The following is a 111,092-nucleotide window of genomic DNA, read 5'->3' on the forward strand; positions in this document are numbered from 1 at the left end:
TTGGCCGATTGACCGGCGCGAGGGGCCTCAATGCAGCGGATGATCGAGAACTTGAGGATCGGCCCCTTTGCAATGCGCTGCAGCGTGTTTGTTCCCGTCTCTATAATCTCTGCCGTTCCCTTGGTTTCGAACGCCATCGCATGCTGCCGTCGCGGGCGTTCTGCTCCGACGAAAGCCAGGCTATCCGGTCATCCTGATTGCGCAGCATTTCGGCACCTTCCCGTTCGGCCGCAAATTCCTGCTCGAACAGGCCGAGCTGGACGAGACGTTGCGGCGTCAGCCGGCGGAAAATCCCGATCGCCTCTCGTTCGATCACTCGATCCGCCGCATGGCGGACGCGGAGGAAATTCGGCTCGATGTTTGAGAGGAACGAGTCATGGATCTTCGTCGTCAGCTTCGCCGTACCTCTTTTCCTCATCCTGAGGAGCCGCGACAGCGGCGTCTCGAAGGATGAGGCCAATGTCCGGGCCTCATGGTTCGAGACGGCGCGAGAATGCGCCTCCTCACCATGAGGGTTTCGGCGAGGCAGGACTGAAGTAAATTTTAAACGAGGCTATTTTGAACCGGCGTCTGTTTCTGGTGCGTTGCCGCGGTCTCATCGCGGTACAGGCTGCACGGGCGGCGCGCGCCGCCTGGCGCTTTCAGCTATTTCATCTGCTGCCGTACTAGTGAGGCGCCGGATGCGCCGGGGCGGATGCTCAGCTGTTTGGGTGAAACCACCCGAAGATCGCCATGACGATACCTGCAATCAGATAGAAGATCTGCAGGCCGACCGACATCCAGTACCGGACCGGCGCGGCGTCTCTCTCAAAAGTCCACCTCACCGGTGATGTGAGCAGCCAGTCAACAATATCACCGCTGCCGATGAAGCACGTGATTTTTCTCTCGACAAGGCCGGACCAGAGCGTGCGGCTGCAATCATAGCACACATAGATCCCGACGATGCGCGCGAGAATTTCATAAAGGAAAAACTGCATTCGAGGATCCGTTCATCAGAGGGCGGATGCGATGACTGGGCCCTCTTGTTCGCGAGCAGACAGCGGTATGTCCCTGCGGACATGCATGGGCGCTACCTGATTTGGTGTGGCCGGATCTGGTGCTGGTTCAACAATGGGGTGCTGACACTGTGGGCGCCGGCGACTCCGGAATACCGGATCGCCCGGTCCCGTCTCCGCCAAGGCATGGCCAAGGCTTCGCCGGGGCCACCCGAACCGCCCTCTAGGACTTCGGCATCTTGGGCATGACCTGCAGCAGCGGTTCGGGACCGATCGCAAGCTGGCCCAGGAAAGGACGGTCGTGCGCCAGGATGAGAAGGACGGATGCCGCAACGCCGGTCGCAAACATACCCATGCTGATGGCTGACGCGAGGCGGTTCTCGCTATGCACGATGGCGATCGCAAAGAACGCGCAGATGGCTTGCAGGACAAGACACATCCATTTGGTGAGATTGACCTGGGATTGGCTGACATGGATGCGCTGGCGGCGCGCTTCCAGGGCATTTTCAAGCGAGGTCACGATCTCGCGCTGGGCGATTTGCTGACCTGGACCACCTGGAGACAATGCGAGGGCTTGCTGGAGCGCCTCGGCGAGCGGTGCCGGGCTGATGCTCAGCGTCGCGGCCTGGCGGGCCATCATCGGCCATTCCTGCGTCGCGGTTTCCTCAACGTAACGCCGGATGAGGCCTGCGAAATGCGCGTCCGGCTCGCCCGGAAAGCCGCCGGAGAGAACCAGCACCGATTTCAGGGCGCTGGCCTCGCGGTTGACCGCGGCGTTCGCATGGTCGGTGTCGTTCCACACCTGCGCCGCAGTGAACACAACGAACAGGCCAAAGATGATGCCGAGCGGAGAAAGCATGCCCGGCGAGATCGCCTTGAACGCGCGCAAGCGGTCGCCGGTCGCGAGCAGCCGCACAACGATCTGGATCACGGCTGCCAAGACGTAGATGACGCCAAAGATGACGAGCGCCATCCATATCAATGGAAGATCGTGAAGCCAGTCGCTCATGGTCTTGCCCCGGCCCGGTATCTGCTCTCACTGGAGCCATCAAATCACGGGACCGTCGCCACCGCCAGTGCGCGCGAGGAGAGAGTATTCAGGCGGTGAGGACGTCCAGGACAGGCTATTCTCGACCGGATCTGCTCTGACGCCCGGCGATCGATCAGCTCTTTCTCGCTTTCCGTCGTGCCGCGATAGCGGCTGCCGCCGGCGAGAGATATCCCATGATTTCTATCGTGTAGGACGGACCGGACGGGTCGTAGGTGGCAACGACTCCGCGCTTGCCTCCGCCCCATTTGATGGTCAGCGGAATCGGGTCTGCCCGGCCGCGCTCGTTGCGATGAGTCAGCGCGTGGATGATATGCCGTTTGATTTCGTCCTGCGCATCCTTGGGGTACTCGTCGGCGATGTCGCCCTCCCAAGCTTCGGTGGCCTCGCTATTGAAGCGATAAAACTTCGCGGTCAACCCGCCGAATGTGTAGTCGCCGTTTCGTTTTTTGATCTTCTTATAATCAGCCAGTGTTTTTCTAATATTCTGACGCGTGAATTGCGCATTAATATCTGGTCTGCCGGCGTGTTTATTACGTCTTGCGATTGCCATGGCCGTGCTCTCCAATTACTGCGTGAAAAGGAATGAGCCTACCCCCTCGCGATCCTACAATGGATTGATGTCCGGTCAACTCGATGCCCGCGCTACAGGCAGTGCGCGGCACAATGACCCTTGCTGCCGAAATCTCTAGCGTTGTATGTTTCACATCATCCATGCGCGCTTTTTCGGGGTCTCATGGACTGCTCTGCGTGCGGCGCCTCAAATCCTAGCGAAAGCCGCCGCTGTCGAGGCTGCGGCGCGCCTCTGGCTGAGCGCTGCGCGTCCTGCGGTGAGCTTGTCCCGTTTTCGAACAGATTCTGCGGCGGTTGCGGTGCGCGGCGCGAGGGCGACCCGGCGGCGGCGATCGCCGATGACGCCGGCAGTATGGGAGCACCAATCCAGCTGCCGCAGCATCTGGCGCGGCGTATCGTGGATTCCCGCAGCGTGCTCGAAGGCGAGCGCAAGCAGATCACGGTTCTGTTCGCGGATATCAAGGGATCGACGGCCTTGATCGACCAACTCGATCCGGAAGACGCCGAGCTGCGGCTGCGCCCGGCGATTGACGCGATGATCGAGGCCGTCCACCGCTATGAAGGCACCATCAACCGGATTCAGGGTGACGGCATCATGGCCCTGTTCGGTGCGCCGATCGCGCATGAAGACAGCGCCGTGCGCGCCGCCTATGCCGCGCTCGAGATGCAGAAGGGCGTGCGCGCGGCCTGCGATGCAGACATCGCGATACGCGTTGGCCTGCATGCGGGTGAGGTGGTGGTTCGGGCCATTCACAACGATTTTTCGTTCGACTACGACGCCGTCGGCCCGACCGTGCACCTCGCAGCGCGCATGGAGCAGCTGGCCTCGCCGGAGGAAATCTACTGCACCGGCAATGTCGCGCGGCTGGCGCAAGGATTCATCGACGTCCTCCCGCTGGGCCAGGTTGCGGTCCGAGGCGTGCGCGAGCCAGTCGATCTGTTTCGCATTACCGGCCATACCTCGGCGCGCACACGCTGGGAGGTCACGGCGGCACGCGGGCTGACGCCGTTTGTCGGGCGAAAGGGCGAGCTTGCAGGGCTGCAAACGGCGCTGGCGCAGGCCGCCGCCGGTCATGGGCAGCTTGTCGTGGTCAAAGGTCCGCCCGGGACCGGAAAGACCCGGCTGGTCCACGAATTCCTGCAGTCCGCCCAGCTTTCCGACTGGATGGTGCTCAAGACGGCGGCCGCGGCCTACCGGCGCGGCACACCCTATTTGGCCATTTCCAACCTGCTGCGGTCGTGGTGCGAAATTCCCGAACACGCTTCTCCCGCCGAGTCGAGGGAGCATCTGCATCGCGCGCTTGCCGCGATGCCTTCGGGCTCACCGCTTTACGCTCCGGCGCTGGAATCACTGCTCGAAGTCCCGGTCGAGGATGCCGAATGGCCAATCCTCGATCCGGCGGTGCGCCGGCAACGCATCGTATCGACCGTGAAGGACCTGCTGCTTCGTTGCGCGCAGGATCGGCCGCTTTTGATCTGGCTCGAGGACATGCAATGGACCGATGTCGAGACGCGAAACGCGATCGACAACCTGATCGAAAGCATTGCGGACAGCCGCGTGCTGGTCATCCTGACGTTCCGGCCGGAATATGAGCACAAGGCGACAAGCGCCTTCACATCGTTGCAGGTCGATCCGCTCGCAACCGAGGCCGCCGACGAACTGGTGCGGGCGCTGCTCGGCAGCAGCGAGGACACCGCGGAGCTACGAACGCTGATCGTCGCCCGCGCGGAAGGAACGCCGCTTTTCATCGAGGAGACGGTGCGCGCTCTGGCGGAAAGCGGCGCGCTGCGCATGCGCGGCGGGCGCTACGAGCTGACCCGCAGGATTCCGGAGATCCGGATTCCCGAAACGGTGCAATCCGTCATCGCCGCGCGCATCGACGGCCTTAGCCCGAAACTCAAGACGCTGCTGCAGATTGCGTCCGTGATCGGCTCTGACATCTCGATGCCGCTGCTGCGCGAGGTTGTCGATTTCGCCGGGCCTGAACTGCGAAAGCTGCTGGGAGAACTCAAGGCCGCGCAATTCCTCTACGAAATCCCGGACGTGTCGTCGCAATTGAAATTCAGGCATGCGCTGGTCCACGAGGTGACTTATGGAGGCCTGATATCGGCGAAGCGGCAGATGCTGCATGCGCGCGTACTGCGCGCGATGGAATTGCAGAACCTGGAGAACCCGCAGGACTTGATCGAGAGTCTTGCGCATCATGCCTTCAATGCGGCGCTCTGGGATGAAGCGGTGATGTATTTGCGCCAGGCCGGCGACAAGGCGGTCGAACTATCGGCCTATCGCGAGGCAAGCGCCTTCTTCGAATCCGCGCTGCAGGCGCTCACGCATCTGCCGCAGGATCGCGAGCGCATCCGGCAGGGCATCGATGTGCGCTTGAGGCTGCGGCCGGTGTTTGGGGCGATCGCCGATCACAGCCGGCTCGAACAAATTCTCACCGAGGCCGAGCTGCTTGCCAATTCGATCGAAGATCGGCCGCGGCTCGCCGCCATCAATGTCGCGCTGGCGTTCGTGCACAACTGGCTGGGCGAGCTCGATGCCTGCATCGAGCGCGGCTTGCGGGCCCGCGACATCGCGCGCGAGGTTGGCGACGGCGCGCTGGAAGTCAGCGCGAGCTTCTACCTGGGCCAGGCCTATATGTGGCGCGGCGACTTCCGGCAATCGGTGGCGCTGCTCGAACAGAATCTCACTTGGATCGACGGTCCGCTGCGGCATGTGCGGGTCGGCACCGCCGGAACGGGCTCGGTGTTGTGGCTCGGCATGCTTGGCGCGTCGCATGGCCGGCTCGGCAATTTTGCGGCCGCGACCGAATTTGCACAAAAAGCCTGTTTGATCGCCGACGAAGTCGAGCGGCCGCACGATATCGCGCTGGCCTATTGGTGGGCGGGCTTCATCCAGTCGCACAAGGGCGATTTGCCGCTGGCTCTACAATATCTCGAGCATGGCTTCGACGTTTGCCGCTCGAGCCAGATCCGCTATCTCGTCCCGATCCTGTCGACCTCGCTCGGCTACACCTACGCGCTCGCCGGCCGCATGGCCGAGGGCATCTCCCTTCTGACCAAGGCCGTGGGATTTTCCCGCGGCGCCAGATTCACCTATGGCGAGGCGTGGTCGAGCGTCTATCTCGGCTTTGCCAACCTGCTCGACAACAAGTACGAGGGAATGCTCGATCATGCGACAAGCGCTCTCGAGCTTGCGCGCAAACACGGCTATCGCGCGATCGAGGCCGACGCCTTGCGGCTTCTCGGCGACGTGCACCGCAATCCGGCTGCGCTCGACCCCGAGGCCGCCGAGCGCAACTACCTCAAGGCCGTCGAAATCTGTCTCGAGCTGGGCTTGCGGCCGGAGCTCGCGCGCTGCCAGATCGCGCTCGGACACTTGCTGAAGGCGTCAGGCCGGCGTGCCGAAGCCGACCGGCTGCTCGATTCGGCCGAACAGCTCATTGCCAGCATGGGTGCGGTCGGGCCGTTCGCCAAGGTCGCTTGTTCCTAATTCATCGCGAACTGGATCGGCAGATTCTTGGGGCCACCGATGAAGATCGACGCCGCGCGCCGCGGCCTTGCTGCCAATTCCACCTCTGCGAGCCTCTTTAGCAGCTCCTCGAAAAAGATCCGCATCTCGATCCGCGCCAGGTGCTGACCGAGGCAATTGTGCGCGCCCTGGCCAAAGATCACGCTGCGCGACGTTTCGCGATCGAGACGAAAATGATCTGCTTGCGCGAACGCGTCCTCGTCGCGATTGCCTGACAGAAGATGCAGCATCAGCCAGTCGCCTTTCCTGATCTTGCTTCCGCCTAATTCGATGTCCACCGTTGCGGTGCGCATCACATGATGCACCGGCGACGTCCAGCGTACGGCCTCGTCGACGAAGGCCGGAATGAGCGCGGCGTCGTCCTTGAGCGCCTCGAACACCGGCATGTTCTCGCACAGCGCCCAGAGGCCGCCGGAAATCGACGACGATGTGGTGTCATGACCGGCCGCGGCAAGGATGATGTAATAGCTCACCGCCTCGAATTGATCGATCGGTTTGCCGTCGATCCCGGCATTGGCGATCACGCTCGTCAGGTCGTCCGTCGGTTGCTGCCGGCGGCGCTCCATCAACGGCACGAAGTAGTCCTGAAATTTCCCGAGCAGGCGAAACAGTTCCCTGGTGTGCCGCGATGGATCGCCCGCGATGCCTCCGCCATAGCCGAGCTGGGCGTCCTCGCTGGCAAAGAGCTCCTGCGTCAGTTTGAGGATCTGCGGTTCGTCCTCTTGCGGAACGCCGAGGATCTGCATGAGAACCCGCAAGGGAAAGTGAACCGCTACATCTCGCGCGAAATCGCAGGCGCCGCCGTGTTCGGCCATGCGATCGACGCTGGCGCGGGCGATGGCGCGGATGCGATCTTCAAGCGGCCTGACCCCTTGCTGCGTGAACCAGCTTTGCGCAATCCGCCGGTATTTCGAATGATCGGGCTCATCCATGTGAACGAGGGTGCGGATCGGATGCGCGCTGCCACCCGTTTGGGCGCGTGCCAGTTCATCCGACGCCCGCGGGACAAGCGTGTGTGCGCGGTCGCCATTATGGAACAGCTCATGCCGGCGAATGACCTCTGCGATGTCCGCGTGCCTTGTCACCAGCCAGAACGGATCGAAGTCCTCGCATTCGACGCGGCCGAGCGGCGCGTTCGCGCGAAGCCAGCGCAGTGCTGCGAGCAGCGCGTTCTGCCTCGCATAGGCTTTCGGCGAAGTGATCAGGCGGCCGAGGCGATGGGGTATTTTGTCCACCTCGCGCCCCCGCCTTTATCTCTCAAATCCCGTCGATTTGATCTGCAACATGCCCATCGGTTCGTTATCCGTTAGATCCGCATGCGAGCTGAAAGGATCGGGCAGCTCCTCGCAAAAACTAGGTTGAATTCGTGAGGTGGTCAACGCGCTGGTGCGCCGCAGCGCGGTGCCTTAAAATGGGCGACAGAAGCAGGAGAACAAGAAAATGCGATATGGGATGTTGCTCGCGGGCGCCTTTGCTGCCGCCCTTTGCACCAGCGCTGCTCAGGCCGTCGAGCTGAAGCTGCTCACCGCGGGCGCGTTCAAGTCGACCGTGCTGGCGCTGCTGCCGGACTACGAGAAGGCAAGCGGCAACAAGGTTTCGGTCGAAAACGATACCGCCGGGGCGCTGATGAAGCGGATCGCGGCCGGCGAAAGTTTCGATGTCGTCGTGATCACGCCGGAGGCTGTCGACAAACTGACCAGTGAGGGCAAGGTGATATCAGGCAGCCGGACCAATCTCGCGCGCGTCGGCGTCGGGGTCATGGTCAAGGAAGGCGCGAGCAAGCCCGATATTTCGACCGTCGACGCTTTCAAGAAAGCGGTGCTCGATGCGAAATCGATCAGCTTCATCGATCCCGCCAGCGGCGGCTCCAGCGGCATCTATGTCGAGAAGCTGCTCGAACGCCTCGGCATCGCCGACCAGGTCAAGCCGAAAGAGAAGCTCAAGCAGGGCGGCTATGTCGCCGACTACATCGAGTCCGGTCAGGCCGAACTTGGCATTCACCAGATCAGCGAAATCCTGCCGCATGCCGGCGTCACGCTGGTCGGCCCGCTGCCGAAGGAAATCCAGAACTATACGGTTTACGCCGCTGGCATCGGCGCTGCGACCCAGCATGCCGATGCCGCAAAGGCCTTGATCGCCTCGTTTTCCGGCCCGTCGGCCGAGGCGTTGTTCAAGTCGAAGGGCATGGAGCCGGGGACCAATTGAGGCGCGCTATCCCTCCGTCTGCACGTCGGGCGGCTTCACGCTGATCGCTGGCGGAAGCTCGCCCGCCTGATCCTTGAGATCAGCGGCTGCCTCGACCAATCCGGCTGCGACTTTGGGATCGGACGTCGTCTTCGCCATCTTGAGCAGCGCCGCTGCTGCCCGGCGAGCATGGAAGCGATTCTCTGCCACTGGATACCTACTCGGATGCCTACTCGGTGTTCACCCGATAAATACAAAAAGCGTCAAATTGCGTTCCTGCGCGAAAGTACAAAATTGGACATAGTGGGATTTAAGTCACTCGGGGGCGCCAAATTTCCACATCCTGAAAATGGGAACCGGTTCTTTCCAGTTCCGGCCTTCGAAGAACCGGCTTCCACGAGAACTCAGCGGGGAGAACACGAGGCGCGCCAGCTTGTTGTGAAACTCCGAGATCACTCCAATTTTCTGGAGTCTACAATCAGCAGAAAGATCGGCCGGCCGTCGCGGAGCACTTCGAGACGCCATTGCTCGCCCGGCTGAAAATCGCCCTCAATGTCGCGCACGAAGCGTTTCGCTTGCTGCCACGCCGAGCCATCGTCGGCCAATTCGATGCCGTCTTCGTCGAGATAAGGGCGCGTGCCGTCCAGATAGAAATAATAGCGTGCCATGTGCGCCGAACGCGGGAAGCGGCGATGACGTTCCTTAGCGATGGGGTCGATCGCGAAGCCCCAAATGCAGGTAATCCGGATGGAAGTCGGCAACCTTTTTCAACCCGTCGAAGTCGAGCAGCCTGATCGTTCTGTTTTCCCAGCTCATCAGATTGCGGTTCCGCAAGTCCCGCAAGGTCCTGTTGACGTGCACCGCCGATATTCCCGAAGCATTGGCGATGTCCTGCTGAGTCAGAGGAATTTGAAAGCTGTCGTCCTGAACCATTCCGACGGCTTCGAGGCGAGCGGCCAATTCGCATATCAGGTGAGCAATGTTGCCTGACGCATCGCGCGCCGCAACGTTGCACACCCATTCGCGAAAGATCGCCGCTTCGATCAAGGTCTCGCGCCAGAACACATGAGCAAGGCTTGGCCGCGCATCGAGCAAGCCCTGCAATTCGGAAATCGAGATCTGGCCGATGCGAGACCGACCGATGCTGATGATGTTATGATCAAGCGTTCGAAGCTGAAGGGTCTGCAGATCGGGAAAATCGCCGGAAACGTGGAGCGCCAGAATTTGCTCTCGATCGCCGATGATCTTGTACTTCGCCAGAAAGCCGCTGATCACCACGGTGCAATGTCTGGCCACGTCTCCTTCGCGGCAGAGTAGCTCACGGTTCCCGATCGTTCGTTCGGTGACGCGGAGCGACTTCAGAGCGCCGTGATCTTCGGGCGACAGGCCGATGGCTTCGCGAAGCCGGCGTGCAAATAAGGTGGTCGGCATAGGCTCCCACGTTGAAAGCAGAGGGCACCGACCTAAGGCAATAGCAGATAACTTTTTGCCGGGAAAATCCTGAAAACTAGACGCATGTTGCGTTGCGAGGTTGATTGCGACGTCCATTGGACTCAGGAGCGAAGACGCGACCGCCTGACTCCTGTCCCGGGGCAAAGTACGATTTTGCACATAGCGCACCCGAACCAGGCGACGATAAAGGGATCTGTTTTCGCGACATGAAAACGCCGCCGCGTGAGCCGTGGATCGCGGGTGCTGCGGGAACTTTTCGTGTGTGTGCACTTTGTAGCATTGCAGCGTCCAAAGACGTGCCGAACGGCATCATCCTGCAAAGGCCGCTCGCGCCAGCCCCCTCGTCACGGCGCTGCCGCAGCTCCAGAATGATAGGCACATCACCGCAGGCGCAAACATGTAAGGCCGAAACAGATGGGCCAGGCATCCATACTCCTCGTTGAAGACGAAGCGCTCATTCGCATGATGCTCGTCGACATGGTGGAAGAACTCGGCCACACGGTGATTGCGGAGGCGGGCAGTGTCGAGATCGGCCGGCCTCTCGCAGAAATCGAGCAATACGATCTCGCGATCGTCGATATCAATCTCGAGGGTTTCAACGCGCAGCCAGTCGTCGAAGCGATCAGAGACCGAGGGCTGCCGTTCTTCCTGTTGAGCGGTTACGGCGCGGCAAGCGTACCCGATGCGCTGAAGGGAATGCCGGTGCTCAACAAGCCCTGCTCACTCGAGACGCTCAAGCACACCATCGACCAGCTGCTGTCGCGTGCGCCCCGATGATCGTTCTTGATCCAAAAGCGTCGGCTGCCGAGCCGATCTGTAACCCGGCCTAAAACAACTGCGTCACGGCAAAGATGATCAGCCCGACAAGGCCACCGACCAGTGTGCCGTTGATGCGGATATATTGCAGGGCTCGGCGTACCGATTTATCGGACCACGCGTGGCGCGGCCTGAGGTTTCTGATTCAACAGGTCAAACAGCTGCATTCCCGCGCACGATTTGGGCCGGGTTCCGCCAACGTGATGCCCGAGAGGGCGCAGGGAATGCCGGGTGCGCGGCCCGCACCCATGGCCTTGTGTGCAAAAGTGAAAAGCACACAAGCTCAGTCACCACAGGTAAAGCCGTTCATCGCGGCATTCCCTGCGCGATGGTGTTACGGTTTATTCCGCGCTCTCCCTGGTGATCGGGCTTTTTGTCACCATCCCGGCGCGATGCGGAGCATCCTCGCCAGTTGACGTCAGCGTCGAGACGTCAGGACCACACGGCTTCGCCGTCCGCGGAAAAACGTCGCTCGTCGGGCGACGCGTTCGCGTCCATCGCATCCCGCGCTCAACGTTGATGACGATGCGCAACGCCCCTCGGATCGAGCACAGGACGCGCGAAGAATTAGCGGTGATTTGCCCGACGGCACAACGCGCGCCGCTGCGACAGATTGGCACGACGGGCAAATCAGTTCGCCGCACGGTCACGCGTGTGGGAGTCTGTCAAGAAGCGAATGTCCGATTTGCGCCAAAAGCGATGCAGTTGCCGCAAAGGCGACATTGGCGGAATGGGACAGGGCCTACAATCGTGATGATTTACTGTTCCAGCTCTCGCCGAATGACATCGCAGTGCGCCACATGGTTATCTCGCACCATGCGATAAGTGCGCAGCAGATCGCGGGCCAACAGCGATGGATGGCCGCCGCGCTCTAACTCATCAATGATTTCGATTTGGCGTGCGATATGCTTGTCGCTTAGCGCAATGTGGCGCTCTGCCTCTGCCAAGTGATCCCAAATGAGCCGCAGGTCCATATTGGGTCAGTCTAGCAGGGATGCGTTCCGCCCAAACTAAAAAGCTTCGGCTTTATCGTCGCGGTAGGCCTTACTTTCCGAGCGGAGCATCGCGGATTCAAACACGGCGACGCGGAGTGTTTCGCGCTCATGATCAAACTGAGACTTGAGGACGCGACTACTGCGCCTGAGATGGAGGCTTTCCTCAATTGCCAAGTCGGCGCGGGCGAACAAAGGGTCGGTCATAATCCCACAATATCCGCCCGGATCAATTGTTCCGATTACGAAAGTTAATCCGCGTCCTTTTGTTTTGGAAAAGGCTCGTGCGTCTTGCGGCCCAAAAAGGTGTCAGGTTGTGGATTGGCTCTCAACAGTTCGAGACTGTGCGCTAATACGTCACGGACTGACTGAATCAGCTCGGTGTCTGCTTGCTGGTTAGGTCGGAAAAAAATATGGACCGATGGCCACATTTGGCGCTCCCCTGTTTGAGTGGGCGGGAGCGCAACTGGCGGTCTCATCACCGATAAATGCCACGGACCGGGCGGTGATCGTTGGAGCTTGCGCCCCAATAAACCGAAACGCGAGTCATTTATCGATGAGCACGGCGGGAACGTTTCGGCAGAGCGCCCGCTTACTCAAAATTACAAAAGGACGGTGGTAACTCCGAATGGCGCGCCGGCACCGACTAGAATGTCATCAAGACAAAGAGGCCGCCCATTGAGGCGGCCCTTACCTATTGCTTGAGCAACAGACCCATCTCGCGCGCCATTTTCCGGACCGAGCCTGCATGTCTTCCAAGCCGAGCCGAAATTACCGATACAGCCGCCCCTCTACGAGCCATGCGCATCAGCTCGTTTTGATCGGCTTCGTCCCAAGTCTTTGGTTTTGGTTTTTTAAGAGAGCTGCTCTCTTCAGCCTACTTCTCCGGAACAAACTGCTTCGGCGGCATCACGATTTCAGAAAGTGATGCGCAACGATGTCGGCAATTCGGTTCGGGTCGGTGAGGCCAGAGGTGCCGACCTTGATGATCTTCTCGGCGACGATGCTTGTGACCGGGTCATTCCGGTCAACGAGGTCAAGCATCCGCAGCGTCTTGGCATAGGCAATATTCTGACGGTCGATCTCGCTTGATGCCAGTTCGCCGTAGGTGAATTGCTTGATCGGCATCCCCCACGCCCTCGCAAGGACGCAACGGTAGCGGATGGGGTCAACGAGTCAAATAACTTATGACATTGAGGAGACAGACGGCAGCTCCAGCTGCAGTGAGCACAGTCAATCAGCCGCACCAACTTCAGGGCGACTGGATAACGTCTTGTCCTGTTAAGCGTGCGCCCAATCACGCGAGCAGGCAAAGCCGGGCCACCGCATCCACCACGTTCTCATTGTCGTATGGCTTCTCAAGCCGGGCGACGCCTTGGAAACGATCCGGGATGATTTCTGGGCCGTAGCCTGTCGCGAAAACGAACGGCACATGCTTTCGAGAAAGCTCGTCCGCGATTGCAAACACCTGTCCATCCGCCAGCTTGATATCCAGAACCGCAGCGTCGATTTGTCTGTCGACCAACTGGTGAGCATCGCAAGCAGTGGCCACTGGACCGATCACTTCGGCCCCTCCCGACACCAACGTGCGGGCTAGATCGTTCGCAAGGAAATACTCATCCTCGACGAGGAGGACGCGAAGGTGCTTGAGCCTTTGAAGCATCGGACCGTCCCAGACGCTAGGGCGAGAGTGCCAAATAGGAAAGGAAGGGCGCAGGGCAAGCTTTAATTGGTGATCCCCGCATCTAGCCTAACGAGCGGACGGTCCTTGCACCACAGCTAGTTTTGGCACTCATAGGGCGGTTCTGCTGCTCCAGCCCTGGGGCCGTGGCGCGCCCAAGAGCGATAACAGCGAGCGATAACCGTAATAGCGCGCCACCGCTCGGCAACGGTGTTGGCCGTGCATCAACAGACGGCCAGACTTGGCTTTGACTTGCCATTCCCAGCCGCCGCCGGCTCGCTTGCGCAGCGACAGATCGTAATAGGAAAACGCGGTGTCACGCATCGCCCCAGCCCTATCAAACACTCGAACGGTAGACAGTGCGGTTGGGGCCAACAATTCCGGGCTTATACGGGAAACGATCAGTGCGCTGAATATCCGCAAGCAGACCCGCGCCAAGCGTCATGCGGGGCTGCGCCAGGCGGGACGGGCTAACGCGGGGGACCAGAACCTGTTCACTCTCGCCAATGCGTCGGGTGGATGTCGACTGATGTACCCGTCTTTGACTTCATCCAACCGTGCTGAGCGCGGCGGCATGGAAAGACGAGCGCTTAGATGCCGTCGTTCTCGATCACGGCCAGTTCGAGATCACGGTCAAACGGAGCAGTTGCTATTGGTTGCCAGTCCATGGCCGGACAAGACCGGTCCGGCCTGTTGATCGGACCTTGAGGCAAATCAATTTCAGCCTCTGTTCTTCGGCGTCGGATGTTTGGCGCGCCATTCCGCGTATTTGGCCTCTTCCTCTGCCAACAGCTTGCGGAGCATTGCGATCGTCTGCTCGTCGGTTTCGGCCGCCAGTTGTTCTTTGTAGTGGGCGATGTTCGCTTTGAAAATGAAATCGGCCATGACATTCGGCTAGTTGCTCGGACGTGGTCGAGATTAACACAGGTTAGTCGAGAGGGACCAGCGCCAATCCTCTTGCCGGTTGCGACCTCGCGCATCAGCCCTGAATGTGAACCCGCTCACACCTGTTCGCCCTCTACCGAGCTAATCATGATTGAGCCGGTGGAGTGGAATATGGAAAGCAAGTTGGATGTCGTGACAGCGGTCAGCGCAGTCTGGGTCGCTGGTTATGCGGCACTCGCGATCGGGTACCTAGCGCGCTTCGCATTCTCGCTCTCGGAAATTCGCGGCGCTGCGTTGCTAATTGCGGTCGTTATCGCGACGGTCGTCGGAATTGATTTTTTCGGCAAGAAGCTGCGTAAGTCCAAATGACCCGACTGAAGCAAACCTTGTGAGGATCGCCAGCTGCGGCGGCCTTACTCCCAGAAAAGCGCAATGCTCATTAGCGCTGTTGACAATAGGGCTAGGCTCAATGCGCTAGCCAAGAGTACCCGGTCGTTGCCCATGACCGTTACCTCCTACGCGCGCTGGTAGTAGTAACTTACCGCGGATTCGTAACATTTGGAAGAAGGAGGGCCGTTAACCATCCGGCTCCCGCAAAACAGTATTGCGGCGACTGCGCAGCCGATGTCTGCGGCGGGTTACTTGCAGAAATCAGAAACATGATCAGCGGCGTCCGCTACGCTCCCAAAAGCCGACTTCCCCAGCCGACGCCTGAGCTGCGTTCGCAAACTACCGGTTATGGAAGAAATCGGCCCGCGGCCGAGGCTCGATGCGCCAAATCCGAACGTTCGGCTATACCTCGAAAAGCGGACATCGCGTGAGACGTCCGCTAAGCCAATAGCCGACATCAGTCGGCCTATTCGATCACCTTGTCGGCACGAAGCAAAATCGCCTCGGGAATGGTGAAACCAGCGGCCTTCGCCGACTTCAGATTGACAACTAGTTCGAATTTGGTTGCCTGCTGCACCGGAAGTTCAGCGGGCTTGGCACCTTTCAGAATACGACCAACATATTTTGCAAGTTGAACCCAGGTATCGAAGATGCTCGTGTAGTAGGCCATTAGTCCTCCATCGGGCAGGTAATCGAGATTTCCGTAAACAGCAGGAAGTCGCTGCTCGGCAGCAAATGCAATGATCTTCGATCGATTGGAGACAAGAAGCGCATCGGATTCGACAACCAGACCGTCAGGCTTCATCTTCGCGATGGCTTGCAGGGCGCTGTCAACGCCATCAGCATCCCCAATTGTAAAATACTGCGGCTTTACACCAATCGAACTTGCCGCTTTCCTGACGCGATCGACATAAGCGTCGCTGGCTGAAGTGCTGCTCGCCAATACCGCGACGCTGACTGCGTGCGGAAACGTCTCCTTCAAAATTTCAAGCCATTTCTCGCTCAACGTGGTCCCTGCCGTGAGCGACATGCCGGTCACATTGCCGCCTGGCCGCGCTAGACTTGCGACAAAGTGAGACTCGAGCAGATCGGGAGTGGTGGCGACGATCGGAATCGTCGACGTGCCCTCCATAGCAGCGCGTGTCACCTGGTTGCCCGGGCAAAGGATAAGACTGACTCGTAGCTCAACCAATTCGGCAATGATCTTAGGCAGACGATCAAGTTGCGAGTTGGCATATCGTTCTTCGAGAACAAAATCGCGGCCCTCGACGAATCCCAAATCGCGCAAGCCTCGCCGCATTCCGTCGCGAGTGGAGTGCTCCGAGTCCTTCGACCCAATCCAGATATATCCCAGATGAGCGGGCCGTGCTTCCTGGCCGCGTCCTGAGTTTGAGCTTGCAAGCAACACGCCGCCGACTAGCGTAATGAACTCGCGCCGTTTCATTGCAATCAGGCCCCTGTACTCTCTCAACGAGAAGCCTAGGTAATTTTCGGTTGGGGGTCCACCGGCCGGTGTCCGGTTTGGGTCCAACGGCGACTTCGCCGACCCGTTAGGCCGAAGTCCGCTCCAACCGAAAGCGGTCATTGCCGCGCTCGTCGTCGGAGTCAGCAGCGGGCCATAACCGGAAATCGTCACGCTACTCGATAAGAAGCAACTTCAATGCGCCCCCAGGAGCGGCCCTCCCGGAAAGCGAACTCCAAATCGTTGGATGAGGCTGGGAAGGCTGCTCATGTCCATATCAAGCTCGTAGCTGGCGCAAAACGTTTGCCGGCGTCTGCTCCTTCGATCATAAAGCGGGCGCTGGTACCTCCCAAAATTGCGAGATGACTACTACTAGGGCCTAGTACTCTTGGTGATGTCATGGGTCCCCTGCTTCAAGAATAGGCCGCGCGGCGCAGTTATAATGCTCAAGAGCGAAAGCGTATTCTCTGCCGCTCGTTCGATCAACTGAGACAGATGTCGGTTTCGGTCGTGAGCGTCGTTTTGAACGGCGGGAAGCGTCGTCCGCTCGCCCCCAATCAGCGGACTATTTCAGAACCTGAGCCGGCCGTCGCTTCGGGGCCATTTCCGAACTCATGCATTGCGGCAAGAGCCAGTCATTCGATCACGTCGTCGACGGTTGAAAGTGGGCCCGGCGGCAGGGTCAAACCGAGAGATTTGGCAGTTTTCAAGTTGATGACGAACTCAAACTTAGTTGCCTGCACGACTGGTAGCTCGGCCGGCTTCTCTCCCTTGAGAATGCGTCCGACGTAAACCCCAACCAAACGGTAATTATCAGTAAGATTCGTTCCGTAACTCGCGAGACCGCCTGCTTGCGCGAATTCGCGCCATTCGGAAATAGCAGGCATCTTATAGCGTGCCGCAAGGGACACGATGTGTTCTCGTTGGCTGGCGAAATACGGATCGGAGCCTACGAGCAGCGCACTGATTCCTTGCTGGGCAAACGCCTGAAACGCCGCTTCAATCTCCTGCTCATTGCTTGCTTTCAGAATGGTAATCGGGCGGCTGAGCGCGAGTGCCCCTTGCGCGATATCTTTCAGCTGATTGTCTGCATTGTCATTTCTGGGATTGACCAGAATTCCGAAAATACCGGCCGACGGGAGAAGTTCGGAAAGCAAACCAAGCCGCTTTGCCTCAAGAGTTGCCGTTATGTAGCTCACTCCCGTCATGTTTCCGGCGGGCCGGTTGAGGCTCTTGACCAATCCAAACTGCACGGGATCACTGCCATTTCCGAAAACCAGTGGGATGGTAGCACTGGCGGATTTCGCGGAAAGGGCCGTCTGTATGCCACCACATGCGGCGATCACGGCAACACGGCGTGATATAAGTTCGCCGGCCAACGTTGGCAGCCGATCATATTGTCCTTCCGCAAAACGATATTGAATCTCAAGGTTGCGGCCTTCGACAAAACCGGTTTCGGCGAGACCTCTCTTAAATCCATCGACCGCCTGCGCAGACTGCATTTTGAGACCGCTGTGGAGAAAGCCGATTACCGGCATCGCAGATTGTTGCGCACCTAACGTCCGCGGCCATGCAGCTGTCGCTGCGCCACCGGCAAGCGCCATGAAATCGCGTCGTCTCATCTTATTCCCACGGCTCTATCGAACCCATTTAGACTAGCATGCCGCAAAAGAGCAACAATACGCGAGGTCGGCAGCTGGGAGTCAGCTTCGGGTCATTTTCGACCGAGCCTCACCGGCGGCCCGCAACAACGATGTCCGCTACGCTCCAGGAGCGACGAACCGTGTGGGTTCGCCGCATCCAGGAGCCTCGCGAAAAGAAGATGTCGTGGTCTGAAGCCGCGCTCGCGGCCGCCTGCGACCCTTTCGGGTGGTTTTGCGTTTATCTGATCTTCGCAAAATCTTGGAAGGTCGGTTTCATCCTCTTGGCCGTTCTTGCAGCCGTGGGACTGATCTCTGGACTTGTGATTTTGTGGGTAAGGCGACATGCGCGGCAATGAAGAGGCCGCCAACTGAGGCGGCCTACTCGTCGGGGGGAAGCTCTGCCTTTTCCGCTTCGAGATCGGCGATCAGCGCCTTGATCCCGTCTAGCGTTTTCTGGTCGGTCAACTGACTTTCCAGCACGTGAAGGTGTCGGATTTCCTCTTCGATGTCTAAGCTTCGTTTCTTCATCAAGCGAACAATACGGGCGCACCGGCAAACGTTCCGCAAGCAGCGTCTATTCGTCCCAAATTCGCTCGCCGCACTTTTCACATTTGAAAAGCCGAATCGTCCTGCCGCTCTCTGGGTCGAGAAACTAATGGCTGAGTTGAAGGACGGTGGCGCACGCCGGGCAACGGAGAAAACGATCTCGCGTCTGCGTCGCTTCTTGATCGTCGACCATGCCAGCCTCGCCGCACGAGCTCCAAGCGCAAAAGTAAGCGTTTGTGCCCTCTATTGGACGCCGAGTTCTTTGACGGCGAGGGCTGACAGTTCCTTCGCTTCGCGGACGCCGCGCTGGCCCAGCTCTATGATCTTTTTTGCGACCATCTCGGTGATGGGGTCATTGCGATCAACAAGGCCTAGAGCGCGCAAGGTACGCTCATAGGCATCGGTCAAAGTTGAAATCTCCTCCGGCCCGAACGGAGAGTTCTGTAACAGGCGATATATAGCCATTTTGTGCGCCCCTCCCGAGCGCACAATAGCAACCGGTGGCGCTGCCTACTCTAAACTAGGTGAATCCGAACTTGTTCGGTCTGGAACGATGCTGCGGTGCAGGACTCGGCTTAATGGCCCCGACAATGCCCTTGTCTGGGGCCGCGTCCCATGCGCAACAGGCCCCAGTGTTGTGACCCCCGCTCACTGGGGCCATTCGCTTTCCGAAGCCTTCCCGCTCATCCAAACCGCTTCGCTCAGCGGCGAGCAATTCAAGCGCGCGCTTCATCTCAGGGGTAAAGCAACCTCCGAGGCCTATGGTTGCAATGGCAATCTCGCGCGGTGTCCTTAGACGCAACGACCTTAAAAGCTCGGCTACTCGTTTGCTACTTGGCGGCAGTTCGGTCACTTTACGGAGCCTTCGCGACACTGTTCCGGCCTAACACGCAACTTGATCCTTAAAGTTCACTTGTGAACGTATGGGTCGAGAACCTGGGCCGCCGGCTGCCCTGTCATTGCGCTTTATTTCGGCGCTTGCAAGCCGCGGTAGTTTGCCCATGCGTCGATATGCGAAGCAGTATCGGCCTGGCGCGCTCTTCTGAGCAGGTTGTCTTTTTCGATGCCGGGATGGAGCTCGTTGGCCTTCGCACGCAATTCGTCTGCGAAGGTTTTGAGTCGGTCATTGAATGAGAAGTCTTGTTCGACACGTCGCTGCTCTGTCATGGCGCGCTCCTTTCCGTTGGAGGAAGGCGGGAGCGCTGTGATGGGCGATCTCATCACCGATGAATGCCACGGGCCGAGCGGTGATGGCCGCAGTATGTGACCGTAAATCTGCGGATGCGAGTCGTTTATTGACAGGTGTAGCGGGAACGGTCCTGACGAACGTCCGCTTACTCAAAGTTACAAATTAGGACATTTGTCGGCTAAGGATCATTTTCGACCGAGCCTCACCGGCGGCCTGCAACAACCATGTCCGCTACGCTCCAGGAGCGACTGACCGTGCGGGTTCGCCGCATCCAGAACCGACCCTAAAACAGCTGCGTCACCGCAAAGATGATCAGCCCGACGAGGCCTCCGACCAGCGTGCCGTTGATGCGGATATATTGCAGGTCGCGCCCGACCGTGAGCTCGATCCGCTCGGTCAGTGTCTCGGTGTCCCAGTTCTCGACCACGTTGCGGATGAATTGCGCGATCTCGGTGCGCCGCGGCGCGACGGTGCGCAGCACCGCGACGCGGAGCCAGCGGTTGATGCTATCGCGCAACTGATCGTCATTCTGAATGCGCGCGCCGATATTGGTCAGCAGGCGCTCGATCACCCGCGTCATCTGATCCTGCGTCTCCTGCGCCTCCAGCCGGTTTTCGATCGACACCCAGAGCGCGTCGATTTGCGTGATCACGGCCGGCGTCGCCAGCATGCGCGCTTTCAGCGCTTCGCCCTTTTCGATCAATTCGGGCTTGGTGGCGAGGTCGGCGATCAGCTGCTCGACCGTCGTGGTCATCTCGATCCGCCAGGGATGCTCCGGCGCGCGCATTTCGTCGAGAATGCGGGTGACGCCGTCGATGATCCTGTCGGCGACGATGCCGTCGATCCATTTCGGGATCAGCCGCGAGGTGCGTTTCGAGACCTTGGCGCGGATCGCCTCGCGGTTCTTTGCGAGCGTCGCGCTCGCCCAGTCGAGCAGTCGCTCGGCGAGCGCCTGCATTTCGCCATGCGCCCACAGCAGCGACAGCAACTTTGACGCAAAGGCGGAGGCCGGCACGCGCTCGATGCCGCCGCGCACCGCGCCGCTGAGGAAGGCGTTGAGGTCTTCGCGCGGCAGCGCCGTGAGCGCCTGGTTCAGCGACGAGGTCACGCGCTGCGCCACTTTCCCGGCATTGTCGCCGCGCAGGATCCAGCGCGCCGCCCAGCCGGAAATATCGACGTCGCGGATGCGCTCGGCCAGCACGCGCGGCGAGAGAAAGTTGTTGGCCATGAAGCGGCCGATCGCAACGCCAATGCGCTCCTTGCTCTTGGCGACGATCGCTGTATGCGGAATCGGGATGCCGAGCGGATGACGAAACAGCGCGACCACCGCGAACCAGTCGGCGCAGGCGCCGATCATGCCGGCCTCGGCAAAGGCCCTGACGTAAGCGAGCCACGGCCACTGCTTCATGAAGATCGAGGTCGCGACAAAGATGACGAGCATCAGCACCAGAAGCGAGGTGGCGAGCGTCCGCGCCCGGCGCAGCGCGCCGCGGCGTTCCTCCATGCTGCCGCTCGCGATCAGCGTGCGGCTGAAAGCCTTTGGGGCTTCCTTGGGTTTGACTTCGGGAGGGGCGAGATCAGGAGACCGCATGGGTTTTTGGCATAGCTCTAATTCGGCATATCGCTCTTTGATATGAGGCCTGCCATAGGTACCCTCAAGAGTGCGGAGAGTGAAGGGCGAGCACTCCGCTCAAATGGTTCATATCAGCTGCGCCGTCCAGGCGCCCGCCCGCGAGCGCTCCCGCTCGCGCAAATGCAGGAATCTTCCAATTCATGAACGACGGCACACCAACAGGGGAGAAATCCCCGGCGCCAAAAATGCGGTCCTTTGCGGCGATGCGCCATACAGGCTTCCGCGCGCAGTTTTCGACCTATGTGCTCGCGATGATGGCCGACAACATCGAGCACGTGATCAGCTACTGGGTCGTGTTCCAGAAATTTCACTCGCCGGCGCTCGGCGGCTTTGCGGTGGTCTCGCACTGGCTGCCGTTCCTCCTGTTCTCGGTGACATCGGGCGCGCTCGCCGAGCGCTTCGATCCGCGAAGGGTGATCCAGTGCGGCATGGCGCTCTTCATCATCGCCTCGCTGAGCTGGGGCTATTCCTTTTTCACCGACAGTTTGCAGATGTGGCAGGCGATGGCGATCCTCGTCATCCACGGCTGCGCCGGCGTGTTGTGGCAGACGCCGAACCAGATGCTGATCTACGACATTGTCGGTCCGACCGAGCTTGAAAGCGCGGTGCGTCTCAACGCGATGGCGCGTTATCTTGCCGTGCTCGCCGGTCCCGCCGTGGGCGCGGCCATCCTGCTCGCCTTTGGACCGGCCTACGGCATCATGCTCAACACGGTGTTCTATCTCCCGCTGGTGCTGTGGCTGATCGGCGCGCCCTATGGGCCGAAGTTTCGCAAGGCGGCCACGGCCGCGCCACGCCGCGCCGTGCGCGGGCTTGGCGACATCATCTCCACCATCCGCGACATCAAGGGACACCCGACAATCGTGTCGATGGTGCTGCTCGCCGGCGCCGCGTCGTTCTTCGTCGGCAATGCCTATAGTTCGCAGATGCCGAACTTCGCCGCCGATCTCAGGCACGGCGATCCCGGCCTTGCCTACAGCATGTTGCTCGCGGCCGACGCGGCCGGCGGGCTCCTGGCTGGTTTGATCCTGGAGGGAGGGGGCTTGCTGCCGCCAAAGCCGCGCACCGCAATGATCCTGGCGCTATTATGGGGCGGGGCGCTGACGGTGTTCTCGCTCGCGGGGACCTACTGGCTCGCGCTTCTCTTCCTGCTCGCCGCCGGTTTCCTCGAACTGTCCTTCAACGCGATGGCGCAGAGCCTCGTGCAGCTCGATGCGCCGCCCGACAAGCGCGGCCGCGTCATCGGCCTGTTCAACATGGCAAGCCTTGGCCTGAAGACGTTCAGCGGCTTCTCGGTCGGCCTGCTCGGAAGCCTGATCGGGATTCACTGGTCGCTCGGCGTGTCCGCGCTTGCGGCGATGCTGGTCGCGGGCGTGCTGCTGGTTTTGCCTTGAGGGTGAGGCAAGGGCCGTGGCCAATCACAAGGACGTCCTCGACGGTACGGCGATGCCAGCTTTTTAGTCCCGTTTGGTGAGCAGCAGATTGCCACGATTGCTGATCGCCGCCTGGGCTGCTTTGGCAAAACGCTGCAACAGCCACGGCAGAGTGACCTCGAGCCGGGCATGATCGTCCGCAACGTCCAGGTGACCGGACGCGACCTGCCCGAGCGCGCTCACGCAAAACACCAGGCGATCGCCTTCCCACCTTTGCTCGTCGATCTGAAGCATTGGTATGCCGGCGAGGGCGCGCGCCAGGCCGGCCTTGATGCGGCGCGTAGCCTCTTCACGGCCGAGGCGATGGGGAATGGAAACGACGAGAGGCGCCGACATCTGGAAGCTCCGGCCGAGTTAACGCCCAAACGTCCGCATTGTTCGAAAAACGGCGGAGTTTGAACGCCTGCTCCCTACCTGCGCATGTCTAGAGACTGGCTCCTTCCGGGGGGCCAAGAGCAAGGACAGTCTTTCCGCCGGCATACTCGCGAAGCCAAATGTCCCTGATATCTTCACCGCGGCCACGCACGGCAAACGAAACTTCGGGAAACCTGGCGGCAAGCTTCGAGAAGATCTCGATGACGGCGTATGAGATAAGCTTGAAGCTCGCCTTCTTTGTCGTGACGAGCTCGCAGATGTCCTTGGCGACATCACGATGATATTGATTGCTGGTGACCAGCAATTCAATCTCGGCCAGCCGGCGCTCAATGTCGAATTCCGGAGTCTCGCCCAGCTCGTCAGAGTCGATATATTCAAAGTCGACAAAGGTGTACCAGCTCATGCTCTTTCTCCAGAAGTGGAGTCGACGAGGCTTCTCAGGGAACCGGGCCGCGCTTTATCCCCTCATCACCGTGAGGTTCGAGACGACGGAGCCTTGGGCGCGCGCGGCCACATCGACATCACCTGTTCCACCACCTTGCGCAGGGACGCGCGCGAGGCGCCGTCGCGGGCCTTGATCGAAAGGCCGTAAAGCGTCGTGATGATCAGCGCGGCAAGCGCCTCGACATCGGTATTGGCTGGAAGCTCGCCGGCGTCGCGCCCCATCGCGATGCGGTCGCGAACCAGCCGCTCGGCAAGGCGCCTGCGGCCGGCGAGTTCCTCGGCGATGTCGCTCGATTCGGTCGTGCAGTTGGTCGCGGCAAGCACCACCATGCAGCCCTTGGTGCCCTTCGGTTCGAAAAAGGAATCGATCGTGCCCATCATGAGATGGCGCATCGCGCGCTCGGCCGTCGGCTCGTCGCACAGCGCCGCTTTCGCAAAGCTGCCGGGACCGGCCTGATAACGATCGACCGCTTCGAGGAAGAGGCGCTTCTTGTCGCCGAACGCCGCGTAGAGTGACGGCGGCGTGATGCCCATCGCGTCCGTCAGGTCGCTCACTGAGGTGGCCTCATAGCCCCGCCGCCAGAACAAATGCATCGCGCAGTCCAGCGCTTCGTCGCGATCGAACGCCCGCGGCCGCCCGCGCGGCCGGGAGGGTGGCTCCGCTCTATTCATAGCGATCGATATATATCTCTTGACGCGGCGGCGCAACCATGCGCATTAATGTATCGATCACTATGAAATTTATGAAAGCGGCGAGATGTCCAAGATCGATGGCAAGAGGTTTGGCCCCTGGGCCGTGATCACCGGCGCCTCTTCAGGAATCGGCCGCGAATTCGCCCGGCAGATCGCCGCCTCGGGTATCCATGTGGCGCTGGTCGCAAGGCGCGAGCCCCAGCTTCACGAAGTCGGTCTTGAGTGTTCCAGGGAATTCGGCGTTGAGCATCGCGTGATTGTCGCGGACCTCGCGGTCGAAGGGTTCATCGCTCGAATAGCCGAAGCAACGCGCGAGCTGGACGTCGGACTTGTGATTTCCAACGCGGGCAGCGCAAATCCCGGCCGGTTTCTCGACAAGAACAGCGACGAACTGGCGATGACGCTGCGATTGAGCGCGCTGGCGCACGCCGAAATGGCACGCCACTTCGGCCGGCGGTTGGTCGACCGCGGACGCGGAGGCCTCGCCTTTGTCGGTGCCGTGGGTGCGGAGAACGGGGCGCCGTTCATGGCGCATGACGGGGCTGCCAAGGCTTATGTGCGAAGCCTCGCGCTCGCGCTTCATGAGGAGTTCAAGCCCTTCGGCGTCTACGTCACGGCGGTCGCGCCTGGTCCGACAGACACGCCTGTGCTCGCCAGATTCGGCCTCGATCCGAAAACCATGCCGCTCAAACCGATGCTGGCCGGCGATGTGGTCAGGGAAGGTCTGCAGGCACTTTCCGCAAACCGGGCGACGCTGATTCCCGGCCGCATGAACCGGATGATGCGGGCGGTCGTTCCGGCCAGCGTGACGCGATCCATGATGATGCGAATGTTCGCGAACATGCCGGAGCTGGCGAACCCGCCATCCTGACGCACGCACCGCATCAACGATCCAAGAAAGGTACTTTGCAGACATGAAATCGCTGACAGGGAAAGTCGCGATCGTCACCGGCGCGAGTTCGGGCATCGGCCGCGCGGTCGCGCGATTGTTCGCGGAAGAGGGCGCGCAGGTCGTGGTCGGCGCGCGGCGCGCCGCCGAGCTTGATCGCCTGGTGGCGGAGATCGAGGTTTCCGGCGGCAAAGCTGCCGCGCTGGCCGGCGATGTCCGCGACGAAGCCTATGCGCGGGCGCTGGTGGGCCTGGCGGAGACGACGTTCGGCGGGCTCGACATCGCCTTCAACAATGCGGGCACGCTCGGCGAAATGGGGCCGACGACCGAGGTCTCCGTGGCAGCTTTCACCGAGGCGATCGCGACCAACCTGACCGCGGCGTTTCTGGGCGCCAAATACCAGCTGCCGGCGATGCTCCGGCGCGGCGCGGGCTCGCTGATTTTCACCTCGAGCATCGCGGGCCACACGGTTGGATTTCCGGGCGTTGCGAGCTACAGCGCCAGCAAGTCCGGCCTGATCGGCTTGACGCAGTCGCTGGCGGCGGAGTTCGGTCCGAAACATATTCGCGTCAACGCCATCCTGCCCGGCGCGGTCGACACGCCGCTCTACCGGCAGATGAATGCGACCGCCGAGGCGCAGAGCTTCATCGCCGGCTTGCATGCGCTCAAGCGCGTCGCCTCGCCGGAAGAAATCGCCCGCGCCGTTTTGTATCTCGCCTCCGACGACGCCTCGTTCATGACCGGCGCTGCGCTCATCGTCGATGGCGGCACCTCGATCAACCGTACCTGAGCTCATCGATGCGAAAACCAATCTGTCTGATTACAGGCGCGACCGAAGGCATCGGCCGCGCCACCGCGATCGAACTCGCGCGGAGAGGATACACCGTCGTGCTCGCCGCGCGCGATGCGGCCAAGGCGCAGGCGGTCGCCGGCGACATCGAGGCAACCACGGGCGAGCGCGATACCGGCGTCATCACCGCCGACTTGCGCTCGCTCGCAGATGTGCGCGCGCTCGCCGAGGCGTTCCACCTGCGTTATCCGCGTCTTGATGTCCTCATCAACAACGCCGGAATCTTTCCGGGCGCGCGCCGGCTCACCAGCGACGGCTTTGAGGCGGCCTATCAGGTGAATTATCTGTCGCAATTCTACCTCACGCATCTCATGCTCGGTGCATTGAAGGCGGCGCGGCAAGGCCGCGTCATCAATCTTTCCTCCAGCGTCCACGCCAATGGCAGGTTCGATCCCGGCAACCTGCAAAGCGAGAAGCGGTTTTCCAGCTTTGGCACTTACGCGAATTCCAAGCTGTTGATGCTGCTGTTCACGATCGAGCTTGCCGAGCGGTTGAAGACGACGCCGGTCACCGCCAACGCGGTCCATCCCGGCGTCGTCAAGACGCCGATGATGCTGCGCGCGCCCGGCATCTTCAGGGTCGTCGCCTGGCTGACGCTGCCGTTTGCACTTTCGCCGGAACAGGGCGCCGCCACCTCGGTGTACCTGGCGACATCGCCCGAGGTGGGCGGAGTGAGCGGGAAATATTTCGCGCGTTCGAGGCAAGTCGACGTCAAGAGCGCGTTCAACACGCCGAAAAATCGCGAGCTGCTATGGAATCTCAGCTTGAAATCTCTGGGGCTCGCAGAGGCTCCGCGCGCGTGAGCGAGACGCTCGGCGCCGGAAAACACGCTGCGCGGCCGCGCCGCCGCTGGCGTCCGGTCGCGCTTGGGATCGCGGTGATGGCAACCGCAGCGGCTGCGGCCGGCTGGGCGATGTCGCAGCATCGCCAGGCCGGAGAGACCTCTCCGGTCAAGCCGACGCCGGCGTTGACCGTTACCGCGGTGCAGCCGCAGCGCGCGATATGGCCGGTGGAGCTGGAGGCCTCGGGCAGCATCGCCGCGTGGCAGGAAGCGAGCATCGGCGCGCGGGTCTCTGGCTACGGCCTCGTCGAGGTCCTCGTCAACGTCGGAGACGAGGTTACGAAGGGCCAGGTGCTGGCGCGTCTCGATGCCGAGTTGCTGCAGGCTGACGCCGTGCGGCTGCAAGCCAATGCGGAGCAGGCGAGGGCCAACGAGCAGCGCACGCTGAGCCTTCAGAAGACCGGCACGGTCAGTGACCGCGACGCGTTGCAGTTTGTGACCCAGGCCAGGACCGCCGAAGCGCTGTTGGAGACCAACCGCCTGCAAATCCGTTACACCGACGTCGTGGCGCCGGACGATGGCGTGATCAGCTCGCGCACGGCGACGCTTGGTGCGGTCGTCGCGACCGGGCAGGAGCTGTTTCGCCTGATCCGGCAAAATCGCCTGGAATGGCGCGGCGAGTTGACGGCCGAACAGCTCCTGCATGTCGCAGTCGGCCAGCACGTCGAGCTGCGGCTACCCGGCGGCGGAGCGGCGATGGCGAGGGTTCGCCGGCTGGCGCCGTCGCTTGATCCACGAACCCGGCTTGGCATCGTCTATGCCGATGTCGTCCCCGGCAGCGCGGCGCGGGCGGGAATGTACGCGGGCGGGCGCATCGTCACTGGCGAAAGCGACGCAATCGTGGTGCCGGCGGAATGCGTGACGATACGCGATGGCCGCAGCTACGTGCTGAAGCTGTCGGATGAAGAGCCATTACCGCGCGTCGCCCTGAAGGCTGTCGTGGTCGGCCGGCGTCAGGCCAGCGAATTGCAGATTGTCGAGGGGGTCCGAAGCGGCGATCGCCTGGTTGCCATCGGCGCCAGTTTTCTCAATGACGGCGACCTCGTGCGTGTGACCGAGGCGACGGGCGGCGGCCGGGCGGAGGCCTCGCCATGAATCTCGCAACCTGGTCGATCCGCAATCCGATCCCCACCACGCTTTTATTTGTCCTGCTCGCCTTCGCGGGGCTGTGGGCGTTTCGCAATCTGCCGATCCAGAACATCCCCGACATCGACCTTCCCACGGTCAACATTGCCTTGCTCGAACCCGGCGCCGCGCCGGGGCAGCTTGAAACGGAGGTGGCGCGTCGCGTCGAGGATTCGGTGGCGACGCTGGGCGGCTTGAAACACATCCGCACCTCGATCACCGACGGGCGGGTGTCGATCACCGCGCAATTTGTGCTCGAAAAGCCGATCTCCGAAGCGTTGATTCAAACCAAGGACGCGGTCGATCGGGTGCGCTCCGATCTTCCGGCGGACCTGTTGCAGCCAACGGTCGGCGCTGTGACGATCGGCGGCGATGCGGTTGCCGTCTATGCGATCGCTTCGGATCGCATGGACGAGGAGGCGCTGTCGTGGTTCGTCGATGACACCGTCGCCAAGGCCGTGCTGGGCGTGCCGGGCGTGGGTCGGATCGAACGGGTCGGCGGCGTCCAGCGCGAAGTACGCATCGAGGTCAATCCGACGGAACTGGCTGCGCTCGGTGTTGTGCCGGGAGACGTCTCGCGCGCGCTGCGGCAGGTCGAACAGGAATCCTCCGGCGGCAAGGGGCAGTTGGGCCAGTCGGAGCAGGCGGTCCGCACCATCGCCACCGTCCGGCAGGCATCCGATCTGGCCGCTTTGCCGATTGCGCTTGCCGATGGCCGGCAAATCCGCCTCGACCAGGTCGCGGTGGTGCGCGACGGCATCGCCGACCGCAGCAAGGCCGCGCTGTTGAACGGCGCGCCGGCCGTAGGATTCAAGGTCTTTCGCGCCAGGAATTTCGACGAAACGCGCATCGTCGACGGTGTCAAGGCTGCGCTCGATCGCCTGAAGGCCGCCGAGCCGTCATTGAGCTATCGCCGCGTGTCGGGTTCGGTTGCCTACACGGTCGAGCAATATGACGGCTCGATGCATATGCTCTACGAAGGCGGCGTGCTCGCCATCGTCGTGGTCTTCTTCTTTCTGCGCGAATGGCGGGCAACGCTGATCGCCGCAACCGCCCTGCCGCTGTCGATCCTGCCGGCCTTCGCGGCCATGTTCTGGCTCGGCTACTCCCTGAACATTCTCACATTGCTGGCGCTGGCGGTGGTGGTCGGGATTCTGGTCGACGACGCCATCGTCGAGATCGAAAACATCGAGCGCCACAGCAGGTCCGGACGGCCGATCGCACAGGCCGTCGCCGACGCCGTCGAGGAGATCGCGCTCGCGGTCACCGCGACCACGATGAGCCTCGTCGTGGTGTTCCTGCCGACGACCTTCATGAGCGGCGTACCCGGCCTGTTCTTCAAGCAGTTCGGATTGACCGCGGTCGTTGCGGTTCTGGCCTCGCTCCTGGTTGCGCGCCTGCTGACGCCGCTGATGGCGGCGCGCTGGCTTCATGCGAGGAAGGTGGAAGAACGCGGCGACGGGAGGCTGATGCGCGCCTACCTGTCGGCGGTGCGTTGGTGCCTGGATCATCGCAAGACCACGGCGGTCGGCACCGTCGCGTTCTTCCTCGGCTCCATCGCGCTGGCGCCGCTGCTCCCGTCCGGGCTGATACCGCCGTCCGATGCCGGCTTCACCACGGTCAACATCGAGCTGCCGCCCGGAAGTTCGCTGGACAGCACGTTGCGCGCGGCCGAAGAGGCGCGAGAAGCGATCAAGGACGTGCCGGGCATCGCCGGCATTTTGACCACGGTCGGGGACATCCAGCGCGGCAGCGGCGGCTCCGAGGGCGACACCCAACAGGCGGGCGACGTGCGCAGGGGCGCGTTGATCGTGACGCTTGCGCCGCGCGACGAACGTGCGCGGCAGGTCGTGCTGGAAAATACGCTGCGCGAGCGGCTCGCCGGGGTTCCCGGCGCGCATTTCCACATCGGCGCCGGCCGGCCCGGCGAGAAGATGGAATTGATTCTTGCAAGCGACAATGCGCAGGCGCTCAAGGCGAGCGCCGAGGCGCTGCAACATCAAATGCTGAGTCTGCCCGGCCTCTCGAACGTCAGCACGACCGCAAGCCTCGAGCGGCCCGAGATCATCGTGCGGCCCGACTTTCGCCGTGCCGCCGAGCGCGGCATCACCTCGGCGTCGATCGGCGAAGTCGTGCGCATCGCGACCAGCGGCGATTTCGACGCGCAGGTGGCGCGGCTCAATCTCGACGGGCGCCAGATCTATCTGCGTGTCCGGATCGCCGACGCCGCACGTCGGGATATCGAGACGCTCGCAAACCTGCGCGTAGCGGGTCGCGACGGTGCGGTGCCGCTTTCAAGCATCGCCAGCCTCTCGGTCGAGAGCGGACCCTCGCAGATCGACCGCTATGACCGCCATCGCTATGTCACCGTCGATGCCGATCTCGGCGGCACGCCGCTTGGCGCGGCGCTGAACGCCGCGCTCGACCTGCCGGCGGCGCGCGGCCTGCCGGGGAGCGTCAGGCTGATTCAATCCGGCGACGCCGAGACGGCGGCGGAACTCGCCGCCGGATTCGGCATCGCGGTGGTCGTCGCCGTGCTGTCTCTCTTTTGCGTCCTGGCGCTGTTGTTTCAGGATTTTCTGCAGCCGGTCACCATCCTCTCCGTGCTGCCGCTGTCGTTCGGCGGCGCCTTCGTGGCGCTTCTTTTGGCGCGCAGCGAACTCGACCTACCGGCCATGATCGGCGTCGTCATGCTGATCGGGATCGTCTCGAAGAATTCGATCCTGCTGGTCGAATATGCGGTGGTGAGCATGCGTGATCACGGCCTCTCGCCGAGAGACGCCGTTCTTGCGGCATGCCGCAACCGCGCCAGAGCCATCGTCATGACGACGTTCGCGATGACCGCCGGGATGTTGCCGCTCGCGCTCGGATATGGCGCCGATTCCAGCTTCCGCCAGCCGATGGCGGTCGCGGCCATCGGCGGTCTGCTGAGTTCGACGGCGCTCAGTCTTCTCGTCGTGCCCGTCGTGTTCACCTATGTCGATGGTTTCGAGCGGCGTCTGTCGCGGCTTTGGCACCGCGAGCCGGCGCCAGCCTACGGCACTGCCGAACCGCTTTGACATCAATCGGATGGTGTGGAGGGAGATCTTGCGATGATCCGGCAGCTCGGATTTTTCTACGGCGCGGCTTTCATCTCGGGTGGCGTGCTCGGCTTCGTGCCCGGCGTCACCGTTGACGACGTGTTTCTCGGCATCTTCGCGGTGAACCCGCTGCACAGCGCCATGCATATCGCCTCGGGTGTGACGTTTCTGGCGGCTTCATCGTTCGGTGCCGGCGCCGCACGCGCGTGGTTCCAGATTTTCGGCGGCATCTATGCCGCGCTCGCCGCGATGGGCTTTTGGGTCGGCAACGGCATGATCCTCAACTGCATCACCAACAACCGGAACGACAGCTGGGGACACGCCGGACTTGCGCTGTCAATGTTGCTGTTTGGCTTTGCAACGACAAGGCCTACGCTGGCGCGCGCGTGAGCCGCTGGCCCGCCCAAATCGCGCACGGGCGCCCTAAGGCCTCATGACCTCAGGGGCACGCGGTCATGTTCGAGCATAACGTCGTCAGCTTGCGGGAGGCTTGCGCGACGTCGCACGGCCGGGCCGGCTGCTCATGCCGGTCGTGGTGCCGGCCCCGAAGTGCGTACGGTGGGCCATGTGGTGACGCATGGCGTGGTGGTGCATGGGCATGGCTCTTGGCGCGGTCGTGGCCTCGCCCGACGGTCCTGTCGAATCCGGCGGTGGCGATGTTTGCGCGAAGGCGATGGCCGGCGCTGCGAGCAGCGAGGTCGCGAGAAGCGCTGAGGCGAGAAGTTTGCTGGACATGAAAATCTCCGTGTCAACGTGACGCGGGAAGCAAACCTGCAACCGCAGTTTGTGTTCCCGTCTGTCATCGAGGGAACAACGCATCACGCGCGGGGCAGGTTGGAGTGCTCCGCATGACTCACGTCCGTGTCCGGTGCGCCCGCGCGCCCGCGCATTGAGCGGAAAATATTTCACGCGAGGCGAGCAAACGAACTTCAAACCGTTCGACGCAACCGCGAGCATGCTGCAGCCCGCGTGAGCCGCACCAGGCAAAATGAGCGCGAGCGCCCAAAGGCCATGACGACCTCAGGGCGCACGCTCTCTCACGTTCTGACTTTCGCAATCAGTAGCTGGAAGGCTTCTCTGCGGTCGACTTGTTGCCCTTATGGCTCTTCGACGAGCTCATGCCTGTGGTCGTGCCATGTTTCATGTGGGTCGATCTCATGGCGTGGTGGTGCATGGACTTTGGCGCAGGCTGATATCCGCCAGACGGTCCTCCCGACGGCCCTGTCGAATCCGGCGGTGCTGATGTTTGCGCGAAAGCGACGGCTGGCGCGACGAGCAGCGAAGCCGCCAATAGTGTCGAAGCGAGTAGTCGGCTCTTCATGTGGATCTCCCGGTCGTCAATTGATGCGGGAAGCAAACCGGCGACCGGAGCTTGTGTTCCAAATCCTCGCAATTGTAATCGGGGTGCAACGCGTCGAACGCGGGGCTGCTTCAACCGTGCCGCGGGCACCTGTTCCAGCGAGCGGGTTCCCGTAGGCGTTGGCATTCAAGAAAGCCGCACTTATAGTCGCGCGAGGGCCAAGTTTAGTCGCGCGAGGGGCGAAGTTTTGCGGGTTACGATCATTACGGGTGGGGGGTCCGGAATTGGCGCTGCGGTGGCGCGCCGTCTGGCGAGGCCCGAGGCCTGCCTGATGCTGCACGGCCAGGGCAGCGACGCGGCCGGCGTTTCGCGTCTGCAAAACGTGGCCGGCGAATGCCAGGCGCGCGGCGCCAGGGTCGAGGTTTTGACCGGCGACCTCGCTTTGGCGGGAACGGGGTCCGCCCTGGTCGGCGCGGCGCGCGAAAAATTCGGCCCCGTCGATGCGATCGTGCATGCGGCGGGCTTTGCCGACCGGCGCGGTTTTGCGGAGCTGCCGCGCGAGGGCCTGATGCGCCCCTTTGCGGTGATGGCGGCAAGTTTCCATGAAATGACCAGCGCGGCGCTCGCGGATCTGAAACGGCCGCAGGCCAGAGTCGTCGCGGTCTCGAGCTTTGCGGCGCATCGCTTTACACCGGATTCGACCTATCCGGGATCGGGCTCGGCCAAGGCCGCGCTCGAAGTGCTGGTGAAGTGCCTTGCCATCGAACTCGCATCCTCAGGCGCAACCGCCAACGTCGTCGTGCCCGGCTTCACGCGCAAGGATCCTGGCCTGAAAGGCGCGCTCGATGCAGCCAGCTGGCAGAAGGTCGCGAGAGCAAATCCGTTGTCGCGGCTTGCCGAGGCCGATGAAGTCGCTGCCGTCGTCGCCTTCCTGCTTTCGGCGGAGGCTTCGCATCTGACCGGCGTCTCGCTGCCGGTCGATGGCGGACTCACATTGATCTAGTTCGGTGGATACGTGAATGTCGGATGGTTTGACGCCAACACAAGTCGATGTCGCCGTGCTCGGCGCCGGCATCGTCGGCACCTCGGCCGGCATCGCCGCAAGAGAGCGCGGATTTTCGGTGGTCGTGATCGACCGCAAGGAGCCTGGCAGCGAAACATCCTATGGCAATGCCGGCATTCTCTCCTCCGGTTCGATCCTGCCGCTCAACAAGCCTTCGTTGTGGCGCGCGCTGCCGTCCTATCTGGCGAACACCAGCGCCGCGCTGCGCTGGGATCCGCTCTGGGTGATGAAGAACCTCGACTGGGTTGCGCGCTTTCTGGCCAACGCTGTGCCATCGCGCACGCGGCCGCGCGCGGTCGCGCTGCACGGCCTGATCGATGCGTCGCTGAAACTTCATCGCGAATGGATCGTGAAAGCCGGTGCGCCACAGCGCATCCGCGAGACCGGCTGGCTCAAGGCCTGGCGCAGCGACGGGATTGCCTCGGCAAAGGCCGAGCAGGCGTTTCTCGCCGAGTTCGGCATCAAGAGCGAGCTGCTCGACCGTCAGACGATCTCCGCGCTCGAGCCGCACATCCTGCCGGTCTATAAAGTCGGCTTGCTGCATAGCCAGACGGCATCGGTGGATTCGCCGGGCGCGGTGGCCAAGGCCTATGCGCAGATGTTCAGGGGCCTGGGCGGCGAAGTGCGCCAGTCCGACATCAAGGCCATCGAGTCCACCGGCCAAGGCTCTGGAGACCACGGCTGGCGCGTGACGCTCAGTGACGGCGCGATTGCGGCGCGCCATGTCGTGGTCGCACTCGGCCCATGGTCGGCGGATATTTTGCGCCCGCTCGGCTATCGCGTGCCGCTCGCGGTCGAGCGCGGCTATCACCAGGAATTCACGCCGAATCCGGCACGCAGCTTGCAGCGTCCGATCCATGATGCCGAGGGCAATTTCCTGATGACACCGATGGAGAATGGCATTCGCGTCACCTCCGGCGTCGAATTGACCGATCGCGACGCACCGTCGTCCTACGCGCAGCTTAACATGGTGGTGCCGCTCGCGCGCGGCGTCGTCGAATTCGGCTCCGCTGTCGCCGAACCCTGGCGCGGCGCGCGGCCGACCTTGCCGGACAGTCTTCCGATGATTGGCAAGGCGCCGCGGCACCAGGGCTTGTGGCTCGCGTTCGGCAACCAGCATATCGGCTTCACCACCGGTCCCGCGACGGGGTCGGCGATCGCGGCGATGATCGCGGGCGAGACGCCGTCGTTCGACGCGTCGGCTTTTTCACCGGGCCGTTACATCTGATGCGCGGCTCTCGTCATCTCTTGATCCCTCCCCCGCGAAGCGTGGGGAGGGTGCATAGGCGACCTTCGGTCGCCGTCCTTGAACAAGAGAACGCCGATGCTTTGCATCGGCTATGCGCGAAGCGACGGTCGGGTGGGGGCTATTCTTTTTCTTGTACCTCCACCCCGACGCTCGCTTTACTCGCCATAGCCGAAGCTCTGCTTCGGCGTTTCTTAAGAAAGGCCGCGCAGGGCGCCCTATGCCTCCCCGCAAGGGGAAGGGATAAGAGACCTCCCGTGCGGCCGGCTTGTCGCGAACAGGTGCCAGCATGAACTACGTCTGGGATTTTGGAATCCTCGCCAAGTACAGCCATCTGTTCTGGCTCGGGCTCGGCTGGACCATGGTCTATACGATCGGCACCATTTTTTTGGGAAGCGTCATCGGCCTTGTCGTCGGCATCCTGCGCCTGCGGCGCTATGCCGTGATCGACTGGCTCTTGGTCGCCTATATCGAAACGTTTCGCTGCACGCCGCTGCTCGTGCAGATCATCTGGTTCTACTACGCGTTCCCGGTCGTGATCGGGGTCAATATTCCGGCGCATGTCGCCGCGATGACCGTGCTGTCGCTCTATGGCGGGGCGTTCTATGCCGAGATCGTGCGCGGCAGCATTGAGAGCGTGCCGAGAGGGCAGTGGGATGCGGCGCGCGCCCTGGGCTTGCGGCCATGGCGATTGCTGCGGCTCGTGATCCTGCCGCAGGCGTTGAAGCCGATGCTTGCGCCCTACGTCAACCAATCCGTCACGCAGCTCAAAAACACCTCGCTGGTGTCGGTGATCGCGGTGCCCGATCTCGTCTATAACGCCACGCTGATCAACGCGGATACCTACCGGCCGCTCGAGGTCTACACCGTCGTCGCGCTGATTTACTTTGCGATCCTGTTTCCCTCGACGCTGGCGGCGCGCCGGCTCGAACGCGGCATGACGTATGACAAGGCGTGAGGCCGGTCGCCGTCATCGCCTGCGACAAACGCGAAGCGTTTGCGCAAGGGAGCAGAGCGACGAAGCGATCCATTTTTTCTAAGACTGGATTGCTTCGCTTGCGCTCGCAATGACGGGGGAGAAAGACGCTTACTGCGCCACCATCTTTTTCTTCTTCACCCGCCGCGGCGGCGGAGCGACCGGCTCAAGCTGTGCGACCACCGGGTCGGGGTTGAGGCTGGTAAACGGCGGCGCAAAGCGGCCGCCGACGCTGCGGGTGATCCGCACCGGGACAGTCATCGGTTGAAAGCCCGTCAGCGCAAAGCTGACGGAAAAATCCTCGGTGGGAGACGGCACGGCGACGGTGCAGGGCGTTCTGCAGGAAGGACCAAGTGACGTGATTGCGTCGGCGCCTGGCGGCGTCGATTGAAGGGCGATGTCCATCGTCCCTGCGCCAGGGAACAACGTGCCTCCGCAGCCCGCGAGGATGAGACCCGTGACCGCGAAGGCGATGAGACGCATGATCGATCAGGCATGCATCAGATATTCAATTCCACCGGCACGTCCTCAGGCTTGACGCCGGACAGCGTCATTCCCTTGACGAACCATTCGCGCATCTGGCCGACGCCGCGGTTGTAGTCGATCCACACCGACATGAAATCGCGCCAGCGCTTGTCGGCCTCGCGGCGGACCGCGCAGCTGCTCGGGATCGTCACCGAAGGCGACTGCAGGATCTTGTAGGTGCCAAGGCTCGGGTTCTTGGCGACCGCGGTGAGGCCAAGCACCAGCGCGTTGACCACGCAATCGACGCGGCCGGACGCCATCTCCAGCATCACCTCGTCACGCGACTTCAGCGACTTGATGGTGGCGTTCGGCGCAAACCGCCGCGCCGTGGTCTCGTTGACCGAGCCGACGTCGACCGCGATCCTCACCTCGGGCTTGTTGATGTCGGCCCAGGTCTTGGCCTCCAGGCCCTTCTTCAGCATCGCGCCGAACGGATGCGGAAAAACGAAACTGGTGAAATCGACGACGAGGGCGCGCTGCGGCGTCGGATTGAGCGCAAAGCCGAGATCGATCTTGTTGGCCTGCAAATCCAGGATCGAATTGCCGTAGGTCGATTCGATGTATTCCAGCTTGACGTCGAAGATTTTCGCGATGTCGCTCGCCATGTCGATCGCAAAGCCCGACCAGGTGCCGGTGGCGAGATCCTTGTTGAAATACGGCAGCTCGCCCGGCAGCGCGGCAATGCGCAGCACCTTGTTGGCGCGAATGCGATCCAGCGTGTTGTCGGCGCTCGTGTCCGCCGAGGCCGGACTTGCGAGCGAAGCGGCCAGCGCCGCGCCGGAGCCGATCGCCAGCGCATAGCGCAGGGCCTCGCGGCGGTCCTCTGAAATCTTGCTCTCGTCCGACTGGGTCATACGTGCCTCCTGCCAAAAATATGCGCTGAGCCTAGCGCGCGTGCCACATGGCAGCAAGTGCGAGGCCGAGAGCTTGCGGCCGACTTTGGGATGACGAATAGTGCCAAAGGGAATGGCGGCCGTTGGCCAAAAAACATCAGCTAGGAACGTCAGGTAGAAACGTCATGTCAGCAGAACTCAAGATCTATAATCCGGACGAACTCGGGCCGCCGATGGGGCAATACACCCATGTGACGCGGGTGAAGGCGAGCGAATTTTTGTTCATCGCCGGCATGCTGTCGGGCGATGCAAAGGGCAACGTGATCGGCGATGCGGATTTCGACGCGCAGACTGCCCAGGTGTTCCGCAATGTCGAGGCGGCGCTGAAATCCGCCGGCGCGTCCTGGGCCAATGTGGTGCAGTTCACCACCTATCTCGTGCACTCGCAGGACATTCCGAAGTTCATGGCGTTTCGCCTGCGCGAATTCCCGAAGATGCTCCCGGACGGCAAATATCCGCCCAACACGCTGCTCATCGTCGACCGCCTGGTGAAGGAGCAGTTCCTGGTTGAGGTGCAGACGATCGCGGCGGTGTGAGGCTTGCTGGCTCGTCATGGCCGGGCTCGTCCCGGCCATCCACGTCTTCCTTGCCAAGTCCAACCAAAGACGTGGATGCCCGGCACGAGGCCGGGCATGACGAAGTCAAACAGTCGGGCTACTACCCAAAACTCAGATCGCAATATTTGTCCGGGTTATCGAGCTGCATGCGCGGCGCGCCGTAGCGGCTGCGCAATTCCAGCACGCAGTCGAGCCCGGCGCGGACGATCTCGCAGGTCCGGAAAAAACCGCTGCGGGGATCGAGCAGTTCGTTATAGCTCGCTTCGGCAATCTCCTGCGGCATCTGCGGCAGGTGATGGCGCAAAATCGCAATCGCCTCGGTGCGGTTCTTCGGTTCGTAAAGCCAGCCGATCGCGCGGCGATAGGCGCGAATATAGGCCTCGATCTTGCCGCGATTGTCCCGCGCCCAGGGACGGCGCACGGCGGCGACGTTGCCTTGATAGGGACCGATGACGTCGGTCGCCTTGACGAATTCGGTAAAGCCTGCGTTCTTCGCGATGATGTTGTAGGGCGCCGACAGCAGCGTGGCTGCGTGCTTGCCCTCGGCCAGCGCGGTCCAGCGCTGCACCATGCCGCCGGCGCGCACGAGCTCGTAGTCGCCTCGGTCCTTGTCGAAGCCATCCTTGTTCAAGCCATGGCGGCGCATGATCTCGTAGAGCACGAACGCATAACCTGTCGTCATCGCGTCGACCGACAAGGTCTTGCCTGCGAGATCCTCGATGTTGGCAATCGCGGGCGAGGCGACCAGGCTGAGAAAGCCGCTGTCGCTGCCCATGACCGCCATGAAGTCGCGCTGCGGCCCGATCGGCGCCTCGCCCTGGCCTTCGACATAAGCGACGATGTTGTCGACCGCGGTCATCGCGATGTCGAATTTGCCGAGCGAGAAATCCGTCATCTGGGTGACGGAGTTCGGCGTGCCCTGCACCTCGACCGCAATGCCGGCCTCAGCAAAGAAGTCCTTGTCCTGGGCCACATAGACGCCCCAGTTGAAACCGCCGGGAAAGACGTTGACGGTGACGACTGGAAGATCGCTGCTCATGCCGTCGTCCGCTTCGACATGTCTTGCGGCCGCAGGAACAGCGAGATCGCCGCGCCGATCAGGCACAACGCCACGAGCTGGACATTGCCGGCGACCGTCCAGCCCGAGAGGCTCGCGATCCTGCCGATGACATAGCCCGCGACCGTCGCCGATCCATAGACGCAGCTCACGAACAGGCCGGACGCGCGCCCGGCAAGATTCGCCGTGACCGATTTGACGTGGCAGGCAGCGAGGTTGACGAAGATCGTGCCGCTGAAGGTCGCGCCAAGGGCGAAGGACAACGCTGCCTGGGTCGCAAAATCGGTCGGGCCGTTGAACAGCACTGCCGCAATCGCGCTCGCAACCAGAAAACTCAGGCCCAGCACGAGCCGCGGCGAGAAGCGGTCGCCAAGCCAGCCTGAAGCCAATGACACCAGCACGCCGAGCCCGTAAATGCTCATCACGCGGCCGGCGTCCGCGGGCGCATAATGCAGCGCCTCGCGCAGGAAGGTCGGATACATGCCGAGATAGCCGTAGAGCGAGAGGCCGAACAGCACGCTCAAGACCGCAAGCACTGTCGTGTTGAGATTGGTCAGCGACGCCGCGCCGCCGGAAGCCGCCTTGGCCGTCTCCTCGCCCTTGCTTTCGCTTAAGTGTGGCTGAACCACGGCCGCGATCAAGACCATCATCGCAAGGCCGATCACGCCGAAGATGATCATCGGCGCGCGCCAGGTGCCGTAGGCGACAAGCAGTTTGGCTCCGAGCCACGGCCCGATCGCCGCCCCGCCGGCATAGGCGTAGTTGAGCAGCCCAACGCCCGTGGCGCGGTGGCGCGAGAAGTAAGAGGAGAACACGGCCAGCAGCGCGGTGAGCTGCATCGCCTCGCCGACGCCGGTGATCGTGCGATAGACCAGCATGTCGGCAAAGCCGGTTGCGATCACGGTGATCACGGTCGCCGCCGAATAGATCAGGATGCCGATCTGGATCACCGTCTTGCGCGAATAGCGCGACATCAGATAGCCGGTCGGAACGCCGGCGAGCGTCATGCCCAGCGTGAACACCGTCGACAACAGGCCGCCTTGCGGCAGGCTGAAGCCGAACTCGCGGCGCACGTCGGTGAGCATCAGCGGAAACAGCGTGCGGTCCATCGCGTTGACGCAATAGGAAATGATCAGCACGGCGATCGCGGCAATGGCGATTGCACTATCTGTCGCGCGCGACGTGCCGTCTGCGCTCGCAGGCGTTGTAGTCTCGCCCATCGTTTTTGCCCCCGAACCTGCTTCTGGCTTGCACCCAAGCCTTCCGCCCAAGTGCAGGTAAACGAAGGGCAAAGCGGCTGTCAAATGGCCTCAATGGGCGATTTTGGTCGCAATTTCAGCCGCTGCCGAATGCCAGGCGGCGACGCGCTCCAGCCTTAATGAAGCGTAACTGCCTCAGCAGAGTCCCTAAAACTTGAGGGAAAGCGAGGCCGCGCCATTAAAAAATGAGGCCTATCGCTATTTCGGCATTCCCACGATTTTCAAATTGGCGCGCGATGACTGAAACCGGCCACGTGATGCAAGCCCTGAACGACGCGATCGAGCGCGGCTCGATCGAGAGCCGCGAGAAGGCGCTGTGGCACGCGACCGACATTCTGGTCCAGGGCGAGTTCTCTGAAGATCAGATCCATATCTTCGGTGACGTGATCGCGCGGCTTGCCGATGAAATCGAGCAAGCGGCGCGTGTCGAGTTGTCGCGGCGGCTGGCGCATTCGAGCAATGCGCCGTTCAAGGTCGTGCAGATGCTCGCCTTCGACGATGCAATCGCGGTCGCAGGTCCCGTCCTACAATTTTCGCCGCGGCTCGACGTCAAGTCGCTGATCGCCAATGTCCGGTGCAAGGGTCAGACGCATCTGCTCGCGATTGCCAGACGCGCATCGGTTCCGGTCGAGGTGACGGACGAACTCGTCACGCGCGGCGACCAGGAAGTCGTGCAGTCGGTGGCCGCCAACGATGGCGCGCGCTTTTCCGATTTCGGCTTCCGCCAGATGATCAAGCGCGCGGAAACAGATAGCCTGCTCGCCGAACGGGTCGGCCTGCGCAAGGAAATTCCGCCGCAGAAGTTCCGTCAGCTGATTGCGAAGGCATCCGAAGAGGTGCGGCGCAAGCTCGAGCGGGAGCGTCCGGAGTTCGCAGCGGAGATTCAGGCGTCGGTCAGCCAGGCGGCAGGACAAGTCTATTCCAAGTTCGGACCGGGCCAGACAAGTTTCCTCGCGGTGAAGCGGGCCATGACCGAGGCGCATAAATGCGGCCGCCTCAACGAGAGGAGCGTTCTGACCCACGCGCTCGCGCACCGGTTCGAGGAAGCGGTCATTGCGCTGTCGCTGCTGTCGTCGCTGCCGGCCGATGTCGTCGAGCAGATGGTTGCCGCCAACAACCGTTACATGATCCTGGTGCTGTCGAAGGCCATCGGCTTCTCCTGGGAAACCGCGATGGCGCTGTTGTTTCTGGGCGCGGTGAATCACCGCATTTCCGCAATCGAGCTCGAGGATCTTAAAGTCGAATTTAAGCGCGCCGATATCCGGATGTCGCGCGGCATTCTCGAAGTCTATCAATCGCACTGGCGCGCCGGCGGCGGCCAAGCGAGCCCCACGCGCTTGCACTGACCAGGCGCATTGGCAAAGCAGTCTTTCTGTAGCCATCCTTCGAGACGCCCGCCTTTTAGGCGGGCTCCTCAGGATGAGGTCGTTTTTCGCGGCGAAATCCTAGACCCTCATGGTGAGGAGCCCGCTGAAAGCGGGCGTCTCGAACCATTGAGGCCGAGTGCTCCCAAGCGAGGGTCCTGCACTGCGTTGGTAGGGGTGGTGGCTGCGATCTCTCGCAGCTAAGCTTTGTGTTTTCCGAAGAGAGAATCACATGCTGGACTCGCAGCGCGGCCTCTTCGGAGTGCCGCGTGATATCTGCTATCTGAATTCGGCTTCCTACAGCCCGCTGCCGCTACGCACGCAGGACGCCGCGCGCGAGGCCGTGGGGCGCAAGGGCGCGCCGTGGACGCTGGATGCCGATTTTGCCGGTCGCCAGCATGAGCGTGCACGAAGTGCTGCCGCGCGGTTGATCAATGCCGACGCCGCCGACATCGCGCTGATTTCCTCGGTGAGCTACGGCGTTGCGACCGTCGGCCGGATTCTCGATATCCCGGCCAATACGCGCGTTCTGGTGCTGGAAAACGATCATTCCTCGCCGGTGCTGGAATGGCAGACGCGCGCGGCCTCCGCCGGCTTTTCGATCGAGACGGTACGCCATCCGCTCGACGGCGACTGGACTTCGGCGGTGCTCGCGGCGATCGAGCGGGCCGGCGCGCCGCGGCTCGCGCTTGCCTCGATCTCCTCGGTGCACTGGTCGGATGGCGGCATGATCGATGTCGAGAAGGTCGCCGCGGCGCTCAAACGACAAGGCGCGCTGTTCCTGATCGATGCGACGCACGCGGTTGGCGTGATCGCGATGGATGTGCGAAAGCTCGATCCGGACTTCGTGATCTTCCCGACCTATAAATGGCTGCTCGGCCCCTATGGCCGCGCCTTCATCTACGTCGCCAAGCGGCATCAGCACGGCATTCCGCTGGAACAGACCGGCTTCGGCCGCCGCGAAGTCCGCTCGGACGCCGAGATCTATCTGGCCGATCTGTCCTACGTCACCGGCGCCCGTCGTTTCGACATGGGCGAGCGCGATCATTTCATCTCGATGGAAATGGCCGCGATCGGCATGGAGATGATGGCCGAATGGGGTACGGAGGCGGTCAGCGGACGCCTCAAGATGCTGACCGATCGCATCGCGGAGGGCCTCGCCGCCAGCAAAGTCCGCATCATGGATGCCAAGTTTCGCGCGCCGCATATCCTCAGCCTCAATTTCGCCGGCGGGCTGCCGGGCGGGCTGGTCGAGGGCCTGGCGGAGGAGGGGATTTATGTTGCACCGCGGCTCGCGCGGATGCGGGTCTCGCCCCACGTTTTCAACGACGAGGACGACGTCGACCGGTTTGTGACGGCGCTGAAGAAGCGGCTTTGAAAGAACGCATTAGCCGGAGTTCTTCATCCCTCCCCAGCGCAGCGCGGGGAGGGTGCATAGGCGACCTCCCGGTCGCCGTCCTTAGAACGCCGATGCTTTGTATCGGCTATGCGCGAAGCGACGGTCGGGTGGGGGCTCTTTGTTGTCGGGAGATGTCCCCACCCGGCCCATCGTTCGCTGCGCTCACGATGATCCACCTCGAGAGCGAGCTTCGCTCGCGTCGGACCCCGCAAGGGGGAGGGATAAGAGACCGCCGCCGCGGAATAAGACCCCGGAACCCAAACGCACCCTCCTGAATTGACTCCGCAAATTGAACCTTAGGCCTCTGGCTGCGACCTATTCGGCAAGAGGCATCAAAAGAGACGGCCCAAATTGAGATAGCCGGCAGGAGGCTCTCATGACCGAATGGCGCGATCAGATGGTCGACCGACCCGAGGATGACGGGGCTTACGCGGTCGGATGGACCGTTTCGGGCCTTGCCGTGCTCGGCACCATTGTCGCGGTCTGGGTGTTCGCCATCTAGGCCATCCCAAGGACGACAGGCACATTGTTGGCGTATCCGGCCGGCTGCCCGAGAGGGCGGCCGTTGTGCTTTTTGGGCGCTGTCCCTCCCCCCTTGCGGGGAGGGGTGCGTAGGCGACCTTTGGTCGCCGTTCTTAGAACCAGAACGCCGATGCTTTGCATCGGCTATGTGCGAAGCAACGGTCGGGTGGGGGCCTTTTCTCTATTACCCCCACCCCGGCTCGCTTAGGCTCGCATCGACCTCGAGAGCGAGCTTCGCTCGCCTCGGACCCCGCAAGGGGGAGGGAAAAGAGAAGCAAGGCCGCCTCTGGACGGCGCTGTCGTGTCTGGCTATATGGGTAGCTGAGGAGATACTTAGGACCCTAAGGATTTTTCGGGAGATTCGCACCGATGCTGACGCAAGCGGAAAACGAACTGCTCTGCCGGGTTGAGGGCAATGCGCCGATGGGACAGCTGATGCGCCGCCACTGGGTGCCGGCCGTGCTGTCCGAACAGCTCACCTCCGACGGCGCGCCGGTCAGGGTGCAGCTGTTCGGCGAAAAGCTGGTCGCGTTCCGTGACTCGAACGGCAAGACCGGCGTGCTCGGCGAAGCCTGTCCGCACCGCAAGGCCTCGCTCGCCTTCGGCCGCAACGAGGAATGCGGCTTGCGCTGCCTCTATCACGGTTGGAAGTTCGACACCGACGGCAATGTCGTCGACATGCCGTCCGAGCCGAAAGCGAGTGCGCTGCCGGAAAAGGCAAAGCATCTTGCCTATCCGACGCGCGAGGCCGGCGGCTTTGTCTGGACCTATATGGGGCCGCTTGAGCTGATGCCGGAATTCGAGGCGCCGCCATGGGCACCACACGCGGACGCGCGCGTCGTCATCGCCAAGGTCGAACTGCCCTGCAACTGGGCGCAGATCATGGAGGGCCAGATCGACTCGGCGCATTCCTCCACGCTGCATTCCTCCGACATGCGCCCCGCCAAAGGCGACGCGCAAGCCAAGGGCGATCACTGGGTGCGGCCGTCGACCGACAAGAATCCGCGCATTCAGGTGCAGCTGACGAATTACGGCATGCGTTATGCCGCGATCCGCCGTCCGATCACCAACGCCAATTCGCATGACTATGTGCGCATCACCACCTATGTCGCGCCGTTCACCGCGCTGATCCCGCCGAACAGCACCTACAACGTGACGAGCGTGATCGTGCCGCGCAGCGACACGTCGAGCACCTTCCACTTCATCGCCTGGGCCGAAGGCGAGCAGGCCGGCATCTCGACCGAGGCGTGGCGGAAGTTCTGCGTGCTCGAGGTCGGCGTCGATGTCGACGCGCAGTTTCGTCCGATCAAGCGCCACGCGCATAATGATTATTTGCAGGATCGTGCGGCGATGGCGACCGGCGACAGCTTTACCGGCATTCCCGGCATTCCCAATCAGGACATCGCGATGTGGGAGTCGATGGGCGCGATTGCCGATCGCACGCAGGAGCGGCTTGGCGCCAGCGACATCGCAATCGTCCAGTTCCGCCGCCTGATGATCGACGCCGCGCGCGCATTCACGGAGGAGGGGCGGGTGATCGGCCACGTCGATCCGAAGCTGCCGCAGGCAAAACTCCGCTCTTACCAGGGTGTCGTGGAAAAGACCGTCCCATGGCGGACGCTTGGCGCATCCGATGAGGAGGTGAAGGTTTTGGCGGGCCTCGAAGAGGACGAGACCGACAAGGAAATGGCGGGTGCGGCGGCGTGACATGCTACGAATGTCAAATCCCTGACGATAGCGCTGCCGCCAATAAGCCGTTACAAAGCTCGAAACGCCAAAGCACCTAAACGCCAAAAAATTCGGAGGATCGATTGCGCGTTCGCACTCTTCTTGTTGCCGCCGCGCTTCTCGGCAGTGTTTCGATGGCGCAAGCCGCGGATCGCGAGATCAACGTCATCCTGCCGCTCACCGGCGGCGGCGCGTTCCTCGGCAAGGCCGAGCAGCAGGCGCTCCAGCAATTCGAGAAGCAGGCCAATGCCGATGGCGGCATTCACGGCCAGCCGCTGAAGTTCGTGTTCCACGACGATCAGTCGAGCCCGCAGGTCGCGGTGCAACTTGCCAATCAGGTGAAGGCGTCTAATCCGCCGGTCATTCTCGGCTCGGCGCTGGTTGCGCTCTGCAACGCGATGGCCCCTTTGATGAAGGATGGCCCGCTGCTCTATTGCTTCTCGCCCGGCATTCATCCCCCGGCCGGCAGCTTCGTCTACTCCTCGAGCATCTCGACCAAGGAACTCGCCGCGGCGCTGTTGCGATACTTCGGCAAGAAAGGCCTGAAGAAGATCGCGCTGATCACCTCGACGGATGCGAGCGGGCAGGACGCCTACAAGAATTTCAAGGCGCTGTTTGCCCAGGACGACCACAAGGATGTCGAGCTGGTCGCCGAAGCGCAGCTCAATCCAGCCGACGTCAGCGCTTCTGCACAGATCCAGCGGCTGAAGGGCGCCATCCCCGACGTGCTGGTGGCGTGGTCGACCGGCGGGCCGATCGGCACCGTGTTCAAGGCGATCCATGATGCCGGCCTCGAACTGCCGGTCGCGACCACCAACGGCAACCAGACTTACGCGCAGATGGCGCAATATGCCGCCTTCCTGCCGAAGGAGCTTTACATTCCCGCCGCGGATTTTCTGAAAAGCGAAAAGCCGGCGAAGCAGGACGAAGCAGCGGCCGCGAAGGACGCCTTTTACAAGGCCTTCGACGGCACCGACATCAAGCCGGACGGTCCCTCGACCTATGCCTGGGACCCCGCGCTGCTCGTGGTCGGCGCGTTGCGTAAATTGAAGCCGGACGCGACAGCGGAAGACCTGCGCAACTACTTCAAGGACCTCAAGGGCGTTGCGGGCATCAACGGCTTCTACGATTTCAAGGCCGTGCCCAATCGCGGGCTCGATGAGTCCAACGTCGTGGTCACGCGCTGGGATGCTGCCGCGCAGACCTGGGCGGTGGTCTCCGATCCCCTCGGCATTCCGCGCGCCGAGGCGAAATAGGGGTGCTTGAGTTCATCCAGATCGCGATCGGCGGACTCGTCGTCGGCAGCATCTATGCCGCGATCGCGCTCGGCTTCTCGCTGATCTTTCGCGTCACCGGCGCGATCAATCTGTCGCAAGGCGGCTTTGCGCTCATCGCCGCGATGATCGGCTACACGTTCACCGTGACCTTTGGCTGGCCGCTGATCGCAGCCATTCCGGCCGCCGTCGTCACGACCGTGATCGCGGGCGTCGTGCTCGCCCGCTTCACCTTCGTTCCCGCGCTGTCACGCCTTTCCAACGCCAATGTGCTGATGCTCACCGCCGGCATCCTCACCATGATCGAGGGATTTTCGCTCGTGGTCTGGGGCAGCCAGCCTTATGCGACGCCGCCGTTCTCCGGCGAACAACCATTGGGCTTCGGCGGCATCACGATTCCAACCCAGGCGTTCTGGGTGTTCGGCGCGACCGCGCTCATCATTGTCGCGCTCTGGCTCCTGATCGCGAAGACAAAACTCGGCAAGGGCCTGCGCGCCTGCGCGGAAAATCCCGCCGCCGCGAGCCTGATGGGCATCGACGTCCCGAGGATGACGCTGCTGAGCTTTGGTCTCGCCACGCTGATCGCGGCGATGTCCGGCGTGATCGTCGCGCCATCGACTTCGCTGCAATTCGACACCGGGCGTCTGTTCACGATCTCCGGATTTGTCGCGGCCGCGATCGGCGGCATCGCCTCGTTTCCCGGCGCGGTCATCGGCGGACTGTTTCTCGGCCTCGTCACGCAGCTCTCGACCGCCTACATCTCCTCGCTGTTTTCCAGCGCGATCTCGCTGCTCATTCTCTTGGTGGTGCTGATCTGGCGGCCGCAGGGCCTGATCCAGGGCGGCGTCGCGCGCCGGCAGGACACCCGCGACGAGGTGAAGGCCGCAGGCCACGCCGCCAAATTGCCTGACCATCTCGGCTGGCCGCTCGCGGCATTGGCCGTAGTGGTCGCTGCGCTCATTCCCTTTGTCGTCACCGACAATGGCATCATGAGCGGGCTGGTGATTGCCGCCATTTTGTTCATGACCTTGATGGGCCTCGACGTGCTGATGGGCTATGCCGGGCAGGTCAGCCTGGGGCAGGCCGGCTTCATGGCGATCGGTGGCTACACGTCAGGTTATCTCGCGATCAACTATGACACCTCGCCGGTGCTCTCGATCCTCGCCGGGATTGCTGTCTCGATCGCCTGCGCGCTGGTATTGTCGGTGGTGACGTTACGCTTGCGCGGACTTTATCTGGCGCTCGCCACGCTCGCCTTCGGCCTTTTGATCGATTCCTGCGCCGTCGGCTTCATCGATATCACCGGCGGACCGTCGGGCCTCGTCGGCATTCCCTCGTTCTCGGCTCTCGGCTTCACCTTCGCGTCTCCGCGCGCGATGTATTACCTCGTGCTTGCGCTGGACGTGATCATCTTGCTCGGGCTTGTGGGGGCTGTTCGTTCCGGCTTCGGCCGCGCGCTGAAGGCGATCCGCTCCGACCAGATGGCGGCGGCCGCGCTCGGCATCAACACGGTGCGCTACAAGCTCGCGGCGTTTCTGATCAGCGTGACGCTGGCCTCGCTTGCCGGCAGCCTTTACGCGTTCTTCTTCAACTTCCTCGCGCCGGAAATGGTCGGCACCTCGCGCTCGCTCGAACTGGTGGCGATGTTGATCATCGGCGGCGAGAGCACGCTGGTCGGCGGCCTGTTTGGCGCGCTGCTGCTGACGCTGCTCCCGGTGATCTTTGCGCCGCTTGCGGTCTACAAGACCTTTGCGTCGGGCGCGCTCCTCGTCGCAAGCTTCCTGCATCTGCCGCAGGGGATTTATGGCGGCGTGATCCAGATGATCTCGCGGCTTGGCGGCGTGGCGCCGCGCGAGGTCGTCAAGACGGAGGCCGTGAAGTCATGAGCGCGACCAGTCCGCAAATCGAGGCGAGTGAAAGCGCCATCCTGAGCGTGCGCAACCTCGCCAAGAGCTTTGGCGGCCTGAAGGCCATCAACGACGTTTCGTTCGATGCAAGGGGCGGCGAAGTGACCGCGCTGATCGGCCCGAACGGCGCGGGCAAGACCACGGTGTTCAATCTCGTCTCCAACATCATGTCGCGCGACGCCGGGACTGTGGTGTTCGCGGGGCGTGATCTTGCCGGTCTGTCGCCGGTGAAGATCGCAAGCCTCGGTTTGATCCGCACCTTCCAGTCGGCGCGCGTGTTTCCCGGCATGACCGCAATCGAGAACGTGATGAGCGGCGGCCATCGCCTTGGCCGCCATTCGCTGCCGAGCCAGATGTTATGGCTCTCCGGTGCGCGCGACGAAGAGCGCCGCTTGCGCCGCCGCGCCGAGGAGATGCTGGAGCTTGTCGGGCTCGCGTCGTTTGCGGAAACACACGCGACCGAATTGCCGATGGGCGCGCAAAAACTGCTCGAGGTGGTGCGCGCGCTGATGGCGCAGCCAAAGCTTCTTTGTCTCGACGAGCCGGCCGCGGGCCTCAACGACACCGAGACGCAGGAGCTTGCCAATCTCTTGCGCGCGATCCGAAAGCTCGGCATTCCCGTTGTGATCGTCGAGCACAACATGTCGCTGGTGATGAATGTCGCCGACCGCGTGGTTGTGATCGATTCCGGCGCAATCATCGCCACCGGCACGCCGGCCGAAGTGCAGAACAACAGCCGCGTGATCGAGGCCTATCTGGGACGCGAGGATCATGGCGCTGCTTGAGCTCAAATCTCTCGCGATCGGCTACGGCCATCACCGCGTGCTGGAAGATATCAACCTCACGCTCGAACGCGGCGAGATCGTTACGCTGCTCGGGGCCAATGGCGCCGGCAAGTCGACGCTGGCGAAGGCCGTCTCGGGACTGTTGCGGCCTCAAGCGGGCACGATCCTTCTTGAAGGAACATCCATCGAGGCGCTGCCGCCGGCGGAGCGTCTGCGGCGGGGCATCGCCCACGTGCCGGAGGGACGGCAGATCTTTGCCGGCATGACGGTTGCGGAAAATCTTGCGCTCGGCGCTTACGCGGTGCCGGAGGATGGCGCTGCCGCGCAACTCGAAGCGGTCTGGGCGCTGTTTCCGGTGCTGCGCGAGCGCATGAACGACATCGCCGGCAATTTTTCCGGCGGCCAGCAACAGATGCTCGCAATCGCGCGCGGGTTGATGGCGAAGCCGAAAATCCTGGTGCTGGACGAGCCTTCGCTCGGCGTCGCGCCGCTGCTGGTGGCGGAAATCTTCCGCCTGATCGTCCGCTTGCGCGACCAAGGCATCACGATCCTGCTGGCGGAGCAGAATGCCAAGGCCGCGCTCTCGATCGCCGATCGCGGCTATGTGTTCGAGAACGGCCGCATCACGCTGTCGGGCGCGGCGCAGGATCTGTTGAATTCGCGCGACATCGCCGAGCGTTATCTGGGCATGACCGGAACGACGGAGGCGTCGGATGCGGCAGGTAGTGCGCTGGCGGAGAAATTGCGGGGAGTGATGTTTGCGGGAGAGACGGAGACGCAGGCTTGACGCGTTTCACCGTCGTCATTCCGGGGCAGCCCGCAGGGCTGAACCCGGAATCCATCGCGCCGCACGAATGCTTGGAGAAATGGATTCTCAGATGCGCAATTGCGCACCATAGTTCACTCGCTTGCGCTCGCGCCCCGGAATGACGACGGTAAGAGGGAATAGCAATGGCAACAATCCGCATCGAGCCGAAACTGGACGCGCCATCCGGCCTCTATTACGTCGAGATCTTTCATCCCGCCGAGGCTGAGCAGCCGTTCGTCACCACCGAGCCGCGCTACAAGACCGCGGCCGCCGCCGAGAACGACGTCATCGCGATCATCGCATCGCGGGCGAACAGCGCGCGCACTGCCTAAGGCGGTCGTTCGGTCGTCATTCTGGGGCAGCCCGCAGGGCTGAGCCCGGAAACCATGACGCCGCAAGAATGTTAGGAGAAATTGATTCCGGGCTCGCGCTACCGCGCACCCCGGAATGACGACCGAACAAGCAAACTCACACCTGATGACTTAGCTTGACCTCTTGCCCCGTCCTCGCCGCCTCGAGTATCGCAAGACATATCTCCAGCGTTGCAAGGCCCCATTCGCCGGAATGCAGCGGCGCTGTCGCCAGCATGGCCGCCGCATAGAGTTCGTCGACCACTTCGGCGCGCGGGATTTTGGGTGAGGGGAGTTCGTCGAGATGCCGCGTCTTGTCGCCATAGACCATGACGCCCTGCGGAGTGGGGCGCAAATCAGCGCGCTCGCAGCTCACGACCACAAGCCCGAAATGATTGTATGACAGCTCGCCACCGGTCTGAAATGCGTCGCGCCCGCTGGGACCGTAGGCGCGGGCGTTCTTCATCGCGATCTCATCGGCAATGCTGGTCGCCTTTTGCAGGTTCGCGCGTGCACGGCCGTAAGTCACGCCGCCGTCGCGGCCTTGACCGAGCTCGCCCCACCAGCCCATGAATTCGTCGGTGTCGAAATGCGCATAGCCGCTGTAGGTCAGCGAGGCGAAACTGCCGTCGTCGAATTTGATCTGCGCCGAATACGCGCCTTCGGTGTTGCGCGCGGCGTCCCAGTTGCCGGTGAACGCGCGCACCGACGCCGCCTTGGCGCCCGCGAGCAAGCGCACGATATCGACCTGATGCGCCGCTTGGCTGAACACCACGCCGCCGCCTTGGGCCGTGTTGAGTTCCTCCGGCCGGCGCGGCCGATAGAGGAAGTCGGTGAAGTTCATCGCATTGATCATGCGGACATGACCATAAGCGCCGCTTTTGATCATCGCGCGCGCCCGCAAGTAGGGCAGATCGAAGCTGTGGCTGTGACCGACCAGCAGCCTGACATTCGCTTGCCTGGCTGAAACGATCATCTCCTTGCAGTCTTCGATCGACAAAGCCATCGGCTTTTCGACCAGGATGTGCTTGCCGTGTTTTGCCGCGGCCTTCACATGCGCGACGTGAAACTGATGCGGCGAAGCGATGTAGACCACCTTGACGTCGGGATCGGCGCATAAAGCTTCCGCATCCTCGTAGGCCTTTGCGCCGAATTCCTGCGCAAAGCGTTCGCGGGCCTCGCTGCGCGGATCGCTGGCGGCGACCAGCGCAATGCGTGGATCGGCCGCGAAGGTCGGCAGCATCAAGGTGAAGGCGCGGCCGAGACCGATGACGCCGACGTTGAGGGGGGTGGTCATTGTCGTTCCCGGATCTTCGCCATGCCCGGCCTTGTGCCGGGCATCCACGTCTTTGCCTGCGTCGGTAAGAAAGACGTGGATGGCCGGGACGAAGCCCGGCCATGACGGAAAATGGATGTTTCGAGGTCCATGGCTATAAATCCAGCACCAGTGTCGGCGATTTCGCCCGGGACACGCAAATCATGATCTCGCGCTTCTTTTCATCGTCCGAGAGCACGAGGTCGCGATGGTCGACCTCGCCGCCAACGAAGCGGCAGCGGCACGTGCCACAGGTGCCGCTTTCGCAGGAGCTCGCGAGCACATGGCCGTGGCTTCGCAGCGTATCCAGGATCGAGACATGTGCCGCGACCTCGTAAGCCTTGCCGCTTTTCGCCAAGCGCACCTCGAACGGCGTGTCGTCGGCGTGCGGCGCCGAGGCGCCGACGAAATCCTCGAAATGCACCGCCGAATCCGGCCAGTGGCCGGTCATGTCGCGCACCGCGTCCATCAACCCGCGCGGGCCGCAGCAATAAAGATGCGCGCCGCGGCTCTCCTCCAGCACCGGCCACAGGTCATAGGCCTGGTCGGGGTCGCCATTGTCGTGATGCAGCACGACCTTGCCGTCGAAAGCGTCGCCAGCAAATTCCTCGCGAAACGCCATCATCGCTGGCGTTCGCGCGAAGTAATACAGCATGAAGTTGGTTTTGCCCTGGCGCAGGCAATGCAGGATCATGGCGCGGATCGGCGTGATGCCGATGCCGCCCGCAATGAAGATCAGCCGCTTCGGTTCGCTCGATGCCATCTCGAATTCGTTGTCCGGCGGCTCGGCCGTGACCGCGTCGCCTTCCTTGACCTCTTTCGTGAAGCTCAGCGAGCCGCCGCGGCCGGACGTTTCCTGCTTCACCGCGATCACATAGCGGTCGCGCTCGGCCGGATCGTTGCAGAGCGAGTAGCGCCGCTTCTGCCCGGAGGGCGCGGTCACGGTGATGTGCGAGCCCGGCGTGAACGGCGGCAACTCGCCGCCATTGCCGGCCATGAGTTCGAACAGGAACACGCCGTCGGCGATTTCCGACTTGCGGCGAACTTTTAGGGTCAATTCCCGCATTTCGGGACCGGTCGTCATGTTATCCCCGATGGGCACAGGTGAAATACTTAGCTAACTAAGTAAATAGCGCAAGCGGCCTTTGCAAAACACCCCCTAAAACGCCAGGAGGTGGGCAGCGTTCCACGGCCGGTTCCTGGCTGCCGGTTTGCGCTGACCTTTCGGATGTGCAATCACGGCTTGCAAAGGGGACGCCATTGACCAGCGCGAAGAAAGTCACCGGCAAAAAGACCGGCAAGCCACGGAGCGTGCCCGCCCGCGAGGCCGATCTGCCGTTTGCCGAGAGCGTCGGCTATCAGATTCGCGCCACCCATCGACTGCTGCAGCGATTTCTTCAGGTCAAGATCGAGCCGCATGGCATCACGCTCGGCATGTGGTACTTCCTGCGTGCGCTCTGGCATGAGGACGGCCTGACCCAGCGCGAGCTGTCCAACCGGGTCGGCACCATGGAGCCGACCACGCTGAGCGCGATCGTGATCATGGAAAAGAAGGGCCTCGTCCGCAGGGTGCGCAATCAGGACGACCGGCGCAAATGGCATATTTATCTGACTCCGAAGGGACGGGTGCTGAGGGGCAAGCTGCTCCCGCTCGCCCGGGAGGTCGTCGATACTGCGGTGCAAAATCTTTCCCGTACCGATGTCACGCAGCTGTTGAACGGGCTCAGTGAAGTGCAGAAGAGCCTGCATGCGACGCTTGAGCGGCTTGATGAGTCGAGCGGCGAGACGGTTGGATAGACCCCAGCGCATTGCGGCGGCACGAATGCGAGGCTCGCAAGGGCCGGTGCCTCGGATCAATAGAGTTTTTCGCGGAGCAGAAAGAAAACGATAATCGCGAACGTTGTGACAGCCGCGAAAGAAGGTACTTCCAACCAGGACGGGAAGCCCGCTCTTTCCGCCCGGCGGATCCCGATTCCTGACAAGAACCCAAGGACAACAATCGCGACAGGTATCAAATAGGCATTTGCGCCTGCAAAGGGCCATTCGGCGGGTGCGGGCAGTTCCGATCCGAAAAACGCTTGCAGCGCCACGCCGATAAAAAACAGGACAAGCGCCGTAACTCCGCACCCAAACAGGCGCCCGACACGAGAGCGATAGTCTTTCGTCGAGATGACGCTGAAAAAAAGCGCACCGATGAGGGCGCACACGGCCCACAGCGCGTATTCCGAATACGCGCTGTCGGACAAATTCGGAGATGATCGCGCAAGTCCGCCAACCAGACCGCCGAAGCTCGCAGCCACATACGCGTAGATGCGGTTGATGTCGGCCGACGCTTGACGTTGCTGATCAGGTGAGTGTTGGCTGATTGAGTTCAACTGGCCCAACCTCCGCTCGGAAGGATTGTATTTTTCACGATATACGCGTACAGATCAAGACGGCCATTCGGCGATTTTTCAGCTTGCCGTTGCCTGCGAGCATCTCTTGGGGGCGCAAGTCGATGCGAAGGCTTCTGACGATTGCAGTCTTTGGCGCCCTGATTGCGTGCCTGCACCCTTTCATATCAGATCAACAGCGTGCGATCGAGCTTGTATCGATCGCTTTCTTTGCTGCTTTCGGCACCCTGGACGGTACGTTTGATCTCGCCCAGCATTGGCTGGCTCGACGCGCCGGTGCGGTGCCTGCGCCGGTTTTCGAACCCTGGCGGCAACCGAGGCTTCTCCTTATCTGGCCACTCTGCGGGTTGGGGCTCGCGTCAGGCGGCGGCATTATCAGACGAAGCATCGAGATCGGCGTCGCTGCGGCCGCGCTGGCGTGGTGGGATGTCCACCTCCGCAATTGCTACGATCCGCCTCTGACAGTTTTTTGGGCCTGGGGTCATCCGTACTTTTGGGCGGCCGGCATCGGTGTCGCGCTTGGCGCGGTTCTCGCATTTGCGCTGACGTTCCGGACCTCGGACGCCGCACCAATACAGTCGCGCATACAAGATCTCATCAGGGCGCTCGATCGTCTGGTCAGCGCCTTCTTTGCCGCTTACGGAATCGAAGCAGCCTTGAAGTTTTCGGCTGCACTGTCGGTCGATGTCGCCCCCGGCCCCTGGTCGAAATTTGGGGTTATGCTCCAGATCGCATTGTTCGCCATCGTTGCGGGTATGTTGATGGCTTCCGGCGGGGGGTTGTTCAAGCGCATTCTCACCAACCTCCTTCTCTTGAGGCCCCGAAACATTCTCTGCGAGTTTTACGACTGGCTCGCCGTGCCGACCCTGTACCTCTACGGTTCGATTGCGATTTTTGGACTGCTCCTCTATGTGATACTCGACCGTTCGCTGACTTTCGGCAATTGCCCGTCGATCAACACCCAGTACATGTTCTTGACGATGCTGACCTGTGCAGGGGTTGGCTTCTGCGCTTACGTGATGTTGGAAGACTGACGTTGTGGCTCGTCCATGCCGCGCTGCAAAATCTTTCCCACTGCCGCTTTTCACGTCGCGAAAAAGTGTTGCCGCGCGCATAGCGGGCAACCCGCAATGTGAGCCTCTAGTGGTCCGATTCTAACATTCGCATCACTTCTCAGCGGTCACTTTTGCGAATGTTAGAATCAAAGGACCACTAGCAAATATATGTTTTCTAGTGGAGTTTAGGATTTGACATTCGCTTTCCGAGTTCGCCGCCATGTGGTTAGCGAATGTCAAATCCACTCCACTAGCCCATAGGCAATATTTCGCCCCGCGATTATGCTCCGCCACCGCCTGCCTGATGGAGGAACGCATATGGCAAAACTCAACATCAATGGCACGGTGAGGGACGTCTCGGCGGAGGCTGACACACCCTTGCTGTGGGTTATCAGAGAGCATGTCGGTCTCACCGGCACCAAATATGGTTGCGGCATCGCCCAGTGCGGCGCCTGCTCGGTTCATTTCAACGGCGAAGTGCAACGCTCCTGCCAGATTCCGTTCGGCCAGATCACCGAGAACGACAAGATCGTCACCATCGAGGGACTGTCCGCTGATCGCTCCCATCCGGTGCAAAAAGCGTGGGCCTCGGTCGACGTGCCGCAATGCGGCTATTGCCAGTCCGGCCAGATCATGGCCGCCGCGGCGCTGCTGCAGAAGACTCCCAAGCCGACCGACAAGGACATCGACGATGCGATGACCAACATCTGCCGCTGCGGCACCTATCAGCGCATCCGCGAAGCCGTGCACGTGGCCGCCAACGGCGGCGGCACCACCGGAAAGGCAGGTTAGTCATGAACAAGCCCATTCTGGAAAAGCACCTCAAACTGTCGCGCCGCGATTTCATCGTCGGCTCCGCTGCGATCGCCGGCGGCGGTCTCGCGCTCGGCATGAACGTGCCGTTCGATGCCGCGCATGCCGAAGGCACGACGGATGCCGCCAGCCAGGTCAACATCTGGGTCGCGATCAAGCCTGACGACACCTGCGTCATTCGTATTGCGCGCTCCGAAATGGGGCAGGGTACCTTGACCGGCCTTGCTCAACTCGTCGCCGAAGAACTCGAATGCGACTGGAGCAAGGTGACGACCGAAGGCATCACGCCCGGCCAAAACCTCGCTTCCAAACGCGCCTGGGGTGAAATGGGCACCGGCGGCAGCCGTGGCATCCGCACCTCGCAGGACTACGTCCGCAAGGGCGGTGCGGCCGCGCGCATCATGCTCGTTCAGGCCGCGGCCGAGAAGCTGAATGTCCCGGCCTCCGAACTCACCGTGTCCAAAGGCGTCATCACGCATGCGGCGAGCAATCGCTCGGTGCATTACGGCGAAGTCGCTGGCGCAGCGGCCAAGCTGACGCCGCCGGACGCCAAGGACATCAAGCTCAAGGATCCCAAGGACTGGACCATTGCCGGCAAGCCGCTGAAGCGGCTCGACACCGCCGACAAGCTCGACGGCAGCAAGATCTTTTCGATCGACCTGAAACTGCCGGGCATGCTGTGCGCGGCGATCAAGGATTGCCCGGTGTTCGGTGGCAAGCTCAAGAGCTTCGACGAAGCCAAGGTCACGGGCATGCCCGGCGTCAAGAAGGTGGTGCGGGTGCAGGACACGGCGGTCGCCGTCGTCGCCGACACCTGGTGGCGGGCGAAGAAGGCGCTCGATGCGTTGCCGATCGTCTGGGACGAGGGCGAAAATGCCACGAAGTCCTCGGCGACCATCGCCGACATGCTGAAGGAGGGCCTCGAGGCCTCGACCACCAACGGCGACCGCCAGAACGGCGATGCCGTGAAGGCGATCGCGGACGCGCCGAAGAAGGTCGAGGCGACCTATTCGACGCCGTTCCTGGCGCATGCGACGATGGAATCGATGAACTGCACGGTCAAGCTGTCGAAGGACCGCGCCGATGCCTGGGTGCCAACCCAGAATCTCGAAGGCGCGCTCGCGGCGCTGTCGGAAACCTCGGGCATTCCGCTCGCGAATTGCGAAATTCACCGCCTCGACCTCGGCGGCGGATTTGGCCGGCGCGGCGGCACGCAGGACTTTGTGCATCAGGCGACCGAGATCGCAAAGTCCTTCCCGGACACGCCGATCAAGCTGATCTGGAGCCGTGAAGAAGATCAGGCGCACGATTTCTATCGCCCGATCTCAAGCTGCAAGATGTCGGCCGGTCTCGACAATGACGGCAACCTGGTGGCCTTGCATGTTCGCGTCGCCGGCCAGTCGATCAACGCGCGCGTCAATCCCACTGCCATCGTCAATGGCAAGGACATGCGGCAGTTGCAGGGACTCTACGAGACGCCCGGCGACGCGCAGCTTGGCTACGACGTGCCGAACCTGTTGATCGAATACGTCATGCGCAACAGCCATGTGCCGGTCGGCCCGTGGCGCGGCGTCAATACCAACCAGAACGCCGTCTACATGGAATGCTTCATCGAGGAAGTGGCGCGCGCCGCGGGCAAGGATTCGCTGGAATTCCGCCGCGCGCTGATGAAGAACCATCCCAAGCATCTCGCCGTGCTGAATGCCGCGGCCGAGAAGGGCGACTGGGGCAAGCCATTGCCCGCGGGCGTTCATCGCGGCCTCGCGCAGTTCATGGGCTATGGCAGCTACTCGGCGGCGGTGTCCGAGGTCTCGGTCAGCCCGCAAGGCAAGCTCAAGGTTCATCGCATCGTGCTGGCGGTGAATTGCGGTCACACGGTCAACCCCGGCCAGATCGAGGCGCAGGCGCAGGGCTCGGTCGCCTACGGCCTGACGGCTGCGATGTATGGCGAAATGCCGGTCGACAAGGGCCGCATGACGGCGCTCAACTTCGACACCTACGAGATCATGCGGCTTGCCGAGATGCCGAAGGTGGAGGTGGTGCTGGTGCCGACCTATGACTTCTGGGGCGGCGTCGGCGAGCCGACCATCTGCGTGGTCTCGCCGTCGGTGATGAATGCGATCTTCGCCGCGACAGGCAAGCCGGTGCGCAGCCTGCCGCTGAAGAACGTGAAGCTGGTGTGAGTGCGCAGAACTGCGCCTGTTTCACCTCTCCCATTGGGAGAGGTCGGCACCAACGGGTCGCGCGAACGCGCGCCCGATGACAGGCTCCGTGCCGGGTGAGGGGTTTCGCTCTATCGACAGACCGTACCCCCTCACCCCAGCCCTCTCCCATGGGAGAGGGAGTAGGCCTCCGCTGCGGCTCTGATGGAGCCTTCAACAAAAATCGCCCGCGGGCCCCCTGCAAGGAGCCCGCGGGCGAATTGTCTGGATCGACTATTCGTTGTCGTGATGGATGACGGTCTTGCTCCGCGTTCCGTCGTCGTGCTCTTTCTTGATCACGGTGGTCTGGCTGCCCGGTTCATCCTTCTTGATCACGGTCTTGCGTTCAGTGTCGGTGCGCGGGGTTTCGCCGACCGTCACGCCGGCCGCCGGCGGCCGCACCACGACCTCGTCGGCCAGAGCGGGTCCGGCGAGCACGCACGTCGCCGCCGCAATCATCAATATATTCCTCATGTCGTTCTCCTCTCCTCGGATGCAGGTCTAAACGCCATGAGGCAGACACCGTTCCGCGGTATTTCCCGCAAGGACATCAAACGCAAATCGCCCGCGTGATCCCGAAAGGGCCGCGGGCGATTTGTTCAAGGCAACGCTCCATATCGGCGCTTTGCCGCGACACCTGCGCCGGCTGGACCGGCCCGAACGCCGACATCGTCGGCAAGAGCCGGCCCAGCCGAACGCAGGACGCCGCCGCGAACCAGCAACGCGTGTCTCGTCCTCACTCCTCGAATGGAGATTCAAACGTCGCCGCCGAGTTGCAGTTCCGCGCACCTCTCGCAAAAATATCGCGCGAGGTCGGCGGCGTGGCGGCCCGCGGATCAGGCGCTCGCCTGAATCTTTTGCGCCTGGAATGCGTTGGTCTCGCCATAGTTGAACCATCAGCCTATGGAACAGGGAGCATGGCCGAGCGATTCACCGGCCATTCCGTCGGGTGCTGGAAGCGTTGAATGTCTGATCAGGTCGAACTTGTGCTGCGGAAAATTGGCCAATCCCTGCGCCCGATCAGCGAGGCGCCGAAGGATGGACGCTGGATTCTGGCCAAGACCGCCGGCGGCTTCGTGGTGTGCCACTGGGATAGCGATCCGGCAGGGCTCGCCGGCCCCACCTGGACCGAAGCCAACGACGCCTCACGCGGATACCTCGACGATTTCTTCGAGGGCTGGATCGATCCGGCCGAACTGAAACTGTGGGACTATGGCGCGCTCGCCGATCTCCTGATCGCGTTTGTCGACGACGCCTATGCGCGCGGCGACGAACGGGCGCTGCGGATCCTGCGCAGCCGCGCCAAGCAGGGGTGAGCGGAGCGAATTACTGCGGCGTCGCGGACGCCGCGAGCAGGCCGGCGGTGTTGTTGTCCCGAAGCTTTTCGGCCTCCATTTGTCCGGCCGGCGTGTTGTCGTCGAGGAAGCGGTCGAGAATGGACTGGATCGAATTCTTGACCTCGTCTGGTCCGCGGTCGCTCAGCTCGTTGTGCTGATAGGGCGTCTTGACCACGGTGATGCCGGCCTTCCGGCACATCGCATCGTCGGGCACGACGCCGGGATCGGCCTTGAAGACGGGGTCCCTGGAGCGGAACGACAGGATCTTGAACTTGCCGTCGGTGATGAAGGGGACGCGCAGGTTGTCGAGCGTCACCACCTTCCTGATCAAATCAGGATGACGCTTGGCGAAGTACATCGAGATGTCGCCGCCGTTGGAATGCCCAACCATGGTGAGCTGGTGATAGTCGGCGTTGGGATAGAGCGTCTTGAGTTCGTCGATCACGAACAGGATGTTGGCAATGCCCTTGTTGTAGTGTGGCCTGCGGCCGACATATTCCTCGCCGGCCTGCGTCACCATCGCGCCGTCGGCCTCGATGTCGTGCTGCACGCTGGCGACGAGATAACCGCGCATCGCAAGCACGTTCACCAGAAACGAATATTCGGTGTACTTGACCGTGTTGCCGTGATTGAGGATCGCCACCGGCAGCGTGACCATTTCGGCGACCTCCTCCATCTCGCGATCGCGCCGCACCGCGATATCGACGTCGACCGGACGATCGGTCCGCAAGGGATCGTAGAGCGTGATGGTCTTGTGCCGGATCGCCCATTTGCTGGCCGTGAAATAGCCGAGCCCCGCCAGCACGACAGCCGAAAGCAGAATTGCAATTCCGCGTTTCATCGAAAAGCTCTCTTGAAAATGCCTTCAAGGAAATTGGAGAGGCGACATTTTCCTGGCCGAACGTCACAGCGGCGTGACACGCGCGTCCCGTCACGACGATGTGACGTCAGGCCTCAGGCGCAAGATGTTGTGAATCAGGCACTTGGGTGCAGCGCGAGAGCGTTTCCCCTGCGCAGTTATGCGGGTTAAGGTAACCCGCTCTGGGGTGGCTCGTTATTCAACGGGCTGGGGGGTTCGACATCCGCATCCAAATTGGGGAGTTTGATCGATGTTAGATCGCGTCAGCAAATATGCGCCAGAAATACTCAGCATCGCCCGCATCGTGATCGGGCTTTTGTTTCTCGAGCACGGCACCTCCAAGCTGCTCGACTTTCCGCACGGGCCGGTTCAACCCACGATGGGTTCGCTGATCTGGTTTCAGGGCATTATCGAAATCGTCGGCGGCGCGCTGTTCACGGTCGGCTTCCTGACGCGGCCCGTCGCCTTCATTCTCGCCGGCGACATGGCGTTCGCCTATTTCATGGCGCATGCGCCGAAGGGCAACTTCCCGATGCTCAATGGCGGCGATGCGGCCATCCTCTATTGCTTCATCTTCCTGGTCTATTTCGTCAGCGGACCCGGCCGCTGGGCCGTGGACAATTCGTTCCAGGTGACGCGACGGGCGTAGGTCTTGTCGGCTTGGTCGGCGGATGTCGTCCCTGCGTGAGCGGGGACGACGCGCGCCCGCCCTCACACCCCGTCGACGATCACGAGGCTGCCGTGCGCGCTGTTGAGCCGCAGGCCGATGATTTTCTGGTAGTCGTCGGAGTTGTACCAGGCCTCGGCTCTTTCGCGGCTCGGAAACTCGAGGATCACCGTGCGCTTCTGCCACTCGCCTTCGAGCACCGAACACGTGCCGCCGCGCACGAGGAACTTGCCATCGAAGGCGGTGATCGTGGCGGCGACGACCTTGCCGTATTCGGCCATGACAGCCGCATCGTGGACGGTGTCCGCCGCAATCACATAGGCTTTCATGGGGAGTGCTCCGGGTCGTGAGATTAAGCTTGCCGTCATGCCCGCGCATAGCCGTTCGAAGAACGGCGTCGCTTTCGCTCGCCTATGGCGCGGGCATCCACGTCTTGCTTTCTTGATGCTTAGAACAGACGTGGATGGCCGGGACAAGCCCGGCCATGACGAGCCGTGGGTGTTGAGAAAAGGGGGGCTACCGCCCGCCGCTTTCGTGCGCGTCCCAGCGCGCCTCGTCGGCGCTCTCGAAGATATGCGGCGCCAGCCCGCGGCCTTCCAGCGCCTCGCCGAGCTTGATGCGCAGGAAGCCCGACGTGGTGTAGCGCGAGACGCCGGAGTAATAGCGGTCGGTGAGCGAGCGCACCATCGCCGAATACTCGTCCATCAGGTCGGGCGGAATCGAGAAGTTGTCGTAGTTGACGATGGCATAGACACGGCGGCCAAGCGGTGCGAGCTTCGCCTCGGCCGCATGATGGATCGCCTCGATATCGGCCTGGCTGCGCACCACGAAGCGTTCGAGATTGACGAAGAACAGCTCCTGCTGGGTGTCATAGGTGAAACGCTGCTCAAGGGGGATCGCGACCAGGTCGCGGCGCAGCTCCATCACGCCGTCGTGGAAGATGCGCGAATCCATCAGGAGAGGCTCGCGCGGAATGGCCGGCCTGAAATCCATCAGCGAAAGAATATCGCGCTCGATGTCGATGCCGGGCGCGACTTCGATCAGCTCGAGGCCATCAGGTGAAAGCGCAAACACGCAGCGCTCGGTCACGTAAAGCACCGGCTGGCCGCGCGCCACGGCGTAAGCGCCCGCGAACGTCACATGCTCGACCTGTTCGACGAACTTGCGCGAGTGCGCCTCGTCGACGATCGCAAGCTTTCCGCCCGCGCAGTCGATGCGCAGTTTGCCGGCGCCAAAGGTGCCGACGAATACCACCTTCTTGGCGTTCTGGCTGATGTTGATGAAGCCGCCGGCGCCTGCGAGTTTGGGCCCAAACTTGGAGACGTTGAGATTGCCTGCGCGATCGACCTGGGCAAGCCCGAGGAAGGCCGCGTCCAGCCCGCCGCCGTCATAGAAGTCGAACTGATACGGCTGGTCGATCACCGCCTGCGTGTTGATCGCCGCGCCAAAATCGATGCCGCTGGCGGGAATGCCGCCGATGACGCCGGGCTCGGCGGTCAGCGTGATCAGGTCGATGATCTTTTCTTCGTTTGCGACCGCCGCAATCCCCTCGGGCATACCGATGCCGAGATTGACCACGCTGTTGGCTTTCAGCTCGAACGCCGCGCGGCGCGCGATGATCTTGCGCTCGCTCATCGGAAGCGCCGGCAGCGAACCGGCGCGCACGCGAATCTCGCTTGCGAAGGCCGGATTATATTGCGTGCCAAAGGTCTGCCAGTGGTTTTCGGGCCGCGCCACCACGACGCAATCGACCAGCACGCCGGGAATCTTGACCTGCCGCGGATTGAGCGTGCCGTTTTCGGCGACGCGCTCGACCTGCGCGATCACGAGCCCGCCGGAATTATGCGCGGCCATCGCGATCGCCAGCGCCTCGAGCGTCAGCGCCTCCTTCTCCATGGTGAGGTTGCCGTCGGCGTCGCCTGTGGTGGCGCGGATGATGCCGATATTGATCGGGAAGGTCTTGTAGAGCAGGCATTCCTCGCCATTGATCGTGAGCAGCTCGACAAGATCTTCCGTGGTTCGCGCATTCAGTTTGCCGCCGCCGTTGCGCGGATCGACAAAGGTGCCGATGCCGACGCGGCTGATATGCGCCGGCCGCTTTGCTGCGATGTCGCGGAACAGGTGCGTGATCACGCCTTGCGGCAGGTTATACGCCTCGATCTGGTTCGAGATCGCAAGCTGCTGCAATTTCGGCGCGAGGCCCCAATGGCCGCCGATCACGCGCTTGACGAGACCGTCATGGGCGAAGTGATTGAGGCCGCGATGCTTGCCGTCGCCCTGGCCGGCGGCATAAACCAGCGTCAGGTTCTTCGGCTTGCCTTGCGTGTAAGGCGCGTCGGTTTCGTGCTCGAGATAGAGCGCCTCCAGCGCCAGCGCGATTTCCTCGGCAAAGCCGATGCCGACAAAGCCGCCGGTTGCGACCGTGTCGCCGTCACGAATGAGCCGCACGGCCTCGGCCGCGCTCACCACCTTGCCCTTTTCCGACAGCCGCAGGAATTGCAGGGCAGGGTGCTGGCTCATGGCGCGGCTCCTCTTGTTACACGGCTAAACTAATCCCGTGAGGTAGTAGACGGCGATCACGAAGAAGACGGCGAGCGTCTTGAGGCAGGTGACGGCAAAGATGTCCTTGTAGGACTGCCGGTGGGTGAGGCCGGTCACCGCGAGCAGCGTGATGACTGCGCCGTTATGCGGCAGCGTATCCATGCCGCCCGAGGCCATCGATGCGACGCGATGCAGCACCTCTGGCGGAATATGCGCGGCCTCCGCCATGGCGATGAAATCCTTGGACATGGCGGCAAGCGCGATCGACATGCCGCCCGACGCAGATCCGGTGATGCCGGCCAGCGTGGTGACGGTGATGGCCTCGTTCACCAGCGGATTGGGGATCGATCTCAGCGTCTCCTTGATGACGAGGAAGCCGGGCAGTGCCGCGATCACGGCGCCGAAGCCGTATTCGGACGCGGTGTTCATGGCGGCGAGCAGCGCGCCGCCGACCGCGGCCTTGCTGCCTTCGGCGAAGGTCGAGCTCAGCTTCGGGAAGGCGAAGATGAAGACGGTGATGATGCCCGCGATCAGCGCGCCTTCCACCGCCCAGATCGCCTTGATGCCCGCGATCGGGTTTGGAATCGCGTGATCCATGGCGAGCGTGAGGTCGTAATTGGTGCCATAGGCGCGGTCGATCAGGCCGCCGAACAGGCCGGGAAAGCCGCCGAGTGCGATGTTGACCACGAAGACCACGATCAGCGGCAGGAAGGCGATCAAGGCCGGCGGCAGGTCCTTGGTGTCGACCGGCGGCGGCTCGTTGGTGTGTCCCTCGCCATAGCCTTCGCCGGCGGCCGCTGCCGACCGTCGCCGCCATTCGAGATAGGTCAGGCCGAGAACCAGGATGAAGATCGCGCCAAGCGTGCCGAGGATCGGCGCCGCGCCATTGGTGGTCTTGAAATAGGTGGTCGGAATGATGTTCTGGATCTGCGGCGAGAACGGCAGCGAGTCCATCGTGAAGGAGAAGGCGCCGAGCGCGATGGTGCCGGGGATCAGACGCTTGGGGATATTGCCGGCGCGGAACATTTCGGCCGCGAAGGGATAGGCGGCGAACACGACCACGAACAGCGACACGCCGCCATAGGTGAGCACGCCGCAGACCAGCACGATCGCGAGCATCGCGCGCTTCGGCCCGACGAGATCGATCACGGAGGCGACGATCGATTTCGAGAAACCTGAAAGCTCGATTACCTTGCCGAAGACGGCGCCGAGCAGGAAGACCGGGAAGTAGAGTTTGGCAAACCCCACCATCTTGTCCATGAACAGACCGGTGAAGGCGGCGGGCACCGCGGCGGGGTCGGTGAGGAATACCGCGCCGAGAGCTGCGACCGGTGCGAACAGGATCACGCTGAAGCCGCGATAGGCGACGAACATCAGGAAACAGAGTGCGCCGACTGCGATCAGAAAACTCATGAATGCCTCCCTTTGTGTCCGCGCAGTCTTTCGGTTCGCGCGTTCTTGCGTCGCGTGCTTCACGAACTGACAAAGTTTGCGTCAGGTCCTTGATCTATCGCAAGGGATTTGTGCAAGCGCGCGCTTCATCCGTCGAAACGCATGCAACGAAAGCGGTGATGTGTTGCGGTTCTGAGAACCGAGACGGCTTCTGTCTCGAAAGTCAGACAGGCTACCTCATGGTGAGGAGCCGCGTCACTTGACGCGGCGTCTCGAACCATGAGGCCACCAGGACGGGCCACATCCTTCGAGACGCGCGCGAGCGCGCTCCTCAGGATGAGGGGCTGGCGCTGATTTTGACGCCGTAAGGCTAAGACGCGTGCAGGCCGAACTTGGCGAGCTTCTTGTAGAAGGTCGCGCGCGAGATTCGCAGCATCCGTGCTGCTTCCGCGATCTGTCCGCCTGCGGCATCGAGCGCCTGTTCGAGCGTCTGCTTTTCGAAGGCAAGCTCGGCTTCCGCGTAGGGCAGTACTGCGGTCGTGATTGCGGCCGGCGCGGCCGCCTTGCTCGCCGTGCCGACGGGGAGGATGTGCGCGAAATCGTCGCCGGTGAGCCGGGTGGAATCCGAGAGGATCAGCGCGCGCTCCAGGATGTTGCGCAGTTCGCGCCCGTTGCCCGGCCAGTCGTAGCGCGCAAGCGCAGCCAGGCCCGAGGGCGTGATGCGGGCGTTCGGGTAAGCGCCCGAGATCACGACATCGTCGAGCAGCCGCGCGGCGATCGCTTCGAGATCGCCGATGCAGTGGCGAAGAGGTGGTAGCGCTATGGACAGCACGTTGAGGCGATAATAAAGATCGGCGCGGAAGGCGCCTTCAGCGATGCGCCTTTCGAGATCGACATTGGTCGCGGCGATAATGCGGACATCGACCTTGACCGGCTTGTCCGAACCGAGCGGCTCGATCTCTCGCTCCTGCAACACGCGCAAGAGTTTAGCCTGCAAGGCCGGCGGCATGTCGCCGATCTCGTCGAGGAAGAGCGTGCCGCCGTCGGCGCTCTTGAATCTGCCATCGCGGCCCCTGTCGGTTTCGCCATGATGTCCGGGCGCTGTGCCGAAGAATTCCTGCTCGATCAGCGTCTCCGGTGTAGCGGCGACATTGACGCTGACAAACGGCTTCTCCGCACGGGCCGACGCATTGTGGATCGCCTGCGCCAATAATTCCTTGCCGGTGCCGGTCTCGCCGGTCAAAAGCACCGTCACGTTCTGCCGCGCGGCGCGGCCAGCAAGTTCCTTGGCGCGGACGATGCCTTCGCTTTGTCCGACATAGTCGTCGAAGGTGTAGCGCGCAGGTCGCGCCGGCAGCGACAATTGCCGCCGCGCGATGCGCAGTTCGTTCTCGAGATGCGCGACGCGCTCGATCAGGGGTTTCAGATTTTCCAGCCGGTCGTACAGCACAAAGCCGATCGCCCCGATCACCTTGCCGCTGATATCCTCGATCGGCATACGCGTGACCACGAGTTGCTCGCCACCGAGCTCCATGATGTCGAGCAGGATCGGCTCGCCGCTTTCGGCGACGCGCCGCATCAGGCTGTTGGGAATGATCTCCTCGATGGGTCGCCCCAAGGCTTCCGACGTGCGCTTCAGGCCGAGCGCGGGCAGGTATTTTTCGTTGACGTAGACGACGCGCCCGGAACGATCGATGGCGATCGCGCCTTCGCACAGGCTCTCCAGCCGCTCGAACAGCGTCTCCATCGCGCGGGCGCGGATGGCCTCGGGGTCATCGGCGATCGGGTGCGAAAGGGGAATCCTGGGCTCCTTGCGCGTTCAGCCTTTTATGCGTGCAGCCTTTATGCATTCAACCTTTATGCATTCAACCTTGGCAGCAGCTTTACTGCGTTGCCGCGCTCGATATCCTTCAGTTGCGCCTCGTTGAACACGCCCGATGCACGCAAGCCCTTCACGTGATCGATAGCCGTGCGATAGGGGAAATCGGTGCCGAACACGATTTGCGAGGTTGGGATGATCGCCGTCAGCGCCGACATCGACGCCTTGTTCGCGGTTTGCGCGGTGTCGTAGTAGAAGCGCGTCAATTCGGCCAGCGCGCCGTCCGGCACGGCCGGCTGGAATTCCTTGTCGATCTTCGGCTGGCCGATGAAGCGTTCGATCAGGAACGGCATGGTGCCGCCGGCATGCGAGAAGATCCACTTGATGTCGCGGAATTTTTGCGCGTTGCCGGAGAACACGATATCGCCGATGGTGCGCGTGGTGTCGGTGCCCCATTCGACCAGCGTCGGCGGCTCGGTCTTCATCAGGTTGACGCAGCAATCGGCGGTCGTCGGGTGGGTGTAGACCACGCATTTGCGGCGGTTGAGCTCTTCCATGACCGGCAGGAACGAGGGATGGCCGAGCCATTTGTCGTGATAGCTGGTGAGCAGCCCAATGCCGTCGGCCTTGAGCGTGTCGAGCGCGTATTCGATTTCCTTCAGGCTCCCTTCGGTATCGGCGAGCGGAATCATCGCGAACGAGCCGAAGCGGCCAGGATGATCTGCGATCAGCTTCGCGGCATAGTCGTTGCTCTCGCGGCAAAGTTTCCGCGCGGCCTCGCCCGAGGTGAAATTCACGCCGGGCTGCGTCACCGAGAGCATGGAAACCGCAACGCCGGCCGCGTCCATGTCGGCGAGCGACTTTTCCGGCGTCCACTTGATTTGCGGCGGGCTGCCGAGATGGTTGTCGATGATGGCCTGGATATAGCTCGGCGGCGACAGATGGTGGTGAACGTCGATCCGGTAGGGCTTTTCAGCCGGCGCCTGCGCGAGAGCTCGCGGTGCAGCAAGGCCAGTCGCGGCCACAGCCGCTGCTCCCGCCATGAAGCTGCGCCGGCTCAAGTCGCCCTTCGTCAGCTGCAGCGTGTTGTCGCACCCGCAGGCGCAGCCGCGCATCTGCATGCGGGATTTGCCGGTTGATTCGCGCCCCTGGTGTCGGCTCATGACGTTTTTCTCCCCATCGGATCCTCTTTTTGAGGACTTCTTGATCAAGACGCTGACACCTTAGCGATGTTGGTGTGCCAGACAATAGGGCCTGCCGCACCGCATTCGTGGCTTAAGCGAATAATGCTGCTTGGTGAAATCGCATTCACCCGATCGGTTAAGTCACGCGTCCTGACTTTGATGTTGCGTTGCACCGCGAGCAGCAAAAAATTGTGAATCTTTTCTACTCATGAAAATGCCACACACGGAACGGATGAAATCTGCTAGCGTGAAATCCGTAGCTAGCTGGTTAGGTTGGTTACTTGGCTTCACCGACAGGGAGTGGAGTTCATGAACAAGCTCGTTGAAATTCGCCGCCAGGAGCATTTTTGCCGTGAGCGTGCGTTACATGATCGCGAGCGTAAATCGTTCTGGCTCGCGGAGGCCGAAATCTGGGAGCAACGCGCGCTCGACGAGATCGCGTTTCACTTCCGGGAATGCAATCTCGAGGTCGAAAGTCCCTCTATCCACGCCGCGTAATCCAGTCGGGGAAATCGTTTCCGTCGCGGGCGACTGACAAGGTCGCCCGCGATGCTTTTGGGGAGACGCTTCGCTCCTGTGATCGCGGCAGCCTCGCTCCTCATCCTGAGGAGACGCGCCAAATGGCGCTCCTCACCATGAGGGTTTCAGGCTTTGTGGAGCCGGAACCTTCTGCTAAGCCAAGCCCGTGACCAATAACAACAAAAGCCAAAACGGGGCGGGGGCGGGATGACTGACGTGGGTGCGGGCGTCCAAGGACACGTCCAAGGTGGCGCGCAAGGTGGCGCGCAAGGCGGCGCGCAAGCCAGCGTGCAAGCCAACATGCATGGCAGCGTCGGATCAGCGCGAGCCGACGCGGCGGATGCGGCCATGCACAGCGCCGTGCACAAGGCAGCCCTTCGCTTCGTGCCGTTACTCACCGTCGCCTATCTCTTCAATTACCTCGACCGCACCAGCCTCAGCGTCGCGGGGCTGACCATGAACGCGCAGCTCGGGCTGACCCCGCTGCAGTTCGGATTCGCCGGCGGCATTTTCTTTCTCGGCTATTCGACGTTCGAGATCCCGAGCAATCTGCTGCTTTATAGGGTGGGCGCGCGGCGCTGGATCGCCCGCATCATGGTCAGCTGGGGCATCGTGTCGGCGGCGACCGCCTTCGTGGTCGGGCCGCACAGTTTTTACGGCGTGCGGCTTTTGCTCGGCATCATGGAAGCCGGCTTCTTTCCGGGCGTGACCTTCTTTCTCGCCGCCTGGTTTCCGGCGCAATACCGCACGCGCATGCTCGCCTGGTTTCTGGTCGGCATTCCCCTGTCTTCGATGATCGGCACACCGATTTGCACCGAACTGCTTCGGCTCGACGGCATCTGGGGCCTCGCGGGCTGGCAATGGATGTTTCTCTTGGTGAGCCTGCCTTGCATACCGCTCGGCCTGCTCACGCTGAAACTGCTCGCCGACCGGCCGCAAACCGCGCCCTGGCTGACGCGCGAGGAGCGCGACGCGCTCGACGGCGTGCTGGCGTCGGAAGTGCGAGAACGGCCGCATTCCACGTTCTGGGCGGCGCTGAAGGATCCGCGCGTGCTGATCTGCACCGCGATCCAGTTCGGCTTCACGCTCGGCTCTTACGGCATCGGCCTGTGGATGCCGCTGATGCTGAAGGAATACCACCTCGCCAACACGACGATCGGCTGGATCGCGGCGATCCCCTATCTCTTTGCCACCATCGGCATGATCCTGTGGGCGCACTATGTCGACCGCAAGGGCAGGCGCATCGCCAATCTCGCGATCTGCTGCGTTCTTGGCGGCGTTGGGCTGCTCTTGCCGATCTTCTCCAATTCGCTCAGCTCGGCCGTGATCGGATTTTCCCTCGCTCTGGTCGGCGTCACCGCCGCGCGCGCCATCTTCTGGACCATCCCGACCCGTTTCCTCACCGGCGTCGCCGCGGCCGGCGGGCTCGCCTTCATCAACAGCATCGCGACCACCGGCGGTTTTTTCGGTCCCACCATGATGGGCTGGCTCAAGCAATATTCCGGCTCCTACGTCATCGGCCTGCTTGCGGTCGCCGCCGTGATCTTCGCGTCGGCGCTGGCCTCGCTATCGCTGAAGCTGTTTATTTCCCGCGAGTAACAATTCCCGGCGTGTTACCGTATCGCTCGCCGGTCTTCCCGGATTTTTCGGGAAAAGCTGGAAAAATCAAAAATCCTTCGCATCGCTGTAACAGAGCCTGCGCAGATTGCGCCGCGCTGAATCTATCGCTTGTCTTCGCCGCGTTTTGCGTATGCGCGAAGCTTTTCACACTGGGAAAATTTGAAAAATGACACCTACGGAAACGCGTTCGCTTCGCGGACGGTCGCTCTCCAGCACGGGCTTTGCCGTCGCCTTGCTCGCCACCACGGCGCTATCAGGCACCATCGCTTACGCCGATGACGACTTCTTTTTCTTTCGGCCCGGCGACCTCTTGGTGTCGAAGGCCGTTTATTCCGCTCCCAACATCGTCGCCGGTACGACCCAGCTTCCGCCGGGCTGCGGCCCCAGCCCCATTGTGACTCCCTGCGCCGCCGCGAACACCGACGGCACGTACCCCTTCGTGTTCAACAACGCCAACGTCGACGGTTCGTTCTCGGTTGCCTCCAAGATCGTGCTCGACGAACTGCGCGCCGACAACGATGGCGATTTCGTGCAGTCGCTGGAAGTGCCGAACAGCACCCAGCGTCACGTCGGACCGACCAGCGACCAGGCCGTCACCAGCTTCCAGTCGAAGTCCGAGCTTTCGATCAACCTGTCGGTCGATCACAAGGCCGTGTCGTTCATGGCCTATTTCGCTCCGGTCGCAGCCCTCGACGTGTCCAACTCCAATACGCCCTCCGTGATCGATGCGACCAATGTCGACACCGCCAACGCTACTTACCGCGTATTCGCTGACGTCGACGCGTTCGGCCATTTCCACTTCACCAAGTCCAACGCCTATAGCGGCGACAACGGCCGCGCCGCGATCCTGAACGACGCCAATGGCGCTAACGTGCATTATGGCTCCGGCAACGCCGGCAACGGCTCTGCGGTGAAGCTGGTGGTCAACGGCGTCAAGATCAGCTCGCAGCCGCTCGGCATCGTCGAAGGCGGCGGCGCGCAGTTCGAGGTGGCCTCGCATCTGCCGCTCAACGCGCAGATCGATCCCGGGCTACCTTCGCCGGTCGGCAGCTTCAACATCGTTGAACTCGGTCTGGCGACCGACAAGATCGGCAAGGACACCAATTTCCGCGGCCTGACGGTGTTCAACAACGTCGTCTACTTCACCAAGGGCTCGGGCGGCAACGGCGTCAACACGCTGTATTTCGTCGACACCAGCGGCAACGCCGCCAACGGCAATCCGAAGGCGTGCCCGAACGGCTCAGGCCTGCCGGCACTGGGCGCGACGCTGCCGACCCAGCCGATGACCATCACCAATGCGGGAGTGACTCCGCCGGCGACAGCGGGGAGTGTGCAGGCTGCGGGCGTGATGCCCTACAACATGTGCATCCTGAAAGGCTTCCCGACCCTGCTCGCCAACTCAACCGCAGCGCCGCCCGCGCCACAGGTGACGTTCCCGTTCGGCGTCTGGTTCGCGGATTCCAAGACGGTTTACATCGCCGACGAAGGCAGCGGCGACAACACGTTTGCCGGCGCCACCTATACCAAAGCCGCTGCGTCGACCACCGCGGGCTTGCAGAAGTATGTGTTCAACGAGGCGACCGGCGCCTGGCAGTTCGCCTACACCTTGCAGGCTGGCCTCAATCTCGGCGTGCCCTACACGGTGAAGGGCTATCCGACCGGCAACAACGCCGCGAGCGGCCTGCCGTGGTCGCCCGCGACCGACGGCCTGCGCAACCTCACCGGCCGCGTCAACCACCACGACGGCACCGCCACCATCTGGGCGGTCACCTCGACGGTGAGCGGCAGCGGCGACCAGGGCGCCGATCCGAATAAGCTCGTGATGATCACCGACAAGCTGTCCGCCACCACGCTCCCGGCGAACGAGAGCTTCAAGACGATCCGCAATTCGCCCTTCGGCGAACTGTACCGCGGCGTGTCGTTCACGCCCGGCACCGACTTCGATCACGACCAGCGTCACGCGTTCGGCGGCCTCGGCTGCCTGTTCGACCGCGACGATTGCGGCGGCAACCACTAACAAGACCGGCGCGTCTGGCGGTTACGCCAGGCACGCAACGTCCTCTCTCTCCCCGCGCTTGTCCGCCGTAGCTCGAAGAGCGAAGGCGGATGCCCCTCGCGGGGAGATTTTTTTGTGCGGCTCTTTGGATGGCCTGCTCGGCCTCGATGGTTCTCCTGGCGATGCGAGGCATCGTCCAGAACGCCCGTACTTTCATTGGCGCCGTTCGCTAACGGCCCTGCAAGGGCAGGCCTGCTCGGGCGCGTGCGGGCTCCTCACCATGAGGGTCTTAAGATTTCTCCGCGGAACAAGTCCTCATCCCGAGGAGCCTGCCCAAAGGCGGGCGTCTCGGATGGCCGCAGTGCACGCCTTTTTCCAAATATGCTAGCCCGCAAGGGGGAGGGATAAGAAGGATCACCCCGCCGCGCGCATCGCGTGTTTCGAGCGGGAAGCAATGAAATGGACTGCACCAACGGACGAATTCCTGTTGCGCGGATTTGCAGCTTATGATCTGTGCCGGCAGACATTTGCAGATCGGGGGTTGTGATGCGGCGACTGGTGACGTGGGCTTTTCTGCTCTTCGTTTTCGTCCAGTTCGGTGAATTGGTGCCAGTTTCGGCGGCCGGACCTCAGCCTCGATCCAAAGCGGCGGCCGAACCGCAATCCAAGCAGGGCCCGCGGCTCGCGCATCTGTATTTTTTGCGTGAGAAGGGAATCTGGGCGACGGAGGCCGGAATCAAGATCGACGGTCAGTTGGTCGGTTCGGTCTCCAAGGGAACCTATTTCTCGATCGAAAAGCCGTCCGGACGATACGCGATCACCTGTGTGAACCCGGTGTCGGCGGACTACGAAACCGAAGTGCAAATCGAGGCCGGACAAACCTATTATTTCGGCGTCGGCACGCGTCAGTCGGGACCGCCGGGTCAAAGCCTTCTCAATCAGGCGGTTTCCGGCAGCAGCGGACGGCAACTGCCGTCGACGTCTCCGATCAAGGGAGCTATGGCCGGTGCGGTCCTCTTTCAGATCGACCCAGCAGTCGGCCCTGCCATCATCGGTCAGTTGAAGCCGCAATAGCGAACGTCGGCTTCGGATCACGCCACACTGCGCATCGCGGGCTTTGCCTGCGTCGTGACGAGCTGCAAGGCGGCGCCGACGCCGAGCAAGCCGAGGCACACCGCCGGCACCAGCATCGCTGCGGCAGCGCTGCCACCGATGTGAGCGGCCATCGGCATCAGGTTCTGTGCGGCAAAGCCGCCGAAACTTCCCAGCATCGAGATCGCGCCGATGCCGGCGGCTGCGCGCTCGCCGGTGAGGAAGCGCGACGGCAGCGACCAGAAGCACGGCAACAAGAGCGAGATGCAGGGCGTGCCGACGATCATGGCCACAAGCCGCATCCAGTTTTCCGGCACGACGGTTGCGAGCACAAACGCGATCACGCCAATGGTGGAGAGTGCGACCATCGCTGACACGACGGCGCGATGCTCACGCAGGCGTTTTGGCAAGATCAGCAGCATCGGCACGGTGACGAGCCAGGGCAGCGCGGTGAGAAGTCCGTTCTGCGTGCCGCTCGCGCCGAATGCCTTGATCACGGTCGGCGTCCAGTAGATCACCCCGTAAAGTGAGGTGAGGATCAGCGCATAGACCGCCGAGAGGAACCAGACGCGACCGTCCCACAGCACCTGCAGAAGCGAATGGCTTTCGCGCTTGGTGGCGTTTTCTTCTTCCAACCGCCGCGCCAGCCACGCCTTTTCGTTCGCGTCGAGAAACTCGGCATCGTCAGGCCGGTTCGGCAACAGCGCAAATGTCACAAGACCGAGCAGCGCCGCGGGCGCGCCGGTGATGATGAAAACCCATTGCCAGCCGGAGAGGCCAAGAAGCCCATGCAGATCGAGCAGGGGGCCGGAGGCGAGCGCGCCGAACATGTTGCCGAAGGCGCTGCCGAGCGTGATGATGCCCATCACTCTTACTCGATAAGCTTGCGGAAACCAGATCGAGGTGACGTAGATGATGCCGGGATAGGCGCCGGCCTCGGCAACGCCGAGCAGAAAGCGCATCACGGTGAACATCCAGTCGGACGAGACGAAGGCCATCGCGATCGTCACCGCGCCCCAGCTGACGAGGATGCGCGTCAGCCAGGCGCGCGCGCCGAACTTGTGGATCGCGAGGGTCGAGGGGATTTCGCAAATGAGATAGCCGATGAAGAACAGCGACGACGCCAGCCCAAACGCCTGCTCGGACATTTTCAGTTCGCGCGCCATTTGCAGCTTGGCAAAGCCGATATTGCTGCGATCGATGACCGCGACGAGATAGACCAGCATCAGCAGCGGCATGACGCGGCGGATGATGCGCGCCATCAATTTGGCTTCGTCGATGATGCCATCCATGCCCGTTCCTTCCCCGTGGTTGGTCTCATTGTTCAGTTTCTTGAATTCAGGACGTCTTCAATGCATCCTGCGGCACATAGTTGCGCCAGTTGCCGTCGAGCGTCGGCATCTCGGCAAAGGTCTTGCGCGCATCGGCGGCGCGGCCGATCAGCCCTTCGGCGTCGATGGTCTTGCGCGTCAGATAATCCCTGAGCTCGGCGAGCGAGCGCTCGATCAGATCGAACCCGCGCAGCATCACCGGCGAAGACATCTCTGCGGCGCTGGCGCCGGCCAGCATGACGCGTGCAATGTCGAGGCCGTTCTGGATGCCGTTGGTGGCAATCAGCGGCTTGTCGCGGCCGACCGCCGCGCGTGACAGCGACAGCCAGTGACAGGTCAGCGGCAGATTCCAGTAGCCGCCGACGCCGAGCGTCGTATCGAGCACGGGGCGCATGGTGTCCAAATCAGGAATCAGGCCGAGCAAACGTCCGGCCATCACGACGCTGTCGGCGCCGGCCGTGAAGGCGGCGTGCGCCAGCTCCGGCACGCGTTCGCTTTGCCCGGTGATCTTGACCCAGAGCGGCAGCGACACGGCCTCCCGGATCGAGCGCACGATCGTCATCACGCGCCCGGGCAACAGCTCGGTTGCGACCGCGCCCTTGGCGGCCTGTGACGCATAGGGCGTGCCGATGTTGAGCTCGAGCAGGCGAAGACCCGCGCCCTGCACCTGCCGCGCCATTTGGACGGCGTGGTCGAGATCGCCGAGGATGAGACTCGCGGCGACATAGGCATCGTTGTTTTGCGCCTCGCGATCGAGCCGCGACACGCTGTCGAGCCATTGATCGAAGCTGCCGGGATAAAGCCCGGAACGGCAGGCGATGAAGGCGGAAGAGGGCGCCGATGCGTTCCACTCGCGCCGCGTCCAGGTTTCGTCGAACACGGCATATTCGGCGGCATCGAGTTGCGCTTTCGCGGCGGCGACCTCGTTGGTCGATTTCATCACCACCACGGCCGCGCCGCGCTTCAGTGCAGCGCGCACGCCTTCTTCTTCGATCAAATGTTCGGCCGCGCCCGCGATGAGCGGATTCTTCAGATGAAGCTTGCCGATGCTGACGTCAAGTTTCCCCGCCATGTGACTCAGGCCGCGTTTTGGTCGAGTCCGAGCATGCGCGACGCATTGGTCGCGACCATCTTGTGGATGTCCTCGTCGCTGTAGCCGAGGTCCATGCAGAGCGCGACGCCGCGCCTGAAACCTTCGAGCGGCGAGAACACGCCGACCTGGCCGAGGTCCGAACAGATCACGGTCTGCTCGACGCCGGCCGCCTCGATGTGATGGCGCAGGTCTTCAGCCGTAGCGACCTTGAACTTCGACCCCTCCAGGAACATGCAGATCGAATGTTCGACAAACGCGCCCATCGCGGCGATACCCCTGACGTCGTTGAGGCTGGCGCCGACGATTTCTTCCGGATGCGTGAAGGCGAGTTTCTTGACACCGCGGCGCTGCGCTTCCTCGAAGATGATCCAGGTCTCGCTGACATGCAGATGGCCGCTCGCCAGCAGCATGTCGTTTTTCGCGATCACATCGAGCACTTCCTTGACCGAGTCGAGCACCTTTTTATTGGTGTCGAGCACCGGCACGGCTGTGGCGTGGCGCATCTTCGAGGTCGAGGCCGGATGCACCCAGCTCGAATCCTTTTCCCAGCGCAGGTGATTTTCAGCCGCCAGCGTCGGCATCCACACGGTCTTGCCGCCCATCGCTGCCGTATGCTCGACGGCGTAGGGGTTGATGCCGCCGACCACGTTATTGAGCACGATGCCGGAGAAGATTTTCGTCTTCAGCTCGGGGTGATGCTTGGTGATGAGCTGCGCGGTGGCTACTCCGGCATAGTCGTGATCCTTGGTGAGGACCGCAGCGAAGCCGGCTTCCGAATATTGCCGGACCAGATCGAGATGATCGACCGCGCGCGGGGCGATCGACGGCCCGCTATGGACATGCGGATCGACCGCGCCTTGCAGGATCTTGTCGATCCGCGCCTCGCGCGCCTTGTCGGCTACCTTATTCGCTTCCTTATTGGCTTCCTTGGCCTCACTCATCACTGTCTCCGTCTTATTGTTGAAAAGCGCGCTTCTCACGCCGTCTTCTGCCGGATGCGGCCGTGGCCGAGCAACCGCGAGATTTGCGCAGCCGCCGCCTTCAGCGCCGCAACGCTCTTGGCATCGATGTCGGCGGGCAGGAACTGGATCGAGCCGACCAGCGCCAGCGCGCCGGCGCAGGAGTCTTTTTCGTCGAAGATCGGCGCGGCGACGGCATTGATGCCGAGCATGGCCTGCTCCGGCGCGGACGCAAAACCTTCGCGTGCGACGCGGACGAGTTCGTCTTCGACCAGTTTGCGATCGGTCATGGTATGGGGCGTCGAGGCGGGAAGGGCACGCGCCAGCACGCGCTCGCGCATGCCGTTCGATGCGAAGGCCAGCAGCACCTTGCCTTGCGCGGACGAATGAAACGGCAGCTCGCTGCCGGGCCGGACGCCGATCTCGATCGCGGCGGTGCCGCCGATCTTGCTGAGCACCAGCGCGCCGCGCGGGGAAGATTCCGACAGCACCACCGAGTGCCCGAGAAGATCGCGCAACTCGCGCATCGGGCCTGATGCGAGCTGAATCAGATCGGCCTCGGGTGCGTAATGCGCGAGAAGGCGGCTGCGTGGCCCGCGCGAGTAACGTGTCGTCGCCGGATTTTGCACGAGATAGCCGCGCTCGACGAGCGTCAGCAGATGCCGATGCACCGAGCCCTTGGTCAGGCCGAGCCGCTCGGCGATTTGGGTGACGCCGAGCTCTTCGTCGGAGAAGGCGACCGCCTCGAGCACATCGAGTGCGACCTGCACCGAGCGCACCCCGCCGTCCACGCGCTCCTCGGCCACGACAGGCATTTCCGCTTTTGTTTTCAAAGGCAAAACCCCGTTGCTGGGCCGCGAAGCGGGACGATTGGGCGATTTCGAAGATTCATACTGACGGCCTATTGACGTTCGGCGGTGTATCGATATACAGAACGTCGTATCACGGTCGCGAACAACAGGCAACCCGTCGTTCGGCAAAAAATCGCGGACCGCCCAAGGAGGACATCAGATGAGCGATGCGATGCGCGCCGCGACCCACGCCCGGCATTACGCCGAGCCGCCGCAGACAACGGATGCCGATGGGACCCGCCACTGGATCACGCGCGCGGCGAACTTCATCACGGTGGTCAGCCGCGCCGAGGAAGGCGCAGTGCTCGCTCGCAACAATCCCGACGAATACATGCTGCTGCTGCCGCCGGGCACTCGCGTGAGCGTCGAGGCGGGAGCCGAGCGCGTTGAGAGCGACGGCAACAGCCTGATCATCGTGCCGCCGGGCGAGAGCCGCGTGACGGTGCGCAAGGCCGGCATGCTCGCGCGGGTCTTTTCCAAGCGCGCGGAAGATCTGGCGAAAGCCGCTGTCAATGCGGCGACCTACGCCGACGGCGCGCCTGAGGTGGCTGACCTGAAACCCTGGCCTGACCCATCAGGCGGCTTCAAGCTTCGCCATTACGATCTGAGCAAGATCGAGAGTCCCGATCCGCACCCGCTGAAGATGCGCGTGTTCCGCTCGACCAATCTCATGGTCAACATCTTCATGCCCTGGCAGAAGCGTCGCGACGAGACGAAACTTTCGCCGCACAGCCACGAGGATTTCGAGCAGATCTCGCTCTCGATGCAAGGCGCGTTCGTGCATCACCTGCGCTATCCGTGGTCACCGGACAAGACGCGCTGGCGCGAGGACGAACATGCGCGTTACGACGCCAGCCCGTCGGTGCTGGTGATCCCGGCGCGCGTCGTTCACACCACGCAGGATGTCGGCGATGGCACGACCTGGCTGGTCGATGTGTTCGGACCGCCGCGGATGGATTTCTCGTCAAAGGAAGGCTTCGTGATCAACGCATCGGATTATCCGATGCCGGCAGCGCAATAAATTCAATTTCGGAAAGAGGCCGAAAATGGCCCGCCGGCTCATTTGAGGAAGCCCAAGGAGGGCTCGACAGAATGTCCCAGTTCTTCACGCGCGTTTCGTTCAGTTCGGACGAGGAGGCGGCCGCATATAATCGCGCCGCCTGGAAGCTCATTCCGTTCCTGCTCATTCTTTACATCATTTCGTTTCTCGACCGCGTCAATGTCGGCTTCGCGAAATTGCAGATGAGCGCCGACATCGGTTTGTCGGACGCCGTGTTCGGGCTCGGCGCCGGCATTTTCTTCATCGGTTATGCGGCCTGCGAAATCCCGAGCAATCTGTTGTTGCAGCGCTTCGGCGCGCGGATCTGGATCTCGCGCATTCTCATTGTGTGGGGCATCATCTCGGTGTGCTTCATGTTCGTCACCACGCCGGCGCAATTCCTCACCCTGCGTTTTCTGCTCGGCATCGCGGAAGCGGGCTTCTACCCCGGCATCGTCCTCTATCTGACCTACTGGTTTCCCGGAAAACTGCGCTCGCAGGTCTGCGCGCTGTTCTTCATCGGCATTCCGATTGCGGGCCTGATCGGCGCGCCGCTCTCCGGCTTCATCATGAAGCAGATGGCGGGCATCTCAGGCTTCGCCGGATGGCAATGGCTGTTTCTCCTGGAAGGCGCGCCCGCGATCATCGGCGGCGTCGTCACCTTCTTCTATCTCAGTAACGGCCCGAAGGACGCGACGTGGCTGACCGATGCCGACCGCAACATCATCGTGCCGGCGCTGGCGGCCGAGGAAGCCACCCACCGCGCCATGGGCCACGGCCATCGGTTGATCGATGCGCTGACCAGCGGAAAGGTCTGGCTGCTCGCGATCAGCAATTTCAGCCTGCTCGGCGGCATCTATGGCATCTCGTTCTGGATGCCGCAGATCGTGAAAGACCTTGGCGTCAAGGACGTATTCGTCAACGGGCTCGTCAGCTCGATCCCGTTTGCGGTTGCCTGCGTGGCGATGATCCTGGTCGGCCGCTCATCCGATCGCACGCGCGAACGCAAGTGGCACATCGTCCTCTCCGCCGCCATCGGCGCGCTTGGTCTGGTCGGTGGCGCGACGCTCGCCGGCACGCCCGCGCTGGCGCTCGCGAGCCTGTCATTGGCACTGGGCGGCGCGCTCGCCTCGATCACCGTGCTGTGGGTGTTGCCGAGCGGGTTGCTCACAGGCGCTGCCGCTGCCGGCGGTCTCGCGCTGATGGCGACGATCGGCAATCTCGGCGGCTATGTCGCGCCTTACGTCGTCGGTCTTGCCAGGGAAGCAACGGGACGCACCGACTACGGTCTCTATCTGATGGCGGGAGCGATGTTCCTCGGCACGCTGCTCGTGCATCTGCTCCCGCGCAACTCGACGATCGACGAGGCAGAGCATGTGCCGGGATTGAAGGAGGGGGCGGCGGTCGTGGCGTGAGTCACACCGCCTCATGCTTTCGGAGCTCGTGAAATCATGAAAAGCCCCTTGACCTCGATCGGCGGCATCAACGTTCTCGTTGTTTATGCCCATCCGGAACCGACGTCGTTCGGCGCTGGCTTGAAGGATGCTGCCGTGAAATCGCTCACGGCGGCTGGCCACAGCGTCGAGATATCGGACCTCTATGCCGAAGGGTTTAACCCTGTTGCCGGGCGGCACGACTTCAAAAGTCCAAGCGATCCGGCACGTTTCCATTACCAATCCGAGCAATTGCACGCGAGCCAGTCTGACGGCTTTGCCGCCGACCTGGTTCGCGAGCAGGACAGGCTGATGCGTGCCGATCTTGTCGTTTTCATCTTTCCGCTATGGTGGGGCGGGCTACCGGCCATCGTCAAAGGATGGTTCGATCGAGTCTGCGCGTATGGTGTCGCCTATGCAGACGGGAAGCGCTACGAGCGCGGCTATTTCGTCGGCCATCGTGCTTTGCTTGCGCTGACGACCGGTGGAACGGCCGAACGGTTCTCGCAAGGAAGCTATGGTGAAATGTCTCACGTGCTTCATTCGGTTCAACGCTGCATTCTCGAATATCTGGGCTTCGAGGCTTTGAAGCCGTTCGTCGCCTATGCTGCACCACGGGTTGATGCGGGGGTGAGGGTTCAGTATCTGCGCGAATTCGAAACGCGCCTTCTCGAGGCCGCGGACGATCCGCAATGGCGCCAGCGCTTGCGCGCCTCGGATCGGCTTGTTGCCGAGAACCGGCGGCCGGTCGACGACAAGGCGTGGGCTGCACCGCGCTAACTCGGGCAAGACCCAAAATACTCTGCTGCTTTAGAGGAAGGGACAGGCTGCTCGGCGAAGCGAGACGTTGCAACAAATGCTGGCGCGGTCCATTCTCATGGTCGCCGAGCAAGCTTGGGGGCAGACAATGAAGAACCTGGCATTTGCGTTCATGCTCGTGGTTGGTTGCGTCAATGCCGCCAAAGCAAATAGCTTCTGCGCGTCACTTGTGAATGACCAGATATTGCCAGCTGCGGTGCAAGCCGATCGGATAAGGGATAAACTCAACAGCGTCATCGATGCGAAAAACTTCAATAACGGGGGCGGGTGCGCATTGGCAGCGCAGCTGGTTGCCGCGTACAGGAAATTGCACGCCATTGAACAGCCGTTCTTTTCCAACTGTATGACTGACAATCGTCTGGGGCCCTTGATGGTGACCGCTGTCGAAAGGGAAACAAAGAGCACCCTGTGGGCGACAAAGATCGACGATAGTTGCCGCAAGCTTGGTAGCCCGCAGGACAAACCCAAAACGGTCAACGCGCCGGTGCCGAAGCCCGGAACCATGGCAGCGGATGTGCTTGCGCGTCTCGAAGCAACCAAGGATTACGGAAAGCTGAGCGCGCTGTACGTGAGAAGGGTCGCCGCAAACCAGGATTGGCTCCAGAGCGCGGAGGGTCGGGCACTGGACGCACAGTTGAAGAATTGGCGCAGGGATGCTGCCGCGACCGCCATCGTCGATGGCAAGAAAGGCCGTATTCTCCAGTATTCGGTTGGCGGCGTAGTCGTGACAGACGACGGCATTGCCGCGGCCGATCTCGACAAGAACCCCGCTTACCGGCAAACGATCGCAGAGGCGATCGCACAGAACATAGTGACCAGCCCGCTCGATCCGAAAGTGGAGGCTGCGCTCGCTGCGAACGAATGAAGCGCGGCCGATCTCTGCGCAGACGGAGCAGAGACGTGGGCGTGCAGGGCGGGAGGACGGCCCGAAACGGTCCTAACTGAGAGCGGCAACGGTGACGGCTTTTCCGTCTGTCAAAGTGCCTCACACCGCCTCGTGCTTCCTCAAATCTCGCGCGTGATCGAAGCACGCCGCCTGAAGGTCGGCGCCTGAGGCAGCTATCTCGGGCAAGCCGGCCTCGGAGAGGATGTCCTCGGTGATGTCCTCCACGTTCGAATCCGCGACCTCGTGGATGAAGCTGATGTTCTGGTATTCGCCCGACGCGATGCGCGAGACGACCTCGCGGCGGGTGATTTCGGGATCGACGATGGCCTCGCGGCCGCGCCGTCCATAATCGATCATGACGACGAAATACTGCATGCGGGGGTGCGAGCCCTCCTCAAATTGCCTTCTCTGGACAGGTTCCATTATTTCGCCGATTCGGAAGTGGGGCAAGGTTTGTTTCGGAAAATCAGAAAATGCTGCTCGTCATTCCGGGGCGGTCCGGCAGGACCGAACCCGGAATCTCGAGGTTCCGGATACACGCTTCGCGTGCTCCGGAACGACAAAGGGGCTCATTTCGCGCCCGGCTTGCCGTGCCCGCCCGCCGCCTTCTTTCGCGACCGCGCCGCGGCGCGCGCGCGCAGCCGCTCGATCTGGCCGCGCGGCAGCGTCACGCAGATCTCGCCGATCCATTCCAGCTTGACGCCGGTGATCGGTTTGGCATTGAAGCTGGTGAGGTTGACGACATGCGCGGTCTTGCCGCGCTCGATCGTCTTCAGATAGCGCTCGCCGGTCTTCAGGCGCACCGCCGCTTCCTCGCCGTAAAAGCTCGACAGCGGATGCCGCTGCTCCCTGTAGACCACGATGATGTCGCCACTCTCGTATTTCGGCAGCATGGAATCGCCGACCACCTCGAAGGCGATGGTTTCCTCCGCGATCGGGAAGGGCAGTTCGACCTCGCCGATTCCCTCCGGCGGCATCTGCTCGAACTCGGGCGAAATCGACGCGCCGGCGCCGACCCGTCCCATGATCGGAACCGCGTTGAGTTCGAGATAATCGATGATCGGCTGAATCTCGCTCGCCTTGATCAGGCGCATCTCGGCGAGGATCTCCGACACCGCGCCAGGCCGCACGCCCATCGCAACCGCAAGGCCGCCCTTGGTCTTGCCCGGCTTTGCCAATCCCCGCTCGATCATCTTGACGTCCAGCATGTGGCCATCTCCTGCCATATCGACTCGGGGCACCCTATCAGTTCTGATAATCCGAAATCAAGCTTGACTTGTTTCGGAATATCCGAAATAAAGAGAACACAACGTGAAACTTTGGGAATGCCACAATGCAATCAACGTGGGAGGAGGCGCATTCAGCCGCGCTGCGCGAACTCGTGGAAAAAGGGCTGTCGTTCAAGGAAATCGCCCGCACCCTGAACGAACGCTTCGGCACCGCCTATACCCGCAATGCCGCGATCGGCCGCGCCCGCCGCCTCGGCCTGTCGACGCCCGAGCGATCGGACAGCGGCAGCGTATTTGCCGCAGCCAGAAAGCCGGATGCGCGCAAGATCTGCGAAAAGCGCGCCCGCATCCTGTTCAAGTCGCCCAGGCTCACCACGATCGAGCGCGCCGCCACCCTGCGGCTTCGATGCGTGGCGATCACGCCAAAACATCTTGCGCTTGTCGATCTTCAGCCGGGCGATTGCCGTTACCCCTATGGCGGCGATGCGGAGGGTGAGCCCATCACCTTCTGCGGGCACCCTCGTCAGGAGGCGTCGAGCTATTGCGCTTCGCATGTCCATCTGACCAGCCTGGAGGTCGAGGAGAAACGCGCAGCCGCGAGAGCGCCGCTGCGGCTCGTGGAGGCGGCATGACGGCGGGCGTCGATTCCATGCGCGCAAGAATGCGGCCTTTGCCGGCGCGGCTTCGCATCGCGCATCTCGCCGCGCTGCTGCGGTGGGAGCGGGCGGCGAATGCGCTTTCTTATCCCTCCCCCGCGGAACGCGCGGGGAGGGCTATCGAATATGGGTCCTTGGTGCCTGAGGACGCAGCTCGGCCTTATGGTTCGAGACGCGCCGCAAGCGGCGCTCCTCACCATGAGGGTCCAGGATCTCGCCACGAATTACGACCTCATCCTGAGGAGCACGCCAAGGGCGCGCGTCTCGAAGGATGGGCCGCGAAAAGATCGCTAACCGCGTTCGGCTGCGCATGCGATCGCTCTCCCCGCAAGGAGGAGGGATCAGACCTATCGCATGGCTCGCTCCGGGATGGCCCCTTGGGATGAAGCGTCCGTGGATGCCGCTTTATGTCGGTGATTATCTCGGCGATACCGGTCACCTGACCACGCCGCAGCATGGCGCGTATCTGCTCTTGATGATGCACTACTGGCGCAAAGGCGAACTGCCTGACGATAACAGCCAGCTCGCGAAGATCACCAAACTGCCGTTGAAGACCTGGTGTGATTATCGCCCGGTGTTGCAGCAGTTCTTCCATTCGGGGTGGAAGCACAAGCGGATCGACGCCGAGCTCCACCGGATGCAGCGCGTCTCTGAAAAGCGCGCGAGCGCGGGGCAAAAGGGAGGGCTCGGTTCGGCGCTCTCCCGCATGAAGCTGGAGAATTCGGCGCGCGGACGCGCATTGCCGCAAGCAATTGCTTCGATTTGCTTGAGCAAAACCCAAGCAAACGTCGACCACTCACACTCACACTCACATAAGACTCTTTCTTCGCAGCGTGCGGAGCAGCGCGAGAGCGAGGCGCCATCGAAGGAAGCGAGCTCCAAGGACGCGATCCCTGTCAGCGCGGAGCTTGCAGCTCTCATCGCGCGAAAGACCTGACGCGCTTTTACGAAGGCGAAGAGTCCTGCGGCTCATTTATCCCTCAACCACAGTTGTTTCCGACAAGGAGCTTCAAAATGCCTCGCGCCAAGCGCTCAAGACCTCGCAAAGCAACGCTCGCTCACGATCGCAGGGCGCAGGATCTGCCGCTCAATTCAGAAGTGGCAAGCGTCGAGATCGACGATCCGCTCGCGCTCGAGCCCGGCGAGAAGATTGTCGCGCTGCGTTCGATCCGCAATGATCCGCTGGCGCGTCTGCACAGCCATCGCCACATCGACGATGCGCAGTATCGGGCGGGCCGCGCGTTTCAGGACGACTGGGAAAAGGCCGAGCGCGGGCCGCGCGCGGTGGACCCGACGCGCGAATATGTCGACGGCGGGCGGGCGCGCGAGCCGATCACCGAGCGTCAACGACGAGCGGTGCTGCGGCTCAACACGATCGAGCGCGAACTCGGCGCCGACGGCTTCGTGCTGGTGCACGAGGTGCTGGTGCTCGGCCTCACCATGGAGCAGGTCGGCCTGCGGCGCGGCTTGCGCGGCCAGCGCTGGAAGGACTATTTCGCCCGGCGTTTTCAGGAATGCCTCGATCGCCTCGCGCTGATTTACGGCTTTGCGATCGCGAGAGGCGGGGCACAAAGGGCGTCGCTTCGCTAAACGCAGACCGAGGAAACGAATAGGCCGCTGACATCGCTGTCAGCGGCCTGCCGGGCAGAAATAACGAAACGGGATGAAATGCGTTCAGCCCCGGATGTTTTCGAACATATCCGCCGCAGATGAAGGAAAGGAGTCGAAAATCACAGCACTTCCGTGACATGGCGTCGCTGTGTGGTTCCGTATGTTCAGTTTGAAACACAACTTCTATTGCGCTCTCGTGGTCCGATTCTAACATTGGCATCCCTTCTCAGCCGGCACTTTTGCGAATGTTAGAATCAAAGGACCACTAGCAAACATATGTTTCTAGTGGAGTTTGGGATTTGACATTCGCTGTGAGAACACGCGGCGAGGCGGGTAGCGAATGTCAAATCCACTCCACTAGCGGAACTGCGACGCATGTGTGCGGCTTATTTGGCTTGAGGGGTTTTCGAAAACGCCCATTGGCATTGCCAGAGGGGGAACTGACATGACGACAGTGGCGAAACAGGGTGGATCTGCAGTTGTGGTCTATTCCCCTGAGGTGATCGAAATCATGTCGGAGGCGTTGGCGGCTTCGATCGAGAGCCTGCCGGAACCGGTCTCGGCCACGCAGGTGCATTATCTCGCGGAATCGATCCTGTACACCGCGGGCCGCGGCGAACGCGACGTCGCCGTGCTCGAGCGCATCGCGCTGGTTGAATTGCGCATCGCGCCACGCGGCTAGGGTCCCGGTTCCGACATCATATCGCGGCGGGTTCGTTTACGAACGTCGGAATCAAAGGGACACTAGCAAATATCAGTTTCTAGTGGAGTTTTGGATTTGACATTCGCTTGACGGACTCGCGGCCAAAAAGGTTGCGAATGTCAATTCCACTCCACTAGCGGGAGGTTCCATAGCTGATAGGCTTGAACACTCCTTGGACGATCGTTCAGGCCTTTCCCGCCATGAAGAGTTACGCCTTCCGCAGCCAGCCGCCACTGACCCGCGTCACCGCGCATGCGATCAATGTCGGCGACCGCGTCAACACGGCCGGCTTCGAGAAGGATGCACTGTCGGCGGTGCCGCTGGCGCTGCGCGTCGGGCAGGACGGCATCGCCGTGGTGTTTCGTTATGGCGTGGTCGTGCTGTTCAACATGAACCTGGAGGAAGAGAGTGCCTTCCTCGAACGGCTGCTGCCGCGGATCGGAGGCAGGCTGACGCCGCCGGAGGAAGAGGCCGCAACCGTCGAATTGCTGGACGAGAGCGGCGACCAGGTCGCCTCGGGCGGGCCGATCCACGTCCGCGACATGTCGATGGCGCGCCTCCTCGTCGTCTCCGACGTTCTGGCGAAAAGCGTCGTGCTCGCCCATGACGAGCGCGAGGTCGCCAAGGTGTTCGAGACCATCGAGCCCTTTGTGCGGGAGCTGGCGTCGGCCGGAAAGTTCTTCCGCAACCGCCGCGGCATTCTGAAATTGATCGGCGAGGCGCTGCTGGTGCAGCACCACGTCGCCGGTCGCGTCGCGATCGCCGACAAGCCCGATGCGCTCTGGGACCGGCCCGATCTCGAACGGCTCTATGCGCGCCTGGAAGACGAATACGAGCTGATCGAGCGCGTCGAGACGCTCAACCGCAAGCTGGAGGTGATCGGCGAGACCGCCGATACGCTCGCCGACATCATCGACACCCGCCGCTCGCTGCGGCTCGAGATCCTCGTCGTGCTCCTGATCGCGATCGAAATCGTGATCGGCTTTTATCAGATCTACGCCGCCCGCGGCGGGCATTGATGGAAATCCACCTCTCCCCTTGCGGGAGAGGTCGGCCGCGAAGCAATTCCAGCTCTTGCCCCGTCATTCCGGGGCGCGAGTGAAACGAGCGAACTCAGGCGCGCAATTGCGCACCTGAGAATCCATTTCTCCGAGCGTTCCCGCGGCGTGATGGAATTCCGGGTCTGCGCCTACGGCGCATCCCGGAACGACGAGGCTGCCCGGCCACGATCATTTCCCGGCAATGTCCCAAAATTGGACAGAACTCTGACCTTTTCGGCCACAATCCGACGCGACGTTAACCAAATGCAAACCATTACGGTCATAACCCTACTCGCGCTGCTGACAATTTCCGGCGCAGTCATTTCCGATCGGATTCTGACGGGTGAGGGGCAGCCGGTGGTGGCAGTTCGGTTCTGACATCCGCTTTGTGGGGCGTTTTCGCGGGTGCAGTTCCATCTTGATGGGGGACGTCGAATGCTGTCGGTTGACCAATTCCTGAGACTTATCAGCGTGCCGGCCGTGGTTGCGGCCTTTTTGATCGCGTCCCAGGTCTCGGGCGCCGGTGTGTTCCACAACCAGCCGGCGCAGTTAACCAGCGAGTAACCCTCCTTCAAACCGGGCAGCGCGATTTGTGACACCGCTTTTGGCGGTGGCTGGCTCGTCCGCGCGCGTCGGCCGGTTCCAGATTCCTCTTTGGTTCCCGCGCTTTGTTACGGAAAAACACTTTGCGCGCGACGCGCGCTCTGCGTGTGAAACACAACTTTCGTTAAAATTGGGTCTGCGCCCCTTAATCCAGCTTTAGACGTCTCCCGTAAATGTACGGCCGCGCGCAGGGGGGACCCGTGCGCTTGCACCAATCTGGCTCACGGAGGCGGCTTTGCAGAATTTGCTTCGGAAATTTCTTGCTGATCAAGCGGGCGCGACTGCGATCGAATATGGTCTGATCGCGGCCGGCATCGCGCTGGCGATCATCGCGGTGGTCAATGGCCTCGGCTCGACCCTGAACACCAACTTCTCGACCATCAACTCGTCGCTGAAATAACCCCGTTGGCGCGGGCTGACGAGCCCCGCCGGAGGCTCTCCGGCGGGGGTCGGCCTGCACGCGACGTCGTTGCCGGTGACTGGAATTATGCAACCACGTCTTAAGGCACTCTTAGGGGCGCTCCCCGTACATTCGCGCACGCGCCAGAACGGGCGCCATATTCGCGTGTCTTTCTGGCAGGAGGCGGTCTTGCAGCGCATTTTTTCGAAATTTTTAGCGGATCAATCCGGCGCGACCGCGATTGAATATGCCCTGATCGCGGGCGGCATTGCCCTTGTGATCATCGCGGCGGTCCAGGGCATCGGCACGTCGCTGAACACCAACTTCAGCACCATCAATTCCTCGCTGAAATAACCCGAAATAACCCCTGGTCATCGCGACAGTTGAACCCCGCCGGAAACGCTCCGGCGGGGTTCTTCGCGCTCGGCGAGAGCCGACAGGGAAACGACACTCAGCGCTTCTGCGTTTCCGCAGATGACATCGCATCCCGTTCGGCGGCCTCGTGGCGCAACCAAAGGTCAAGGGCGGCGAGGAAGGTGATCGCAATGCCGATGCCGATGGAAAAATGCATCGCGCTGGTATGGGCAAAGCCCAAAATCCAGGGCGACACCACGAGCCAGAGCCCGACCGCCGCATTTACCCACTCCTCCCAGGCGGAGAAGGCGATCATGGCGGCGAGCGAAAGAATGATGATCGCAACGGCCGAGAGACGCAGATCGAGGTTGGCGGTGCGGCTCGCATGCGCGAAAAACATCGGCGCGCCGAACAGGATCACCGCCAGCAACAGATTATAGACATCGAGGACCGATTCCTGCCGCCATTTGCGCAATTTTGCCTCCCGTCAAAATCCGGCCCTGGCCAAAACCTTTGGGCCGTTGTTGATGGAGGCAACTTCGGAAGCACGCTCTCCGTTCCGCTGGCGCGCGCTCGACTTTAGCCCTAGTGGAGTGGATTCGACATTCGCTACAAGCCTCGCCGCGGGTTGGGCGAGCGAATGTCGAATCCAAAACTCCACTAGAAACTTATATTTGCTAGTGGTCCTTTGATTCTAACATTCGCAAAAGTGGCAGCTGCGGCGGGATGCGAATGTTAGAATCGGACCACTAGACTTTAGGTGCGAGGCGTCTCGTCGCATGTCAGCACGATCTTGCCGGCGAGGTTTCCGCTGGCGAGCCGCTCCAGTGCTTGCCGAACGTCGGCCAGCGGCGCGACCTCGGCAATGACAGGCTCGATCTTGCGGCTTGCGACGAGCGCAAAGATCTTTGGCAGATCTTCGAGGAATGGCTGAGGGTTCTTTCGATAGAGCAGCGAAATGCCGTAGAAGGTGCCGCGCCGGCCGCGCAGGCGGGAGCCGATGAAAACATCGAAGAACATCCGCGCCTGCGACAGCGCGCTGCTTGCCGCCACAAAACCGTAACCGACCACGCTGCCGCCGCGCCGCACCGCGCGAATGCAGCTCGCGATGTTGGCCCCGCCGATCGCGTCGAAGGCGGCGTCGACGCCGCGGCCTTCATGCGCGCGAACGAGGCGGTCGATCGCGCCCGCTCGATAATCGAGCGGAATGCCGCCAAGTCTTCGGATCAACTCATGCTTGCCGCTTGAGGCCGTGCCATAGGCCTTGACGCCTTCGAGCTTGAGCAGTTGCAGCAGTGCGGTGCCGACGCCGCCGGCGGCGGCAGTGACCAGCGCGGTTGCTCCCGCTTTGACCTTTGCGACGCGATGGATCATCTGCCACGCCGTCACGTAATTGAGCACGACGCCAGCGGCCTCGATGTCGGAAACGCCATCCGGTACGGGTACAAAGTGGCGCGCCTCGCGCGTGATCTTCTCGGCAAAGCCGCCATGGACCGTGAGCGCGGCGACGCGCTGGCCGATGTGAAATCCCTTGACGCCGTCGCCGATCGCCTCGACTTCGCCCGCGATCTCGTAGCCGCCGACAATCGGCAGCTTCGGCGCGAAACGATATTTGCCGGCGAGCATGATGAAATCGGTCGAGCCCAGGCCGCAGGCGCGGATGCGCACGCGTATTTCGCCAGCGCCGGGCTCGGTGACCGGCAGATCGCGGGCCTCCAGGACCTCCGGCCCGCCGGGCCTTGTGATGACATAAGCGCGATAGGTCGCGGCCATGATGCGTCTCCTTGCAAAGCAGCTGCCATGCGGGGAATCTGGCCTCAGTCTGGTCCTAAGAAAATTGCATAATTTTCGGGGTTCGATATACATTTCTGTATGACATCGACCGAACCGGGCTGGGAGCTTTACCGCACGTTCCTGGAGGTGGCGCGCGACGGCTCGCTTTCGGGCGCGGCAAGAAAACTTGGGCTCACCCAGCCCACGGCCGGACGCCACATCGATCAGCTCGAGGCGTCACTGGGCGTCAAACTGTTTTCGCGCTCGCCGCTCGGGCTGAAGCCGACGCCATCGGCGCTCGAACTGGTCAGCCATGCCGAGACCATGGCGGCGGCCTCGCAAGCCCTGCGCCGCACGGCCTCCGGCGGCGCGCGGGAAGATCGCGGCACGGTGCGGATCACGGCGAGCGAAATGGTCGGCTGCGAGGTGCTCCCCGCCATGCTGGCGCGGTTTCGCGACAATCATCCCGGCATCGCGATTGAACTCGCGCTGAGCAACCGCAACGAGGATCTGCTCAGGCGCGATGCCGATATTGCGGTGCGCATGGTGCGGCCGCGGCAGAAATCGCTGCTGGCCAGACGAGTCGGCAAAAGCCCGGTCGGGCTTTTTGCCCACCGCGCCTATGCCGAGAAGTTCGGCCTGCCGAAGACGATCGGCGATCTGCAAAACCACTGCATGATCGGCTTCGATCGCAACGCCGAGCCGCTCAAAAGTCTCGGTCCGATGCCGTGGCCGCTCACGCGCGAGATATTCGCCTTTCGCAGCGACAACGATGTCGCTCAATTTTCCGCGCTGCGGTGCGGTGTCGGCATCGGCGGCTGCCAGCACGGCATTGCGCGCAACTATCCGGAGCTGGTGGGCGTGCTTTCGAAAACCGTCCGCTTCGAACTCGACATGTGGGTCGTGATGCACGAGGACATGCGCGCAACGCCGCGTGTGCGGCGCCTGTTCGATCATCTCGTCGCCTCGCTCTCCGCATTTTTGCGGGGCTAATGGCGAGCGCGACGCGCGAGAAGTTGCGGAACGATCACAATCCACAGCAAATCAGTCGCCGGTAGAAATCCGGTGCAGACTTGCGCCCCACTTTCGCTACATTCGAATCAGCGGTATTTTTTGCTCCGGGATCTTTCGAAGATGACACATTATCTGCTGTCCAATCCGTTTCATTCGAAGCAGGCGCAGGAGCAATTGCAGGAGCGCGCCGAAGAAACGCGCCGCGTTGCGATGATGTCCTCGCGATCGACGCCGGTGTGCGGACATTGCCGTTCCGACGACATCACCTGCGTCGCGACCGCGCAATGGAGCAACGAGAAGCAGGAGTGGGAACTCGCCAACACCTTCCATCGGCCGGCGCACTGCAACACCTGCAATCGCGACGGCGAGATCGTCTGGCTGCCTTTGAACTAGCCTGCGTGCCCCGCCAGCGCTTCGCGTTGGTCTCCGCCGGCAGGACGTTGGGGAGCCGATCCACGCAGAACCGAGCCCATGCGCCAGACGGCGGCGGCAGCGGCCAGCATGATCACGGGCTGTAGCCATGTCATCAGGCCGTCGCGTGGGAGGCCAGTCACGAAAAGCCACTTCAGCGACTCGTAAAGCAGATAGGCGCTGACCAGGCTGATCACGATGCCGGTCCAGCGCTCGACGTTGTAACGCGAGGTGATCAGCATCGCGGCCATGATGATGGCGCCGTATTTGACGAGCTTGCCCGCGATCACCACCACGCGTACCGCCATGGCGTAGGCCGGGTTCTTCGTGAGCGCCCACCCCATCGAAAAAGCGAGCAGGTTGAGGCACGCCACAAACGCGGCGGTCGCCAGGATGCAATATCCGATGCGAAACGCCACGCGGGGTCTTGATATCGTTTCCGCAAACCGCAGCGCGCAGGCTGCCGCCGCCAGCAAGGCAAGGTAGCTTGCGAGGTCGAAGGCGCGGAAGGCAGTCACGTTGAGGTGGCCTAACAGCCCATGGAGATGGTTCGCGGCCCAGACGAGGCCGGGCGAGGCGAGGGCGATTGCGATCCACGGCGGGGCCTGAAGTCCGCGCGCGATCTTGAATGCGCCGGCGGTGGCGAGCACGCAGGCGGCGACCGCGAACAGCCAGTACCAGAGGATGATCGAAAATCCCAGCGTCAGGGGAAACGACACCGCGACCAGGACGGCGAGTACGGCCGCGGTGATGATGTAGGAAAGTGGGGGCATGGAATTTCCTGCGACGCTCGCGTTTTTCTCAGGCCCTGCGGCCGAATTGCCCGCTCGCTTTGGCAAAACGCTGCGACGCGACGGACGCCGGCTTTCCCCGATCCGGCGACCGCGGCTTGTAGTCGTCAAACGACGGCGGGCTGACCACGTGATCGCCGCTCGGCCAGAACAACAGGATGAGCCACAGGCCAAGGTTGACCAGGCCGGCAACGATACCGAGTGCCGGCACACGCGCGCCGAAGTAGTGATGCATCACCGCCAGCACGATCCAGCCGGTGATGACGATGACGGGGTCCCAGCCGATGTCGCGAACGCGCATCGCGGCGAGCGTATAGTGGCCGAACATGTAAAAGGCGACGAAAGCGTAGGCGGGCCATCCGACCGCCAAGAGCTGGTCAACCGTGGTCGGGCGAATGCCGAGGTGGCCGAGGTAGAACACAAACGGGATCGCCAGAATCATGTTCAAAACGCCGAACGCCAGCGAGCCGAGGAAATAATGCAGACGCCCAAGGCGGGCATTGAAGCCGAAGATCATTTCGAGCATCGGTCGCGCTCCCGGTTTTCGCAACCCTAGGCCGTGCGCGCTTGCCGGCGTGTTAAGATGACCGGGATTGGCGTCTCGCGGTTTCCCCGGCGTTGCGGGCGCAAGGTCAATTTGGCCGCCGGTGGAAACAAAAAATAAACCGTGTCGTCCGGCCCCGAAACGCGGCGCCTCTCCAGCTCACCCGAGCGGGGGCAAGGGGAAACACACGGCGTTCCCCGGCAAAATCCGAAGGCCTGATTTCCGCGTTCCAGGAACGCTCATGGACAGTGAGCGTTCGCAAGCAGACAGGCGCCGCAACGCGCGCCAGATGGAACTCGTTCAGAGGAGAATAGGTCATGAGGATTTTCAGCGGCCTCGCGCTGGCACTATCGCTGTCGCTATCGGCTTCCGCCGCGTTTGCCCAAACGAAGACGCCCGACATCTCCAACGCGCCGAGCTCGCAGAACTCCGGTGCCGGGATCGCGGGTCAGCCCGGCAACAAGAACGGGCCGGCCGCGAAGCCCGGGACGACGGGGACGGTCGGTTCAAGCACGAACCCGCAAAATCCCCCTGCAGTCCAGCAGGATGATCCTTCCAAGGTGAAGGGATTGCCCGGAAACAAGAGCGGGCCGCCCGCCAAGAGATAATGCGGGAACCTGCGACGTTCGTGCGGCCCTGCGAAAAGATGTCGCCACACATGCGATCGATTGCCTTTGATCCGACAAAATGAAGGCAGTAATCTTCTCGTAAAGATCTTCGCCTAAGCGAACGTCCAAGTTTCGCCGGCCAACAAGATTCGCGGAGAGATTCGCGAAACAAGATTCGCAAAACAAGATTCGCAAAACGTCATCAATCTAACAGTCGGGGAGGGTCGGATGGAGAACGCCCAACAATGCCGCGCGATCGCGCTGCTTTGCCGCCAGCAGGCGAGCATACATCCCGAACAGAACTGGAAATGGCTCGCCCAGGCCGAGCGCTGGGAGCATCTCGCTGAAGCGAGGGGCGCGCTGAAGCAGGACGCACCGGCAAAGGAAACGCGGGAGCAGCAACCGGCCGCGGCGTAAAATCGCGCGCAGCCTCCATAAGGGCTTGGCGCCGTCATCATTTCTTCAGAATTCACCGCTACCTTCAAAACCGTAGCGATCGTTCGCCGGATGTACGCGGATGGTCCACCGAGCCCCGGCATTTCATGCTGGGGTTTTTCGTTGTGGAGCAGGTTGCTACCGTGCCGTCGCCCGCTATTTGCTTCGGCTATTTGCGTTTTGAGGTGCCGAGAAAGGCGATGGGGCCTCTCGAACCGGCGCGTTTTGCGATAGGTCAAACCTTCGCCCCACCTATCGGTCCATGCTTGCGCGTTGCTCGCAAAGACGAGCCTGACAGGGAAACGCGCCCGACCGGGGGACGCAAATGAGGGAACGGCACGGCGAACTGATCCGGGAGACCGTGTTCTCCAAATCGGGCGCCGGCAAGTCGGCGGTCGCCGCGTCATGGAGCCGATCGCTGCTGGTCCATGGCCTTGATCCCGAAGCGCTTCGCCGCAAGGAACTTGCAGACGATGTCTCTTGCCGTCAGGCGCTGGAGCGATTCGGCGCGCTCGCTGACATCGCCGACAACGCCATGAACCGTTTGTTCGCAGCGGTCGGCGACAGCGGCTGCTGCGTCGTGCTGACGGACGCAAGGGGCCTGATCGTTGGGCGCCGCGGCAAGGCGGGCGACGACGGTTCGTTCCGCGAATGGGGCTTGTGGACGGGGACCGATTGGAGCGAGGCGACCTCGGGCACCAATGGCATCGGCACCTGCCTGGTCGAGCAGCGCCCGGTGACCATCGATCGCGCCCAGCATTTCTTCGATCGCAATACCGCGATGAGCTGCATGGGCGCGCCTCTGTTTGATCACGAAGGCGAACTCGCCGGCGTGCTCGACATCTCCTCGTGTCGGACCGATCTCACCGACGGCTTCCTGCTCTTGCTCAGGAACGCGGTGGCGGACGCGGCCCATCAGATCGAGAGCGAAAATTTCATCCGCACCTTTGCCGATTTTCGCGTCATCGTGGGAACGGGCAAGACCAGCGCGGGACCGGAGCTGTTCGCGGTCGACAAGGACGACTTGCTGATCGGAGCTACTCGGCGCGCAAGAAAGACCTACAACCTTTCGCGCGAAAGTTTTTCGAAACTCCGCCCAATCCGGGACGTGCTCGACGGCGCGCAATCCGCGCCCGATCTCGATGCCGCCGAGCGCGCCGAATTGCGGCGCGCGCTGGCGCATGCGGCTGGTAACGCCGCGCGGGCCGCGCGCGATCTCGGTATCTCGCGTGCCAGCCTTTATCGCCGCATGGCGCGGCTGTCGGTGCGGAGCTGATTGCTCGTCTTACTGCGTCACAAGCAACTTTAACCCCTCATCTTGAGGAGCGCGCTTGCGCGCGTCTCGAAGGATGAAGGCCGGCTAGCGTGGCGACTCTGACGTTCCTTTCAGTTTCGCAGCGATCTCTTCAAAGGAACGTCAGAGTCAAAGCCACACTAGAATCATATGTTTGCCAGTGTCCCTGAGGTTCTGACATTCGTAAGTGTGCCCGCCGCGACAGAATACGAATGTCAGAACCCGGACACTGATGGCTTCATGGTTCTCCTGGCGATGCGAAGCATCGTCCAGCAACGCCGCGCTATTTTTTGTCCCGTTCGCTAACGGCCTCGCCTACGCTCAGCCTGCTCGGGCACGCGGCTCCTCACCATGAGGGTGAAAAACTGCGACGAGCCGCGCCACCCGCCCAAAGTGTCTCGCAATCGAGACAGGTCGAGAGACGTGATGGCTTGACCGCCTAGCCTCTCACTCTCATCCGCATGCACACTCCTCCTTGAGACGCCGTGCAACAGGCGTTGCTTTCGGAGGAATGCCGACAGGCTGCAAGTTCAGGTCTGTGCGAGATGCCTTCCTCCGCTTTTTTCAAGCTCATCAACGGAGGGAAGTGACATGGATGCCAAGACAGACCAGACGTCGAACCTGAAGTCGCCTTTCAAGCCGCGCTACGAGAATTTCATCGGCGGCAAGTGGGTCGCGCCCACCGCGGGCAAGTATTTCGTCAACCCGTCCCCGGTCACCGGCAGATCGATCTGCGAGATTCCGCGTTCGGATGCGCAGGACATCGAAAAGGCGCTCGACGCAGCGCACGCGGCCAAGGACGCCTGGGGCCGCACCAGCCCGGCCGAGCGCGCCAATATTCTGAACAAGATCGCCGACCGCCTCGAAGCCAATCTTCAGCTGCTCGCGCAAGCCGAGACCTGGGACAACGGCAAGCCGATCCGCGAATCCAGCCTCGTCGATATTCCGCTCACCATCGATCACTTCCGCTACTTCGCCGGCTGCATTCGCGCGCAGGAAGGCTCGATCGGCGAGATCGATCACGACACCGTCGCCTATCACTTCCACGAGCCGCTCGGCGTGGTCGGCCAGATCATCCCCTGGAATTTCCCGATCCTGATGGCGGCGTGGAAGCTCGCGCCCGCGCTCGGCGCCGGCAACTGCGTCGTGCTGAAACCGGCCGAGCAGACGCCTGCAAGCATCCTGCTGCTGATGGAGCTGATCCAGGACCTGCTGCCGCCGGGCGTTCTCAACATCGTCAACGGTTTCGGCATCGAGGCCGGCAAGCCGCTCGCCTCTAGCCCGCGCATCGCCAAGGTCGCGTTCACCGGCGAGACCACGACGGGCCGGCTGATCATGCAATATGCCAGCCAGAACCTGATTCCGGTGACGCTGGAACTAGGCGGCAAATCGCCGAACATCTTCTTCCAGGACGTCGCCGACGCCGATGACGATTACTTCGACAAGGCGATCGAGGGCTTTGTGATGTTCAACGTCAACCAGGGCGAGGTCTGCACCTGTCCGAGCCGGGCGCTGGTGCATGAAAAGATATTCGACAAGTTCATGGAGCGTGCGCTCAAGCGCGTCAACGCGGTGGTGCAGGGGAGTCCGCTCGAGATGTCGACCATGATCGGCGCGCAGGCCTCGACCGAACAGATGGAAAAGATCCTGAGCTACATCGATATCGGCCGCAAGGAAGGCGCCCAGGTTCTCGCCGGTGGCGAGCGCAACACGCTGCCGGGCGATCTCGGCGGCGGCTATTACATCAAGCCCACCGTGTTCAAGGGCAACAACAAGATGCGCGTGTTCCAGGAGGAGATCTTCGGACCGGTAGTGTCGGTCACGACCTTCAAGACCGACGAGGAGGCGCTCTCGATCGCCAATGACACGCTCTACGGCCTTGGGGCCGGCATCTGGAGCCGCAACGTCAACCGTTGCTATCGCTTCGGCCGCGCCATCCAGGCGGGCCGCGTGTGGACCAACTGCTATCACGCCTATCCGGCGCACGCGGCGTTCGGCGGCTACAAGCAGTCGGGCATCGGACGCGAGACCCACAGGATGATGCTCGACCACTATCAGCAGACCAAGAACATGCTGGTCAGCTACAGCGAGAAGAAGCTCGGCTTCTTCTGATCTGAAACAGCCTTGCGCCGCCCCGGACGATCGTTCGGGGCGGCCCGTCGCCTGACGAAGCGCTCCCGGCGCCATTGACGTCGACGAGGCGCCTCAGGCGCGCTGCCTTGCTCCCTTTATCCGCCGGTGTCACACTTGATTCGATATTCAAGGTCGATGTCGGGATCATCAATGCTGAAGCTGGTATTTCCGTTTGTCCTCGCCGTCTCGGCTGGGATCAGTCTCGTCGTGCAGCAGGCACTGAATGCAAACCTGAGGGCCGTGCTGAATTCGGCCGCGTGGTCGGGCTTTGTGAGCTATTTCGTCGGCGTCGTCTGCATGGCCTTGTTCGCGCTTGCGCTGCAGGATCCGCTCCCATCAGCCGCGGCTGCGGCGCGCGTTCCCTTTCTCGCCTGGAGCGGCGGCCTGTTCGGCGCCATCTTCATCGCGCTTGCGATCTTTCTCATTCCGCAGCTTGGCGCCGCGACGTTCTTCGCGCTGTTGATCGCAGGGCAAATGTTCGGGTCGATCGTGTTCGACCATTTCGGTTTGCTGGGCCTGCCGGTTCACCCCGTCAGCGCAATCCGCGTTGCCGGCGCGGCGCTACTCGTCGGCGGCGTGGTGCTGATACGCATGTGAGCGGCGCGGCGGGCCCTGTTTCTTCCGCGCCTGAATCGGTGTAGCTTCGCCTCCGCGGTGGGGCGATTTCTCGATGTTGAATGGGCAAGGCAGACGCGTGCGGATTTGGGTAGCAACGCTGGTTGCCGCCGTGTATGCGTTCGGCGTTCTCGGTCCTGCGCTGGCCTTTTCGCATGCGGACCATGTTTCGATCCTGCACTCCCTGGCGGAATCGCACGGGGGATCGATTTTCCTGCACGTCCATCACGACGGTTTGGATCATGATGCGCCCACCAGGCAGGGCGGCGATGTCGGCCATCATTGCTGCGGGATATTCTCGCTTGCCACGCTGTCCGGCGCCGACACGGTCTTGTCGATCTTCGAAGGTCCTTTTGCATTCGTGAGGACTGAACCTGCCGATGAGGAGCCGTTGCTCCGCCCGAGTCGATTGGATCGCCCTCCACGCGACCATGCCGTGATCTGAACTTTCGCGTGAGTTGGCCCCCTGGGGCCGACCGCAGGCTTTGATTCAAGCAGGCACGGTTTCATCTTGCTCATCTATCGACGGACGACCTCCAGATGGCGGAGGGCGGCCAAAGTTGCGTTCCTCGGCTCTTTGGCCGCGTGCGCCTTGACGACCCGCGTTCAAGCCCATGGCATCGCCGGCAATCGCTTGTTTGCCGGCACGCTCTCCTTTGACGATCCGGCTGTCGCCGACGAAGCGATCCTGCCGGTGGTCAGCTCTCTCGATTACCCGGCGCAAGGCAGCAATGTTGCGGAAACCCGCATCAACGCTGCGTTCAACCGGCTGCTCACGCCCACGCTTGCGTTCACGATCGACAGCGGCTGGCTTCATCAGAACTGGCCGATCGGCAATCTGTCGGGCGCGGACAAAACCAATGTCGGCCTCAAATACGAGGCCTGGCGCGACAACCGCCACGAGGCGCTGGTCTCCGTGGGGCTTGCCTGGGGCATCGGTCATGCCGGAAGCGCTGCTGTCGGCACCGACGCGCCCAACACCGTCCAGCCAGGCGTGTTCTTCGGCAAGGGCTTTGGCGATCTGCCGGACTCTCTGTCGTGGCTGCGTCCGTTCGCCGTCACCGGTGCAATCGTCGACGAGACCCCGGTGGGTTCGTCCCGCGCCAGCGCGTTCGCGCCGAACCTGTCGACGGGACGATTTGATCCGCTCGCTGCTCCGGGCGTCGAAACCCTGCACTGGGGTTTTTCGGTGCAATTCTCGACGCTGTATCTGACGAGCCGCTTCGACGGTGGTCCGCCCAAGGAGGAGCCTGCCAGTCAATGGGTGCCTCTGGTCGAATTCAAGTTCGACAGCCCGAGCGGCGGCAAGACGGCCGCGACCGCCAATCCCGGCTTCGCTTATGTCGATCGAACGTGGCAGGTCGGAGCCGAGGTCATCGTGCCGATGAACCACGCTGGCGGCAACGGCCCGGGTTTCCGCGCGCAGTTGCTGCTGTTCCTGGATGATCTGATGCCGTCGATCTTCGGAAAGCCGCTGCTGACCGACAGGGCGCCGGCGGGCCGGGAAATGAAGTGGTGAGGTGTCCGCCAGTGTGGCGGTTCAGACGTCCGCGTCATTGCTGCAGCGGGTTCGTCATGCGGACGTCTGAACCAAAGCCACACTGGATCAATAGGTTTGCTAGTGTCCTTTCGATTCCGAAGTTCGAAAAGTGGCTCCGGAAATGATAACGAACTTCGGAATCGGGACGCTAGCGCACGCAGGGCCGCGTCAAGCCCGCGTGGACTGCGGACGAGAAAATCGTCGCACGAACAGTCCGCCGAAACCAAGCAGCCAGATGTATCTGGCGAGATCGGGGGAGAACGCCGCAACCACGGTGCCGGGGATGAACACGAGGAGCGGAAAGAACGAGCCGATGATTTCGGGGCGGTGCTTTTCCTGGCGATGGATCAAGAGCCAGAGCGCGGAATTGAGCGCCGCAATAACAGTCAAATGAAGACCGTAGAGCACAGCGACGGCGTGGCTCGCCCCGTAACTGGAGGAGAGGCCGTTGGTGACCGGCAGCAGGATGATCGAGAGCAGGAAGAGCAGGTTCAGGAAGACGACGTTGCGGGTGCCGTAAGGCTGCCGCGCGAGCCGTCGCTGATGGCTGAACCAGAAGATGCCGGCGATGACGAAGGACAGAACGAACCCTGACATCCGCCCCGAATAGAGATGATAGAGATCGCTCCAGGTGGGCAGATGGTCGAACTGGCCGCTCTTCGGCAAATCATAGGCAAGTAGCGTCATCGCGACGCCAAAGATGGTGTTACTCAGCGATTCAAGCCGGCGCATCTCGAAATGGTCGGGGTTGGGTTCGCTCATGCTGACATCCCTGATCGGGCCATGCTTGCCGGGACTGCCATTTGTTGCAAATATCGCTCAAACAGTCACGCGCGGCAGGATCAAAAGAAAGGGGGAAGAATGAGGCTCGCTGCAAGACTGTTCGCCATCATGGTTGCGCTGTTATCAGCGCAAACCGCGTTTGCCCAGACGACCTATCCGAACCGGCCGGTGAAGATCCTGGTGGGATTCACGCCGGGCACCGCGCCCGATCTTGCGGCGCGCATTCTCGCCGACCGCTTTGCGGAAATCTGGGGCGCGCCCTTCGTGGTCGAGAATATCGCGGGCGCCGGCAGCAACATCGCGACCGCGCAGGTCGCCAAAGCGCCCGCGGACGGCTACACGCTGCTGATGGGCGGCAACTCCGCGCTCGTGATCAATCCGAGCCTTTACGACACGCTGCCGTTCGATCCGGTGAAAGACTTCGAGCCGATCACGCAGGTCTTCATCGCCGCCAACGTGCTGGCCGTTCCCGCCGAACTGCCGATCAAGTCGGTCGAAGACATCGTCACGCTTGCCAAAGCAAGTCCGGGCAAACTGTCTTACGGCCATGCCGGCGTCGGCACGTCGCAACATCTCGCCGGCGAATTGTTCAAGCACATGGCGCAAATCGAGATCGCTCCAGTGCCCTATCGCGGCACCACGGCGCTGATGCCGGACCTCTTGGCCGGACGCATCACGATGTCGTTTGCCAATATCTCGAACGTCGTGCCGCTGGCGCGCCAGGGCAAATTGCGCGCGCTCGCCATCACGTCGATCAAGCGCTCGCCGCTGGTGCCGGAGCTGCCGACCATGGCGGAGAGCGGCTATCCCGGCTTCGAGGCCGTGCCGTGGTTCGGCCTCGTCGCGCCGGCGGGCGCGCCGAAAGACGTTCTGGACAAACTGCACGACGAAGCCGTCAAGACGCTCGCGCTGCCGGATGTGCGGAAAAAATTCGACGAGCTCGGCATCGAGCCGGTCGGCAATACGCGCACCGAATTCGCAAGCCTGATCAAACGCGAAATTCCGGAATGGGCGAAGGTGATCAAGGACGCGAACATCAAGCTCGGGAATTAGTCTGCGGCGTCACATGCAGCATTAACACCACATCACCAAGAGGTTCGCGTTGAGCCGGAAGCGGACGCAGCGATCACGCCAGCTCCAGCTCCAATCGCGCCTGCTTTTTGGTTTTGGCGGGCGAGATTGCAATCTTCACATTGTCGCCCAGCGCCGTCAGAAAACCGAACAGCCGTTCGAAAGAGTAGCCAGTGAAGTGTCCGCGTAGCAACTTTGACACGTCTGGCTGTGCCAGTCCGATCAGCTTAGACACCTCGGCCTGTGTCATCTTCTTCGCTTTGATGCGGGCGGCGATGGCAATTACAAGGTCCGCCTTGATGAGATGCTCGTCAGCGTTTGGCAGGCCGATGTCGGCGAACACGTTGCCGCTGCTCCTTGTCGATTTGACTTTGCTTTTCATAGTCGCTCTCCGCATACAACTGCTCAGCTTGCTTCAGCCTTACCTTGATTTTATCAATCTCTGCCTTCGGTGTTTTGATTCCGCTTTTCGATTTCTTCTGGAAGACGTGCAGCACATAGATCACGCCTTTGAACTTCACCGTGTAGACTGCGCGGAAGGTGTCGCCATCGAAGTCCGAAATAACCTCAAGAACGCCCGCCCCGCTGAACCCGCCGAGCGGTTTCGTGTCCCGATGCTTCCCGCCCTTTTGTGCCATCCTCAGTGCAAACCCGATAACGCGCTTAACCTCCAGGGGCAACTCGGACAGGTCTTCTTCTGAAGAACCTACAAATTCCAGCGGCGTGTCGGTATCGCTCATCTCGTGCGTCGGGTACCTGTACGCACAGATATAGTATATATACTATAAATGTCAAGCTTGGCCTGACGGGTGTGTAAATCCCTCCGCCGAGCCGACGGTTTCGACGCTCGTGTTCCAGCGGTCGAGATAGGCTCGCGCCGACACTTTTCCCGAATCCAAAAACTCAATTCGATTTTAGTGTCATTTCCGCTGCGCTTAAGCGAGGTTGGCTTGCGAGCGTTCAGCTCCCCTCGATGCCTGGTCGAGGTAGAGCCTCAGCATGGGACCCCCAAGCTGAGGCTCATTTCTTTCTGGATGCGCGTTTTGATGCGCGGCGCGCGCTCACGCCGACGGTGCGGCGCGCGAGCCGCACCGGCTCGTCGCCCGCGTGCAAAAAGCTTGCAGCGATCCTGACAGCAAACCGTTCGTGGTTCTATTGCCCTCGAGGACAATGGAACTTGGCGCTTAGATCAAGGATGATGTGGTCAGACGGCGGCAAATCGAAGGGCCTTTTGGGGGCTGCCATGAGTCAGTTACAGGACATGATCGACGAATTGAGCGTGCGGGCGGACGACAATGACTTGATCGCCTTGCTCGCCACCAGCAGGCAGGCGCGCATTTACAACGCGCATCTGGCGCGGGAACTGCGGGATGTGGTTCGCTTGCTCAAGATCGAAGTGGATCGCTACTACCCGCCGGCGCTTTGCGAGTCGAAAAAAATCCGGATCTTGAGCGGGCCCGGAGTCACGCATTGACCCTCAGCATGAGACCGCGGCACGGTTGATGCGGAAGTCTGAACCGCCCCGCCAGAGCGTTTTCGAGCGAAGTGGATACCGGTTCGCGTGAAGAAAACGCGTCAAAACCAAAACCTAGAGCCCGGTTTTGATTCAATCAAAACCGGATAGGCTCTAGGGTCCGCCATACTCGAGACCGTAGACCGGCGCGACCGGCTTGGCATAGGGACTTGTATCGACCCGATCGTCCCTGGGGTCGTAGCAATAGCGGGGAACGCTAATGTAGTCGGGCGGCCCGCAATATCCGCGCGGCGTGCGGATGATGACCTGTCTCGCTCTGGCGTGGACGCCGTTCGGCACCGGCTGAGCGAATGCGAGCGAACTTGTCATGATGAGCGTCGTGACGAGAGCGGTCGCCAGAACGATTGTCTTCAGTTCCATGCGTCTTTTCCTTCTTCCGCGAGAAAGAACAGAGATCGGCGAGATTGGTTGCGCCTTGCCATAGGCGCTCGTTAACCCGGTCGAAACCATATCAAATTTTCGGAAAATGGAAAACGAACTTCAGGACGGCCTGCGCGTCGATGACTTAGGTCGATGACTTGGGTCGATGACTTGGGAGGGCGTCACCATGACGATGCACAGATCATTCAGCAAATTCGAGATCGATATCGCACGCTACCGCCGCCTCGTGCGGGAGGTCACCGATCCGCTGGCGGTGTGCCTGCTCGCGGTTGTGATCGAAGATCTTGAAGCCAGCTTTCTCGAAACTGGTCGCAAGGAGGGGCCGTCGCCGCCATCGAACGGCATCAACGTGCGGCCAGTCGAAAGGTGAGCCTCGGCGTGGGATCGCCAGGCGTGAGGCTCATTGTTTTGGGCGCAGGCCTTGCGCCCCCACGCTATTTGCAAACCATCTGCGCGTAGGGGATCCCGTTCGCCCACTGCGGCGTCCGCACATCAATCACGGAGCTACCCTCGACCTCCAAGGACTGAGGACGAATAAATCCTGTTCCCTCCAACATCACGGTACCCGGCTCATCAGAGGGGTGCGCGGCAAAAGCGGCATAGCGAGCACCGAGCACAACGACCGCATATTGCCCAGCCCACCAGAACTGGGCCAATGGCGACTCGAAAGTCCAGGTGAGATCAAACTTCCTGATCGGCAGATCCAACACGGTATCCGGGTTCGGCAGCGTGCTGCAGGCGTCGAATAGAATCGCCGGACGTGGTGCGCGAGACATTGCCAGACGGATTGATTGCCACACCTGCATGTCTTGAGTTCTGACAACCGGCAGGCATATCACCTCGAGCGTCAACCACACGGCGGCGATGGCTGCACAGGCAAGCCCCGCGGGCCCAGCCCCCAGGCGTCTCATGACAAGCGGCTCGGTCAGCAGCGATCCGATCAGCATCCCGAGCAGCGTATAGGGCACAAAGCCGTACCTGCGCGGCAATTCGAGATTGATTTGACCGGTTCCGAGCGCGAGCAGGCAAACGACCAGCAGGCTGACGGCTAAAATCGCAAGCAAGCCGATGACCAGAACGAATTCACGTTCGGGCGCAGGCGTGCGGTGTGGCCGGCGTCCACGGGGCGGTGGCGAAGCTATATGTCCAGGCGATGTCGCGCGCGGCCAGAAAAGATAGACGGCCGCGACGGCCACGATCGATACCGGTGCGGCCCAGATGCCACCCAGTGTCATGATCTCAAACAATTGAGCAACAAGTCCGAGCAGAACCGAATGAGAAAATCCCGCAAATCGCGAGATGCTTTCGGACGCGGATGGAATAGCCAATGTGAATCTCACGTGGCCGTCGTAATCCCCGAGGAACGACAGCCAGATCCAGCGATGTGCGACGACCGCTGTCGCCATTGCCGCAAGCGGCACGCTCGTCAAGGCAATCCGTTGCACGACCGAACGAGACATCGGCGTTCCCGCAACAACGGCAATCAGGATGAGTGGCGAGGCGACCAGGTGCGATTCGCCGGTTCCCCCGATCATGGCGCCGAGCAGCGCCAGACAAATGACCGTTGCAGGTCGTGGGACCAGCTGGAGAACTAGCGCGCACGCCACCGTCAGCTGATATGGAAAGATTTCATATGAGAAGTAGTGAAAGCACGAAGTCACGGCAAATGGCGACAACACCCAGATCGAAGCAGCAACCGCGCGCTGGGTTGGATCGAATCTCAAGCGGCGGAGCAGGATGAAAATGCCATAGCCAGTCGCGAGTTGAGAGGCCGCGACCACGACAGCGTAGGCCCACGCATGCGTTCCGAACAGCAGCCACAATCCGAATTGGATGATCTTCGAGAGACCGTACAGGCGGTATTCCATCCCGCCCATGTCGAGACTGAGCCACAGCGTCAACAACGTTTGCCCGGGTCCCTCCCTGTCAAGCAGCTGGGAAAAATGTTCGACAAACCATAGGTCGTCAAAAGTCAGTACTGAATTCAGCGCCGCCAACCCACAATACGCAGCAGAGAAAACTCCGAGGATGACAGGAGTCCGGACCGATCTTGCGAAGGCCCCAATCCGCGAGCGGTGATCACACATTTTGGCCTCGACGCCTGTCAGGACGTCAGAGGCTTTCTACTTTACCGTGCTCGTGGCAATTCATCTCAATGTGCGCAGGAGTGGTTGGAATGTCAGCATCATTTGTGCAGTCAGGACATCATCAGCTCCTTCCCGGATGTTGGACCAAGTTTGAGTCTCCGCACGGCGTTCAAGCCCAACATGTTGTGCTTCGCTTGTGAAAAAAAGCCCTGCCTTGGCGCATGGTGGCCCCATGTCAGTAGGATTTCACCTCGGCTCGACCGTGTTATCGATGCTGCCGATTTCCTTCAGCTTCCTTTGTATCGCCAGGCGATCGAGCGAACGCAGCGGCAGCGACGTGAAAATGCCGATGCGCTGGTTCAGCATTCGGTAGGTATCCTTGAAGGCGAACGCGATTTCAGCGTCGGTTCCGGTTGCTTCAGCCGGATCGGGCACGCCCCAATGTGCGGTCAAGGGTTGACCGGGCCATAGCGGGCAACTTTCCGCCGCCGCATTGTCGCAGACGGTGAAGACGAAATCGAATTGCGGTGCGCCGGGCGCGGTGAATTCGTCCCACGACTTCGAGCGAAATCCCGACGTGTAATAGCCGAGGCCTTGCAACAGCCGGAGCGTTTCAGGATGCACGCGGCCCTTGGGTTGGCTGCCGGCGCTGTACGCGCGGAACTTGTCGGCGCCAATCTTGTTCAGGATCGCTTCGGCGATGATGGAGCGCGCCGAGTTGCCGGTGCAAAGAAAGAGCACGTTATAGGATTCGGCCATGGTGCCGCCTCACGCGCATGAACCGCAGGCGGCCTGCTTCGCGACGTCCGGCTCGGGCGCGCAGCATGATTTTTCATTGGCCACGCGCGCCACGCGTTCGCCGGAGCCGTCGCCATAGTCGATGCTTTCGCCTGACGTGTGGAACGTCTCCCAGGAGATTCCGGCGGGATCGTCGATCCAGGATTTTTCAGACTTGGCGTAGCAGCAGGCGGTGTTGCCTTGCTCGACGATATTGCCGCCGGCCTTGTGCAGCCGCGCGTAGATTTCCTTCAACTCGTCGCCGCTCTCGGCCTGAATGCCGAGATGATCGAGGCCGGCCTGCCGGCCGCGCGTCGAGATCGCGAAATTCACGCGGGGGTCTTCCAGCATCCACTTGGCGTAGTCAGTCTTGATGATCGTAGGCTCAGCGGCGAACAGCGCGGAGTAGAAACCGATGGATTGATTGAGATCGTCAACGGCGACGTGCACGTGAAACCGCTTCATGGCTTACTCCCTCGGGTTTCTCTGGTTTGCAAACGACGGCGGGACCGCATCCAGCGAGCGAGCCCTTGCAGCAATTTTCGGTCAGGAAAGAAACGAGGCCATTCATCGCCTCGAAGCGCGCGGCATAGATCATCGAGCGGCCCTCGCGGCGCACGGTGACAAGTCCTGCCGTACGAAGCCGGTCGAAATGAAAAGTGAGCGTGTTGGGCGCAAGCCCCAAGGTCTCCGCGATGTGGCCCGCGGCCATGCCGTCAGGCCCGGCCTCCACCAAAGTGCGGAAGATTTCCAGCCGGTTTTCCTGGGCAAGCGCGGCGAGGGCGGTGACGGCATCTGTCGTTTCCATATTTCAACGAATATCGAAATAATGACCGGCTGTCAAGAGGCGTCTGAAAAACTGAATGGATCTGCGGCAAGCATTTTCCGGATGATCTAGACGTATGCTCGCGCGCCTGCTGGACTGAGACAATGACGGTCATCGCCGGAATTCCTATTCCCTCCGATTCCCCGGTTTTTCTCGCCGTCGTCGGCATCCATGTTCTGCTCGGATTGGTCTGCACGATCACCGGGATTGTCGCGATGCTGATGGTGAAGGGCCGGGGACGTCATTCCGACGTCGGCACGATCTATTATTGGTGCCTGTCTGGCGTGTTCGTCACCGCCATTGGCCTCTCGATCGTTCGCTTGCCTGAGGACTATCACCTCGCAATCCTGGCGGCGCTGTCATTTGGATCGGCGTATTTTGGCAGGCGCGCGCTGCGGCATCGCTGGCGCAACTGGCCCGTCCTGCATCTGTCGGGTATGGGCACCTCTTACATTCTGCTCATGACCGCGTTCTACGTCGACAACGGCAAGAACCTCCCGTTATGGCGGGAACTGCCGCAAATCGCCTTCTGGATTTTGCCGGGCGCGATCGGAATCCCGATCATCCTTTTTGTGAAGGCACGGCATCCTTTGACGCGGACGGGGCCAACAGGCGAACCGCAAAGGGAGACTCCCTTCCCCTGAAAGGGGGAGGGAGTCGAGGGGGTTCAGATCAGGGTTGCTGCGGTTCGTTGCCGTTCATGAAGGTGAGCAGCGGCTGCCAGGTCGCGCAGAAATGCTCTGACGTGAAGGTCCTGAACGGATTTGGCCCTTGCGGTGTGGCTGGACCCGGCGGTGTCAGCGACTGGACGGTCTGACCGTCGCCGTCCGCGTCGCGGTCCCGATTGAAGCGCGGCCAGAACGGCAGCTGGGCGTGCGGCTTGAGGCTGACCAGAGTGAGATCATTGCCGGTGCTCCTGTTCGGATCGCCGGTCTTCACGAAGTTGGCCCAGTAGGTCTTCATGTCGCTCGCAAGCGTCGCTTGCGCGGAGGTGAAGTTTGCGCCGAAGTTGAAGATGTATTGCAGCTCGGCGGCGTGCTGCGAAGCCGTGGTGAAGCCGGAAGCGTTCACCCCCGGACCCGGGACGCCGGGGGCGCCGAGCTGCGGGGCATTAGGATCGTTGAACTCGTAAGCAAAGACCTTCACGTGCCTCGACAGGTCGCTGTTGGAATCAAACCCGTTACAGGCGAACACGATATCGGTGAAGATCTGCGACAGCGCCTCGTCGACATTGCCGCGGCCGAAGTTGTTGCTCAGACTCGACGGCGGTTGCGGAGCGAAGTTGTGGAAGCCCGCGATCGGATATTGGCTTTGCGCCGTCGATGACGCAGCGACGACGGCCTGGGTGAAGGGCGTGCCAGGGGTGTTGTTGGAGGGCGTCGCCGTCACCAGGGTTTGCAGGAAGAACTGGATCTCCTGCAAGTAGGTGCAGGTCGCCGGCGCCGGGTTCGCACATAAAAAGTTCGGGACCTGACGGTCGAAGCTCGCGGGACCTCCGGCGGCGAAGATTGTCGCAGGCGTGCCGGAGGGCGCAGTGGCCTGACTGGGGAAGAAATCCGGCTCGAACAGCCGGCCTTCGTTGGCGTTGGTGCCTTGCAGCACCGGGACCTGGTTGAACTGGCCGGTCGAGAATGCCGTATGCAGGTCAAGCGGGAGGATCTTCGTGCCGAAATTCGGCGCGATGCCGAAGCCGCCGAAGTCCTTTTCATTCGCGAAGACCTGCGCGACGCTCAGTCCCTGAAGGCAGGCGAGGGTGGCGGTGCCGCCGCAGTCCTGATTGGCGAAGGTGTTGCTCAGCGCCTGGTACGTCGCGAGCGATGGCAGGTCATGATACATGTACGCGCCGCTCTCGATGATCGCGCCGCGGAACAGATCGCGGCCGGTCTTCGTGGAGGCAAGCTGCGAGGAGACGGAAAGGCCGCCGGCGGATTCACCGCCGATCGTCACCGCATCCGGATCGCCGCCGAACGCCGCAATGTTGCGCTTCACCCAGGCGAGCGCGAATTGCTGGTCCATGAAACCGTAGTTGCCGGCATCGCCGACGTTCTGGAAGGTGTTGGGCGCGGTCGCCGCCAATACGCTGGCTGCAAGGAAGCCGAGGCTGCCGAGGCGATAGTTGATCGTGACGACGATGATGTCGTTGTCGGCCACCATCACCGACGGGTCGTAGTCGGAGCCTGCGCCGCTGACGAGCGCGCCGCCGTGAATCCAGACGAACACCGGCAGGTGAGAATGCGGTTTGGCGCTCACCGGCGTATAGACATTCAGGAACAGGCAATCCTCGTTATCGGTAGGCCGTCCCTGCACGCAGGTCGGGCCCGGAGCTGCGGCGACGATCGATCCCTGGCCGGGATTGGGCGCCTGCGGCGGCTGCCAGCGCAATGTGCCTGATGGAGGCTGGGCATAGCGGATACCGAGGAAGACGTTGACGCCGCTCGCCGGATCTCCCGGCAACTCCTGGAAATTCATCAAGCCCTGGTAGGTGCCGGTCGTCGTTGCGACCGGAGGCGTCAACTGGACCGCATGCGACACCGATGGTGTCGCCAGAATGCAAGCGAAGCTCATCGCGCCGATGGCGCCTGCGCGGAACCGCCGTAGCTGCTCTCTCATAGGTTTCTCCCTGTTTTGAAAACGCCGGTATCGCCGGTCTTTAGCCGCCCACTGTTTTTTCGCAGGTCGGTCGCCGATTGCCGGCAGCCTTGCCGACAATGCGAGGGGAGAAATGCTAGGCGCGCTGCTTGTATGGTGGATGACAGAAATGCGGCGGCATTTCGCGGTCGACATTTAAACTAGTGCCCGGCGAAGCGAGACTCACGCACGCCGCGGAATAAAAATTCCGCTATCCGGAAAAATGCCCATGATGGGCATCATCTACGAAGCGTCGTGCTCTCCAAGAATGCGCAAGATCTCTTGCTGCTGTTCCTTCGCGGCCAAAGATCCTGATCCGCTCTTGCCGGTGTTCAGCGTCGCGAGCAGCATCGGCGTCGAGCCGTTTCTGTTGCGGGCGAGTGGATCGGCACCGCCTTTGATGAGGGCGCTGACCGCCGCAGCACAGCGGTTGCGCACAGCGCGGTGCAGTGGCGTGACCCCGCTCTTGTCGACTGCGTTCGGGTCGGCGCCGGAGCGAATGAGCCTTTCGATGATCATGGTTTGTGCGTTTGGGTTCCACACGAGCGACGTGGGTCCGCCGTCGACTGCGTAGTGCAGTGGTTCTGCGCCGCGCCTGTTTCTCGCCCGCACGTCGGCGCCGCGAGAGATCAGCTCCTCGGCGATGCGCCTCTGGTTTGCCGCCGCCGCCATATGAAGGGCAGTGTCTCCTTCGTTGATGTAGTGCCTGATCCGCTCGAAAAAGTTTTCCTTCGCAGTCTGCCGATTTGCGCCGCGGGAGGCTCGTGCTTTTGCCAGATCAGGTGAAGCGTCAAGCAGGCGGATGGCGGTCTCCGTGTCACCGGAGACGATGACGTCCACGAATGCCCTGAAGGGCTCGGCCCGGGTGCTGGACGTCGGCAATTTTTCACACCTCACAAGGATCGGCTATCGCAATTGAGCCTTCAACTCACCCTCGGCCAGGAATTCCGGCACGGGATGGACGGGCGGAATCGGGTCTGGTTTGAGACGAGGAATGTCGGCCATCGCTTATCGACCAGTCGCGCAAAAACGAGGTCCGACCTTACACTGGATTTCGTGTCTGCTAAAGGAGTGGCGCCTGGCCTGCCGGGCGCCCCTCATGCGTCATGCGTTGCCGTAGTGCGCCAAGAGCCTAGCCGGCTGCGAATTCGCTTCGGACATTGGCCACGAATGCCGCCATTTCACGCGGCGAGGTGAGGTGAACGACACGCTTCGACGCCGCCATGTCGGTGACGAGTTGCCGGTACCTGGGCGTCAGGTCGCGGTGGCACCGCGGCAGCGCCTTGTAGCTTGACATCGTGTTGCTCCAGAGCGGGCTGTCCTTCGGCCAGCCTTCCGGATACACGAACAGGCCTTTGAGCAGGCGTTTGGTCACCCGCCAATAGTGAATTGGAAGCGGCAAATCGACGTGGACCAGCGTATCCGCGACGCCGCATCGCTCCCACACGGTCGCGGTGTCACCGAAGCCATCGATGATCCAGCTGTCTTTTGCGAGGAGATCGCGGTGCCACTCCAGATATTCGTCGTGAAGCACCGACCCCTCGTCGTCCTCGAATGGCAGCTTGTCGACGAAGTGGAGCGGCAGTCCCGTGATGATGGCCAATTGCCGGGCCAGGGTCGATTTTCCGCCACCGGCATTTCCAAAAACGGCCACTCGTTTCATAGCGCGAATCAATACCACGTCTGAAGGTTTTCGTCCGATCAACCTGAAAAGCTGACGTCATGCGATAGATGCGTCATGCCGGTATGATCCTGACCTCGGCGTTTCCGGATGAAGCGAACCTTAGGCGTCAGCATCGCCGCGTTGTCATGGCCGTACCTCTAGCTCGACTGCCTTAGCAATCAGTTCTGTTTGTGTCCAATTGCGCGTGAGCCATATTGTCAAAGCCGCGCCAGACAAATGCCAAATCAGCGTTTGATGAGCGTTACTCAAATGCTTCACATTGTAGGACCGAGCAATGATCCATGCGAGCCGAGCGCTTGGGTTTGGGTGAGCGCCTTGAAGAAGATAGGTGTACGGCGAAATTGAATCGAATTGAACGGGTTGGGCTATTTTTAGAAGCTTCAACAGACGATCCACTTGTTCAGTGGTAGCGGTATGGACGGTCGCGGTCGGGCGACCGTCAATCTGTCGAAGTGCATACCAATAGATTGCCCATGGAGCGGTTGCGGCGACAGACAACGCGGTCACCGCCAGCAAGACTATGACGAAGACCAGCCTTCGCGCCAATTCAGATGCCCGGGGTCGCAGCGTTTCGTCCAGCGTATAG

General features: G+C 62.0%; 120 protein-coding genes and 1 pseudogene. 60 read left to right on the forward strand and 61 right to left on the reverse strand.

Going from position 1 to position 111,092, the window contains the following annotated elements; translation table 11 throughout:
- Positions 1-100 precede the first annotated feature (100 nt).
- The 4 genes from VFB05_RS06915 to VFB05_RS06930 all read right to left on the reverse strand — a co-directional run bounded on the left by VFB05_RS06915 (position 101) and on the right by VFB05_RS06930 (position 2,596).
- Positions 101-460, reverse strand: coding sequence for a hypothetical protein (locus VFB05_RS06915; protein WP_325010344.1), 360 nt, complete (start codon positions 458-460; stop codon positions 101-103).
- 238 nt (positions 461-698) lie between these two features.
- Positions 699-977 (reverse strand): hypothetical protein, encoded by a 279-nt coding sequence (locus VFB05_RS06920; protein WP_325010346.1) that lies wholly within the window; start codon positions 975-977, stop codon positions 699-701.
- A gap of 241 nt (positions 978-1,218) precedes the next feature.
- On the reverse strand, positions 1,219-2,004 hold the full coding sequence (locus tag VFB05_RS06925; protein ID WP_325010348.1) for a hypothetical protein: 786 nt from the start codon (positions 2,002-2,004) through the stop codon (positions 1,219-1,221).
- 154 nt (positions 2,005-2,158) lie between these two features.
- Entirely contained in the window at positions 2,159-2,596 is a 438-nt protein-coding gene (locus tag VFB05_RS06930) for a hypothetical protein (protein ID WP_325010350.1), read from the reverse strand.
- A 183-nt stretch (positions 2,597-2,779) separates the two neighbouring features.
- Between VFB05_RS06930 and VFB05_RS32125 the strand changes: the two are divergent.
- Together VFB05_RS32125 and VFB05_RS06935 are read left to right on the forward strand one after the other, a co-directional pair.
- Positions 2,780-2,905 (forward strand): annotated as a pseudogene (locus tag VFB05_RS32125) (double zinc ribbon domain-containing protein); the annotation flags it as partial.
- A gap of 63 nt (positions 2,906-2,968) precedes the next feature.
- On the forward strand, positions 2,969-6,112 hold the full coding sequence (locus VFB05_RS06935) for an ATP-binding protein (protein ID WP_325010352.1): 3,144 nt from the start codon (positions 2,969-2,971) through the stop codon (positions 6,110-6,112).
- Here the strand turns inward: VFB05_RS06935 and VFB05_RS06940 are convergent.
- Complete coding sequence (locus tag VFB05_RS06940; protein WP_325010354.1) at positions 6,109-7,386, reverse strand: cytochrome P450; 1,278 nt, start codon at positions 7,384-7,386, stop codon at positions 6,109-6,111. The genes VFB05_RS06935 and VFB05_RS06940 overlap by 4 nt on opposite strands.
- A 205-nt stretch (positions 7,387-7,591) precedes the next feature.
- Between VFB05_RS06940 and VFB05_RS06945 the strand changes: the two genes are divergently transcribed.
- Positions 7,592-8,356: a substrate-binding domain-containing protein gene (locus tag VFB05_RS06945; RefSeq protein ID WP_325010356.1), complete on the forward strand. Its 765-nt coding sequence runs from the start codon at positions 7,592-7,594 to the stop codon at positions 8,354-8,356.
- Between the two features lie 6 nt (positions 8,357-8,362).
- Here VFB05_RS06945 and VFB05_RS06950 read toward each other — a convergent pair whose 3' ends face one another.
- From VFB05_RS06950 to VFB05_RS06960, 3 genes are all read right to left on the reverse strand, one after another.
- Positions 8,363-8,545 carry a hypothetical protein gene (locus tag VFB05_RS06950; RefSeq protein WP_325010358.1) on the reverse strand — a complete coding sequence of 61 codons (183 nt, stop codon included), beginning with the start codon at positions 8,543-8,545 and terminating at the stop codon, positions 8,363-8,365.
- Positions 8,546-8,787: 242 nt separating this feature from the next.
- Entirely contained in the window at positions 8,788-9,003 is a 216-nt protein-coding gene (locus VFB05_RS06955) for a DUF6894 family protein (protein ID WP_325010360.1), read from the reverse strand.
- A 34-nt stretch (positions 9,004-9,037) separates the two neighbouring features.
- Positions 9,038-9,883, reverse strand: coding sequence for a Crp/Fnr family transcriptional regulator (locus VFB05_RS06960; RefSeq protein ID WP_325010362.1), 846 nt, complete (start codon positions 9,881-9,883; stop codon positions 9,038-9,040).
- 318 nt (positions 9,884-10,201) lie between these two features.
- On the opposite strand from VFB05_RS06960, the gene VFB05_RS06965 reads away from it, so the two are divergent.
- Entirely contained in the window at positions 10,202-10,564 is a 363-nt protein-coding gene (locus VFB05_RS06965; RefSeq protein WP_325010364.1) for a response regulator, read from the forward strand.
- Between the two features lie 49 nt (positions 10,565-10,613).
- On the opposite strand, the gene VFB05_RS32130 is transcribed toward VFB05_RS06965, so the two are convergent.
- The 7 genes from VFB05_RS32130 to VFB05_RS06995 all read right to left on the reverse strand — a co-directional run bounded on the left by VFB05_RS32130 (position 10,614) and on the right by VFB05_RS06995 (position 14,161).
- Positions 10,614-10,748 (reverse strand): DUF445 family protein, encoded by a 135-nt coding sequence (locus VFB05_RS32130; protein ID WP_414643160.1) that lies wholly within the window; start codon positions 10,746-10,748, stop codon positions 10,614-10,616.
- Between the two features lie 613 nt (positions 10,749-11,361).
- The gene (locus VFB05_RS06970) at positions 11,362-11,577 is read right to left on the reverse strand and encodes a hypothetical protein (protein WP_325010367.1); all 216 of its coding nucleotides are present in this window, start codon (positions 11,575-11,577) and stop codon (positions 11,362-11,364) included.
- Between the two features lie 36 nt (positions 11,578-11,613).
- Positions 11,614-11,802, reverse strand: a complete 189-nt coding sequence (locus VFB05_RS06975) for a hypothetical protein (RefSeq protein ID WP_325010369.1) — start codon at positions 11,800-11,802, stop codon at positions 11,614-11,616.
- A 702-nt stretch (positions 11,803-12,504) separates the two neighbouring features.
- The gene (locus tag VFB05_RS06980) at positions 12,505-12,723 is read right to left on the reverse strand and encodes a hypothetical protein (RefSeq protein ID WP_325010370.1); all 219 of its coding nucleotides are present in this window, start codon (positions 12,721-12,723) and stop codon (positions 12,505-12,507) included.
- A 169-nt stretch (positions 12,724-12,892) separates the two neighbouring features.
- Complete coding sequence (locus VFB05_RS06985; protein WP_325010372.1) at positions 12,893-13,258, reverse strand: response regulator; 366 nt, start codon at positions 13,256-13,258, stop codon at positions 12,893-12,895.
- Positions 13,259-13,387: 129 nt separating this feature from the next.
- Entirely contained in the window at positions 13,388-13,600 is a 213-nt protein-coding gene (locus tag VFB05_RS06990; RefSeq protein ID WP_325010374.1) for a hypothetical protein, read from the reverse strand.
- 396 nt (positions 13,601-13,996) lie between these two features.
- A complete protein-coding gene (locus VFB05_RS06995) occupies positions 13,997-14,161 on the reverse strand; it encodes a hypothetical protein (protein WP_325010376.1) in 165 nt (54 codons plus the stop codon).
- 147 nt (positions 14,162-14,308) lie between these two features.
- Here VFB05_RS06995 and VFB05_RS07000 point away from each other — a divergent pair, with 147 nt between their 5' ends.
- Positions 14,309-14,530 carry a hypothetical protein gene (locus VFB05_RS07000; protein ID WP_325010378.1) on the forward strand — a complete coding sequence of 74 codons (222 nt, stop codon included), beginning with the start codon at positions 14,309-14,311 and terminating at the stop codon, positions 14,528-14,530.
- 487 nt (positions 14,531-15,017) lie between these two features.
- Here VFB05_RS07000 and VFB05_RS07005 read toward each other — a convergent pair whose 3' ends face one another.
- The 6 genes from VFB05_RS07005 to VFB05_RS07030 all read right to left on the reverse strand — a co-directional run bounded on the left by VFB05_RS07005 (position 15,018) and on the right by VFB05_RS07030 (position 20,982).
- Complete coding sequence (locus VFB05_RS07005; RefSeq protein ID WP_325010380.1) at positions 15,018-15,995, reverse strand: ABC transporter substrate-binding protein; 978 nt, start codon at positions 15,993-15,995, stop codon at positions 15,018-15,020.
- Between the two features lie 653 nt (positions 15,996-16,648).
- The gene (locus VFB05_RS07010; RefSeq protein ID WP_325010382.1) at positions 16,649-17,617 is read right to left on the reverse strand and encodes an ABC transporter substrate-binding protein; all 969 of its coding nucleotides are present in this window, start codon (positions 17,615-17,617) and stop codon (positions 16,649-16,651) included.
- 417 nt (positions 17,618-18,034) lie between these two features.
- A complete protein-coding gene (locus tag VFB05_RS07015; RefSeq protein ID WP_325010384.1) occupies positions 18,035-18,184 on the reverse strand; it encodes a hypothetical protein in 150 nt (49 codons plus the stop codon).
- 261 nt (positions 18,185-18,445) lie between these two features.
- On the reverse strand, positions 18,446-18,610 hold the full coding sequence (locus tag VFB05_RS07020) for a hypothetical protein (protein WP_325010386.1): 165 nt from the start codon (positions 18,608-18,610) through the stop codon (positions 18,446-18,448).
- Positions 18,611-19,168: 558 nt separating this feature from the next.
- Positions 19,169-19,369 (reverse strand): hypothetical protein, encoded by a 201-nt coding sequence (locus VFB05_RS07025; protein WP_325010387.1) that lies wholly within the window; start codon positions 19,367-19,369, stop codon positions 19,169-19,171.
- Between the two features lie 305 nt (positions 19,370-19,674).
- A complete protein-coding gene (locus VFB05_RS07030) occupies positions 19,675-20,982 on the reverse strand; it encodes a DUF445 domain-containing protein (protein WP_325010389.1) in 1,308 nt (435 codons plus the stop codon).
- 227 nt (positions 20,983-21,209) lie between these two features.
- Between VFB05_RS07030 and VFB05_RS07035 the strand changes: the two genes are divergently transcribed.
- Entirely contained in the window at positions 21,210-22,418 is a 1,209-nt protein-coding gene (locus tag VFB05_RS07035) for an MFS transporter (RefSeq protein ID WP_325010391.1), read from the forward strand.
- 63 nt (positions 22,419-22,481) lie between these two features.
- Here the strand turns inward: VFB05_RS07035 and VFB05_RS07040 are convergent, their stop codons facing one another.
- The 3 genes from VFB05_RS07040 to VFB05_RS07050 form a co-directional block, all read right to left on the reverse strand.
- Positions 22,482-22,793, reverse strand: a complete 312-nt coding sequence (locus VFB05_RS07040) for a polyhydroxyalkanoic acid system family protein (RefSeq protein ID WP_325010393.1) — start codon at positions 22,791-22,793, stop codon at positions 22,482-22,484.
- Positions 22,794-22,881: 88 nt separating this feature from the next.
- A complete protein-coding gene (locus tag VFB05_RS07045; RefSeq protein WP_325010394.1) occupies positions 22,882-23,235 on the reverse strand; it encodes a hypothetical protein in 354 nt (117 codons plus the stop codon).
- 65 nt (positions 23,236-23,300) lie between these two features.
- The gene (locus VFB05_RS07050) at positions 23,301-23,870 is read right to left on the reverse strand and encodes a TetR/AcrR family transcriptional regulator (protein ID WP_325010396.1); all 570 of its coding nucleotides are present in this window, start codon (positions 23,868-23,870) and stop codon (positions 23,301-23,303) included.
- A gap of 163 nt (positions 23,871-24,033) precedes the next feature.
- On the opposite strand from VFB05_RS07050, the gene VFB05_RS07055 reads away from it, so the two are divergent.
- From VFB05_RS07055 to VFB05_RS07080, 6 genes are read left to right on the forward strand one after another with little or no spacing between them, the layout of a single operon-like run.
- Entirely contained in the window at positions 24,034-24,840 is an 807-nt protein-coding gene (locus VFB05_RS07055) for an SDR family NAD(P)-dependent oxidoreductase (RefSeq protein WP_325010398.1), read from the forward strand.
- Positions 24,841-24,883: 43 nt separating this feature from the next.
- A complete protein-coding gene (locus VFB05_RS07060; RefSeq protein WP_325010400.1) occupies positions 24,884-25,648 on the forward strand; it encodes an SDR family oxidoreductase in 765 nt (254 codons plus the stop codon).
- An 8-nt stretch (positions 25,649-25,656) separates the two neighbouring features.
- Complete coding sequence (locus VFB05_RS07065) at positions 25,657-26,511, forward strand: SDR family oxidoreductase (protein WP_325010402.1); 855 nt, start codon at positions 25,657-25,659, stop codon at positions 26,509-26,511.
- Positions 26,508-27,644: an efflux RND transporter periplasmic adaptor subunit gene (locus VFB05_RS07070; RefSeq protein ID WP_325010404.1), complete on the forward strand. Its 1,137-nt coding sequence runs from the start codon at positions 26,508-26,510 to the stop codon at positions 27,642-27,644. The genes VFB05_RS07065 and VFB05_RS07070 overlap by 4 nt, the downstream gene beginning before the upstream one ends.
- On the forward strand, positions 27,641-30,733 hold the full coding sequence (locus VFB05_RS07075; protein WP_325010406.1) for an efflux RND transporter permease subunit: 3,093 nt from the start codon (positions 27,641-27,643) through the stop codon (positions 30,731-30,733). The genes VFB05_RS07070 and VFB05_RS07075 overlap by 4 nt, the downstream gene beginning before the upstream one ends.
- Positions 30,734-30,766: 33 nt before the next feature.
- On the forward strand, positions 30,767-31,144 hold the full coding sequence (locus VFB05_RS07080) for a DUF4383 domain-containing protein (RefSeq protein WP_325010408.1): 378 nt from the start codon (positions 30,767-30,769) through the stop codon (positions 31,142-31,144).
- Positions 31,145-31,228: 84 nt separating this feature from the next.
- Here VFB05_RS07080 and VFB05_RS07085 read toward each other — a convergent pair whose 3' ends face one another.
- Both VFB05_RS07085 and VFB05_RS07090 read right to left on the reverse strand, forming a co-directional pair.
- Positions 31,229-31,489: a hypothetical protein gene (locus VFB05_RS07085; protein WP_325010410.1), complete on the reverse strand. Its 261-nt coding sequence runs from the start codon at positions 31,487-31,489 to the stop codon at positions 31,229-31,231.
- Positions 31,490-31,811: 322 nt separating this feature from the next.
- On the reverse strand, positions 31,812-32,075 hold the full coding sequence (locus VFB05_RS07090) for a hypothetical protein (RefSeq protein WP_325010412.1): 264 nt from the start codon (positions 32,073-32,075) through the stop codon (positions 31,812-31,814).
- 226 nt (positions 32,076-32,301) lie between these two features.
- Here VFB05_RS07090 and VFB05_RS07095 point away from each other — a divergent pair, with 226 nt between their 5' ends.
- The 3 genes from VFB05_RS07095 (at position 32,302) to VFB05_RS07105 (ending at position 35,321) form a co-directional block, all read left to right on the forward strand.
- Positions 32,302-33,057, forward strand: a complete 756-nt coding sequence (locus VFB05_RS07095; RefSeq protein ID WP_325010414.1) for an SDR family NAD(P)-dependent oxidoreductase — start codon at positions 32,302-32,304, stop codon at positions 33,055-33,057.
- A 16-nt stretch (positions 33,058-33,073) separates the two neighbouring features.
- A complete protein-coding gene (locus VFB05_RS07100) occupies positions 33,074-34,345 on the forward strand; it encodes an FAD-binding oxidoreductase (RefSeq protein ID WP_325010417.1) in 1,272 nt (423 codons plus the stop codon).
- A gap of 307 nt (positions 34,346-34,652) precedes the next feature.
- Positions 34,653-35,321: an amino acid ABC transporter permease gene (locus tag VFB05_RS07105; RefSeq protein WP_325010419.1), complete on the forward strand. Its 669-nt coding sequence runs from the start codon at positions 34,653-34,655 to the stop codon at positions 35,319-35,321.
- A 129-nt stretch (positions 35,322-35,450) separates the two neighbouring features.
- Here VFB05_RS07105 and VFB05_RS07110 read toward each other — a convergent pair whose 3' ends face one another.
- The gene (locus VFB05_RS07110; protein WP_325010421.1) at positions 35,451-35,822 is read right to left on the reverse strand and encodes a hypothetical protein; all 372 of its coding nucleotides are present in this window, start codon (positions 35,820-35,822) and stop codon (positions 35,451-35,453) included.
- 17 nt (positions 35,823-35,839) lie between these two features.
- Positions 35,840-36,718, reverse strand: coding sequence for a transporter substrate-binding domain-containing protein (locus tag VFB05_RS07115; RefSeq protein WP_325010423.1), 879 nt, complete (start codon positions 36,716-36,718; stop codon positions 35,840-35,842).
- A 164-nt stretch (positions 36,719-36,882) separates the two neighbouring features.
- Here VFB05_RS07115 and VFB05_RS07120 point away from each other — a divergent pair, with 164 nt between their 5' ends.
- Complete coding sequence (locus tag VFB05_RS07120) at positions 36,883-37,293, forward strand: RidA family protein (protein WP_325010425.1); 411 nt, start codon at positions 36,883-36,885, stop codon at positions 37,291-37,293.
- A 121-nt stretch (positions 37,294-37,414) separates the two neighbouring features.
- On the opposite strand, the gene VFB05_RS07125 is transcribed toward VFB05_RS07120, so the two are convergent.
- On the reverse strand, positions 37,415-38,353 hold the full coding sequence (locus VFB05_RS07125) for an ABC transporter substrate-binding protein (RefSeq protein WP_325010427.1): 939 nt from the start codon (positions 38,351-38,353) through the stop codon (positions 37,415-37,417).
- A complete protein-coding gene (locus tag VFB05_RS07130; protein WP_325010429.1) occupies positions 38,350-39,591 on the reverse strand; it encodes an MFS transporter in 1,242 nt (413 codons plus the stop codon). Before VFB05_RS07130 ends, VFB05_RS07125 begins: the two co-directional genes overlap by 4 nt.
- A 275-nt stretch (positions 39,592-39,866) precedes the next feature.
- On the opposite strand from VFB05_RS07130, the gene VFB05_RS07135 reads away from it, so the two are divergent.
- The 9 genes from VFB05_RS07135 (at position 39,867) to VFB05_RS07175 (ending at position 49,749) form a co-directional block, all read left to right on the forward strand.
- Positions 39,867-40,976, forward strand: a complete 1,110-nt coding sequence (locus VFB05_RS07135) for a DUF2336 domain-containing protein (protein ID WP_325010431.1) — start codon at positions 39,867-39,869, stop codon at positions 40,974-40,976.
- 250 nt (positions 40,977-41,226) lie between these two features.
- The gene (locus VFB05_RS07140) at positions 41,227-42,372 is read left to right on the forward strand and encodes an aminotransferase class V-fold PLP-dependent enzyme (protein WP_325010433.1); all 1,146 of its coding nucleotides are present in this window, start codon (positions 41,227-41,229) and stop codon (positions 42,370-42,372) included.
- Between the two features lie 397 nt (positions 42,373-42,769).
- Complete coding sequence (locus VFB05_RS07145; RefSeq protein WP_325010435.1) at positions 42,770-42,895, forward strand: hypothetical protein; 126 nt, start codon at positions 42,770-42,772, stop codon at positions 42,893-42,895.
- A 389-nt stretch (positions 42,896-43,284) separates the two neighbouring features.
- Positions 43,285-44,622 (forward strand): Rieske 2Fe-2S domain-containing protein, encoded by a 1,338-nt coding sequence (locus VFB05_RS07150; RefSeq protein WP_325010437.1) that lies wholly within the window; start codon positions 43,285-43,287, stop codon positions 44,620-44,622.
- Between the two features lie 104 nt (positions 44,623-44,726).
- Positions 44,727-45,899 carry an ABC transporter substrate-binding protein gene (locus VFB05_RS07155; protein ID WP_325010439.1) on the forward strand — a complete coding sequence of 391 codons (1,173 nt, stop codon included), beginning with the start codon at positions 44,727-44,729 and terminating at the stop codon, positions 45,897-45,899.
- Between the two features lie 2 nt (positions 45,900-45,901).
- On the forward strand, positions 45,902-47,803 hold the full coding sequence (locus VFB05_RS07160; RefSeq protein ID WP_325010441.1) for an ABC transporter permease: 1,902 nt from the start codon (positions 45,902-45,904) through the stop codon (positions 47,801-47,803).
- Positions 47,800-48,609 carry an ABC transporter ATP-binding protein gene (locus VFB05_RS07165; protein WP_325010443.1) on the forward strand — a complete coding sequence of 270 codons (810 nt, stop codon included), beginning with the start codon at positions 47,800-47,802 and terminating at the stop codon, positions 48,607-48,609. The genes VFB05_RS07160 and VFB05_RS07165 overlap by 4 nt, the downstream gene beginning before the upstream one ends.
- A complete protein-coding gene (locus VFB05_RS07170) occupies positions 48,596-49,396 on the forward strand; it encodes an ABC transporter ATP-binding protein (protein ID WP_325010445.1) in 801 nt (266 codons plus the stop codon). Before VFB05_RS07165 ends, VFB05_RS07170 begins: the two co-directional genes overlap by 14 nt.
- Before the next feature lie 164 nt (positions 49,397-49,560).
- A complete protein-coding gene (locus tag VFB05_RS07175; protein ID WP_325010447.1) occupies positions 49,561-49,749 on the forward strand; it encodes a hypothetical protein in 189 nt (62 codons plus the stop codon).
- Positions 49,750-49,885: 136 nt separating this feature from the next.
- Here VFB05_RS07175 and VFB05_RS07180 read toward each other — a convergent pair whose 3' ends face one another.
- Entirely contained in the window at positions 49,886-51,064 is a 1,179-nt protein-coding gene (locus VFB05_RS07180) for a Gfo/Idh/MocA family oxidoreductase (protein ID WP_325010449.1), read from the reverse strand.
- Between the two features lie 133 nt (positions 51,065-51,197).
- Positions 51,198-52,166: a PDR/VanB family oxidoreductase gene (locus tag VFB05_RS07185; RefSeq protein WP_325010451.1), complete on the reverse strand. Its 969-nt coding sequence runs from the start codon at positions 52,164-52,166 to the stop codon at positions 51,198-51,200.
- A 176-nt stretch (positions 52,167-52,342) separates the two neighbouring features.
- Between VFB05_RS07185 and VFB05_RS07190 the strand changes: the two genes are divergently transcribed.
- The gene (locus VFB05_RS07190; protein WP_325010453.1) at positions 52,343-52,879 is read left to right on the forward strand and encodes a MarR family winged helix-turn-helix transcriptional regulator; all 537 of its coding nucleotides are present in this window, start codon (positions 52,343-52,345) and stop codon (positions 52,877-52,879) included.
- A gap of 56 nt (positions 52,880-52,935) precedes the next feature.
- On the opposite strand, the gene VFB05_RS07195 is transcribed toward VFB05_RS07190, so the two are convergent.
- Positions 52,936-53,457, reverse strand: coding sequence for a hypothetical protein (locus tag VFB05_RS07195; protein WP_325010455.1), 522 nt, complete (start codon positions 53,455-53,457; stop codon positions 52,936-52,938).
- A 122-nt stretch (positions 53,458-53,579) separates the two neighbouring features.
- On the opposite strand from VFB05_RS07195, the gene VFB05_RS07200 reads away from it, so the two are divergent.
- The 3 genes from VFB05_RS07200 to VFB05_RS07210 all read left to right on the forward strand — a co-directional run bounded on the left by VFB05_RS07200 (position 53,580) and on the right by VFB05_RS07210 (position 57,526).
- Positions 53,580-54,509: a hypothetical protein gene (locus VFB05_RS07200; protein WP_325010457.1), complete on the forward strand. Its 930-nt coding sequence runs from the start codon at positions 53,580-53,582 to the stop codon at positions 54,507-54,509.
- Between the two features lie 339 nt (positions 54,510-54,848).
- Entirely contained in the window at positions 54,849-55,322 is a 474-nt protein-coding gene (locus VFB05_RS07205) for a (2Fe-2S)-binding protein (protein WP_325010459.1), read from the forward strand.
- Between the two features lie 17 nt (positions 55,323-55,339).
- On the forward strand, positions 55,340-57,526 hold the full coding sequence (locus tag VFB05_RS07210; RefSeq protein ID WP_325010599.1) for a xanthine dehydrogenase family protein molybdopterin-binding subunit: 2,187 nt from the start codon (positions 55,340-55,342) through the stop codon (positions 57,524-57,526).
- A 252-nt stretch (positions 57,527-57,778) separates the two neighbouring features.
- Here the strand turns inward: VFB05_RS07210 and VFB05_RS07215 are convergent, their stop codons facing one another.
- On the reverse strand, positions 57,779-58,018 hold the full coding sequence (locus tag VFB05_RS07215; protein WP_325010461.1) for a hypothetical protein: 240 nt from the start codon (positions 58,016-58,018) through the stop codon (positions 57,779-57,781).
- Between the two features lie 491 nt (positions 58,019-58,509).
- On the opposite strand from VFB05_RS07215, the gene VFB05_RS07220 reads away from it, so the two are divergent.
- A complete protein-coding gene (locus VFB05_RS07220) occupies positions 58,510-58,860 on the forward strand; it encodes a hypothetical protein (protein ID WP_325010463.1) in 351 nt (116 codons plus the stop codon).
- A gap of 10 nt (positions 58,861-58,870) precedes the next feature.
- Here the strand turns inward: VFB05_RS07220 and VFB05_RS07225 are convergent, their stop codons facing one another.
- On the reverse strand, positions 58,871-59,722 hold the full coding sequence (locus tag VFB05_RS07225; protein ID WP_325010465.1) for an alpha/beta fold hydrolase: 852 nt from the start codon (positions 59,720-59,722) through the stop codon (positions 58,871-58,873).
- A gap of 268 nt (positions 59,723-59,990) precedes the next feature.
- Between VFB05_RS07225 and VFB05_RS07230 the strand changes: the two genes are divergently transcribed.
- Positions 59,991-60,389: a DoxX family protein gene (locus tag VFB05_RS07230; RefSeq protein ID WP_325010468.1), complete on the forward strand. Its 399-nt coding sequence runs from the start codon at positions 59,991-59,993 to the stop codon at positions 60,387-60,389.
- Between the two features lie 62 nt (positions 60,390-60,451).
- Here the strand turns inward: VFB05_RS07230 and VFB05_RS07235 are convergent, their stop codons facing one another.
- The 5 genes from VFB05_RS07235 to VFB05_RS07255 form a co-directional block, all read right to left on the reverse strand.
- A complete protein-coding gene (locus tag VFB05_RS07235) occupies positions 60,452-60,736 on the reverse strand; it encodes a DUF1330 domain-containing protein (protein ID WP_325010470.1) in 285 nt (94 codons plus the stop codon).
- Between the two features lie 187 nt (positions 60,737-60,923).
- Positions 60,924-62,927: an acyl CoA:acetate/3-ketoacid CoA transferase gene (locus VFB05_RS07240; RefSeq protein ID WP_325010472.1), complete on the reverse strand. Its 2,004-nt coding sequence runs from the start codon at positions 62,925-62,927 to the stop codon at positions 60,924-60,926.
- 24 nt (positions 62,928-62,951) lie between these two features.
- Complete coding sequence (locus VFB05_RS07245; protein ID WP_325010474.1) at positions 62,952-64,361, reverse strand: GntP family permease; 1,410 nt, start codon at positions 64,359-64,361, stop codon at positions 62,952-62,954.
- A gap of 349 nt (positions 64,362-64,710) precedes the next feature.
- Positions 64,711-66,087: a sigma-54 interaction domain-containing protein gene (locus VFB05_RS07250; protein WP_325010476.1), complete on the reverse strand. Its 1,377-nt coding sequence runs from the start codon at positions 66,085-66,087 to the stop codon at positions 64,711-64,713.
- Positions 66,088-66,197: 110 nt separating this feature from the next.
- Complete coding sequence (locus VFB05_RS07255; RefSeq protein WP_325010478.1) at positions 66,198-67,322, reverse strand: amidohydrolase family protein; 1,125 nt, start codon at positions 67,320-67,322, stop codon at positions 66,198-66,200.
- A gap of 330 nt (positions 67,323-67,652) precedes the next feature.
- Between VFB05_RS07255 and VFB05_RS07260 the strand changes: the two genes are divergently transcribed.
- From VFB05_RS07260 to VFB05_RS07275, 4 genes are all read left to right on the forward strand, one after another.
- Positions 67,653-67,841 carry a hypothetical protein gene (locus tag VFB05_RS07260; protein WP_325010480.1) on the forward strand — a complete coding sequence of 63 codons (189 nt, stop codon included), beginning with the start codon at positions 67,653-67,655 and terminating at the stop codon, positions 67,839-67,841.
- Between the two features lie 228 nt (positions 67,842-68,069).
- Complete coding sequence (locus tag VFB05_RS07265) at positions 68,070-69,461, forward strand: MFS transporter (protein ID WP_325010482.1); 1,392 nt, start codon at positions 68,070-68,072, stop codon at positions 69,459-69,461.
- Between the two features lie 187 nt (positions 69,462-69,648).
- Positions 69,649-71,499 carry a hypothetical protein gene (locus VFB05_RS07270; protein ID WP_325010484.1) on the forward strand — a complete coding sequence of 617 codons (1,851 nt, stop codon included), beginning with the start codon at positions 69,649-69,651 and terminating at the stop codon, positions 71,497-71,499.
- A gap of 525 nt (positions 71,500-72,024) precedes the next feature.
- Positions 72,025-72,552, forward strand: coding sequence for a DUF2846 domain-containing protein (locus tag VFB05_RS07275; RefSeq protein ID WP_325010486.1), 528 nt, complete (start codon positions 72,025-72,027; stop codon positions 72,550-72,552).
- A gap of 17 nt (positions 72,553-72,569) precedes the next feature.
- On the opposite strand, the gene VFB05_RS07280 is transcribed toward VFB05_RS07275, so the two are convergent.
- From VFB05_RS07280 to VFB05_RS07295, 4 genes are read right to left on the reverse strand one after another with little or no spacing between them, the layout of a single operon-like run.
- The gene (locus VFB05_RS07280) at positions 72,570-73,862 is read right to left on the reverse strand and encodes an MFS transporter (protein ID WP_325010488.1); all 1,293 of its coding nucleotides are present in this window, start codon (positions 73,860-73,862) and stop codon (positions 72,570-72,572) included.
- 46 nt (positions 73,863-73,908) lie between these two features.
- The gene (locus tag VFB05_RS07285) at positions 73,909-74,973 is read right to left on the reverse strand and encodes a hypothetical protein (protein ID WP_325010490.1); all 1,065 of its coding nucleotides are present in this window, start codon (positions 74,971-74,973) and stop codon (positions 73,909-73,911) included.
- A gap of 5 nt (positions 74,974-74,978) precedes the next feature.
- Complete coding sequence (locus VFB05_RS07290; protein ID WP_325010492.1) at positions 74,979-75,935, reverse strand: DUF6282 family protein; 957 nt, start codon at positions 75,933-75,935, stop codon at positions 74,979-74,981.
- 35 nt (positions 75,936-75,970) lie between these two features.
- On the reverse strand, positions 75,971-76,759 hold the full coding sequence (locus VFB05_RS07295; protein ID WP_325010494.1) for an IclR family transcriptional regulator: 789 nt from the start codon (positions 76,757-76,759) through the stop codon (positions 75,971-75,973).
- A 205-nt stretch (positions 76,760-76,964) separates the two neighbouring features.
- On the opposite strand from VFB05_RS07295, the gene VFB05_RS07300 reads away from it, so the two are divergent.
- From VFB05_RS07300 to VFB05_RS07315, 4 genes are all read left to right on the forward strand, one after another.
- A complete protein-coding gene (locus VFB05_RS07300) occupies positions 76,965-77,825 on the forward strand; it encodes a hypothetical protein (RefSeq protein ID WP_325010496.1) in 861 nt (286 codons plus the stop codon).
- A 71-nt stretch (positions 77,826-77,896) separates the two neighbouring features.
- Positions 77,897-79,258, forward strand: coding sequence for an MFS transporter (locus VFB05_RS07305; protein ID WP_325010498.1), 1,362 nt, complete (start codon positions 77,897-77,899; stop codon positions 79,256-79,258).
- 36 nt (positions 79,259-79,294) lie between these two features.
- Positions 79,295-80,056 carry an NAD(P)H-dependent oxidoreductase gene (locus VFB05_RS07310; RefSeq protein ID WP_325010500.1) on the forward strand — a complete coding sequence of 254 codons (762 nt, stop codon included), beginning with the start codon at positions 79,295-79,297 and terminating at the stop codon, positions 80,054-80,056.
- A 127-nt stretch (positions 80,057-80,183) separates the two neighbouring features.
- Positions 80,184-80,960: a hypothetical protein gene (locus tag VFB05_RS07315; RefSeq protein WP_325010502.1), complete on the forward strand. Its 777-nt coding sequence runs from the start codon at positions 80,184-80,186 to the stop codon at positions 80,958-80,960.
- Between the two features lie 120 nt (positions 80,961-81,080).
- Here VFB05_RS07315 and VFB05_RS07320 read toward each other — a convergent pair whose 3' ends face one another.
- Together VFB05_RS07320 and VFB05_RS07325 are read right to left on the reverse strand one after the other, a co-directional pair.
- Positions 81,081-81,356 carry a hypothetical protein gene (locus tag VFB05_RS07320; protein ID WP_325010504.1) on the reverse strand — a complete coding sequence of 92 codons (276 nt, stop codon included), beginning with the start codon at positions 81,354-81,356 and terminating at the stop codon, positions 81,081-81,083.
- Between the two features lie 194 nt (positions 81,357-81,550).
- Entirely contained in the window at positions 81,551-82,189 is a 639-nt protein-coding gene (locus tag VFB05_RS07325) for a S24 family peptidase (protein WP_325010506.1), read from the reverse strand.
- A 125-nt stretch (positions 82,190-82,314) separates the two neighbouring features.
- Here VFB05_RS07325 and VFB05_RS07330 point away from each other — a divergent pair, with 125 nt between their 5' ends.
- The 8 genes from VFB05_RS07330 (at position 82,315) to VFB05_RS07365 (ending at position 87,577) form a co-directional block, all read left to right on the forward strand.
- Positions 82,315-82,842, forward strand: a complete 528-nt coding sequence (locus tag VFB05_RS07330) for a GcrA family cell cycle regulator (RefSeq protein WP_325010508.1) — start codon at positions 82,315-82,317, stop codon at positions 82,840-82,842.
- Positions 82,843-83,137: 295 nt separating this feature from the next.
- Positions 83,138-83,803, forward strand: coding sequence for a YdaU family protein (locus VFB05_RS07335; protein WP_325010510.1), 666 nt, complete (start codon positions 83,138-83,140; stop codon positions 83,801-83,803).
- A gap of 77 nt (positions 83,804-83,880) precedes the next feature.
- Positions 83,881-84,456, forward strand: coding sequence for a hypothetical protein (locus VFB05_RS07340; protein ID WP_325010512.1), 576 nt, complete (start codon positions 83,881-83,883; stop codon positions 84,454-84,456).
- A gap of 466 nt (positions 84,457-84,922) precedes the next feature.
- Positions 84,923-85,159: a hypothetical protein gene (locus tag VFB05_RS07345; RefSeq protein WP_325010515.1), complete on the forward strand. Its 237-nt coding sequence runs from the start codon at positions 84,923-84,925 to the stop codon at positions 85,157-85,159.
- Between the two features lie 221 nt (positions 85,160-85,380).
- The gene (locus VFB05_RS07350; protein WP_325010517.1) at positions 85,381-86,199 is read left to right on the forward strand and encodes an RMD1 family protein; all 819 of its coding nucleotides are present in this window, start codon (positions 85,381-85,383) and stop codon (positions 86,197-86,199) included.
- Positions 86,200-86,655: 456 nt separating this feature from the next.
- Positions 86,656-86,784 carry a hypothetical protein gene (locus VFB05_RS07355; protein ID WP_325010520.1) on the forward strand — a complete coding sequence of 43 codons (129 nt, stop codon included), beginning with the start codon at positions 86,656-86,658 and terminating at the stop codon, positions 86,782-86,784.
- 274 nt (positions 86,785-87,058) lie between these two features.
- Positions 87,059-87,223 carry a Flp family type IVb pilin gene (locus tag VFB05_RS07360; protein WP_325010522.1) on the forward strand — a complete coding sequence of 55 codons (165 nt, stop codon included), beginning with the start codon at positions 87,059-87,061 and terminating at the stop codon, positions 87,221-87,223.
- Positions 87,224-87,412: 189 nt separating this feature from the next.
- Entirely contained in the window at positions 87,413-87,577 is a 165-nt protein-coding gene (locus VFB05_RS07365) for a Flp family type IVb pilin (RefSeq protein WP_325010602.1), read from the forward strand.
- Between the two features lie 97 nt (positions 87,578-87,674).
- On the opposite strand, the gene VFB05_RS07370 is transcribed toward VFB05_RS07365, so the two are convergent.
- Positions 87,675-88,052 carry an SPW repeat protein gene (locus VFB05_RS07370; RefSeq protein WP_325010525.1) on the reverse strand — a complete coding sequence of 126 codons (378 nt, stop codon included), beginning with the start codon at positions 88,050-88,052 and terminating at the stop codon, positions 87,675-87,677.
- A gap of 281 nt (positions 88,053-88,333) precedes the next feature.
- Positions 88,334-89,350 (reverse strand): zinc-binding dehydrogenase, encoded by a 1,017-nt coding sequence (locus VFB05_RS07375; RefSeq protein WP_325010527.1) that lies wholly within the window; start codon positions 89,348-89,350, stop codon positions 88,334-88,336.
- 99 nt (positions 89,351-89,449) lie between these two features.
- On the opposite strand from VFB05_RS07375, the gene VFB05_RS07380 reads away from it, so the two are divergent.
- Both VFB05_RS07380 and VFB05_RS07385 read left to right on the forward strand, forming a co-directional pair.
- Positions 89,450-90,343: a LysR family transcriptional regulator gene (locus VFB05_RS07380; RefSeq protein WP_325010529.1), complete on the forward strand. Its 894-nt coding sequence runs from the start codon at positions 89,450-89,452 to the stop codon at positions 90,341-90,343.
- 141 nt (positions 90,344-90,484) lie between these two features.
- The gene (locus VFB05_RS07385) at positions 90,485-90,757 is read left to right on the forward strand and encodes a hypothetical protein (protein ID WP_325010531.1); all 273 of its coding nucleotides are present in this window, start codon (positions 90,485-90,487) and stop codon (positions 90,755-90,757) included.
- Here the strand turns inward: VFB05_RS07385 and VFB05_RS07390 are convergent.
- Both VFB05_RS07390 and VFB05_RS07395 read right to left on the reverse strand, forming a co-directional pair.
- A complete protein-coding gene (locus VFB05_RS07390) occupies positions 90,754-91,548 on the reverse strand; it encodes a hypothetical protein (protein WP_325010534.1) in 795 nt (264 codons plus the stop codon). The genes VFB05_RS07385 and VFB05_RS07390 overlap by 4 nt on opposite strands.
- 28 nt (positions 91,549-91,576) lie before the next feature.
- Positions 91,577-92,092, reverse strand: a complete 516-nt coding sequence (locus VFB05_RS07395) for a hypothetical protein (RefSeq protein WP_325010536.1) — start codon at positions 92,090-92,092, stop codon at positions 91,577-91,579.
- Between the two features lie 335 nt (positions 92,093-92,427).
- Here VFB05_RS07395 and VFB05_RS07400 point away from each other — a divergent pair, with 335 nt between their 5' ends.
- The 7 genes from VFB05_RS07400 to VFB05_RS07430 all read left to right on the forward strand — a co-directional run bounded on the left by VFB05_RS07400 (position 92,428) and on the right by VFB05_RS07430 (position 98,714).
- Entirely contained in the window at positions 92,428-92,718 is a 291-nt protein-coding gene (locus tag VFB05_RS07400; protein ID WP_325010538.1) for a hypothetical protein, read from the forward strand.
- 228 nt (positions 92,719-92,946) lie between these two features.
- Positions 92,947-93,135 (forward strand): hypothetical protein, encoded by a 189-nt coding sequence (locus VFB05_RS07405; RefSeq protein WP_325010540.1) that lies wholly within the window; start codon positions 92,947-92,949, stop codon positions 93,133-93,135.
- Positions 93,136-93,478: 343 nt separating this feature from the next.
- Complete coding sequence (locus tag VFB05_RS07410; protein WP_325010542.1) at positions 93,479-94,429, forward strand: GAF domain-containing protein; 951 nt, start codon at positions 93,479-93,481, stop codon at positions 94,427-94,429.
- A 609-nt stretch (positions 94,430-95,038) separates the two neighbouring features.
- Positions 95,039-96,559: an aldehyde dehydrogenase gene (adh, locus tag VFB05_RS07415; protein ID WP_325010544.1), complete on the forward strand. Its 1,521-nt coding sequence runs from the start codon at positions 95,039-95,041 to the stop codon at positions 96,557-96,559.
- A 171-nt stretch (positions 96,560-96,730) separates the two neighbouring features.
- Entirely contained in the window at positions 96,731-97,177 is a 447-nt protein-coding gene (locus tag VFB05_RS07420) for a DMT family transporter (RefSeq protein ID WP_325010546.1), read from the forward strand.
- A gap of 97 nt (positions 97,178-97,274) precedes the next feature.
- Positions 97,275-97,640, forward strand: coding sequence for a hypothetical protein (locus VFB05_RS07425; RefSeq protein WP_325010548.1), 366 nt, complete (start codon positions 97,275-97,277; stop codon positions 97,638-97,640).
- A gap of 147 nt (positions 97,641-97,787) precedes the next feature.
- Positions 97,788-98,714, forward strand: coding sequence for a hypothetical protein (locus VFB05_RS07430; RefSeq protein WP_325010550.1), 927 nt, complete (start codon positions 97,788-97,790; stop codon positions 98,712-98,714).
- A 189-nt stretch (positions 98,715-98,903) separates the two neighbouring features.
- Here the strand turns inward: VFB05_RS07430 and VFB05_RS07435 are convergent, their stop codons facing one another.
- Positions 98,904-99,497, reverse strand: a complete 594-nt coding sequence (locus VFB05_RS07435) for a TMEM175 family protein (protein ID WP_325010552.1) — start codon at positions 99,495-99,497, stop codon at positions 98,904-98,906.
- A gap of 99 nt (positions 99,498-99,596) precedes the next feature.
- Between VFB05_RS07435 and VFB05_RS07440 the strand changes: the two genes are divergently transcribed.
- Positions 99,597-100,571, forward strand: coding sequence for a tripartite tricarboxylate transporter substrate binding protein (locus tag VFB05_RS07440; RefSeq protein ID WP_325010554.1), 975 nt, complete (start codon positions 99,597-99,599; stop codon positions 100,569-100,571).
- 73 nt (positions 100,572-100,644) lie between these two features.
- Here the strand turns inward: VFB05_RS07440 and VFB05_RS07445 are convergent, their stop codons facing one another.
- Together VFB05_RS07445 and VFB05_RS07450 are read right to left on the reverse strand one after the other, a co-directional pair.
- A complete protein-coding gene (locus VFB05_RS07445) occupies positions 100,645-100,932 on the reverse strand; it encodes a helix-turn-helix transcriptional regulator (RefSeq protein ID WP_325010556.1) in 288 nt (95 codons plus the stop codon).
- Positions 100,901-101,329: a type II toxin-antitoxin system RelE/ParE family toxin gene (locus tag VFB05_RS07450; RefSeq protein ID WP_325010558.1), complete on the reverse strand. Its 429-nt coding sequence runs from the start codon at positions 101,327-101,329 to the stop codon at positions 100,901-100,903. Before VFB05_RS07450 ends, VFB05_RS07445 begins: the two co-directional genes overlap by 32 nt.
- Positions 101,330-101,850: 521 nt before the next feature.
- On the opposite strand from VFB05_RS07450, the gene VFB05_RS07455 reads away from it, so the two are divergent.
- Positions 101,851-102,063, forward strand: a complete 213-nt coding sequence (locus tag VFB05_RS07455) for a hypothetical protein (RefSeq protein ID WP_325010560.1) — start codon at positions 101,851-101,853, stop codon at positions 102,061-102,063.
- A 153-nt stretch (positions 102,064-102,216) separates the two neighbouring features.
- On the opposite strand, the gene VFB05_RS07460 is transcribed toward VFB05_RS07455, so the two are convergent.
- Positions 102,217-102,483: a hypothetical protein gene (locus VFB05_RS07460; RefSeq protein ID WP_325010562.1), complete on the reverse strand. Its 267-nt coding sequence runs from the start codon at positions 102,481-102,483 to the stop codon at positions 102,217-102,219.
- 187 nt (positions 102,484-102,670) lie between these two features.
- Between VFB05_RS07460 and VFB05_RS07465 the strand changes: the two genes are divergently transcribed.
- Complete coding sequence (locus VFB05_RS07465) at positions 102,671-102,874, forward strand: hypothetical protein (RefSeq protein ID WP_325010564.1); 204 nt, start codon at positions 102,671-102,673, stop codon at positions 102,872-102,874.
- A 64-nt stretch (positions 102,875-102,938) separates the two neighbouring features.
- Here VFB05_RS07465 and VFB05_RS07470 read toward each other — a convergent pair whose 3' ends face one another.
- From VFB05_RS07470 to VFB05_RS07485, 4 genes are all read right to left on the reverse strand, one after another.
- The gene (locus tag VFB05_RS07470; RefSeq protein ID WP_325010566.1) at positions 102,939-104,501 is read right to left on the reverse strand and encodes a hypothetical protein; all 1,563 of its coding nucleotides are present in this window, start codon (positions 104,499-104,501) and stop codon (positions 102,939-102,941) included.
- Positions 104,502-104,837: 336 nt separating this feature from the next.
- Entirely contained in the window at positions 104,838-105,350 is a 513-nt protein-coding gene (locus tag VFB05_RS07475; RefSeq protein WP_325010568.1) for an arsenate reductase ArsC, read from the reverse strand.
- A 9-nt stretch (positions 105,351-105,359) separates the two neighbouring features.
- Positions 105,360-105,833, reverse strand: a complete 474-nt coding sequence (locus VFB05_RS07480) for an ArsI/CadI family heavy metal resistance metalloenzyme (RefSeq protein WP_325010571.1) — start codon at positions 105,831-105,833, stop codon at positions 105,360-105,362.
- Positions 105,802-106,176 carry a metalloregulator ArsR/SmtB family transcription factor gene (locus tag VFB05_RS07485; protein WP_325010573.1) on the reverse strand — a complete coding sequence of 125 codons (375 nt, stop codon included), beginning with the start codon at positions 106,174-106,176 and terminating at the stop codon, positions 105,802-105,804. Before VFB05_RS07485 ends, VFB05_RS07480 begins: the two co-directional genes overlap by 32 nt.
- Positions 106,177-106,298: 122 nt before the next feature.
- On the opposite strand from VFB05_RS07485, the gene VFB05_RS07490 reads away from it, so the two are divergent.
- Entirely contained in the window at positions 106,299-106,838 is a 540-nt protein-coding gene (locus tag VFB05_RS07490; protein WP_325010575.1) for a hypothetical protein, read from the forward strand.
- 28 nt (positions 106,839-106,866) lie between these two features.
- On the opposite strand, the gene VFB05_RS07495 is transcribed toward VFB05_RS07490, so the two are convergent.
- The 3 genes from VFB05_RS07495 to VFB05_RS07505 form a co-directional block, all read right to left on the reverse strand.
- Positions 106,867-108,804, reverse strand: a complete 1,938-nt coding sequence (locus VFB05_RS07495) for a carboxylesterase/lipase family protein (RefSeq protein ID WP_325010577.1) — start codon at positions 108,802-108,804, stop codon at positions 106,867-106,869.
- 261 nt (positions 108,805-109,065) lie between these two features.
- Positions 109,066-109,662, reverse strand: a complete 597-nt coding sequence (locus tag VFB05_RS07500; protein WP_325010579.1) for an ankyrin repeat domain-containing protein — start codon at positions 109,660-109,662, stop codon at positions 109,066-109,068.
- A gap of 292 nt (positions 109,663-109,954) precedes the next feature.
- Positions 109,955-110,476: a hypothetical protein gene (locus VFB05_RS07505; RefSeq protein WP_325010581.1), complete on the reverse strand. Its 522-nt coding sequence runs from the start codon at positions 110,474-110,476 to the stop codon at positions 109,955-109,957.
- Between the last annotated feature and the right edge of the window lie 616 nt (positions 110,477-111,092).

Source organism: Bradyrhizobium sp., assembly GCF_035652035.1.
Classification (GTDB): domain Bacteria; phylum Pseudomonadota; class Alphaproteobacteria; order Rhizobiales; family Xanthobacteraceae; genus Bradyrhizobium.

Bases quoted from the DNA above. Each gene is read 5' to 3' on its own strand.
- VFB05_RS06920 (WP_325010346.1), bottom strand. From the start codon at position 977: ATGCAGTTTTTCCTTTATGAAATTCTCGCGCGCATCGTCGGGATCTAT.
- VFB05_RS06925 (WP_325010348.1), bottom strand. From the start codon at position 2,004: ATGAGCGACTGGCTTCACGATCTTCCATTGATATGGATGGCGCTCGTC.
- VFB05_RS06930 (WP_325010350.1), bottom strand. From the start codon at position 2,596: ATGGCAATCGCAAGACGTAATAAACACGCCGGCAGACCAGATATTAAT.
- VFB05_RS06935 (WP_325010352.1), top strand. From the start codon at position 2,969: ATGGGAGCACCAATCCAGCTGCCGCAGCATCTGGCGCGGCGTATCGTG.
- VFB05_RS06945 (WP_325010356.1), top strand. From the start codon at position 7,592: ATGCGATATGGGATGTTGCTCGCGGGCGCCTTTGCTGCCGCCCTTTGC.
- VFB05_RS06955 (WP_325010360.1), bottom strand. From the start codon at position 9,003: ATGGCACGCTATTATTTCTATCTGGACGGCACGCGCCCTTATCTCGAC.
- VFB05_RS06960 (WP_325010362.1), bottom strand. From the start codon at position 9,883: ATGGACGTCGCAATCAACCTCGCAACGCAACATGCGTCTAGTTTTCAG.
- VFB05_RS06965 (WP_325010364.1), top strand. From the start codon at position 10,202: ATGGGCCAGGCATCCATACTCCTCGTTGAAGACGAAGCGCTCATTCGC.
- VFB05_RS06970 (WP_325010367.1), bottom strand. From the start codon at position 11,577: ATGGACCTGCGGCTCATTTGGGATCACTTGGCAGAGGCAGAGCGCCAC.
- VFB05_RS06975 (WP_325010369.1), bottom strand. From the start codon at position 11,802: ATGACCGACCCTTTGTTCGCCCGCGCCGACTTGGCAATTGAGGAAAGC.
- VFB05_RS06980 (WP_325010370.1), bottom strand. From the start codon at position 12,723: ATGCCGATCAAGCAATTCACCTACGGCGAACTGGCATCAAGCGAGATC.
- VFB05_RS06985 (WP_325010372.1), bottom strand. From the start codon at position 13,258: ATGCTTCAAAGGCTCAAGCACCTTCGCGTCCTCCTCGTCGAGGATGAG.
- VFB05_RS06990 (WP_325010374.1), bottom strand. From the start codon at position 13,600: ATGCGTGACACCGCGTTTTCCTATTACGATCTGTCGCTGCGCAAGCGA.
- VFB05_RS06995 (WP_325010376.1), bottom strand. From the start codon at position 14,161: ATGGCCGATTTCATTTTCAAAGCGAACATCGCCCACTACAAAGAACAA.
- VFB05_RS07000 (WP_325010378.1), top strand. From the start codon at position 14,309: ATGATTGAGCCGGTGGAGTGGAATATGGAAAGCAAGTTGGATGTCGTG.
- VFB05_RS07005 (WP_325010380.1), bottom strand. From the start codon at position 15,995: ATGAAACGGCGCGAGTTCATTACGCTAGTCGGCGGCGTGTTGCTTGCA.
- VFB05_RS07010 (WP_325010382.1), bottom strand. From the start codon at position 17,617: ATGGCGCTTGCCGGTGGCGCAGCGACAGCTGCATGGCCGCGGACGTTA.
- VFB05_RS07015 (WP_325010384.1), bottom strand. From the start codon at position 18,184: ATGAAGAAACGAAGCTTAGACATCGAAGAGGAAATCCGACACCTTCAC.
- VFB05_RS07025 (WP_325010387.1), bottom strand. From the start codon at position 19,369: ATGACAGAGCAGCGACGTGTCGAACAAGACTTCTCATTCAATGACCGA.
- VFB05_RS07030 (WP_325010389.1), bottom strand. From the start codon at position 20,982: ATGCGGTCTCCTGATCTCGCCCCTCCCGAAGTCAAACCCAAGGAAGCC.
- VFB05_RS07035 (WP_325010391.1), top strand. From the start codon at position 21,210: ATGCGGTCCTTTGCGGCGATGCGCCATACAGGCTTCCGCGCGCAGTTT.
- VFB05_RS07040 (WP_325010393.1), bottom strand. From the start codon at position 22,793: ATGTCGGCGCCTCTCGTCGTTTCCATTCCCCATCGCCTCGGCCGTGAA.
- VFB05_RS07045 (WP_325010394.1), bottom strand. From the start codon at position 23,235: ATGAGCTGGTACACCTTTGTCGACTTTGAATATATCGACTCTGACGAG.
- VFB05_RS07050 (WP_325010396.1), bottom strand. From the start codon at position 23,870: ATGCATTTGTTCTGGCGGCGGGGCTATGAGGCCACCTCAGTGAGCGAC.
- VFB05_RS07055 (WP_325010398.1), top strand. From the start codon at position 24,034: ATGTCCAAGATCGATGGCAAGAGGTTTGGCCCCTGGGCCGTGATCACC.
- VFB05_RS07060 (WP_325010400.1), top strand. From the start codon at position 24,884: ATGAAATCGCTGACAGGGAAAGTCGCGATCGTCACCGGCGCGAGTTCG.
- VFB05_RS07065 (WP_325010402.1), top strand. From the start codon at position 25,657: ATGCGAAAACCAATCTGTCTGATTACAGGCGCGACCGAAGGCATCGGC.
- VFB05_RS07075 (WP_325010406.1), top strand. From the start codon at position 27,641: ATGAATCTCGCAACCTGGTCGATCCGCAATCCGATCCCCACCACGCTT.
- VFB05_RS07080 (WP_325010408.1), top strand. From the start codon at position 30,767: ATGATCCGGCAGCTCGGATTTTTCTACGGCGCGGCTTTCATCTCGGGT.
- VFB05_RS07085 (WP_325010410.1), bottom strand. From the start codon at position 31,489: ATGTCCAGCAAACTTCTCGCCTCAGCGCTTCTCGCGACCTCGCTGCTC.
- VFB05_RS07090 (WP_325010412.1), bottom strand. From the start codon at position 32,075: ATGAAGAGCCGACTACTCGCTTCGACACTATTGGCGGCTTCGCTGCTC.
- VFB05_RS07100 (WP_325010417.1), top strand. From the start codon at position 33,074: ATGTCGGATGGTTTGACGCCAACACAAGTCGATGTCGCCGTGCTCGGC.
- VFB05_RS07105 (WP_325010419.1), top strand. From the start codon at position 34,653: ATGAACTACGTCTGGGATTTTGGAATCCTCGCCAAGTACAGCCATCTG.
- VFB05_RS07110 (WP_325010421.1), bottom strand. From the start codon at position 35,822: ATGCGTCTCATCGCCTTCGCGGTCACGGGTCTCATCCTCGCGGGCTGC.
- VFB05_RS07115 (WP_325010423.1), bottom strand. From the start codon at position 36,718: ATGACCCAGTCGGACGAGAGCAAGATTTCAGAGGACCGCCGCGAGGCC.
- VFB05_RS07120 (WP_325010425.1), top strand. From the start codon at position 36,883: ATGTCAGCAGAACTCAAGATCTATAATCCGGACGAACTCGGGCCGCCG.
- VFB05_RS07125 (WP_325010427.1), bottom strand. From the start codon at position 38,353: ATGAGCAGCGATCTTCCAGTCGTCACCGTCAACGTCTTTCCCGGCGGT.
- VFB05_RS07130 (WP_325010429.1), bottom strand. From the start codon at position 39,591: ATGGGCGAGACTACAACGCCTGCGAGCGCAGACGGCACGTCGCGCGCG.
- VFB05_RS07135 (WP_325010431.1), top strand. From the start codon at position 39,867: ATGACTGAAACCGGCCACGTGATGCAAGCCCTGAACGACGCGATCGAG.
- VFB05_RS07140 (WP_325010433.1), top strand. From the start codon at position 41,227: ATGCTGGACTCGCAGCGCGGCCTCTTCGGAGTGCCGCGTGATATCTGC.
- VFB05_RS07145 (WP_325010435.1), top strand. From the start codon at position 42,770: ATGACCGAATGGCGCGATCAGATGGTCGACCGACCCGAGGATGACGGG.
- VFB05_RS07150 (WP_325010437.1), top strand. From the start codon at position 43,285: ATGCTGACGCAAGCGGAAAACGAACTGCTCTGCCGGGTTGAGGGCAAT.
- VFB05_RS07165 (WP_325010443.1), top strand. From the start codon at position 47,800: ATGAGCGCGACCAGTCCGCAAATCGAGGCGAGTGAAAGCGCCATCCTG.
- VFB05_RS07170 (WP_325010445.1), top strand. From the start codon at position 48,596: ATGGCGCTGCTTGAGCTCAAATCTCTCGCGATCGGCTACGGCCATCAC.
- VFB05_RS07175 (WP_325010447.1), top strand. From the start codon at position 49,561: ATGGCAACAATCCGCATCGAGCCGAAACTGGACGCGCCATCCGGCCTC.
- VFB05_RS07180 (WP_325010449.1), bottom strand. From the start codon at position 51,064: ATGACCACCCCCCTCAACGTCGGCGTCATCGGTCTCGGCCGCGCCTTC.
- VFB05_RS07185 (WP_325010451.1), bottom strand. From the start codon at position 52,166: ATGACGACCGGTCCCGAAATGCGGGAATTGACCCTAAAAGTTCGCCGC.
- VFB05_RS07200 (WP_325010457.1), top strand. From the start codon at position 53,580: ATGCGAAGGCTTCTGACGATTGCAGTCTTTGGCGCCCTGATTGCGTGC.
- VFB05_RS07205 (WP_325010459.1), top strand. From the start codon at position 54,849: ATGGCAAAACTCAACATCAATGGCACGGTGAGGGACGTCTCGGCGGAG.
- VFB05_RS07215 (WP_325010461.1), bottom strand. From the start codon at position 58,018: ATGAGGAATATATTGATGATTGCGGCGGCGACGTGCGTGCTCGCCGGA.
- VFB05_RS07220 (WP_325010463.1), top strand. From the start codon at position 58,510: ATGTCTGATCAGGTCGAACTTGTGCTGCGGAAAATTGGCCAATCCCTG.
- VFB05_RS07225 (WP_325010465.1), bottom strand. From the start codon at position 59,722: ATGAAACGCGGAATTGCAATTCTGCTTTCGGCTGTCGTGCTGGCGGGG.
- VFB05_RS07230 (WP_325010468.1), top strand. From the start codon at position 59,991: ATGTTAGATCGCGTCAGCAAATATGCGCCAGAAATACTCAGCATCGCC.
- VFB05_RS07235 (WP_325010470.1), bottom strand. From the start codon at position 60,736: ATGAAAGCCTATGTGATTGCGGCGGACACCGTCCACGATGCGGCTGTC.
- VFB05_RS07240 (WP_325010472.1), bottom strand. From the start codon at position 62,927: ATGAGCCAGCACCCTGCCCTGCAATTCCTGCGGCTGTCGGAAAAGGGC.
- VFB05_RS07245 (WP_325010474.1), bottom strand. From the start codon at position 64,361: ATGAGTTTTCTGATCGCAGTCGGCGCACTCTGTTTCCTGATGTTCGTC.
- VFB05_RS07250 (WP_325010476.1), bottom strand. From the start codon at position 66,087: ATGGAGACGCTGTTCGAGCGGCTGGAGAGCCTGTGCGAAGGCGCGATC.
- VFB05_RS07255 (WP_325010478.1), bottom strand. From the start codon at position 67,322: ATGAGCCGACACCAGGGGCGCGAATCAACCGGCAAATCCCGCATGCAG.
- VFB05_RS07260 (WP_325010480.1), top strand. From the start codon at position 67,653: ATGAACAAGCTCGTTGAAATTCGCCGCCAGGAGCATTTTTGCCGTGAG.
- VFB05_RS07265 (WP_325010482.1), top strand. From the start codon at position 68,070: ATGACTGACGTGGGTGCGGGCGTCCAAGGACACGTCCAAGGTGGCGCG.
- VFB05_RS07270 (WP_325010484.1), top strand. From the start codon at position 69,649: ATGACACCTACGGAAACGCGTTCGCTTCGCGGACGGTCGCTCTCCAGC.
- VFB05_RS07275 (WP_325010486.1), top strand. From the start codon at position 72,025: ATGCGGCGACTGGTGACGTGGGCTTTTCTGCTCTTCGTTTTCGTCCAG.
- VFB05_RS07280 (WP_325010488.1), bottom strand. From the start codon at position 73,862: ATGGATGGCATCATCGACGAAGCCAAATTGATGGCGCGCATCATCCGC.
- VFB05_RS07285 (WP_325010490.1), bottom strand. From the start codon at position 74,973: ATGGCGGGGAAACTTGACGTCAGCATCGGCAAGCTTCATCTGAAGAAT.
- VFB05_RS07290 (WP_325010492.1), bottom strand. From the start codon at position 75,935: ATGAGTGAGGCCAAGGAAGCCAATAAGGAAGCGAATAAGGTAGCCGAC.
- VFB05_RS07300 (WP_325010496.1), top strand. From the start codon at position 76,965: ATGAGCGATGCGATGCGCGCCGCGACCCACGCCCGGCATTACGCCGAG.
- VFB05_RS07305 (WP_325010498.1), top strand. From the start codon at position 77,897: ATGTCCCAGTTCTTCACGCGCGTTTCGTTCAGTTCGGACGAGGAGGCG.
- VFB05_RS07310 (WP_325010500.1), top strand. From the start codon at position 79,295: ATGAAAAGCCCCTTGACCTCGATCGGCGGCATCAACGTTCTCGTTGTT.
- VFB05_RS07315 (WP_325010502.1), top strand. From the start codon at position 80,184: ATGAAGAACCTGGCATTTGCGTTCATGCTCGTGGTTGGTTGCGTCAAT.
- VFB05_RS07320 (WP_325010504.1), bottom strand. From the start codon at position 81,356: ATGCAGTATTTCGTCGTCATGATCGATTATGGACGGCGCGGCCGCGAG.
- VFB05_RS07325 (WP_325010506.1), bottom strand. From the start codon at position 82,189: ATGCTGGACGTCAAGATGATCGAGCGGGGATTGGCAAAGCCGGGCAAG.
- VFB05_RS07330 (WP_325010508.1), top strand. From the start codon at position 82,315: ATGCAATCAACGTGGGAGGAGGCGCATTCAGCCGCGCTGCGCGAACTC.
- VFB05_RS07335 (WP_325010510.1), top strand. From the start codon at position 83,138: ATGGGCCGCGAAAAGATCGCTAACCGCGTTCGGCTGCGCATGCGATCG.
- VFB05_RS07340 (WP_325010512.1), top strand. From the start codon at position 83,881: ATGCCTCGCGCCAAGCGCTCAAGACCTCGCAAAGCAACGCTCGCTCAC.
- VFB05_RS07345 (WP_325010515.1), top strand. From the start codon at position 84,923: ATGACGACAGTGGCGAAACAGGGTGGATCTGCAGTTGTGGTCTATTCC.
- VFB05_RS07350 (WP_325010517.1), top strand. From the start codon at position 85,381: ATGAAGAGTTACGCCTTCCGCAGCCAGCCGCCACTGACCCGCGTCACC.
- VFB05_RS07355 (WP_325010520.1), top strand. From the start codon at position 86,656: ATGCTGTCGGTTGACCAATTCCTGAGACTTATCAGCGTGCCGGCCGTG.
- VFB05_RS07375 (WP_325010527.1), bottom strand. From the start codon at position 89,350: ATGGCCGCGACCTATCGCGCTTATGTCATCACAAGGCCCGGCGGGCCG.
- VFB05_RS07380 (WP_325010529.1), top strand. From the start codon at position 89,450: ATGACATCGACCGAACCGGGCTGGGAGCTTTACCGCACGTTCCTGGAG.
- VFB05_RS07385 (WP_325010531.1), top strand. From the start codon at position 90,485: ATGACACATTATCTGCTGTCCAATCCGTTTCATTCGAAGCAGGCGCAG.
- VFB05_RS07390 (WP_325010534.1), bottom strand. From the start codon at position 91,548: ATGCCCCCACTTTCCTACATCATCACCGCGGCCGTACTCGCCGTCCTG.
- VFB05_RS07395 (WP_325010536.1), bottom strand. From the start codon at position 92,092: ATGCTCGAAATGATCTTCGGCTTCAATGCCCGCCTTGGGCGTCTGCAT.
- VFB05_RS07400 (WP_325010538.1), top strand. From the start codon at position 92,428: ATGAGGATTTTCAGCGGCCTCGCGCTGGCACTATCGCTGTCGCTATCG.
- VFB05_RS07405 (WP_325010540.1), top strand. From the start codon at position 92,947: ATGGAGAACGCCCAACAATGCCGCGCGATCGCGCTGCTTTGCCGCCAG.
- VFB05_RS07410 (WP_325010542.1), top strand. From the start codon at position 93,479: ATGAGGGAACGGCACGGCGAACTGATCCGGGAGACCGTGTTCTCCAAA.
- adh (WP_325010544.1), top strand. From the start codon at position 95,039: ATGGATGCCAAGACAGACCAGACGTCGAACCTGAAGTCGCCTTTCAAG.
- VFB05_RS07420 (WP_325010546.1), top strand. From the start codon at position 96,731: ATGCTGAAGCTGGTATTTCCGTTTGTCCTCGCCGTCTCGGCTGGGATC.
- VFB05_RS07435 (WP_325010552.1), bottom strand. From the start codon at position 99,497: ATGAGCGAACCCAACCCCGACCATTTCGAGATGCGCCGGCTTGAATCG.
- VFB05_RS07440 (WP_325010554.1), top strand. From the start codon at position 99,597: ATGAGGCTCGCTGCAAGACTGTTCGCCATCATGGTTGCGCTGTTATCA.
- VFB05_RS07450 (WP_325010558.1), bottom strand. From the start codon at position 101,329: ATGAGCGATACCGACACGCCGCTGGAATTTGTAGGTTCTTCAGAAGAA.
- VFB05_RS07455 (WP_325010560.1), top strand. From the start codon at position 101,851: ATGATCGACGAATTGAGCGTGCGGGCGGACGACAATGACTTGATCGCC.
- VFB05_RS07460 (WP_325010562.1), bottom strand. From the start codon at position 102,483: ATGGAACTGAAGACAATCGTTCTGGCGACCGCTCTCGTCACGACGCTC.
- VFB05_RS07465 (WP_325010564.1), top strand. From the start codon at position 102,671: ATGACGATGCACAGATCATTCAGCAAATTCGAGATCGATATCGCACGC.
- VFB05_RS07475 (WP_325010568.1), bottom strand. From the start codon at position 105,350: ATGGCCGAATCCTATAACGTGCTCTTTCTTTGCACCGGCAACTCGGCG.
- VFB05_RS07480 (WP_325010571.1), bottom strand. From the start codon at position 105,833: ATGAAGCGGTTTCACGTGCACGTCGCCGTTGACGATCTCAATCAATCC.
- VFB05_RS07485 (WP_325010573.1), bottom strand. From the start codon at position 106,176: ATGGAAACGACAGATGCCGTCACCGCCCTCGCCGCGCTTGCCCAGGAA.
- VFB05_RS07490 (WP_325010575.1), top strand. From the start codon at position 106,299: ATGACGGTCATCGCCGGAATTCCTATTCCCTCCGATTCCCCGGTTTTT.
- VFB05_RS07495 (WP_325010577.1), bottom strand. From the start codon at position 108,804: ATGAGAGAGCAGCTACGGCGGTTCCGCGCAGGCGCCATCGGCGCGATG.